The organism is Anaerococcus ihuae (genome assembly GCF_928368155.1).
GTDB classification, from domain to species: domain Bacteria; phylum Bacillota; class Clostridia; order Tissierellales; family Peptoniphilaceae; genus Anaerococcus; species Anaerococcus ihuae.
Map to the genome: position 1 here is coordinate 1 of NZ_CAKMRU010000003.1, position 115,343 is coordinate 115,343.

113 protein-coding genes and 1 tRNA gene (1 of these 114 running past the window's edge) are annotated in these 115,343 nt (G+C 29.2%); 29 read left to right on the plus strand and 85 right to left on the minus strand.

The window, feature by feature from the left end; genetic code table 11:
• Positions 1-148: 148 nt before the first annotated feature.
• Positions 149-2,212 (minus strand): glutamine synthetase III domain-containing protein, encoded by a 2,064-nt coding sequence (locus L6653_RS07265; RefSeq protein WP_236786300.1) that lies wholly within the window; start codon positions 2,210-2,212, stop codon positions 149-151.
• Between the two features lie 163 nt (positions 2,213-2,375).
• Here L6653_RS07265 and L6653_RS07270 point away from each other — a divergent pair, with 163 nt between their 5' ends.
• Together L6653_RS07270 and L6653_RS07275 are read left to right on the plus strand one after the other, a co-directional pair.
• Entirely contained in the window at positions 2,376-3,425 is a 1,050-nt protein-coding gene (locus L6653_RS07270; protein WP_236786302.1) for a C40 family peptidase, read from the plus strand.
• Between the two features lie 108 nt (positions 3,426-3,533).
• Positions 3,534-4,805, plus strand: coding sequence for a Glu/Leu/Phe/Val family dehydrogenase (locus L6653_RS07275; protein WP_236786304.1), 1,272 nt, complete (start codon positions 3,534-3,536; stop codon positions 4,803-4,805).
• Between the two features lie 724 nt (positions 4,806-5,529).
• Here L6653_RS07275 and L6653_RS07280 read toward each other — a convergent pair.
• Complete coding sequence (locus L6653_RS07280) at positions 5,530-6,510, minus strand: DUF1002 domain-containing protein (protein WP_236786306.1); 981 nt, start codon at positions 6,508-6,510, stop codon at positions 5,530-5,532.
• Between the two features lie 9 nt (positions 6,511-6,519).
• Positions 6,520-7,308 carry an Mrp/NBP35 family ATP-binding protein gene (locus L6653_RS07285; protein ID WP_236786308.1) on the minus strand — a complete coding sequence of 263 codons (789 nt, stop codon included), beginning with the start codon at positions 7,306-7,308 and terminating at the stop codon, positions 6,520-6,522.
• 548 nt (positions 7,309-7,856) lie between these two features.
• Between L6653_RS07285 and L6653_RS07290 the strand changes: the two genes are divergently transcribed.
• A complete protein-coding gene (locus L6653_RS07290; protein ID WP_236786310.1) occupies positions 7,857-9,419 on the plus strand; it encodes an ABC transporter substrate-binding protein/permease in 1,563 nt (520 codons plus the stop codon).
• Positions 9,412-10,146, plus strand: a complete 735-nt coding sequence (locus L6653_RS07295; RefSeq protein ID WP_305854538.1) for an amino acid ABC transporter ATP-binding protein — start codon at positions 9,412-9,414, stop codon at positions 10,144-10,146. Before L6653_RS07290 ends, L6653_RS07295 begins: the two co-directional genes overlap by 8 nt.
• A gap of 273 nt (positions 10,147-10,419) precedes the next feature.
• On the opposite strand, the gene hcp is transcribed toward L6653_RS07295, so the two are convergent.
• Together hcp and L6653_RS07305 are read right to left on the minus strand one after the other, a co-directional pair.
• Positions 10,420-12,036 carry a hydroxylamine reductase gene (hcp, locus tag L6653_RS07300; protein ID WP_236786312.1) on the minus strand — a complete coding sequence of 539 codons (1,617 nt, stop codon included), beginning with the start codon at positions 12,034-12,036 and terminating at the stop codon, positions 10,420-10,422.
• A 93-nt stretch (positions 12,037-12,129) separates the two neighbouring features.
• The gene (locus L6653_RS07305; RefSeq protein ID WP_236786314.1) at positions 12,130-13,608 is read right to left on the minus strand and encodes a hypothetical protein; all 1,479 of its coding nucleotides are present in this window, start codon (positions 13,606-13,608) and stop codon (positions 12,130-12,132) included.
• Between the two features lie 259 nt (positions 13,609-13,867).
• Between L6653_RS07305 and L6653_RS07310 the strand changes: the two genes are divergently transcribed.
• Genes L6653_RS07310 through L6653_RS07320 form a run of 3 tightly spaced genes read left to right on the plus strand, consistent with a single transcriptional unit; the run spans position 13,868 to position 17,629 of the window.
• Positions 13,868-14,698: a PRD domain-containing protein gene (locus L6653_RS07310; RefSeq protein WP_236786316.1), complete on the plus strand. Its 831-nt coding sequence runs from the start codon at positions 13,868-13,870 to the stop codon at positions 14,696-14,698.
• 24 nt (positions 14,699-14,722) lie between these two features.
• Positions 14,723-16,282, plus strand: coding sequence for a PTS transporter subunit EIIC (locus L6653_RS07315; RefSeq protein WP_236786318.1), 1,560 nt, complete (start codon positions 14,723-14,725; stop codon positions 16,280-16,282).
• A gap of 12 nt (positions 16,283-16,294) precedes the next feature.
• The gene (locus tag L6653_RS07320) at positions 16,295-17,629 is read left to right on the plus strand and encodes a 6-phospho-alpha-glucosidase (RefSeq protein ID WP_236786320.1); all 1,335 of its coding nucleotides are present in this window, start codon (positions 16,295-16,297) and stop codon (positions 17,627-17,629) included.
• Between the two features lie 163 nt (positions 17,630-17,792).
• On the opposite strand, the gene L6653_RS07325 is transcribed toward L6653_RS07320, so the two are convergent.
• From L6653_RS07325 to L6653_RS07345, 5 genes are all read right to left on the minus strand, one after another.
• Entirely contained in the window at positions 17,793-18,392 is a 600-nt protein-coding gene (locus tag L6653_RS07325) for a hypothetical protein (protein ID WP_236786322.1), read from the minus strand.
• Between the two features lie 81 nt (positions 18,393-18,473).
• On the minus strand, positions 18,474-19,748 hold the full coding sequence (locus L6653_RS07330; protein ID WP_236786324.1) for a PTS sugar transporter subunit IIC: 1,275 nt from the start codon (positions 19,746-19,748) through the stop codon (positions 18,474-18,476).
• Between the two features lie 55 nt (positions 19,749-19,803).
• On the minus strand, positions 19,804-20,073 hold the full coding sequence (locus tag L6653_RS07335; RefSeq protein WP_236786326.1) for a PTS sugar transporter subunit IIB: 270 nt from the start codon (positions 20,071-20,073) through the stop codon (positions 19,804-19,806).
• 22 nt (positions 20,074-20,095) lie between these two features.
• Positions 20,096-20,440 (minus strand): PTS lactose/cellobiose transporter subunit IIA, encoded by a 345-nt coding sequence (locus tag L6653_RS07340; RefSeq protein ID WP_236786328.1) that lies wholly within the window; start codon positions 20,438-20,440, stop codon positions 20,096-20,098.
• 1 nt (position 20,441) lies between these two features.
• The gene (locus tag L6653_RS07345) at positions 20,442-22,325 is read right to left on the minus strand and encodes a BglG family transcription antiterminator (protein ID WP_236786330.1); all 1,884 of its coding nucleotides are present in this window, start codon (positions 22,323-22,325) and stop codon (positions 20,442-20,444) included.
• A 139-nt stretch (positions 22,326-22,464) separates the two neighbouring features.
• Here L6653_RS07345 and L6653_RS07350 point away from each other — a divergent pair, with 139 nt between their 5' ends.
• Positions 22,465-23,277 carry a Cof-type HAD-IIB family hydrolase gene (locus L6653_RS07350; protein ID WP_236786332.1) on the plus strand — a complete coding sequence of 271 codons (813 nt, stop codon included), beginning with the start codon at positions 22,465-22,467 and terminating at the stop codon, positions 23,275-23,277.
• Between the two features lie 64 nt (positions 23,278-23,341).
• Positions 23,342-24,454, plus strand: coding sequence for an alanine dehydrogenase (gene ald / locus L6653_RS07355; RefSeq protein ID WP_236786334.1), 1,113 nt, complete (start codon positions 23,342-23,344; stop codon positions 24,452-24,454).
• 56 nt (positions 24,455-24,510) lie between these two features.
• Here ald and L6653_RS07360 read toward each other — a convergent pair whose 3' ends face one another.
• From L6653_RS07360 to L6653_RS07390, 7 genes are all read right to left on the minus strand, one after another.
• On the minus strand, positions 24,511-24,720 hold the full coding sequence (locus tag L6653_RS07360) for an SdpI family protein (RefSeq protein ID WP_236786336.1): 210 nt from the start codon (positions 24,718-24,720) through the stop codon (positions 24,511-24,513).
• A gap of 308 nt (positions 24,721-25,028) precedes the next feature.
• Positions 25,029-25,550: a class II aldolase/adducin family protein gene (locus tag L6653_RS07365; protein ID WP_236786338.1), complete on the minus strand. Its 522-nt coding sequence runs from the start codon at positions 25,548-25,550 to the stop codon at positions 25,029-25,031.
• A gap of 2 nt (positions 25,551-25,552) precedes the next feature.
• Positions 25,553-26,815, minus strand: a complete 1,263-nt coding sequence (otnK, locus tag L6653_RS07370) for a 3-oxo-tetronate kinase (protein ID WP_236786339.1) — start codon at positions 26,813-26,815, stop codon at positions 25,553-25,555.
• A 12-nt stretch (positions 26,816-26,827) separates the two neighbouring features.
• The gene (locus L6653_RS07375) at positions 26,828-28,087 is read right to left on the minus strand and encodes a TRAP transporter large permease (protein ID WP_236786341.1); all 1,260 of its coding nucleotides are present in this window, start codon (positions 28,085-28,087) and stop codon (positions 26,828-26,830) included.
• Complete coding sequence (locus tag L6653_RS07380) at positions 28,080-28,553, minus strand: TRAP transporter small permease (protein WP_236786342.1); 474 nt, start codon at positions 28,551-28,553, stop codon at positions 28,080-28,082. The genes L6653_RS07375 and L6653_RS07380 overlap by 8 nt, the downstream gene beginning before the upstream one ends.
• 1 nt (position 28,554) lies before the next feature.
• A complete protein-coding gene (locus L6653_RS07385) occupies positions 28,555-29,544 on the minus strand; it encodes a TRAP transporter substrate-binding protein (RefSeq protein WP_236786344.1) in 990 nt (329 codons plus the stop codon).
• An 11-nt stretch (positions 29,545-29,555) separates the two neighbouring features.
• A complete protein-coding gene (locus L6653_RS07390; protein WP_236786346.1) occupies positions 29,556-30,596 on the minus strand; it encodes a zinc-dependent alcohol dehydrogenase in 1,041 nt (346 codons plus the stop codon).
• A 168-nt stretch (positions 30,597-30,764) separates the two neighbouring features.
• On the opposite strand from L6653_RS07390, the gene L6653_RS07395 reads away from it, so the two are divergent.
• Positions 30,765-31,499 carry a GntR family transcriptional regulator gene (locus L6653_RS07395; RefSeq protein WP_236786348.1) on the plus strand — a complete coding sequence of 245 codons (735 nt, stop codon included), beginning with the start codon at positions 30,765-30,767 and terminating at the stop codon, positions 31,497-31,499.
• 423 nt (positions 31,500-31,922) lie between these two features.
• Here the strand turns inward: L6653_RS07395 and L6653_RS07400 are convergent, their stop codons facing one another.
• The 8 genes from L6653_RS07400 to fsa form a co-directional block, all read right to left on the minus strand.
• Positions 31,923-32,657: a GntR family transcriptional regulator gene (locus L6653_RS07400; protein WP_236786350.1), complete on the minus strand. Its 735-nt coding sequence runs from the start codon at positions 32,655-32,657 to the stop codon at positions 31,923-31,925.
• Positions 32,641-33,423, minus strand: coding sequence for a nucleoside phosphorylase (locus L6653_RS07405; protein WP_236786352.1), 783 nt, complete (start codon positions 33,421-33,423; stop codon positions 32,641-32,643). Before L6653_RS07405 ends, L6653_RS07400 begins: the two co-directional genes overlap by 17 nt.
• On the minus strand, positions 33,414-34,196 hold the full coding sequence (locus tag L6653_RS07410) for a nucleoside phosphorylase (RefSeq protein ID WP_236786353.1): 783 nt from the start codon (positions 34,194-34,196) through the stop codon (positions 33,414-33,416). Before L6653_RS07410 ends, L6653_RS07405 begins: the two co-directional genes overlap by 10 nt.
• 1 nt (position 34,197) lies before the next feature.
• Entirely contained in the window at positions 34,198-35,106 is a 909-nt protein-coding gene (locus tag L6653_RS07415; protein ID WP_236786355.1) for an ABC transporter permease, read from the minus strand.
• Positions 35,103-36,158: an ABC transporter permease gene (locus L6653_RS07420; RefSeq protein WP_236786358.1), complete on the minus strand. Its 1,056-nt coding sequence runs from the start codon at positions 36,156-36,158 to the stop codon at positions 35,103-35,105. Before L6653_RS07420 ends, L6653_RS07415 begins: the two co-directional genes overlap by 4 nt.
• The gene (locus L6653_RS07425; protein WP_236786360.1) at positions 36,145-37,644 is read right to left on the minus strand and encodes an ABC transporter ATP-binding protein; all 1,500 of its coding nucleotides are present in this window, start codon (positions 37,642-37,644) and stop codon (positions 36,145-36,147) included. Before L6653_RS07425 ends, L6653_RS07420 begins: the two co-directional genes overlap by 14 nt.
• An 18-nt stretch (positions 37,645-37,662) precedes the next feature.
• Positions 37,663-38,730, minus strand: coding sequence for a BMP family lipoprotein (locus tag L6653_RS07430; protein ID WP_236786361.1), 1,068 nt, complete (start codon positions 38,728-38,730; stop codon positions 37,663-37,665).
• A 361-nt stretch (positions 38,731-39,091) separates the two neighbouring features.
• Positions 39,092-39,739: a fructose-6-phosphate aldolase gene (gene fsa / locus L6653_RS07435; RefSeq protein WP_236786364.1), complete on the minus strand. Its 648-nt coding sequence runs from the start codon at positions 39,737-39,739 to the stop codon at positions 39,092-39,094.
• A gap of 118 nt (positions 39,740-39,857) precedes the next feature.
• On the opposite strand from fsa, the gene L6653_RS07440 reads away from it, so the two are divergent.
• Together L6653_RS07440 and L6653_RS07445 are read left to right on the plus strand one after the other, a co-directional pair.
• A complete protein-coding gene (locus L6653_RS07440) occupies positions 39,858-40,346 on the plus strand; it encodes a dihydrofolate reductase (protein ID WP_236786366.1) in 489 nt (162 codons plus the stop codon).
• On the plus strand, positions 40,343-40,582 hold the full coding sequence (locus L6653_RS07445; RefSeq protein ID WP_236786367.1) for a hypothetical protein: 240 nt from the start codon (positions 40,343-40,345) through the stop codon (positions 40,580-40,582). The genes L6653_RS07440 and L6653_RS07445 overlap by 4 nt, the downstream gene beginning before the upstream one ends.
• Before the next feature lie 68 nt (positions 40,583-40,650).
• On the opposite strand, the gene L6653_RS07450 is transcribed toward L6653_RS07445, so the two are convergent.
• The 10 genes from L6653_RS07450 to cls form a co-directional block, all read right to left on the minus strand.
• Entirely contained in the window at positions 40,651-41,871 is a 1,221-nt protein-coding gene (locus tag L6653_RS07450) for a diphosphate--fructose-6-phosphate 1-phosphotransferase (RefSeq protein ID WP_236786369.1), read from the minus strand.
• 82 nt (positions 41,872-41,953) lie between these two features.
• On the minus strand, positions 41,954-42,550 hold the full coding sequence (locus L6653_RS07455) for a phosphohydrolase (protein WP_236786371.1): 597 nt from the start codon (positions 42,548-42,550) through the stop codon (positions 41,954-41,956).
• Positions 42,543-43,241 carry an acyl-[acyl-carrier-protein] thioesterase gene (locus L6653_RS07460; RefSeq protein WP_236786372.1) on the minus strand — a complete coding sequence of 233 codons (699 nt, stop codon included), beginning with the start codon at positions 43,239-43,241 and terminating at the stop codon, positions 42,543-42,545. The genes L6653_RS07455 and L6653_RS07460 overlap by 8 nt, the downstream gene beginning before the upstream one ends.
• A 1-nt stretch (position 43,242) precedes the next feature.
• Positions 43,243-44,877 carry an ABC1 kinase family protein gene (locus tag L6653_RS07465; protein ID WP_236786374.1) on the minus strand — a complete coding sequence of 545 codons (1,635 nt, stop codon included), beginning with the start codon at positions 44,875-44,877 and terminating at the stop codon, positions 43,243-43,245.
• 3 nt (positions 44,878-44,880) lie between these two features.
• Positions 44,881-45,321, minus strand: a complete 441-nt coding sequence (locus L6653_RS07470) for a deoxycytidylate deaminase (protein WP_236786376.1) — start codon at positions 45,319-45,321, stop codon at positions 44,881-44,883.
• A 118-nt stretch (positions 45,322-45,439) separates the two neighbouring features.
• A complete protein-coding gene (locus tag L6653_RS07475; RefSeq protein WP_236786378.1) occupies positions 45,440-46,693 on the minus strand; it encodes a hypothetical protein in 1,254 nt (417 codons plus the stop codon).
• The gene (locus L6653_RS07480; protein ID WP_236786380.1) at positions 46,693-47,556 is read right to left on the minus strand and encodes an ATP-binding cassette domain-containing protein; all 864 of its coding nucleotides are present in this window, start codon (positions 47,554-47,556) and stop codon (positions 46,693-46,695) included. Before L6653_RS07480 ends, L6653_RS07475 begins: the two co-directional genes overlap by 1 nt.
• Positions 47,528-47,920 carry a GntR family transcriptional regulator gene (locus tag L6653_RS07485; protein WP_236786382.1) on the minus strand — a complete coding sequence of 131 codons (393 nt, stop codon included), beginning with the start codon at positions 47,918-47,920 and terminating at the stop codon, positions 47,528-47,530. Before L6653_RS07485 ends, L6653_RS07480 begins: the two co-directional genes overlap by 29 nt.
• A gap of 671 nt (positions 47,921-48,591) precedes the next feature.
• Positions 48,592-49,989 carry a DUF5633 domain-containing protein gene (locus tag L6653_RS07490; protein WP_236786384.1) on the minus strand — a complete coding sequence of 466 codons (1,398 nt, stop codon included), beginning with the start codon at positions 49,987-49,989 and terminating at the stop codon, positions 48,592-48,594.
• 205 nt (positions 49,990-50,194) lie between these two features.
• Positions 50,195-51,796, minus strand: a complete 1,602-nt coding sequence (cls, locus tag L6653_RS07495; RefSeq protein ID WP_236786386.1) for a cardiolipin synthase — start codon at positions 51,794-51,796, stop codon at positions 50,195-50,197.
• A gap of 155 nt (positions 51,797-51,951) precedes the next feature.
• Here cls and L6653_RS07500 point away from each other — a divergent pair, with 155 nt between their 5' ends.
• The 3 genes from L6653_RS07500 to L6653_RS07510 all read left to right on the plus strand — a co-directional run bounded on the left by L6653_RS07500 (position 51,952) and on the right by L6653_RS07510 (position 54,458).
• Complete coding sequence (locus L6653_RS07500; RefSeq protein ID WP_236786388.1) at positions 51,952-52,740, plus strand: bifunctional hydroxymethylpyrimidine kinase/phosphomethylpyrimidine kinase; 789 nt, start codon at positions 51,952-51,954, stop codon at positions 52,738-52,740.
• Between the two features lie 16 nt (positions 52,741-52,756).
• Positions 52,757-54,097, plus strand: a complete 1,341-nt coding sequence (locus tag L6653_RS07505; protein WP_236786390.1) for an MATE family efflux transporter — start codon at positions 52,757-52,759, stop codon at positions 54,095-54,097.
• A 139-nt stretch (positions 54,098-54,236) separates the two neighbouring features.
• On the plus strand, positions 54,237-54,458 hold the full coding sequence (locus L6653_RS07510; protein WP_058989833.1) for a hypothetical protein: 222 nt from the start codon (positions 54,237-54,239) through the stop codon (positions 54,456-54,458).
• A gap of 152 nt (positions 54,459-54,610) precedes the next feature.
• Here the strand turns inward: L6653_RS07510 and L6653_RS07515 are convergent, their stop codons facing one another.
• The 4 genes from L6653_RS07515 to L6653_RS07530 form a co-directional block, all read right to left on the minus strand.
• On the minus strand, positions 54,611-54,850 hold the full coding sequence (locus tag L6653_RS07515; RefSeq protein ID WP_058989832.1) for a Veg family protein: 240 nt from the start codon (positions 54,848-54,850) through the stop codon (positions 54,611-54,613).
• Between the two features lie 92 nt (positions 54,851-54,942).
• Positions 54,943-56,328, minus strand: coding sequence for an aminopeptidase (locus L6653_RS07520; protein ID WP_236786392.1), 1,386 nt, complete (start codon positions 56,326-56,328; stop codon positions 54,943-54,945).
• Positions 56,329-56,336: 8 nt separating this feature from the next.
• Positions 56,337-58,181: a molecular chaperone HtpG gene (gene htpG / locus L6653_RS07525; protein ID WP_236786394.1), complete on the minus strand. Its 1,845-nt coding sequence runs from the start codon at positions 58,179-58,181 to the stop codon at positions 56,337-56,339.
• Positions 58,182-58,242: 61 nt separating this feature from the next.
• On the minus strand, positions 58,243-58,575 hold the full coding sequence (locus L6653_RS07530) for a hypothetical protein (protein ID WP_236786396.1): 333 nt from the start codon (positions 58,573-58,575) through the stop codon (positions 58,243-58,245).
• A 98-nt stretch (positions 58,576-58,673) separates the two neighbouring features.
• Here L6653_RS07530 and L6653_RS07535 point away from each other — a divergent pair, with 98 nt between their 5' ends.
• Positions 58,674-58,889, plus strand: coding sequence for a DUF1858 domain-containing protein (locus L6653_RS07535; RefSeq protein ID WP_004838081.1), 216 nt, complete (start codon positions 58,674-58,676; stop codon positions 58,887-58,889).
• Between the two features lie 51 nt (positions 58,890-58,940).
• Here L6653_RS07535 and L6653_RS07540 read toward each other — a convergent pair whose 3' ends face one another.
• From L6653_RS07540 to L6653_RS07565, 6 genes are all read right to left on the minus strand, one after another.
• Positions 58,941-60,350, minus strand: coding sequence for an alanine/glycine:cation symporter family protein (locus tag L6653_RS07540; protein ID WP_236786398.1), 1,410 nt, complete (start codon positions 60,348-60,350; stop codon positions 58,941-58,943).
• A 253-nt stretch (positions 60,351-60,603) separates the two neighbouring features.
• Positions 60,604-61,605, minus strand: coding sequence for a prephenate dehydratase (locus tag L6653_RS07545; protein WP_236786400.1), 1,002 nt, complete (start codon positions 61,603-61,605; stop codon positions 60,604-60,606).
• Positions 61,598-62,674, minus strand: coding sequence for a chorismate synthase (gene aroC / locus L6653_RS07550; protein WP_236786402.1), 1,077 nt, complete (start codon positions 62,672-62,674; stop codon positions 61,598-61,600). The genes L6653_RS07545 and aroC overlap by 8 nt, the downstream gene beginning before the upstream one ends.
• Position 62,675: 1 nt before the next feature.
• On the minus strand, positions 62,676-63,686 hold the full coding sequence (gene aroF / locus L6653_RS07555; protein ID WP_236786404.1) for a 3-deoxy-7-phosphoheptulonate synthase: 1,011 nt from the start codon (positions 63,684-63,686) through the stop codon (positions 62,676-62,678).
• Positions 63,687-63,923: 237 nt separating this feature from the next.
• A complete protein-coding gene (locus L6653_RS07560) occupies positions 63,924-65,579 on the minus strand; it encodes a putative manganese-dependent inorganic diphosphatase (RefSeq protein ID WP_236786406.1) in 1,656 nt (551 codons plus the stop codon).
• Positions 65,580-65,586: 7 nt separating this feature from the next.
• Positions 65,587-66,840 carry a hemolysin family protein gene (locus L6653_RS07565; RefSeq protein ID WP_236786409.1) on the minus strand — a complete coding sequence of 418 codons (1,254 nt, stop codon included), beginning with the start codon at positions 66,838-66,840 and terminating at the stop codon, positions 65,587-65,589.
• Positions 66,841-66,940: 100 nt separating this feature from the next.
• On the opposite strand from L6653_RS07565, the gene L6653_RS07570 reads away from it, so the two are divergent.
• Together L6653_RS07570 and L6653_RS07575 are read left to right on the plus strand one after the other, a co-directional pair.
• Positions 66,941-68,266, plus strand: a complete 1,326-nt coding sequence (locus tag L6653_RS07570) for an NCS2 family permease (protein WP_236786411.1) — start codon at positions 66,941-66,943, stop codon at positions 68,264-68,266.
• 338 nt (positions 68,267-68,604) lie between these two features.
• On the plus strand, positions 68,605-69,774 hold the full coding sequence (locus L6653_RS07575; protein ID WP_236785121.1) for an IS110 family RNA-guided transposase: 1,170 nt from the start codon (positions 68,605-68,607) through the stop codon (positions 69,772-69,774).
• Between the two features lie 341 nt (positions 69,775-70,115).
• Here L6653_RS07575 and L6653_RS07580 read toward each other — a convergent pair whose 3' ends face one another.
• Positions 70,116-70,415, minus strand: a complete 300-nt coding sequence (locus L6653_RS07580; RefSeq protein ID WP_236786413.1) for an MTH1187 family thiamine-binding protein — start codon at positions 70,413-70,415, stop codon at positions 70,116-70,118.
• A 9-nt stretch (positions 70,416-70,424) separates the two neighbouring features.
• The gene (locus L6653_RS07585) at positions 70,425-71,711 is read right to left on the minus strand and encodes a M18 family aminopeptidase (protein ID WP_236786415.1); all 1,287 of its coding nucleotides are present in this window, start codon (positions 71,709-71,711) and stop codon (positions 70,425-70,427) included.
• Between the two features lie 103 nt (positions 71,712-71,814).
• Between L6653_RS07585 and L6653_RS07590 the strand changes: the two genes are divergently transcribed.
• The gene (locus L6653_RS07590) at positions 71,815-72,387 is read left to right on the plus strand and encodes a xanthine phosphoribosyltransferase (protein ID WP_236786417.1); all 573 of its coding nucleotides are present in this window, start codon (positions 71,815-71,817) and stop codon (positions 72,385-72,387) included.
• An 84-nt stretch (positions 72,388-72,471) separates the two neighbouring features.
• Here L6653_RS07590 and yihA read toward each other — a convergent pair whose 3' ends face one another.
• The 12 genes from yihA to L6653_RS07650 all read right to left on the minus strand — a co-directional run bounded on the left by yihA (position 72,472) and on the right by L6653_RS07650 (position 87,525).
• The gene (gene yihA, locus L6653_RS07595) at positions 72,472-73,059 is read right to left on the minus strand and encodes a ribosome biogenesis GTP-binding protein YihA/YsxC (RefSeq protein WP_236786419.1); all 588 of its coding nucleotides are present in this window, start codon (positions 73,057-73,059) and stop codon (positions 72,472-72,474) included.
• On the minus strand, positions 73,056-75,386 hold the full coding sequence (gene lon / locus L6653_RS07600) for an endopeptidase La (protein WP_236786421.1): 2,331 nt from the start codon (positions 75,384-75,386) through the stop codon (positions 73,056-73,058). The genes yihA and lon overlap by 4 nt, the downstream gene beginning before the upstream one ends.
• 44 nt (positions 75,387-75,430) lie before the next feature.
• Complete coding sequence (clpX, locus tag L6653_RS07605; protein WP_236786423.1) at positions 75,431-76,639, minus strand: ATP-dependent Clp protease ATP-binding subunit ClpX; 1,209 nt, start codon at positions 76,637-76,639, stop codon at positions 75,431-75,433.
• A 2-nt stretch (positions 76,640-76,641) separates the two neighbouring features.
• On the minus strand, positions 76,642-77,229 hold the full coding sequence (gene clpP / locus L6653_RS07610; protein ID WP_236786425.1) for an ATP-dependent Clp endopeptidase proteolytic subunit ClpP: 588 nt from the start codon (positions 77,227-77,229) through the stop codon (positions 76,642-76,644).
• 32 nt (positions 77,230-77,261) lie between these two features.
• Positions 77,262-78,590, minus strand: a complete 1,329-nt coding sequence (tig, locus tag L6653_RS07615; RefSeq protein ID WP_236786427.1) for a trigger factor — start codon at positions 78,588-78,590, stop codon at positions 77,262-77,264.
• Between the two features lie 49 nt (positions 78,591-78,639).
• Complete coding sequence (locus L6653_RS07620; RefSeq protein WP_236786429.1) at positions 78,640-79,968, minus strand: CCA tRNA nucleotidyltransferase; 1,329 nt, start codon at positions 79,966-79,968, stop codon at positions 78,640-78,642.
• Entirely contained in the window at positions 79,968-80,900 is a 933-nt protein-coding gene (locus tag L6653_RS07625; protein WP_236786430.1) for a CdaR family protein, read from the minus strand. Before L6653_RS07625 ends, L6653_RS07620 begins: the two co-directional genes overlap by 1 nt.
• Complete coding sequence (gene cdaA, locus L6653_RS07630; RefSeq protein WP_236786433.1) at positions 80,890-81,708, minus strand: diadenylate cyclase CdaA; 819 nt, start codon at positions 81,706-81,708, stop codon at positions 80,890-80,892. The genes L6653_RS07625 and cdaA overlap by 11 nt, the downstream gene beginning before the upstream one ends.
• 736 nt (positions 81,709-82,444) lie before the next feature.
• Positions 82,445-83,239 carry a ZIP family metal transporter gene (locus L6653_RS07635; protein ID WP_236786434.1) on the minus strand — a complete coding sequence of 265 codons (795 nt, stop codon included), beginning with the start codon at positions 83,237-83,239 and terminating at the stop codon, positions 82,445-82,447.
• A 25-nt stretch (positions 83,240-83,264) separates the two neighbouring features.
• Positions 83,265-85,628, minus strand: coding sequence for a glycogen/starch/alpha-glucan phosphorylase (locus tag L6653_RS07640; RefSeq protein ID WP_236786436.1), 2,364 nt, complete (start codon positions 85,626-85,628; stop codon positions 83,265-83,267).
• A gap of 85 nt (positions 85,629-85,713) precedes the next feature.
• A complete protein-coding gene (locus L6653_RS07645; RefSeq protein WP_236786438.1) occupies positions 85,714-86,328 on the minus strand; it encodes a hypothetical protein in 615 nt (204 codons plus the stop codon).
• Positions 86,329-87,525: an AI-2E family transporter gene (locus L6653_RS07650; RefSeq protein WP_236786440.1), complete on the minus strand. Its 1,197-nt coding sequence runs from the start codon at positions 87,523-87,525 to the stop codon at positions 86,329-86,331.
• A 99-nt stretch (positions 87,526-87,624) separates the two neighbouring features.
• Between L6653_RS07650 and L6653_RS07655 the strand changes: the two genes are divergently transcribed.
• Entirely contained in the window at positions 87,625-88,248 is a 624-nt protein-coding gene (locus tag L6653_RS07655) for a thiamine diphosphokinase (RefSeq protein ID WP_236786443.1), read from the plus strand.
• Positions 88,249-88,264: 16 nt separating this feature from the next.
• On the opposite strand, the gene L6653_RS07660 is transcribed toward L6653_RS07655, so the two are convergent.
• From L6653_RS07660 to L6653_RS07700, 9 genes are all read right to left on the minus strand, one after another.
• Entirely contained in the window at positions 88,265-88,618 is a 354-nt protein-coding gene (locus tag L6653_RS07660) for a Spx/MgsR family RNA polymerase-binding regulatory protein (protein WP_236786445.1), read from the minus strand.
• A gap of 59 nt (positions 88,619-88,677) precedes the next feature.
• Complete coding sequence (locus L6653_RS07665) at positions 88,678-89,121, minus strand: Asp23/Gls24 family envelope stress response protein (RefSeq protein ID WP_236786447.1); 444 nt, start codon at positions 89,119-89,121, stop codon at positions 88,678-88,680.
• An 18-nt stretch (positions 89,122-89,139) separates the two neighbouring features.
• Positions 89,140-89,460, minus strand: a complete 321-nt coding sequence (locus L6653_RS07670) for a hypothetical protein (protein WP_236786450.1) — start codon at positions 89,458-89,460, stop codon at positions 89,140-89,142.
• 8 nt (positions 89,461-89,468) lie between these two features.
• Positions 89,469-90,008 (minus strand): alkaline shock response membrane anchor protein AmaP, encoded by a 540-nt coding sequence (amaP, locus tag L6653_RS07675; RefSeq protein ID WP_236786451.1) that lies wholly within the window; start codon positions 90,006-90,008, stop codon positions 89,469-89,471.
• Between the two features lie 52 nt (positions 90,009-90,060).
• A complete protein-coding gene (gene abc-f, locus L6653_RS07680; protein WP_236786453.1) occupies positions 90,061-91,983 on the minus strand; it encodes a ribosomal protection-like ABC-F family protein in 1,923 nt (640 codons plus the stop codon).
• A gap of 6 nt (positions 91,984-91,989) precedes the next feature.
• Entirely contained in the window at positions 91,990-92,628 is a 639-nt protein-coding gene (locus L6653_RS07685; RefSeq protein ID WP_236786455.1) for a redox-sensing transcriptional repressor Rex, read from the minus strand.
• An 11-nt stretch (positions 92,629-92,639) separates the two neighbouring features.
• Positions 92,640-93,077 carry a hypothetical protein gene (locus tag L6653_RS07690; RefSeq protein WP_236786456.1) on the minus strand — a complete coding sequence of 146 codons (438 nt, stop codon included), beginning with the start codon at positions 93,075-93,077 and terminating at the stop codon, positions 92,640-92,642.
• A gap of 9 nt (positions 93,078-93,086) precedes the next feature.
• Positions 93,087-94,913, minus strand: coding sequence for a translational GTPase TypA (gene typA / locus L6653_RS07695; protein ID WP_236786458.1), 1,827 nt, complete (start codon positions 94,911-94,913; stop codon positions 93,087-93,089).
• Between the two features lie 118 nt (positions 94,914-95,031).
• On the minus strand, positions 95,032-95,430 hold the full coding sequence (locus L6653_RS07700) for an ATP-binding protein (protein ID WP_236786460.1): 399 nt from the start codon (positions 95,428-95,430) through the stop codon (positions 95,032-95,034).
• A 156-nt stretch (positions 95,431-95,586) separates the two neighbouring features.
• Between L6653_RS07700 and rd the strand changes: the two genes are divergently transcribed.
• Positions 95,587-95,745 carry a rubredoxin gene (gene rd / locus L6653_RS07705; RefSeq protein WP_049690477.1) on the plus strand — a complete coding sequence of 53 codons (159 nt, stop codon included), beginning with the start codon at positions 95,587-95,589 and terminating at the stop codon, positions 95,743-95,745.
• 60 nt (positions 95,746-95,805) lie between these two features.
• A complete protein-coding gene (locus tag L6653_RS07710) occupies positions 95,806-96,402 on the plus strand; it encodes a VTT domain-containing protein (RefSeq protein WP_236786462.1) in 597 nt (198 codons plus the stop codon).
• 55 nt (positions 96,403-96,457) lie between these two features.
• Here the strand turns inward: L6653_RS07710 and L6653_RS07715 are convergent, their stop codons facing one another.
• From L6653_RS07715 to L6653_RS07770, 12 genes are all read right to left on the minus strand, one after another.
• Positions 96,458-97,288: a glycosyltransferase family 8 protein gene (locus tag L6653_RS07715; RefSeq protein ID WP_236786465.1), complete on the minus strand. Its 831-nt coding sequence runs from the start codon at positions 97,286-97,288 to the stop codon at positions 96,458-96,460.
• A 12-nt stretch (positions 97,289-97,300) separates the two neighbouring features.
• Complete coding sequence (locus tag L6653_RS07720; protein WP_236786466.1) at positions 97,301-98,275, minus strand: YitT family protein; 975 nt, start codon at positions 98,273-98,275, stop codon at positions 97,301-97,303.
• 54 nt (positions 98,276-98,329) lie between these two features.
• Positions 98,330-99,511, minus strand: a complete 1,182-nt coding sequence (locus L6653_RS07725; protein ID WP_236786468.1) for a coenzyme F420-0:L-glutamate ligase — start codon at positions 99,509-99,511, stop codon at positions 98,330-98,332.
• Positions 99,512-99,577: 66 nt separating this feature from the next.
• Positions 99,578-99,952, minus strand: coding sequence for a hypothetical protein (locus L6653_RS07730; RefSeq protein ID WP_236786470.1), 375 nt, complete (start codon positions 99,950-99,952; stop codon positions 99,578-99,580).
• A gap of 2 nt (positions 99,953-99,954) precedes the next feature.
• Complete coding sequence (locus L6653_RS07735) at positions 99,955-100,692, minus strand: NAD-dependent protein deacylase (RefSeq protein ID WP_236786472.1); 738 nt, start codon at positions 100,690-100,692, stop codon at positions 99,955-99,957.
• Between the two features lie 25 nt (positions 100,693-100,717).
• Complete coding sequence (locus tag L6653_RS07740; protein ID WP_236786474.1) at positions 100,718-100,882, minus strand: hypothetical protein; 165 nt, start codon at positions 100,880-100,882, stop codon at positions 100,718-100,720.
• 7 nt (positions 100,883-100,889) lie between these two features.
• Positions 100,890-101,624: an ABC transporter permease gene (locus L6653_RS07745; protein WP_236786476.1), complete on the minus strand. Its 735-nt coding sequence runs from the start codon at positions 101,622-101,624 to the stop codon at positions 100,890-100,892.
• Positions 101,625-101,633: 9 nt separating this feature from the next.
• The gene (locus L6653_RS07750) at positions 101,634-102,422 is read right to left on the minus strand and encodes an ABC transporter permease (protein WP_236786478.1); all 789 of its coding nucleotides are present in this window, start codon (positions 102,420-102,422) and stop codon (positions 101,634-101,636) included.
• Positions 102,419-103,117, minus strand: coding sequence for an ABC transporter ATP-binding protein (locus L6653_RS07755; protein WP_236786480.1), 699 nt, complete (start codon positions 103,115-103,117; stop codon positions 102,419-102,421). The genes L6653_RS07750 and L6653_RS07755 overlap by 4 nt, the downstream gene beginning before the upstream one ends.
• Positions 103,110-103,460 (minus strand): hypothetical protein, encoded by a 351-nt coding sequence (locus L6653_RS07760; RefSeq protein WP_236786482.1) that lies wholly within the window; start codon positions 103,458-103,460, stop codon positions 103,110-103,112. The genes L6653_RS07755 and L6653_RS07760 overlap by 8 nt, the downstream gene beginning before the upstream one ends.
• 10 nt (positions 103,461-103,470) lie before the next feature.
• On the minus strand, positions 103,471-103,743 hold the full coding sequence (locus tag L6653_RS07765; protein WP_236786484.1) for a barstar family protein: 273 nt from the start codon (positions 103,741-103,743) through the stop codon (positions 103,471-103,473).
• The gene (locus tag L6653_RS07770; protein ID WP_236786486.1) at positions 103,744-104,193 is read right to left on the minus strand and encodes a ribonuclease domain-containing protein; all 450 of its coding nucleotides are present in this window, start codon (positions 104,191-104,193) and stop codon (positions 103,744-103,746) included.
• A 43-nt stretch (positions 104,194-104,236) separates the two neighbouring features.
• Between L6653_RS07770 and L6653_RS07775 the strand changes: the two genes are divergently transcribed.
• The 6 genes from L6653_RS07775 (at position 104,237) to L6653_RS07800 (ending at position 108,622) form a co-directional block, all read left to right on the plus strand.
• A complete protein-coding gene (locus tag L6653_RS07775; protein ID WP_236786487.1) occupies positions 104,237-104,704 on the plus strand; it encodes a 2-thiouracil desulfurase family protein in 468 nt (155 codons plus the stop codon).
• Positions 104,705-104,771: 67 nt separating this feature from the next.
• Positions 104,772-104,848 (plus strand) — tRNA-Pro (locus L6653_RS07780).
• 554 nt (positions 104,849-105,402) lie between these two features.
• Positions 105,403-106,089 carry a Crp/Fnr family transcriptional regulator gene (locus L6653_RS07785; RefSeq protein ID WP_236786490.1) on the plus strand — a complete coding sequence of 229 codons (687 nt, stop codon included), beginning with the start codon at positions 105,403-105,405 and terminating at the stop codon, positions 106,087-106,089.
• Between the two features lie 74 nt (positions 106,090-106,163).
• Entirely contained in the window at positions 106,164-106,865 is a 702-nt protein-coding gene (locus tag L6653_RS07790) for a DUF542 domain-containing protein (protein WP_236786491.1), read from the plus strand.
• Positions 106,865-108,076: an oxygen-binding di-iron domain-containing protein gene (locus tag L6653_RS07795; protein ID WP_256444851.1), complete on the plus strand. Its 1,212-nt coding sequence runs from the start codon at positions 106,865-106,867 to the stop codon at positions 108,074-108,076. Before L6653_RS07790 ends, L6653_RS07795 begins: the two co-directional genes overlap by 1 nt.
• Positions 108,077-108,448: 372 nt before the next feature.
• A complete protein-coding gene (locus tag L6653_RS07800; protein ID WP_236786497.1) occupies positions 108,449-108,622 on the plus strand; it encodes a helix-turn-helix domain-containing protein in 174 nt (57 codons plus the stop codon).
• A gap of 569 nt (positions 108,623-109,191) precedes the next feature.
• Here the strand turns inward: L6653_RS07800 and L6653_RS07805 are convergent.
• The 5 genes from L6653_RS07805 to L6653_RS07825 form a co-directional block, all read right to left on the minus strand.
• Positions 109,192-110,127: an ABC transporter permease gene (locus L6653_RS07805; RefSeq protein WP_058989783.1), complete on the minus strand. Its 936-nt coding sequence runs from the start codon at positions 110,125-110,127 to the stop codon at positions 109,192-109,194.
• Positions 110,120-111,232, minus strand: a complete 1,113-nt coding sequence (locus tag L6653_RS07810; protein ID WP_058989782.1) for an ABC transporter permease — start codon at positions 111,230-111,232, stop codon at positions 110,120-110,122. Before L6653_RS07810 ends, L6653_RS07805 begins: the two co-directional genes overlap by 8 nt.
• Positions 111,225-112,748 (minus strand): ABC transporter ATP-binding protein, encoded by a 1,524-nt coding sequence (locus tag L6653_RS07815; protein WP_236786500.1) that lies wholly within the window; start codon positions 112,746-112,748, stop codon positions 111,225-111,227. The genes L6653_RS07810 and L6653_RS07815 overlap by 8 nt, the downstream gene beginning before the upstream one ends.
• Before the next feature lie 123 nt (positions 112,749-112,871).
• Positions 112,872-113,936, minus strand: coding sequence for a BMP family lipoprotein (locus L6653_RS07820; protein ID WP_236786503.1), 1,065 nt, complete (start codon positions 113,934-113,936; stop codon positions 112,872-112,874).
• Between the two features lie 99 nt (positions 113,937-114,035).
• Positions 114,036-115,067, minus strand: a complete 1,032-nt coding sequence (locus L6653_RS07825) for a M42 family metallopeptidase (RefSeq protein WP_236786506.1) — start codon at positions 115,065-115,067, stop codon at positions 114,036-114,038.
• A 219-nt stretch (positions 115,068-115,286) separates the two neighbouring features.
• Between L6653_RS07825 and L6653_RS07830 the strand changes: the two genes are divergently transcribed.
• A protein-coding gene (locus L6653_RS07830) for an MIP/aquaporin family protein (RefSeq protein WP_236786508.1) crosses the window boundary here: on the plus strand, positions 115,287-115,343 show its beginning. Its footprint extends 660 nt past the window's final position; 57 of the gene's 717 nt are visible here — the first part of the coding sequence; the start codon lies at positions 115,287-115,289; the stop codon falls past the right edge of the window.

Below are 115,343 nucleotides of genomic sequence, written 5' to 3' on the forward strand. Positions count from 1 at the left end.
TGGGGGTTCTTAGGGGGAAGGAAAAAGGGGACAATCGGAAGTCCCCTGTTCCTTCCGCCCTAAGTCTACGAAGTTTTAAATTTATAAAATAATTTGATTTTAAATCAAAAAAAGAAGCTTTTTCAAGCTTCTAAATTTTTTTAAAAATTTATAAAGATTTCAACATATCAACATACCTAGGCATTGAATAATTTTCTCTAGAAATTTCTTTTTCAAGACTATCTGCCACTTCTCTTATTTCTTCTGTAATTTTTCTTGTTTTTTCTTGGATGTAGATTGTTTTTTCTTCTATTTCTTTTATATCTTCAAAGTCTATTAAAATTTCTTTAATTTTATCCCCGTACTCCATGAGTGTTTTTACATTTTCGTTTATTCTTTTTGCCTTTTCTTCTAATTTTTCATTTTCTAAAAAGGCTAGGTAAGATTTTATTTCTTTTATTTCTTTCATAGCTGATGGGAGGATTTCTTGATAGATTAAATTTGATAAAATTTCAAGCTCTTGCTGGCAAAATTTTATTATTTCTTCAAATTCTACATTTATTATTGAATCTATTTCTTTTTGATTAAATATTTCTTCTTCCTTGTAAATATCATAAGATGAGGTTTTTTTGGCGAAAAGTAAAGCATCTAAAAATGTTTTGTGATTTTGAAGGCCTCTTTTTTCTGCTTCTTTTATCCATTCTTTTGAATATCCGTCTCCTTGGAATAAAATTTTCCCATTTTCCTTATAAGTTTCTTTTACTATTTTATAAACTTCAGCCTTTAGGTCTTCATCAGATTTTCCTTCAAGTCTTTGTCCAAATTCCTTCAAAACTTTTGCCATGGCAAGATTTATTAGTGTATTTAAATCGGCAGCTGATTTTGATGAACCAAGCATTCTAAATTCAAATTTATTTCCTGTAAAAGCAATTGGAGAAGTCCTATTTCTGTCTGATGAATCCGTTTGAATTTCACCAAGATGAGGAATTTTAACCTTGTTATTTATATCTTTGATCTTTTCATCATTTGAAATTGATTTTAAAATATTTTCTAAATCTTCTCCTATAAAAACTGAAATAATTGATGGAGGTGCCTCATTTCCTCCAAGCCTATAATCGTTTGAAACTGAAGATGATGAAAGTCTAATTTGATTTTGATAAAGGTTACATACTTTAATCATTGCAGACAAAAACAACAAAAATAAATGATTGTTTTTTGGATCATTTCCTGGTGAGAAGCAATTTTTACCATAATTTGTTGCAAGAGAATAATTATTGTGCTTTCCGCTTCCTGCCATATTTTTGAAGGGTTTTTCTTTTAAAAGACAAGCTAAATTGTGTTTAATGGCAGTTTTTTCCAAAATATGCATCAAGAATTGGTTGTTATCAACTGAAATATTAGCATTTTCAAACATAATTGCAATTTCAAATTGATTTGGACCAACTTCATTGTGCTCAGCTTCCATATAAATTCCCAAATCGTATAATTGTTCATTCACATCTACAAAAAAATCATTAACTCTTTGAGGAATGGCACCAAGATAGTGGGAAATTATTTCTTTTTCAACCATGGTGTCACGTCCAACAAGACTCATACCACAATATTCAAGATCAATTCTTTTATCGTAAAATTCTTTATCAATTAAATAAAATTCTTGTTCAAGACCTACCTTCGCCTTTACCCTATAAGTTTTTTGTTTCTTTAAAAACATATTACAAATTGGACTTGCAGCCTTGGAAAGTCTGTTCATAGATTCAATTAGGGGCAATTTTTTGTCAAGTTTTTCGCCATAAAAAGAAACAAAAACTGAAGGAATATACAAAACCTTATCTTCAATAAAAGAATTTGCAGTCAAATCCCAATATGTATAACCACGAGCTTCAAAAGTAGACCTCATTCCTCCAGAAGGAAATGATGAAGCATCTGGCTCTCCCTTTATAAGTTCTTTCCCAGAAAATCTATTAATTGGATTGTGTTTGTCATCTCTATTTAAAAATGCTGTTTTTTTGTTGGCGGTTTTTCCATTTAATGGTTGAAACCAATGAGTATAAGAAGTTGCTCCTTTTGAAAGTGCCCAAATTTTCATTGCATGAGCAATTGAATCTGCAGTTTCTCTGTCAAGAATATCATTATTTCTTGCAGCTTCCTTCCATTTCAAATAAACAGGATAAGGAACATTTTCTTTCATTGTTTTTTTATCAAAAGCTAAATTTCCAAATTTTTTTAAAGTCATATTTTCGCCTTTCTTGGTCTTAAAAATTGTTCAATTAATTATATCACAATTTTTTTGTTTGATTTTAAAAATTATTTACATAGAAAATTTAATTAATTGACAGTAAATCAATATAATGATAAATTAATAGTAGTTGAATTATAAATAATTTGAGGATGGGAAAATGAGAAAAAACAGGAAAATATTTTTATTAATTTCATCAATAATCTTTGTGCAATTGTTTACACTAAATAAAGCTAATGCCAAAGCCTTATTGATAAATTATGATTTAACCGAAGGTGTTAATGTTACCGATAAAGTTAGTGGCGAAGAAGGAATGAAATTTGTAGGTGGAATTGATTATCCTGATATCTATCATATAAAAGGTGAAAAAGGCAATTGTTTTGAAATTGAATTTAAAGGAAAAACAGCCTACACAGAAAAAGCTTGGTATCATGTTTTAGATGATATGAAAGCAATTAAAGATGGAAAAATCTACGAAAAAGCCGATGAAAAGTCCAAAGAAATTTCAAATTTCAAAGAAAAAGAAAAAATAGACTTGGTAGATTTTGATTCAAATACAAATTTTGTAAAAGTAAAAAAAGGCGACAAAACTGGCTTTGCAAAAATTGATTCTTTTGATATTTCAAAAAAAGATCAAAAAGATTTGGATAAATTAAAAGATAAATACAAAAAAATCTACGATTCTGTAAAAAGATATATGGATTATTTGGATAGAAATAATTTGAGCTTGTATCCAGTCGCAGAAAAAGATAAAGCAGAAGAAAATGATATTGTTAGAGAATTTGTAGAAAATGAACCTGAAGAAGATTTAGAAGAAGTTGAATATGTTTATTATACAGTTTCTGGAGATGATATTGGGTCACAAGCTTACAATTTTGCAACAAATTTCATAGGAAATCCATACGTTTGGGGTGGAACAAGCCTTACAAATGGAGTTGATTGTTCAGGATTTACCCAACAAGTTTATGGAAAATTTGGAATAGGTCTTCCTCACTTTGCTCAAAGTCAAGCAGATTATGGAAAAACTATAAGACTTGGAGAAGAAAAAGCTGGAGATTTGGTATTTTTTGGAACAAGTCTTTCAAACATTACCCATGTAGCAATTGCAGACGGCCAAGGTGGAATAGTTCATGCTGCAAATCCAAGAGATGGAATAATAACATCTGGAATTGGAAATCCAATAATAATTAAAAGATTAATTGAAGATTAATACGCCCTTTGTGGCGTATTTTTTATTGTATGATAAAAAAAATGATGCTATAATAATTTAAAAGATTAAATTTTATAGAAATAAATTAGTAAATATAAGGAGTTAAAAATGACAGATACATTAAATCCATTAGAATCTGCACAATTACAAATAAAAAAAGCTTGTGAAAAATTAAATTTAAATCCAGCAGTTTATGAAATTTTAAAAGAGCCTCAAAGAGTCATTGAAATTTCTATTCCAGTAAAAATGGATGATGGATCTTTGAAAGTTTTTAAAGGATATAGGTCAGCCCACAATCATGCTCTCGGTCCTTCAAAAGGTGGAGTAAGATTTCACCAAAATGTGAATTTAGAAGAAGTTAAAGCTCTTTCAACTTGGATGAGTTTAAAAGCAGGACTTTTGGCTCTTCCCTACGGCGGAGGAAAAGGCGGAATAGCTGTTGATCCAAAAAAACTATCAGATAGGGAAATAGAATCTTTATCTCGTGGCTATATAAGAGGCCTATACAAATATCTAGGAGAAAGAATTGATATTCCAGCTCCTGACGTAAATACAAATGGACAAATCATGTCTTATTTTGTCGATGAATTTATAAAATTAAATGGCGAAAATGAAGATTTGGGAACTTTTACAGGAAAGCCATTGATTCTTGGAGGAAGTCTGGGACGAAATGAGGCTACTGGTTATGGAGTTGTAATTACAACAAAATATGCAGCAAAAAAACTTGGAATAGATTTAAAAAATGCAGAAATTGGTCTTCAAGGTTTTGGAAATGTTGGAAGTTTTACCTTAAAATATTTACAAGAAGAAGGAGCAAAAGTTAGGTATCTTTCAATTAGAGATGAAAGCGAAGAATGCGGACGCTCTGCCCTATATTCAGAAGAAGGATTTGATTACGAATCTTTGCAAAAATACAGAGATGAACACAAAAGCCTAGTTGGATATCCAAAGGCAAAGAAAATTTCTGACCAAGAATTTTGGACAAATAAATTTGATATTTTAATTCCAGCAGCTCTTGAAAATATAATTACAGAAAAAATCGCCAAAAATTTAAATGTAAAATTAATAGCAGAAGGAGCAAACGGCCCAACAACTCCAGAAGCCGATGAAATCTTAAAGGAAAAAAATGTAGAGATAATTCCAGATATATTGGCAAATTCAGGTGGAGTTTTGGTTTCATATTATGAATGGGTTCAAAACCAATATGGAAATTATTGGACAAAAGAAGAAGTCCAAGAAAAACAAGAAAAAGATATGACCAAAGCAATTGAAGGAATTTTTGAAATTAAAGACCAATATAAAACTGACATAAGAGAAGCTGCATATATGTTTGCAATAAAAAGAATAGCAGAAGCAATGAAGCTTCGTGGTTGGTATTAAAAATATATTTTTAAATTAAAATTTAAGTTTTTTTAATTTATAATTTAACTTAACATAAATATAAAAATAAACCCATCTCGAGTGTTATTGAGAGATCTCTCCACACTAAAACCAATTTGCTTTGCAAATTTCCCCTTAATTTCGTACTAGTTTTAGGGATAAATATGCCAAATCAAGGCATATTTATCAGGTCGAGACGGTATTTTTTTTTAGTTTTTAAATTGCTAAAATTTTTGTTTTTTGAATTGATTTATTTTTCATCCTTAACTTCAGAGTGAAAATTTATAAATAATATAACCCATCTCGAGCGAATGTGATGAGTCGAGAGATCTCTTTGCTTTTATTTATTTTAAAGATTTACTTTTTCTTTGAGATCTATCCACGCAGTCGCACTGCTCCTTTGGTCGAGATGGGTTGATGTTAGAGTTTTTTAATTACTAAAGTTTTTATTTTTTGATATTCCTACAACATTATTGGCTTTATATTATATTTCATTTTAAATTTGAATTTTATATCTTTAAATTTCTAAATTTATTTTTTAATCTCAAACTTAAAAATTCATCTTAAACTTTAGCTTAAATATAAATAAAAAAATTAACCCATCTCGAGCTAGTGGAATGAGTCGAGATATCTCTTTGCTTTATTTAATCTTAAAAATTTACTTATTATTTGAGATCTATCAACTACTTACAGTATGTCGAGATGGGTTTTTACTGGTTTTTATTTAATTATTTGAACTATCGTTACTTGAATTTGTAAAAGATGAAAATAGGTCTTTGAAAAATTGTACTATTTTATCCCAAAGTCCTGATTCTTTTATATCATTTCCTACCTTGTCTATGTCTTCTTTGTTATCTTGGTAGAATTTTTTTCCTTTTTCTGTAGCTATTCCTGCAAATTTTTTGAGGTTTTCTTCTACATTTTTGCTGTCAATTGCTGGACTTTCTTGGTATTTTTCAAAATAATTTACTAGAATTTGTATATTATTATTTGATAAAATATCTCCCATATTTACATTTTTCAAAGCATCTTGAATGAAAATTTGGATTTGTCCACTATCCGCAGTTTGGCCGTTTTTGTCTTTGTAGTCTTTTAAATTTTGTTTTACTTCTGCAACTGCTTGGTCTAATTTGTCCTTGTCGAATGATCCGTTATTTTCATTTTCATCACTTATTTTTTTCAATGTTCCAAGTTCTTCTTGGGCAGTTTGAGTGCTTTCTGTGTCTACTTTTTCTCCAGACATTTCCAAAGCTTTATATACTCCTACAAGAGCAGATTCTCCTGTAACTTGGGTTGGACTTGCTACTTTTATTTCTGCATCAGAAATTCCTGATGTTATTGCTGCGTTTGTGTATTGGCTTTGTGTAATTGATGTAATATTTTCTGGTGTCAAAATTTCAACCTTAATTCCGCTTCCCTTTGGAAGTTTTTTTACAGAAACTGATGAAATCATATTATAATCTTCCGCCCTGTAACCTAAATATTTTTCACAATCTAAACCATTTACACTTTCCATGTTTATATCATCTGAAAGGCCCAATTTATTTTTTACATTTTCTATTTGATTTTGATTTAATCCTGCGCCATACATATAGGACTCTTTGCTCGAATCAAAATCTCCTATTGCCTTTGAAACTGATGGAATAATCAAAACTAAGGCAAAAATTAAAATTTTTGATAATTTATTTTTAAATATCTTTTTCATAAAATCTCCTTATAATTTTTCAATTTTTTCTACTAATTTATTAAGGTCATTTTCTTCTACTTCTTCAATTTTTCCTTGGTCAATTAGACTAGTAATTTCTGGATTAATTGCAAGTTTTGCTACTGTATCAATTTTAAATTTCTCAGCAATTTCGTCTGTTTTTCCTTCTCCAAATATTTTATAAATATTTCCAGTATCATCAGCCTTAAAATATGACATATTTTCAACAATTCCAATAATTTCCTTGCCCATCATTTTTGCCATATTTAAGGATTTTTCTACAACCATTCCTACCAAATCTTGAGGAGTTGTCACTGCAATTACACCATCGATATTTAGAGATTGGAAAACTGTTAGAGGAATATCGCTTGTTCCTGGTGGCATATCTATTAAAAGATAATCTATTTCTCCCCAATCAACATCTGTGTAAAATTGTTTTAAAACATTATTTACAATTGATGATCTCCAAACAACTGGAGCTGATTTATCTTCTAAAACCAAATTTATTGACATAATCTTTATTCCGCCCATACTTTCTGGAGCAAGCAAGGTTCCATCTTCAAGGCTTCTTACACTTTCTTTTATACCAAAAGCTTGTGGGATTGATGGACCGGTTATATCTGCGTCCAAAATTGCAACTTTATTTCCATTTTTAGAAAGTTTTGCTGCAAGCATACTTGTTACAGAAGATTTTCCAACTCCTCCCTTTCCTGACATTACTGCTATAGTTTTTTTAATTTTGGATCCTTCCCTAGTTTTTATTTTAAATTTATCAAAATTCATTTTATTTTCTGTCATTTTTAACTCCTTTGTATTTCTTGCAAATATATTATATGGTATTTTCTATAATTTTCTATTTATATTTTTCTAATAATTTTCCTTTTCAATTTTACAAGAAAATTTTGTCTAAAAAAAGTTTAAAATATTTCAAAAATTATAATTTTTCATTTAAAAATATAAATATTTATTTGACAAATGTAAATTGAGGATGTATTATTAGTCTAAGATTAAATATAAAAACTTTGAAAAGAAGAGTAGCTAATAAATTATAAGCACAGAGAATCTTTGTTTGGTGAAAAAAGATCTTATAATCTTGGTAAATAAAGACTTAGAGTTGTATCGAGGATATTTTGATTCGATATCGTGATTTGCACGTTATAGCAAAGGGGTATAATTTTGTACTTTCTAATTGGATCCTTTGAAAGTATATTTTGTACTTAATAAGGATATTTTTGTGAAAAAATATTAAATTTGGGTGGTAACACGGTCTTCGTCCCTTGAGGGATGAGGACCGTTTTTTATATTTAATTCTTAAATTATTTATTAAAAAAATTTTGGAGGAGAAAATGAAAAGAATAATTAAGTTCTTGATGGCTTTTGTTTTTGCTTTTATTTTTACAATGGAAGTTTCACACGCTGATGAGGACACATTTAAAGTTGGTATGGAAGTAAATTATGCTCCTTTTAACTTTGCACAAGTTAATGATGCTAATGGAGCTGTCGAAGTTAAAAATTCTAAGGGAGAATTTGCAAATGGATACGATGTTCAAATAGCTAAAAGAATTGCTGATCAATTGGGCAAAAAATTAGAAATTTATAAAATTGAATGGGACGGCCTTCCACCTGCCCTTACAAGTGGAAAAATCGATGCGATTATTGCTGGTATGAGTCCAACTGCTGAAAGAAAAAAAGAAATTGACTTTACCGATTCTTATTATGTTTCTGATTTGGTAATAGTTTTGAAAAAAGATTCTTCTTTTGTCAATGCAAAATCTTTAAATGATTTTAAGGGAGCAAAAGTTACTGGTCAATTAAATACTTTCCATTACACAGTACTAGATCAAATTGATGGTCTTGATAAACAAGCAGCTATGGAATCTTTTCCATCAATGATTTCCGCAACAAAATCTGGAAATATTGACGGCTATGTTTCAGAAAAACCGGGAGCTATGTCAGCAGTTTCTGCAAATAATGACCTAACTTATGTAGAATTTGCAAAAGGTAAGGGATTTGAAACTTCATCAGAAGATACATCAATTGCTGTAGGTCTTAGAAAAAATTCTCAAATGAAAGATCAAATAAATGAAATTTTATCTCAAATGAATACCAAAGACCAAGATAAGATAATGAATGAAATGGTAAAGTTAGCTGAAAATGATGGAAGTGAAGTTTCATTTTTTGGTCAAATGAAGGCAATTTGGAATGAATATTCTTCCCTTTTTATAAACGGAATTTTTTCAACCCTATTCATTTCAATAATTTCAACTTTAATTGGATTTGTAATAGGTCTTGTAGTTGCAGTTATTAGAAAAATTAAGGTTGATAAAAACAAAAATATTTTTGCCTACATTTTACATAAAATAATTAATTTTATTTTAGTTTGTTATATAGAAATATTTAGGGGAACTCCAATGATGGTTCAAGCAATCCTAATATTTTATGGGGCAAAACAATTCTTATCAATAGATATGTCAACCATGCTTGCTGCCTTTATAATTGTTTCAATTAATACAGGAGCATATTTATCAGAAGTTGTAAGAGGTGGAATAAATTCAGTTGACGAGGGACAATTCGAAGCTTGTAAGGCTTTAGGAATGACCCATTCTCAAACCATGTTTAATGTTGTAATTCCACAAACAATCAAATCAATTTTGCCAGCAATTGCAAATGAATTTGTAGTAAACATAAAAGATACATCAGTATTAAACGTAATCAGTGTAACAGAATTATTCTTTGTATCAAAATCAATAGCAGGTTCAACCTACCAAATATTCCAAACATATTTGATAACCGCTATAATTTATTTCATACTAACATTCTTAACAACAAGAATAATCTTATTAGTTGAAAGAAAATTTAATAACAAAGAATTTACACTCGAATCAGTAACAGGAGGAATCCATGCCTAGTATTATAAAAGTAAATAATTTAGAGAAAAAATTTGGACAAAATTTAGTTTTAAAAGATATAAATATGGAAGTTCAAAAAGGAGAAGTGGTAACAATAATCGGATCATCAGGATCAGGAAAATCTACCCTTTTAAGATGTTTAAATTTATTAGAAGAACCTACAAGTGGAGAAATTTTATATAAAGATGAAAATATTTTAGATAAAAAGTTTGACCTTAGAGCCTACAGAACAAAAGTCGGCATGGTTTTTCAAAATTTCAATTTATTTGAAAATAAAACTGTCCTAGACAACTGCACCCTAAGCCAAGAAAAAGTTTTAAAAATTTCAAAAAACAAAGCCCAAGAAAAGGCTAAAAAATTCCTTCAACTTGTCGGCATGGACCAATATATAAACGCAAAACCATCACAAATTTCCGGTGGACAAAAGCAAAGAGTTGCCATTGCAAGAGCCCTTTGCATGGATCCAGAAGTATTACTTTTCGATGAGCCAACAAGTGCCCTTGATCCAGAAATGGTTGGAGAAGTTTTGGAAGTTATGACAAAACTTGCAAAAGAAGGAATTACAATGATAGTTGTAACCCACGAAATGGATTTTGCAAGAGAAGTTTCGACAAGAGTTTTATTTATGAATGAAGGAATAATTCTAGAAGAAGGATCTCCAGAAGAAATTTTTACAAATCCAAAAAACCAAAGAACCAAAGATTTCTTGAAAAGATACATGGGATAAAATATGTTTTTTCAAAATAAATTTATTTATTGTGAAATATAAGGTATAAATAAGAATTTTTAATAAAAATTTGTACAAACTACCATTATTTTGAAAGGAATTTTAATGAAAAATCAAAAAATAATTTAAAATTAAAAGCTTGTATTGCAGAAATTATAATTTAATCTGCAATACAACCTTTTTCTATCTCGATTTATCTAAAGTCAATAAAACGAAAAAAATCCCCAAAATCTTCAATTTCAGGGATTGTATAAATTTATTTTCTCTTTATTTTTATGCTGTCATTGTTTCTAAATCTTTTTCTACACTTGTAATTGGTGAAATATTGAAATTTTCAACCAAGAAATTTACTACAGTTTCTGATAAGAAAGCTGGAAGTGTTGGTCCAAGATGGATATTTTTTACTCCTAGACTTAATAGGGCAAGTAAAACTATTACAGCTTTTTGTTCATACCAAGCTATATTAAATTCTAATGGTAAATCATTTACTGATTCAAGACCAAAGGCATCTTGTAATAATAAAGCAGTTTTTACCAAAGAATATGAATCGTTACATTGACCAGCATCCAAAACTCTTGGAATTCCATTTATATCTCCAAGATTTAATTTGTTGTACCTATATTTTGCACAACCTGCTGTCAAAATTACATAATCTTTTGGTAATTTTTCTGCAAATTCTGTGTAATAAGATCTGTCCTTGTGCCTTCCGTCACATCCTGCCATTACAACAAATTTTTTAATATTTCCAGCCTTGATTTCTTTTACCACATCTCCTGCAAGAGCTTCAACTTGGTTGTGGGCAAAGCCTCCAACAATTTTTGTGTTTTCTAAATTTTCTGGAGCCTTGCATGATTTTGCAAGTTCAATTATTTCTGAAAAATCTTTGTGACCATTTTCATCAGCTTCTATGTGTTTTGCACCAGGATAACCTGCATTTCCTGTTGTAAATAATCTATCAAGATAGTCATTATCTTTTTTAAGTGGAACTATACAATTTGTTGTCATCAAAATTGGTCCATTGAATTTTTGGAATTCTTTATTTTGGCTCCACCAAGAATTTCCATAATTTCCATGGAAGTGGTCATATTTTTTGAATTTTGGATAATAATTTGCTGGAAGCATTTCTGAGTGGGTATAAATATCTATTCCCAAACCTTTTGTTTGTTCAAGAAGCATTTCCATGTCATTAAGATCGTGTCCAGAAATTAAAATTCCTGGATTATCTCCAGCAGAAAAATCAACTTCAGTGATTTCTGGATTTCCAAATTTTTCTGTGTTTGCCTTATCCAATGTTTCCATTGCCATAAGTCCATGTTTTCCAGTTTCCATGGTTAAATCAATTAAATCATTAATATCCTTATCATCTTTTAAAGTTTTTTCCAAAGTTTTGGCAATAAATTTATCAACTTCTTCATTTCTATAACCCAAAACATTTGCGTGGTGGTTGTAAGCTGCCATTCCTTTTAGACCATAAGTTATTAATTCAACCAAAGATCTTTCATCTTCATTTACTATATTTAAAACGCCAACTTCGATAGCCTTTCTTTTTAGCTCTTCTCTGTTATCTGTTGTATATTTTGCCGCATCAGATAAATTTTCAAGTTTATTTTCCTTGATTAATTCATCTTTTGCCTTTATAGTTTCTTCAACCTTGTCTAAAATATCTTCTTCATCAAAATTTGCATTTGTAATTGTTACAAACATATTATTTGAAATTAAATCATAATATTTTGAATCGACATTTTCAATTTTATTTAAAACTTCAGCAAGTCCTTTTGTAACATAGATTAGTAAATCTTGGCTGTTTGCAGTATTTTCATCTTTTCCACAAACTCCAACTTTTGTACAGCCCTTGTTGCCAGCTGTTTCTTGACATTGAAAACAAAACATAATAAAATCCTTTCTTTTGTGCTTTTTTATCTTACAATACAATAATACTAGAATTTTTTTTAATAATCGGTAACCTATGTTACAAGATAAAAATTATTTTTTATCTTCAAGTTTTTTAAGATGAGCCTTGGCGGCCTTTATATATTCTTCCATAACTTTTATTCTTGCATATTTTTTTGAGTTTCCCTCAACAATTATCCAAGGAGCATAGCTGGCATTGGTTCTTTCAAGCATTTCATTCATTGCCTCAATATAATCATCCCATTTGTCCCTGTTTCTCCAGTCCTCATCTGTGATTTTATATTGTTTATCAGGATCTCTTTGCCTGTCTTTAAATCTTTTTAATTGTTCATCCTTATCAATAGTTACAAAAAATTTCAAAACCAAAGAACCATGGTCATAAATTTGCTTTTCCATATCAAGGATTTCTTCATAGGCTCTGTCCCATTCATTGGTTTTGGCAAAGCCTTCAACTCTTTCAACCATAACTCTTCCATACCAAGATCTTGAAAAAATTCCTACATAACCGTCTTTAGGAAGTTTTGTAAAAAATCTCCACAAATAATTTCTAGATAATTCTTCTTTTGATGGAGCAGAAATTCCATGAACCCTGTAAAGCCTTGGATCAACTTCTTTGATTAATCTTTCAATAGCTCCATCTTTTCCAGCAGCATCAACTCCCTCAAAAACCAAAACTTGACTAATACCCTTTTGATAATACTTATACATTATCTTTGCAACTTCTTCTTGGAGTTTATCCTTTTTTTCCTTATACTCATCATCAGAAATAGATTTAGAAAGATCGATATTTTGTAAAATATTAGAAGTAGAAATATAATCTCTTTCTACATTTTCATTTTCTTCCCTTTGCCTAATAATTCTTTCCATTCCTTGGCTTATCCTATCAAGAGCAAGACCCAAAACTTCTTTACTAGCAGCTTTTTTATTATTAGCATCTACAATATCCCATCTTGCATAAGAAAAATCACTAGCATCTAAAGTTTTTTTGAAATGCTTTTCATAATCCTTGTAATTTTTTTGTTGGTCTAAATCCAAACCATCAATATAAAAATCTTCTTTAAAAGAATTTTCCAATTTCTCAATCCTTTTTGCCTGTTCCTTTTTATCAACATTTAAGAAAAATTTCAAAATAATTGTTTGGTCATCAAATAAAGCCTTCTCTATAGATTTAATAGAATCAATTCTTTTTTGAATTTGTTTATCAGATAAATTTTTCTTTTCAAAAATTTTATAATAAAAAGACCTATCAAAAATTTTAATTTTTCCCTTTTCAGGAACATTTATCCAAAATTTCCTTATAAAAGGATACAAATCATCAAAAGATTCATCCTTATCAAAAACTTCAACATCAAAATTTTTAGCAGAAAATTCACGGCATAAGTCCTTAATAACAAAACCACGCCCAGAAGATTCCCATCCATCAACAATAATTAAAATAGGAATATCCAAATCATTACAAATCCTAGCAACCCTCCCAAGCCTTTCAGCAAGCTCAGAACGCTTAAAATTTTGAAATTTCATTTTTCTATCAACACTAATTAAATTCCCCATAAAATCACCTCTTTTGTATTTATTACCCCAAAAATAATCTTAATTTGTAAAAATTAAAATTTTACAATTCATTAAATTTTTTCGATAATTTTTTTCATAAATTATAAAAAAGTCTTGACAAAATTTAAAATGCCTTATATAATTTAATCAATGAAACGTTTTCAATGGATAGTTACTATTGAATTAGGCTAAACCAAACGAGGCTATCATCAGATAGCTTTGTTTGGTTTTTTTTATTAAAATTTGAGATGGTACCAATATGAAAATATATAAGATTATTAACAACAACATAATTAGCGCTAAAGACGAAAATGGACTAGAAGTAATCCTTATGGGAAAAGGATTGGGATTTAATACAAAGAAAGGAGAGTTAGTAGATAAAGAAAAAGTAGAAAAAACTTATCATTTGGATAATAAAACGCATTTAGAAAGGCTTATTAATCTATTATCTTCAATTCCAATTGAGCACATTGACTTGTGTCTTGACATTGTTTCACATATTCAAGATAAATTTGATTATAAGTTAAACGAAAATATTTACATAAGTCTTACTGATCATATTTCTTTTGCAATAAAAAGAAGAGAAAAGGGTTATAATTTTACCAACCCTCTCTTGCATGAGGTAAGAAATATTTACAAACAAGAATTTGATTTAGGCTTGTATGCTGTAAATTATCTAAACAAAAATTTAAATATTAATTTTGATGAGCACGAAGCAAGTTCAATCGCTCTACATATTGTAGATGCTGAATATGATAGAAATCCTTCAGAAATTGTATCTCAAATCGAAGATATAAAAGAAATAATTAAAATTATATATGAAGGTCAAATGTCAGAAAATTTATATGGAAAAGATTACATCTTATATGACTATATAAATAAATTTATTACAAGAATCAAAGAAGGAAAGCAAAAAAATATAAATGATAAAAAGCTATATTATTTTATAAGAAGTAATTATAAAAAAGATTTTATGACTACGCTTTCAATTGTAAGTTTTGTAGAAAATAAATATAAAATTATAGTCACAGATGAAGAAAAAACTATGCTAACTTTACTAATTAACAGAAAAAGAAATACTAATCAATAAAAATTAATTGTCAAGGAGGGAAAAATGACTTTTAAAGACAAAATTAAAATGGGCGTGCAGGATTTTGCCCATGCTATGCTACAACCTGTGTTTTTCCTAGTAATTCCAGGTTTATTAATTGCACTTTGTTCAATTTTACAACTTAATTTTATGCCAGAAGCAATAAGAAATGCAGGAAACTTTATTTTTACAACTTTTTTGTTAGGAAACATTTCACAATTATCCGTTATTTTTTGTGTAGGACTTAGTGCAGGGCTTGCAAAAAAGAACAAGGGACAGGCTGCTGTAGTTGGACTTTTAAGTTTTCTAATTTTTATTACAGCAAATAATCTATGGCTAAAAGGACACGACATGCTTGCAACAGCAGATCCAGAATTTGGACTTTCAGGGACTGGTCAAGCTTTGGTTTTAGGTGTTCAAAGTTTAGATATGGGAGTATTTTCAGGAATACTTTTAGGATGTATAACAGGATATATCTTCAACAAATACTCAGAAATAGAATTTCCAGTTTCATTAAGTATTTATGGTGGACCAAGATTTGCATATTTAATTGTTGCTGCAGTTGATATTGTTCTTGCAATAGTTCTTTCATATGTATGGCCTGTTGTAAATAACGGAATTAATTCAATTACAGATATAATGTCAAACACAGGAGTATTTGGTTTATATATCTACGGATTTTTAAATAGATTTTTAATCCCTACCGGTCTTCACCACTTGGTTTACATGCCATTTATGTACACAAGTATTGGTGGAACTGCAAAAATCGCTGGGGAAGTTATTCAAGGTGCTGATCCAATTTGGTTTGCTCAAATGGGAATCGCACACAACTTAACAAGTATAAATGAAGCTGCAAGATATATGAACTGGGGTTTTTCAAAAATATTTGGCTGTATAGGAATTGCCCTCGCCTTTGTTAAAACTGCAAAACCAGAAAACAAAGCAAGAACAAAAGCATTTATTATCCCTACATTATTGACAGCAGTTTTATCAGGAATTACAGAACCATTTGAATTTGCTTTCTTATTTATTTCACCATTATTATGGTTAATCCACTCCCTACTTGATGGATTATTCCAAATATTAATTTACTTATCAGGTGCGAGAGTTTGCTTTACAGGTGGTGTCATAGATTTAGTTACAAAAAATATAGTTATGCCAATAGGTCTTACAAAATTATGGATAGTTCCAATAATTGGTTTTATAGGAACAGCTACTTGGTATTTCTTATTCGTTTATTTCATTAAAAAATTAGATTTGAAAACACCAGGAAGAGAAGATACTCCTGAATTAAAATCAGATGATACAAACGCAGATTACGGCGCTATCGCCCAAGATGACAATGATCCAATGTATATAGTTGAGGGCTTAGGAGGTGAGGATAATATAGATTCATTAGATTCTTGCTTTACAAGATTAAGAATCAATGTAAAAGACCCTAACTTAATTGATAAAGATATAATAAATAAATACCCTAACAGTGGAATTGTTCACAAAGAAGGGCAACAACACATACAAGTAGTTATTGGAATGAATGTTGCAAAAGTTAAAGATCAAATTTTAAGTAGAATTCACATAGACTAAAAGGAGAAAAAAATGAAAAAATATAATGTAGTAATAGTTGGTGGCGGAAGTAGATATACACCAGGAATTTTGAGAATGTTAGTTTCACAAAAAGAAAGATTTCCAATAGGAAGATTAGTTCTTTATGATATAGAAAAAGATAGACAAGAAAAGATTGGTCAATACGGAGATATTTTATTTAAAGAATACTATCCAGAACTTGATGAATTTATCTATACAACAGACAAAGAGGAAGCCTACAAAGATTTAGATTTTGCCTTTGTACAAATTAGGGCTGGAAGATTAAAAATGAGAGAACAAGACGAAAAAATCGCACTAAGACATAATTGTATAGGTCAAGAAACTTGTGGACCAGGTGGATTTGCTTATGGAATGAGATCAGTTCCAGCTATGATTGAAATAATAAAAGATATTAGAAAATATTCAAAAGATGCTTGGATTTTAAATTATTCAAACCCTGCAGCAATAGTCGCAGAAGCAACAAAAAGAGTATTCGAGGGTGATGAAAAAATAATAAATATTTGTGACATGCCAGTAGGAATCATGGCAAGTTATGCAAAAATTTTAGGTCTTGATTATCATGATCTAGAACCAAGATATTTCGGTCTAAACCATTTTGGATGGTTTACAAATGTTTTAAACAAAGAAACCGGAGAAGACTACCTACCAAAACTTAGAGAAATTCTTAAAACACCACATGATTTAGTAGAAGAAGGAAGCGACCAATCATGGAAAGATACCTTCACTTTCATGAGCAAAATGATAAAAGATTCTGATGAATATTTACCAAACACTTACCTACAATATTACCTCTACCCTCAACATATTTTGAAAAATGAAAATCCAGAATATACAAGAGCAAATGAAGTAATGGATGGAAACGAAAAACAAGTTCACGAAATGTGCGATAAGGTAATTGCACTTGGTAAAATAAAAGGGACAGAATTTGAACCAGATCCAAACAGCATGGACGGCCACGCAGGATATATAGTAGATTTAGCCTATGCAATTTCACATAATACTGGCGAAATATTCTTGTGCATGCACGAAAATAAGGGAACAATAGAAAACTTAAGCCCTGGAATGATGATAGAGTCTCCAGTAAGAGTTGGAATAAATGGAGTTGAACCACTAACAGTTGGACCAGTAAAAACTTTCTACAAGGGACTTCTTGAAAATCAATATGCTTACGAAAAACTAACAGTTGATGCAAACCTCGAAGGATCATATCAAAAAGCAGTTCAAGCTTTGACATTAAACAGAGTTGTAGATGATTTTGATAAGGCAAAAGAATTACTTGATGATTATATAAAAGTAAACAAAGATTATTGGCCAGAATTAAATTAAGAATAGAATTTAAAAAAGCGTGGATAGTTTATTCACGCTTTTTTTAATCTTTTTAAATTTTATTAATACTTATATTTATTAGTTTCATAAATATATACTGTTATATATGATCTATAAAATTTACTATAAAGTTCTTCATTTAATGTTATTTTAAATTTTTTATTTAGTACTGTGTATTATTAAATGGGAATAAATTATCAGCATACTTTTCTTTATCGTATATTTTTAAAATTTCTCCATATCTTTCTCTGTAATTATTATCTACTTTCAATTGTGGTATAACTTTTGTTGCTTCTTCAAAGAAATGTAAAGATCCTCTTCCCATTTCTTGTCCTTTCTTAGTGTGCTTATCTAAGGCAACATCCATAATCTCTGGTAATTTTCCCATTGTAGCTTCTTTAATTATAATATTTTTTAAATAGTCACTTGAACGATCTTTTTCACTGCTACAAAGAACTCTTATGGCATGAATAAAGTAAATAGGCTGATCCCCATCATCATAAGGAAAATTTTTTCTCATTTCATTAAGGGAATTAACTATTACAGATGCATTCAAATTTCCAAAACCAATATCTTCAACAGAAATAGTTAAAAGTCTTCTCCATAATTTGTCCAAGAATATTGGACCTGATATATACAATTCATATGCATGCTGACATGCTTCTTCCACCATATTTCTTCTAATAGATTTTTGCACTGAGGATATTATTTCATCTGAATTAAATCCATTTTTTGTTTTTGTTTCTGACCAAATACTATACATTACTTCTCCTTTTTATTAATTATATAAATTCTTATTATATTTTTAAATTTTTAATATCTATGTTATTACATCGTTAAATTATTATGAATTTTTTTCTTGATTTTCTATTTTAAATTGATTTTTATCCATAGCTTTAAAAAACGGATAATAAATCAAAGCCATAACAACTAAATTTACAGCAACTAAGATTACTGACTTTATATCTAGAGTCATTATGAATGCACCTACTCCTGGAGGAAGAAATCCTGGTGGCTCAGCAACTGGTTTACCTACCAATCCTGTAGACATACTAAAATAAGTTATAAACGTTATTATTAATGGTCCAAACACGAATGGTATAAACATAAATGGATTTAACAATATAGGGGTTCCAAAAATTAATGGCTCGTTTATTCCAAATAAAGATGGTATTAAACTTACTTTACCAACTGATTTGTATGTTTCTGATTTTGCTTTTAACATCATCAAATTTAATCCCAATGTTAGACCCGATCCAGTTACTGATAATATAGCGAAGTAAAAACCAAAAGTAAAAATATGATTAACTTCTTGACCAGCTGCATAAGCTGCTACATTAGCTGCTCCGTATTGAATTGCAAAAGGTGCCCAAACAGATGATGTAATAGATGGTCCATGAAGACCAAAAAACCAAAAAAGCTGTGTTATAAAAATTATTATCAACATAGCAGGAAGTGAATCCATACTTGTAACAGCTGGTGCTAGCATTTTCTTTAAGGCTTCAGGAACAATACTTCCAGTTAAATAAAAAGTTACTCTGCTTATTATAACAGCAACAACTGCAGTTATAAAAATTGGTATTAAAGAAGAAAAACTATCTCCTACCATTTGCGGTACACTATCTGGTAACTTAATATATAAATTTTTATTTACGCAAAATCTATATAACTCTACAGTGATAATTGAGGAAATAATAGCTGTGAATAATCCTTCTGAACCTAAATAAGCAATATCAAGCTTGCCATCTTTAATAACACTAGTTAATATCAAGTGAGTTATTATAGAAGAAATTGCAACTTGATTTGACTTTAGTTTATAACTTTTAGCCAAACTATTAGCAATGAAATACGTTGCATACAGTGATAGCAATCCCATGGTAAAATCAACTCCATAAGTTAATATTGCAATATTTTTCGAAATAAAATCGTAAAATACACCATCACCTAACAGATTCATTATAGCCATAGGTAACAAAAAAATTGATCCTACAATTATAATTGGAGTTATTGCTATCATTCCATTTTTTATCGCCTGAATATGTTTTTGATTTTCAATTTTCTCAGCTACTGGCATTATTTTTTTAGACACTACATCTGTCACGGAATACTTATTTGACATAATACATCTCCTACTTTAAATATTTGTATAAATTTAATTAATTTTTCACTCATAATTACATGTTTGACGATAATATTAAATCCGCCATTTTTTTAACTCCATTTAATGTTGGTGAATATGCATCAACAGTTACTTGAGCTATCTTTTTTTCTGTTTCTACCGCTTTTGTCTTATATTCTTCATATAGCATTCTCACTTGTGGGCTTACTAAAATCATATCGTAGTCTTTATTTTCAAATACTTCTTCTGAGTTTGCTGTTGTTGTAGCATCTACTTTTATGTCTGTCCCATTTGAAGCAAAATATTCTGATACTTTTTTTGCCATTAAAGAACTACTCATACCTGCGTTACATAGCAATATTACTTTTTTCATTTTTTCCCTCCATTTTTTTATATAGCTTTATAAATCTCTTTGCATTTTCCATTGCCAAAGTTGCCATCGTCAAATGGTCTTGAGCGTGAATAAACATAATATTTATCTCATTTTTTTCGCCATTTGATTCACTCGTTAACATATCTGTTTGGATTTGATGACACTTTAAAAACTCCTCATTTGCTTTTCCAAGTAGCTCTTCTGCTTCATCAAAATCATAATTTTCTGCCCTATCAATCGCTTCACTTGATAAAGATCTTGATTCTCCAGCGTGTACTATAATTTGAAAAGCTATTTCATACATTTGTTGGTTATCCATACTAATCTCCTTTGATAAAAATATTCATAAATTCTGTAGTATTTTTTACTTTAATCGCCTTAGTAATAGCCTTATTATTTACTAGAAAATCCCCCAATTTTTCGTAATATAATGACATATCTCCTGGTTCTTTACCAACAAATAGCGAATATATAAGCTGTACTTCTTCACCATCCCAAATAAAAGGTTTTTTTGCTATTAGTATTACTGAAAAACTCTCTGTATCCACTTGCTGAAGAATATGTGGCAAGGCCACATATTTTACTAATGCAGTTGAACCTAAGGCTTCTCTTTGTATAATTTGAGAAATTATTTCACCCTTACTAAGTTCTGTTAGCTTGTGTGCTTTGTTAGAAATTATTTCAAAGGCTTCATCCATATCTTTAATATTTACATCCCTTATGAATACAGAATTATTAAATATTTTAACTATTTCTTCTGTCCCACCTCTTTTTAATTCCTTCTGAATATTAACAATATCCTTTTGTTTAAAAAGTATATCTACATTGACAATTGGCGTTTTTGTTTTTTTATCTAAATTTATTGATGAGACTATAAAGTCATAAGAATCTAAATCATATTTATTTATTTTAGATACATCCGTTAAATCCAGTTTGTTTATCTGCTTAAAAAACCTTGACTCTAACTGACTTTTCATGATTTGAGCACTTGAGTTTCCAGAACCACATACAACTAATATGTCTTTTTTTTGATAAGGATTGTATTTCATAGCTGTCATAATATGTAAGGCTATATAGCCTATTTCATCTTCTGATAGCCTTGTATTATAATGATTGCTTATAACATTTGATGCTATAGTTGCTATAAAAAAAGCAACTTGATTTTCTTTTATATCACTGAGAACAGGATTTTTCATGTCAAATCCATATTTTATCCTATTTATTAATGGACCTAAGTGCATAGCTAGAGAAAAATAAAAATCTATATTTTCCCTGAAATCATATTTTGATACTTTATAAATTTCATCTATTATTTCTTGTGATATTTCCAGTATTTCATTTGATAATTTTTCTTGATTTGATATTGTGTTTTTAGCTATTAAGTGCATGGCTATATAGGTTAATTCTTGATTTGGAATTTTTATCTTTAATTTTTCTTGTAGTTTATGCACTATATCATTTGCAATTTTAAATTCTTCTGATGATATGATTTTTTCTTCAAAATCCTTAGAAGATATGATATATTTTTTCTGTTTTATTCTTAAAATTGATATATAGATATGTATAACAAGATTTTTGAAACTAACATAAGGCATATGGTAGTCTTCCCCAAAGTCTATGTCTTCTATAACTTTTTGAATTTCTATAAATAGATCTCTATTTTTATCATCTTCAAATAAAATAGGATCCTCGCCAATTTCATTTTTTATTGCTAGTCTAATATTCCTCTCATTACCTTCTATTTTCATGCCGTAGTATGGCCTTGATATCAAATTAATTCCATAGCCTTCAAGTAATTGCCTTATATATGGTATATCTTTATTAATTTGCGACTCACTTACATGAAATACTTCTGCCAATTCATACTGCTTGATATATGAGTTTGAAAATAAAAACAATCTTAGAATGTTTTCATGTCGTAGATTTTTATCTCCATCTTCTTGCTGATAATAAGCGTATTTATACCAGTCATTTTTCAAAAATAATTTAAACTTTTCTTCATCTTTTATTATAAAAATAAAACCAACACCTGGCTTTGACTCTATTATCGCCCCCTTATCTTTAATTACTGAGTTCAAGTGATTTATCTCTTTTCTTATAGTTTTTGAAGATAATTCCATTTCCTCGCCTATTTCTTTAGAGGTGTGATAATCATAGTCTAAAGTTAAGTAGTCGAATATTTGCTTAATTCTTGTTTCAATCATTTAACCACCTCGTAAATATATTATAATTATTAGAGAAAAAAACCTCCACACAATCATTTTCTTTATAGTTATGGAAGTTTCTTTTTGAATAAAAAATTTTATCTAATATAATTATAAAAGAATAGAAAAAGGAGTTAGTATGAAAAAAATTATTGCAGTTGATATAGATGGAACTTTATTAAATTCTAAAAGGGAAATTACTGAAAAAACAAAAAATGCTTTGATCAAGGCTCAAGAACTTGGCCATATTGTTGTAATTGCGTCAGGCCGTGATCCGCTTGGGGTTTTTCCTTTTGCTGATATTTTGGAATTTGAAAAGTATGGTGGTCTTCTTTCTAATTTTAATGGGGGAAGAATTACAAATTATAAAACTAAAGAAGTCATTATTAACCATCCTATGGATATTAATCTTGCAAAAGAGATTTTGCAATTTGCTGAAAAAAATCTTAAAATGCACTACATCCTCTACACTGACGATTGTGTTGTTACAAGTTCAGAGGAAACTTATACTTTAAAAGAAATTTGCGACAAGGCCTTTACCCATTATGAAGTTATTGATGATTTGGCTTATAGTTTGGATTTTTCCCCAAATAAAATTTTATTTTCTCAAGATCCAGAATTAATTGATGAGGATGCAAAAAAATTAAAGGATATATTTTTTGAAAAAACAGCCCAAGTTAAGTCCACCCCATATTTCTATGAAGTTATGCCTAAGGGAATCGATAAGGGTGAAAGTCTAAAAGAAATCGCCAAATATTTTGATATGGATATGAAAGATGTTATTGCTTTTGGTGATGAAGAAAACGACCTAACCATGATTGAAATGGCAGGTGTTGGTGTAGTTATGGAAAATGGAAGTGATTTTATGAAAGAAAAATCTGATTTTATTACTAAATCAAATGATGAGGACGGAATAGCTTATTATTTAGAAAATTTTGTTTTTGATAAATAATAATATTTTTATATAATTTTGGGTATATTTTATTAGAGATGTTTATAAAATATAAGGAGGAAATATGATAATAGGAGTTCCAAAAGAGATTAAAGACCAAGAATCCAGGGTTGCAACCGTTCCGGGTGCTGTTGCTGAACTCGTAAAAGCAGGTCATGAGGTTATTATTGAAAATAATGCTGGATTAAATTCTGGTATTACAAATAAAGATTATGAAGATGTTGGTGCAAAAATTGTAGATTCTGCAAAAGAAATTTGGGAAAATGCAGATATAATTTACAAAGTTAAAGAACCATTAAAAGAAGAATATAAATATTTAAGAGAAGGAATGATTTTATATACCTACCTTCACCTTGCAGGCAATGAAGAATTGGCAAAAGAATTGGTGGATAAAAAAGTTACAGCAATAGGATATGAAACTGTAAAACTTGACAATAAATTACCTCTTCTAACCCCAATGAGTGAGATTGCAGGAAGAATGGCAGTTCAAGAAGGGGCAAGATATTTGACAAAACCTGAAGGGGGCAGAGGAATTTTACTTCAAGGAGTTCCAGGAGTAAGACCTGCTCACGTTGTAATTGTTGGTGCAGGAACTGTAGGAACTGGAGCTACAAAAATTGCCGTTGGTATGGGAGCAAGAGTTACAGTTTTAGATGTAAATATTGACGCTTTAAGTCATTTGCAAGATATACTTCCAGATAAAATTGAAACAGTTTATTCAAACCCAATCAATATTGAAGAATCTGTAAGAGATGCTGACCTAGTTATTTCTACAGTTTTAATTCCAGGTAGACGTGCTCCACAACTTATCAAAGAAGATATGGTAAAACAAATGAAAGAAGGATCAGTAATAGTCGACGTTGCAATTGACCAAGGTGGTTCAACAGATATTACAAAAGGACATGCAACAAGCCACTCAGATCCAATTTTTGTAAAACACGGAGTAATCCACTACGCAGTTGCAAATATCCCAGGAGCTGTAGCAATCACATCAACCTACGCCCTATCAAATGCAACAACAAGATATATCAAAACAATAGCAAATCTCGGAATCAAAAACGCTTGCGAAAAATCACCAGAATTAATTTCAGGAATAAACACTTACGATGGATACGTAACAAACAAGGGAGTTGCCGAAGATACAGGCTTGGAATATAAAGAATTAAATATTAAATAATAAAATAATGGAGCTGTTGTAAATCTATGATTAATAATCATTTACAAACAGCTCCATTATTTTTTTCTATACAATTTTATTTCAGTAATCACACTAATCAAAATCAAAAATAAAATTTGAATGCCAGTTAAAATCAAGACAATTTTATCATTTAATTCATACTTATAAATAACAAAAAGAGTCATAGCCATACTGATTATCCCAAAAATTAAAGATAGCTTTCCAGCATAATTATTTGCAAATTTCCAATTTTCTTCACTTTCCATAGAAAGTCTAGTTCTAAACCCCGACCATCGATTTATTTTTTTATTCGCCTTATATTTTAAGAAAAAATACATAAAAAGAAGGCTATCGGCATTATCAGACTTATAATTAATAAATACATATGACCTCCACATTTCTTATAATTTTTATACCCAAAATATTACATTAATTAAAAATAAAAATTTAAAATACTTATTTTTTGAAAAAAGACAGAATATTTTCCTTATATTCTACCTCTTTAAATCATTTTCTTATAAATTTATTTTAAACTTAGTAAAAAGCATTTTTGCTGATTCTTCAATTTCTTCAATCATGTAAAAGCTTCTTCAATACTTTCTCCTACTACAATCACTCCGTGGTTTTCCATAACATATGCCCTTATATTTTTATCAATACTTGTTTTTAGTTCATCAAAAAGTTCTTGACTACCTGGATCTTTATATTTTACCCAACCCAAATCTCCAACTTTAATTTTTAAATATGGGGTCTTACACTTTAAGTCAATGGTTTTACCTTCAGATTCTAGAACACAAGACCAATATGTTATAAAAGTACTGTGAGTGTGAATTACGCACTTATATTTCTCGTCAATATCGTATAATAATTTATGCATTGGGTATTCTTTACTTGGTTTATTGTCAGAAATAACCTTATCATTTTTTAAAACAGAAAAACTATCTTCATCCATATTTCCAAAACATGAGCCTGTTTTTGACACATATATTAAATCTTCATCTTTAAAACTAATATTTGCTGTCGAACCTGATACTTTATTTCTATCAAACAAGGCCTTTGAAACCCAAATTAAATCTTTTAAATCTTTTTCTTTCATTTTTAACCTACTATCATCTCATAAGTTTTATTGAAAAAATCTTCCTTACCAAAGTTACCTGACTTCAAAACCAGTCTTACTTTATCATCATTCACTGGCATTAAAATCGGAACTCCAGCTGCAACACTCTCACCTATATAATAAGTTTTAAAACCTAAAGTAGATGTTGCAACTCCACTAGTTTCACCTCCGGCTATAATAAAGTTCTTAAAATCTTGTTCAAGTGCTTCTTTTGTTAATGATTCATATACTTTTTCTAAGTTTTCAGTTATTTTTTCTTGACCATATTTTTTTTGTAATTTATCCAAAGTAACAGCATCATCACTACTATAAAACATTACTTTGTCATCAACTTCTTTTAATAGTTTTTCTATATATGCACTTGGTTCTTTCATCAAACTATCGATATCTATTTTAACCTTGTTAAATTTAAAATTATTAATTTGCTTTAGGGTCATTTTTGAGCAAGAACCTACTATATAAATTATTTTTCCTTTATTTTTGCTTTCTAAATCAAATTTATCTATGTCTTTTTCTCTTTTAATTTTTTTAGAAATCGCAGTATTCAATCCACTTCCACCAGTTAGTAATTTTAAATCACCAAAAGCATCTATGATAAGGTCATCGTCACCTTCTTCAAAATAATCTGGAACAAGATAAAACTTCTCTTTTCGATCTTTTTTCGATTCAAATATCTTAATTATTTCTTCTTTTCCTTTATTTAAAAGATCTCTAGAAATATTTATTGTTTTATACTTTCCTTGATCTTTCATAAGTTCACTAATTCTACTATCCCACATTGGATTTAATGGATGGTCTTTCATATGACTTTTATGAAGTTCCAGACCATCTACATACAACTTCCCATCTTTTATTTCTCTTCCATTTACTGGTAAAGCTGGTTCTAGAATTGTATATTTTTGATCCATTTTTTCTAATAAAAAGTCTGTAATAGGCCCTATATTTCCTTTTGGTGTAGAATCAAATGTAGAACAATATTTATAAAATATTTTTTCAGTATTTTTTTTACATAGATACTCATATGCCTTATTTACTTTTTCTAAGGCTAAATCTTTTTTCTCACTTCTAATTTTTAACGCTATTACAAGTACCGCATCTTTGTTTAGAATATTATTTAAATTATCATCATTTTCATCAGGTACTCCATTACTTAAAACTGTCCTGATTTTATTTTCCGCAAAAAATGAGGCCGCATCACTAGCACCAGAAAAGTCATCTGCTATCACACCTAATAATATACTCATCTAATCCTCCTTTTAACTTAATGTTAGTATAGGGAATAAGGCTACAAAAATTGCAATACCAACCATAATAAACCAAAATGGCATTAATGATTTTGAAATCTTTTCTATTGATATTTTTGATATATTACTTACAACATATAAAGCTGTTCCAACAGGGGGAGTTAGTAAGCCAACTGTTAGTAAAATTACCATAAAAACACCAAATTGCACTGGATTTATTCCAATTGAACTAGCTATTGGATATAAAATTGGTGATAACATCATTATTGCAGGGCTGCTATCAATAAACATTCCTACAATTAATAGTAAAATTGACATCAATAGTATTAATAATAATTTGTTATCTGTTAAAGATATAATATACATTGAAACTCTTTGAGGAATTTCATTTGATGCCAAAAACCAAGTCAAAGCACTTGTTGCACATATAATTAAAGTAATTACTGCGGTAGATAAAGCTGCATCAAGACATATAGATTTTAAATCTTTTAATTTTATATCTTTATATACAAAAATACTAATTATTAGTGCATACATTGATACAATTGCTCCACCTTCTGTAGGAGTAAATATTCCTCCTCTGATCCCTACAATTATAATTATAGGCATAAATAGTGCAAAAATCGAATCTTTAAATTTTTTAATTTTTTCTTCCTTGCTAATATTATTTTCTTTAGGGTAATTGTTTTTTGTTGCAACAAAGTGACAATATAGTAAAAAACATAAGCCTATTAAAACACCAGGTATTAATCCTCCCATAAACAAATCACCAATTGATGTTTGAGTGCTGACTCCGTATACAATTAGGGCAATACTTGGAGGAATTATCAAACCAATACTTCCTGATGATGCAATTACTGCTGCAGAAAATCCTTGATCATAATTTCTATCTTTCATTTCTGGAAATAGTATTGAACCTAAAGCCGCAGTATCTGCTACTCCTGATCCTGAGATACCTCCCATAACTATTCCAGTTACAGTTACTACCTTTGCCAAAGCTCCTCTTGATTTATAAAAAATTACCAAAGCAAAATCTATCAACCTTTTGGTAATAGTTCCCTTACTCATTATTGATCCTGCAAACATAAATAATGGTATAGCCATTAAAGAAAATGAGTCAATTGCTGTAAAAAATCTTTGAGAAATTAAAGCTAAAGGTTCTTGTTGAATAATTAAGCCTGATAAAGTAGATAAAATTATTGCAAATCCAACTGGCAATCCTAAAAATAAGAATAATAGGAATATTAAAATCAGCAAAATATTATTAATCATTATCTACCATCCCTTCTTTTGTAAATATCTTCTCAATAGAGAATATACTGATTAGTACACCTGAAACTGGAATTACTAAATAGACTAAAAACATAGGAACTCCCAATGTGGCAGAGCTTTGATGAACTCCTAGATTCATTAAAACAATTCCTCCATATGTTATTATTACTCCAATAATACAAGTTAAACTATAATTTAACCTAGAAACTATTTGTTTTCTATCTTCACTCATTCTATCTGTTAAAATACTTAATGCTATATGACTTTTTGTCCTAACTGCATCAGCTATTGCTAAAAATGAAATCCAAACAAATAAATATCTTGACAACTCTTCTGACCAAACAAGAGGACTATTAAATATATATCTTGATATAACTTGAAGAAAAATAATTAAAGTCATTGCAAATATAGCCGCAGATAAGAAAATATTTATTAACTTTTGGATTAAGTCTAAAGTTTTTTTCATACTAATTTCCTTTGCTTTCTAAAATCTTTTGATATAATTCTTTATCAATTGAATTTGCATATTTCTCTGCTATTGGCATAGCTTTACTTCTAAATGATTCCCTATCAGGTTCAGTAACTTTCATACCATCTTCTTGCATTTGTTTTAACATTTCATCTGTAACTTTTTTAACTTCTTCATTTTGATATTCTGTGGCTACTTTAGAAGCATCTTTTATTATTTTTCTCTCATCCTTATTTAAAGATTTCCAAGTTGATTCACTAAATGAAAATGTTACATATTCATATTTGTGTGCTGTTAATGATATATTGGATTGAACTTCTTGCATCCTTCCACTAAACATAAATGGAATAGGATTTTCTTCAGCTTCAATTACGTTTTGACTCAAAGCAGTATAAACTTCACCCCAAGCCATTGTTGTTGGAGATGCTCCTAAGCCTTCCCAAACAACTTTCATTGCTTCAATTTCTGGAATTCTAATTTTTAATCCTTTTATATCATCAACGTTCTTTATTTCTTTGTTTGAACTAATATGTCTAGGACCCCTATCCCAAAAATCTAAAACTCTTATTCCTGATTTTTCTCTTAATCTATCACACATTATTTGACCAACTTCACCATTTACTACATTTTTATAATGAGTTTCATCGTCAAAAATATAAGGTATTTCTAATAAATTGAAAGAATGTTCAAAGTTACTTAGTACTCCTGCTATTAATCCTATATCAATAGATCCTATTTGCATTCCCTCAACTATATCCCTATCTCCACCCAAGGTTGAGTTTGGATAAATTTTAACTTCTATTTTACCATCAGAATTTTTTTCAACTTCTTCTTTAAATTTCAAACTAGCTTTATGCCATAAATCAGATTCAGATTGAATATGGCATAGCTTTAATACTTTAACATCCTTTTCCTTATTTCCACATGAAACAAAGAAAAGTGATAAAAATATTATTACTAAACTATAAAGAGCATGTTTCTTTTTCATAATTAACCCCTTTATTTAAGGTTCATATCGATCAAAATTTTTACAGTATCTTCTGTTCTATCTCTTAATAATTCTAGTGCATCTTGACTTTCATCTATAGGATATTTTTTAGTTACAAAAGATTCCCAGCCTATGTCATTATTAATTAGTTCAATTGCCTCTTCAAAATCTTTACTAGTATAGGTCATAGCTCCTATTAATTTTAATTCTTTAAATACTAAATCATAACTATAATATGGTATATCATCAGTTATCATTGCAACTAAAACTATTTGTCCTCTTTTCTTTGCAATCTTACCAGCTTCAGTTAAAATTTTTGGGTATCCTGTACTTAGCAAAATATTTTCGCAACCTTCATTATTGGTAATGCTTAAAACTTTTTCTACCATATTTTCTTTTGATGGATTAATAATATAATCAGCACCATTTTCTTTAGCTTCTTTTAAAGTAAATTCATCTAAATCAACACAGATTATATTTTTATAAAGATTTTGGCTTTTAGCTACTTTTAATGCCAACAAACCAATGCTGCCCATACCAATTATGGTTAGCGTATCCCCATGACTTTCAAACCTATTTAATGCGTGAATTGAAACTGCTGCAGGCTCTGCCAAGACTGCACTTTCATAACTTGCATCGTCTTTAACCTTATGAACATATTTTTCAGGAGCATTAAAATACTCTACAAATGTACCTGTCCAATCACCTGTTCCTGGTGCAGATTTATTTAAACATAAATTAACAAGACCTTTTTCACAGTATTCACAATGGCCACATCCCTTATGAGGTTCAACAGTAACCTTGTCACCTAATTTAAATTTATTTACATTTTTACCAATCTCTACAACATCACCAACAACTTCATGACCCAAAACTACAGGAGGTTTTCTAAACGGATGCTTACCTTTGAATAAGTGTAAATCTGATCCACAAACTCCAGCATATTTTACTTTTATTAAAACCTCATCATCTTTTATTTCAGGAATATCATTTTCTTTTATTTCAATTTTTCCTGTATCAACTAACACTGCTGCTTTCATTTTTTTTGACATATTTTCCTCCTTATATTATTATTTAACTATATTCTAAATAAAAAAATCGTTTTCATCAAAAAATAATCTTTATATCTTCTGTAACTTATTTTTTGCATATTAAAATAATCTAGATTTGCTTAAATAACCTTATTTGCTTATAAATAAAAACAATAATTAGGAGGAAATATGAAAGAAAAATTTGATAAATATATAAATAAAAATCCTTTTACTAACTACTCTGATCTGACTTATAAAATATTATCAGAACAAATTATAAAACTAAAAATAAAACCTGGAACAATTTTAAATGAATCTAATATATCTAATAATTTTAATATTTCAAGAACTCCTGTTAACGCAGCAATAAAAAAATTAATAAAGTCTGGTTTGGCTACAAAAGATGATAATGAAAAATTTACAAAAGTTTCCGAATTAAATATGTATCATTTAAACCAATACTATAACTCTAGAATGGCAATAGAACCATATTGTGCTATGATAGCAGCAAAAAATTTTGATGATAAACAAATTGAAAAACTCGAAATTTTAACTTCAAATATAAAAAAATCTTGTGATATTGATAATTTAAGCTCAGACTTGATAAATAAATATATTGAAAATGAAATAGAATTTCACAAGTTCATTGTTATAGGAAATGAAAATAAGTACCTAAATCAAATGTTTAAAGTTACATTCGATATTGGACTAAGATATAGGTACTATATGCTAAACTTCATAGCAAAAAACCAAAAAAATATAAATATTAAAGAATTTTTACAAGATAGCATAAAATTTCATGAATCAATCTTTTTCTCAATTAAACACCACCTATCAACAGTTGCTTATGATCAAATGAAAGAAGATATAAACAGAATGATACCACTTATTCTTGATTCTAATTTTTATATTTTTGCTAAATAGAAATCTTATTACGATTTACAATAACTTTTAAAATTATGTAACACTATAACCAGTTTCTATTAAAATCGCTGTTATTCTTATGCATTAATAATTAAGATTCTATTTTTAAGTTTATTGGTATGATTTTATATCAAAATTATCCCATTAGATACTAGTTTCTTACTATTATATTTGAGTCTATAGAATCTATATCTTTTTCTTAAATTCTACTATATTTTTGATATTGAAAAATTCTAATAAAAATACTAATTTACATATAAAATACTAAATTTAGTTTAAAACTATTTAAAACATATTTGCAAAAAAAATGAATGCCACCTAGAATATAGGTAAGCATTCACTTTTAAATATTTATTTAATGTTGAAATCAGTCTTATTAATTTAAATCATAAACCATTATTGGTTTTTATACTTTTATTATTTTTAACTTCTAATTAATTTAAAATTAAAGTATTCTGGTATAAAGTAGCTTCTTCTATATAAAGACACTTTATTATTTTCTTTTTTCATAATTTCACTAAAATATAAGACATATTTACCAACGTTTATATTCATCTTGTTTGCTGTAGATTCTCTAGATTTAAATCCTTGAAACTCTAGTTCACTATTAATGATTTTATCAATTAATATTTTATCAATAAATTTTTTTAAATCATATTCAGATTTTAAGTTTAAATCATATTCCTTAGCATCATCAAAATTTATAAAATACATTAATAAGGCAGCAACCTTATCTTCAATATAATACTTAACATTTATTAGCATAATTATAAAGTTGCTATCTTCTTCGAAAATTTCTTTCATTTTTTCGCTAGCAGGCTGAAATTCAACTTTAAAATCTATTTTACTATATTCAACTTTATTAAAATCAAAAATTGGCTCATTTATAGATTCTAAACCTTTATTTTCCAATTTTTTGGGATCTAATATTATATTTCCATATCCTTGTTGTTTGTATATAAGACCATCTTCTTGCAAAAGCGCTATTGCTTGCCTCACAGTCCCTCTACTAACATTAAATAATTTTGATAAATCATTTTCCCCAGGTATTGTATCTCCTGCTTGTAAGTTATTGTTTTTGATTAGTTCACGAATTTTATCGTAAGTTTCTACATATTTTAAAGATTTACTATTACTTTTCTCACTCAGTTTTTGCATTTCTATCTTCAAGTATAATTTTTCTTAAAGATTCAATTCCAACCCTAATTGCTCTTTCAATATAATTAGAAGGATATCCTTTTGAAGAAATATCGCTTGAAACCTTACCTACATAATCTGTTGCTGAAACTAGAACAGACGCTGCCCTAGCATTTAAAGAGCTCGCAACTAAGAATAGTGTTGCTTCTTCCATAGCTGTACAAATGGCTCCACCTTTTACATAAGAATTCCATCTATTGATTAGTTCATAACCTATTGGTTTTGTTTCAGGCTCTATTTGGGTATAAAAAGAATCTTTTGTTATTGTTACTCCTACATTAGTAGTATACCCCAAATCCAAAGATGTTTCTTCAAGTTTTTTTGTAAAATTATAATCTGGAACAGCTGGAAATTCCATAGGTAAATAATGTAATCCTGTTCCTTCCATCCTTACTGCGCCATTTATTACAATCACATCACCTTTTGATACCTTTGAACTGGTTGATGCTCCTGTACCTATTCTTAAAAATGTATCAACTCCACATTTATATAGTTCTTCTATACATATAGCTGTAGATGGTCCTCCCATTCCTGTAGATGTTACAACTATCTTTTCTCCTTCCAAATATCCTACATAAGTTATATGTTCTCTATTTTGTTGTATTTTTTTTGGATTATCAAGAAATTTAGCAATTATTTCACACCTTGCTGGATCTCCAGGAACAATCGCGTACTTGCCTACATCTTCTGAATTTAATTTTATGTGTAAAGTTTTTTCTATTTGCATTTAATTTCTCCTTTTTTATCTATTTCTATTATTTTCTTCATTGCCTCAACTCCTACTAAACAAGCTCTCATTTCGCATTCAAAAGGATATCCATTTATGCTAGTATCTTCAGATGTTTCATCATTATAATTTGTTGCTGATACTAATACTGTTGCCATTCTTAGATTATATGCATTAGCTATCAAAAAAAGTGTTGCTGATTCCATAGAAGTTGCTAGTGCTCCTGCTTTTTCATAGGAAACCCATCTGTTATAAATATCATATCCAACTGGCTTACTAAGAGGACTTACTTCGGTAAAATAAGAATCTTTAATTATGCTAATTCCAACTTTTGTGTCATATCCTAAACTTAATGAAGTTTCTTCTAAAATTTTTATCAATTCAAAATTTGCAATAGCAGGAAATTCAAGTGGCAAATAATGGCAACCTGTATTTTCCATCCTAACTACTGCATTTGGTATTACTATTGTTCCTCTTTTTACTTTACTACTTGTTGAAGCAGAAGTTCCTACTCTAATAAATGTATCAACTCCACACCTATATAACTCCTCCATACAAATAGCAGCAGATGGACCTCCCATTCCTGTTGAACATACTACAACTTTCTCTCCATTTATATATCCCTCATAAGTAGTATGTTCTCTATTAGATTGAATCTTTTTTGGATTTTCCAAAAGTTTAGCTATTTTTTCGCACCTATCTGGATTCCCAGGTATTATTGCATATTTTCCAACATCGTCTTTATTTAATTTTATGTGTAAAGTTCTATCCATATTAATCTATCTTTCCTAATGCTTTTGGAGCTTGTTTTCTATTTGCTAAGAAAATCAAAGCAAATATTGTAATCAAATAAGGTACCATTTGAACAAATTGATCTGGTATACTAAGGCCTACTAGCTTAAATCTTATAGCTTGAGCTATTGCAAATATAAAACTTGAAAGTACAGATCCTATCGGTGCCCAACCTCCAAATATATTTGCAGCTACTCCCAAAAATCCTCTACCAGCTGTCATATTATTTACAAAAACATTATTTTGAACAATTGATAAATATCCCCCACCTAAACCGGCTAGAAGTCCTGATATTATCATCGTTACATATCTGTATTTTTTAACATTTATTCCTACAGTATTAGCAGCAGTAGGTTCATCACTTATCGCCTTTAGGTGTAGACCCGTTTTTGTATACTTAAGTACATACCAAATTAAAAATGATAAAAGTATAGTCAAGAAAAATACTGGCGATTGCTTATTAAAAATAAAACCTAGTATAGGAATATTTTTTAATAAAGGTATAGATATAAGGTTTAGCTGTTTTACCTTCTCGCTAATACCTTCTTGTCCCCAAATTATATAAGTTCCAACAGCACTAAATCCTTGAGCAAATAAGTTCATACCAACTCCACATACCGTTTGATTTGCTTTAAATTTTATACATAGTATAGAAAATAAATAAGCCAAAATCATACCGAATAACATTGAACATATAATCCCTAAAACTGGATTGTTAAAATAATAAGATCCTACAACTCCGCCAAATGCACCTATAAGCATTAATCCTTCTGTTCCTAAACTTATTACTCCACACAATTCAGATAGAGTACTTGACAATGATACCAATATAAGAGGTACTGCTAATCTTAATATCATTAAAAAAGTTTCAGCCGAGAAAAAGTAATTCATTTATTTTTCCTCCTTTTTGTAAATATAAAATCAAATATTCCTGGTGTAGCTATGAAAAATATAACTAATGCTTGTATAACTACAACCATATTTGCTGATAATCCTGCTCTAATATTCATCAATCTAGCACCAGAATCTAAAATACCAAACAACAATCCCGATAAAATTATTACAATAGGATTATTTCCTGCCAATACTGAAACTGCAAGACCGGTAAAACCAACGTTACCAGAAAAACCATCATATAATTTTCCATAAGTACCTAAAAGCTCTGTAGCACCTATTAATCCACCTACTGCTCCGGAAATCATCATAGTCTTTATAACAGTTTTATTTACTAAAATTCCACCTGCTTCAGCAGCTGAAATATTATCTCCAACAGCTTTAACTTCATATCCAAATACAGTTTTATTAATAATAAAATAAACAAGCATAATAGATATCAAAGCTATAAATATACTAGTTGAGAATTGAGTTGATTTCATTAAGCTTGTAAACCTGAATTTATCAAGAACTATTGATGTCTCAGGAAGTCTTTTTGGGGATACAAAGGGATAATTAATAAGATAAGATACTAATTCTATTGCAATATAATTTAACAATATTGCAATAATTACTTCATTTACTCTCAATTTAACTTTTAAAATTCCTATTAGAGATGCCCATAACATTCCACCCAAAACACTAGCTATAATTGCCAAAACAATTACAAAAAATCCTGGTGAACTTTTAGGCATAAAATAAGTAACCATAAAAGCACATATTCCTCCTATATGCAATTGTCCTTCAACTCCAATATTTAGCATTCCACCTTTAAATGCTATTGCACATGCCAAGCCTGCAATTATAAGTGGTACAGATTTGTTAAGAGTATTTGCAATAGCGATAGGAGAACCCAGAGCGCCTTTAAGCAATGAATCAAATGCCAATACTGGAGATTTTCCGACAGCAAGTATAAGTATGGAAGAAATAATTATTGATAAAGCTATTGATAACAAGGAAATAATTATTGATTTTTTCGCTTTGTAAATTAAATTACTAAACTTTTTCATAATCTCTCCTTCCTGCCATTAATAGACCAAGCCTTTCTTTTGTAAAATTCTCACGTTTATCTACATCCATTATTTCACCTTTATAGAGAACAGCTATCTTATCCGAAATTTTCAATATCTCATCTAGATCTGCTGAAATCAATAAAATTGCTTTACCATTATTCCTCATCTGAATAAACTGTTCATGAATAAATTGAATTGCTCCTATATCTAGACCACGTGATGGCTGTGCAGCTAATAAAAATTCACTATTATTTTTCATTTCTCTAGCAACAACTAACTTTTGTTGATTACCTCCAGATAAGCCTCCTACATTTTGTTCCATATTTGAAAATTTTACATTATATTTTTCTAAAGATGCACTTGTAAAATTCTTTATACTATCATATTTTAATAGGCGATTATTAATTAATTTCTTATTATTTTGATTTCCTAAAAGCATATTTTCATACAAATTCATGTCTGGTAAAATTGCTCGTTTAAATCTATCCGATGGTATATAGCCTATACCAAGATCCTTTAGTTCTATAGTTTTCATTGATGATATCTCTTTATTATCATAGAAAATTTCTCCTTCTATAGTATCTCTAAGGCCCATTATCATCTCTTCAAGCTCTATTTGACCATTACCATCAACTCCAGCCACTCCAAGTATTTCGCCACTATGAATTTCTAAGAAAATATTTTCTATAGAATTCTCTAATAATTTTAAATTATTAATTTTAAATATAAGTTTATTTTTGGAAACATCTTTTAATTGACTTGTTTCCGCAATTTCATGACCAACCATTTTTTCTGCTAGTATTTTTGCATCAACATCTTTTATACTTAATTTTTCTACTAATTTACCATTTCTTAATATAGTAGCAGTGTCTGCAATTTCCATTGTTTCATTTAACTTATGAGTTATAAAAATAATGGTCATTCCATTTTTCTGTAATCCTATTAGAACTTTCATAAGCTGATTAGCTTCCTGAGGAGTAAGTACTGCAGTAGGTTCATCAAGAACCAAAATATCAGCACCTCTATATAAAGCTTTGATTATTTCGGTTCTTTGTTTTAAGCCTACTGAAAGATTTGAAACTTTCTCATCAAGATTTATTTCTAATCCATATTTATTAATAATTTCTTCCACTTTCTTTTTATTTTGACTGTAATCAATTTTGTATTTCCCTATTTCTTGACCCAAAATTATATTTTGTAAAACAGTCATATTTTCTACCAGCATAAAATGTTGGTGGACCATACCTAATCCATTATGAAAAGCATCTCGTGCATTCCTAATATCTACTTTATTTCCATATAGTTTTATTTCGCCAGCATCGCTATTATATATTCCAAATAGAACATTCATCAAAGTTGTTTTACCTGCTCCATTTTCTCCTAAGAGACAATGAATTTCACCTTTTTCCACAGAAAAATCAACACTATCTAGCGCAATCTTTCCGTTGAAACTTTTGCTAATGCCTTTCATTTCAACTGCCATGCTCATAATTACATCCTATCATTTTAAAGATTTTTCAAACTCTTTCAATTCGTCCATATTTGCAGGAACTTCTATATCTCCCTTTATTATTTTTTCTTTGCTTTCTTTAATTGATTTAATAACATCTTCTGGTAGATTTACTTCTGATCCATCTGTAACTAAATCTACACCATTTTCTTTCAATCCAAGTTTAATTATTTCTCCCTTGAACTTATTTTCTACAACAGATTTTATTGCATTATAAGCTTCAACATCTACATTTTTAATCATTGAACCTACAATTACCTTAGGTTCAACTGAGTTTTGATTTATATTTACTCCAAAAGCATAAGTTGAATTTTCTTTAGCCGCTTGGAATAATCCATTTCCACTCATACCAGATGCATGGAATACTACATCCATTCCTTGTTGATTCATAGATTTTGCAATTTCTTTTGCTGTAGTTACATCTGTAAATCCACCTACAAAATCAGCTGTTACTTCTATTTCTTTATCTATATTCTTAGCACCTGCTGCATATCCAGAATAAAATGTTCTTATATTTGGAGCATCAACCCCACCTATAAAACCTAACTTTTTATCTTGTGAAAGATCGAAATCTTCATAATGTGATTTCATACCAGCTGCAGCCACACCAACCAAATATGATGCTTCCTCATCTTTAGTCATATAACTTACAACATTATCTTCTTTTACAGAACTATCTATCAAAGCAAACTTTTGATTTGGAAATTCTTTAGCTACTTTTTCCATAGCCTGAATAGCTTCATAAGTTAATCCAATAACTAAATCATAGTCACCTGTTGCTGCCATATCTCTCAAAGATAATTCTACATCTCCAACTGCTTTTATTTGTACTTTATCATACTCGATACCAAAATCTTTTTTTGCTTTTTCAACTCCTTTTAATGTCAAATCATTAAAAGCTCCATCTCCAAATCCACTACTTGATGATACCAATCCAACCTTTATTGGTTTAGTATTATTTTTTGATTCATTTGATCCAGTATCATTTTTCCCTCCACATCCTGATGTTAATCCAACGATTAATAGTAACATAAAAACTTTAGACAAAATCCTTTTCATTTCTCAAACCTCCTTGAAAACGATTTAATGTTGTATATACAAGTTATTTATTGTACGTTTATTTAATGGTATCATCTATACTATTGATTGTCAATTTTATTTTAAAATTAATGCATAAATAAAATGTAATCTATTAAAAACATCGATTTTTTTTATACTTAATATTAAAACTTAGGAAAATGTTTATATTATTTCACTTGTATTAATAAGTAATATTCACCTAATATGAAATATAAGTATTTAAATTAATTAATAAAATTCTATACTAAAAAAGGAATATCCATCTTCTTTTAATAGACATTCCTTTTTTTATTATAGAGTTTAGTTTCATGCATATTTTTTCTTAATCTACTTACAGTTTTTATCTTTTTATAAAATCTTCCCAATCTTTTTTGAAATTTTCTATTCCTTGGCTTGTTAGTGGATGGGTCCACAATTTTTCAAATAATTTTCCTGGGATTGTTGCTATATGACTTCCTGCCAAGGCTGCATCTTCTAGGTGTTTATTGGTTCTGATTGATGCAGCAATTATTTGTGTATCAAGTCCATAATTATCTAAAACTTGTTTTAAATTATAAATTAATTCTCCCCCGTCTTCTCCCATATCATCTATTCTTCCTACAAATGGAGAAATATATGTTGCTCCAGCTTTTGCTGCCATTAGCCCTTGACTTACTGAAAAAATTAGGGTGCAATTTGTTTTTATTCCTTTTTTTGAAAGGGTATTGATGGCTTTTAATCCGTCTTCTGTCATAGGAATTTTTACTACAATATTTTCTGCCCATTTTGAAATTTCTGTAGCTTCTTTTACCATTTCTTCATAATCATAGCTTGTAACTTCAGCAGAAATTGGTCCGTCAACAATTGATGAAATTTCTGTCACGACTTCTTTAAAATCTCTTCCTTCTTTTTTTATAAGTGATGGATTTGTTGTAACACCATCACAAAGTCCCAAATCATTTATTCTTTTTATTTGATCAACGTTTGCAGTATCTAGAAAAAATTTCATTTATTACTCCTTTTATTTTATTCTTTTTTATCTTATACCCAATTATTTTTCTCAAAAATTTTATTTTTTTCTTAAACATGATAAACTAAAATTAGTTAGTAAATTTCAAGGAGTTTTTATGATAGTAATTTTAGCGGTTGATAGGGAATTTGGAATTGGTAAAAACAACAAACTTCTTTTCCACATAAAAAAAGATTTGGCTCATTTTAAAAAATTAACTTTAAATAATATTGTTATTATGGGAAGAAAAACTTATGAATCAATGAATGGAGATCTTCCTAATAGGGAAAATTTAGTTTTAACTAGAAATGAAGATTTAAAACTTGATGATGCCTTGGTTTTTAATAAGGTGGAAAATCTTTTGAAATATTTGGATGAAAACAAAAATGATAGGGAAGTTTTTGTGATTGGTGGAAATCAAATTGTTGATTTACTTTTACCTTTCTGTGACCAAGCCATTTTAACAAAAATTGATAGCAAAAAAGATGCTGATACTTTTCTTCATAATTTTGATGAAGATGAGGATTTTGAAATTGTCGATGAATCTGAAGATTTTTTTGAAAATGATACAAAATTTAAATATGTAAATTATAGGAGGAAAAAATGATTGAAATTTTTGTAAGCTCACTTTGTCCAGATTGCACAGAAATTATTAAAAATTATAGGGAAAATCCTGAGGATTTTGAAAATGTTGACTTAATTGATATTACAAAGTCAATGGCAAATCTAAAGAGATTTTTCTCATACAGAGATTACAAAGTTGAATTTAAAGAAAAAATTGAAACTGGTCAAGTTGGTATACCTGTTAAAATTATTGATGGGAAAGAAATTGTTTTTATGTAAAAAAAATTAAATATATTTTTATACTGGAAAAGCGGAGAATCAAATTATTTTCTCCGCTTTTTAGTTTATCATTTTGTAAAATCTTCTAATTTTATATAATCAAAAATTCCCTCTGTAAATTCTTGACTTATTTCCCCCTTTATTAATGGTAAGGTGTATTCAGTGATTTTTTCTTTTAAAATTTCTCTTGATTCTAGCCAGTCTGCTGGAATTTTTTTCTCTTTGTTTGCTATATTTGATGGATTTGTTGTTGAATATTTAACTTTATATTCTTCTCCATCATCTCTTTTTAAAATTGGAACTATATTTGTTTGATTTTTTCCTTCTTTTATAGCAAGATATCCCAATTCATAAGCTTCGTCTGAATCAGTTTTTGAAATCAAAAAACTTGTTCTTTGGATAATATTTAATTCTACCGAACGAGTTTTTACTTCTAACTTATCGTGAATATAGTCTGAAATTTTTTGACCAATTCCTGCAATTATAGGATGATTGAAACCCTTGTCAAAAGATTTTTGATTTTCATTTTCAAGCTTTCCTTCCTTATCCATAAAACCTTCTGAAACAGCAATCACCAAATTGTTATCTTCCTTAAATTTTTCTTTTATTTCTTTTTCTATATCATCCAAAGATTTAGAATCTTCTGGAAGATAAACTAAATTTACAATATCTTTTTTTCTTTTGTAATTTGCAAGATAAGAAGTTGAAGTCAACCATCCCGCATTTCTTCCCATAATTTCAACAAAGGTGATTGATTTTATTGGATAAATATCGCAATCTAGCCTAACTTGTCTTAGTGCAGAATTTACAAATTTTGCAGCAGAAGCAAATCCTGGAGAATGGTCCATCTCACACAAATCATTATCAATCGTTTTTGGACAACCAACCACATTTACCCAATCAATATTGTTTTTTTCTATGTATGAATTGAGTTTCATAACTGTATCCATTGAATCATTTCCACCAATATAGACAAAAGTTGAAATTTCATATTTTTTCAAATTTTCAAAGATTTTTTTATATTGGTCATTTTCTAAGTCATCGCTTAATTTAAAACGACAAGATCCAAGAATTGAAGATGGTCTTTTTTTAAGTCTTTCTTTTGCTTTCTCATCTTCAAATAAATCTTTGTCAACACACTTTATATTTTCATGTAAAAGTCCCTCAATTCCATTTAAAGAAACATATACATTTTCAAAACCAAAATCAATCCCAGCTTGGATAGCTCCAGCCAAAGATGAGTTAATAACTGCAGTAGGTCCACCTGACTGCCCAATAAGACAATTCATAAATCCTCCTAAATTTTTAATACCTATATATATTACCATTTTCTTAGATTTTTGAAAATTTTTGTTAATAAATTAATATTTTTTACAAAAATTTATTTACGTAATATCCTATAGGCTTTTTCAATTTGTTTTCAAAATATTTTTCGTATTCTTTTAATTTTTTTAATCTTTCTTCTTCAAAAGGAATTTTTTTGTATTTTTCTTTTAAAATTTCTTGCTTTTTTTCTATTCCTAGATAAGTATCAGTGATGGAATTATCTAGAACTTGGATTAGTTTATCATAATCATTATAAGAGTAAGACAAAAGTAAGTTTTTTATAGTATTTATATCTTTTTCTTCTAAATTAATTTCTCCAAGATATGAATTTATATCTTTAATAATAAAAGAGTGGCTTATGGCAATTCTTGCTGGGAAAAAATATGTTTCATTTCTTAAAATATGAAAAGATCTAAAATTATTTTCTAGTCCTACTTTTTTTTCTTTTTTTCCTATATCAAAAAGCGATCCACATGCAAAGGCTATGTCTTCATCTAGCCCTATTTCTTTTCCTATAATTTTTGCACTTTTTCCAATAGTTTTTGACCTTGTAACCCATGGACCCAAATTTTCATTATCTTCTATCAAATAATAATTTATTTTGTCTTTATTTGGGATATTTCCGTATTTTTCTTTATACATTTCTAAGTCCTAGCTTACCATAAGTGTAAATTTCTTCATTACCATCTACAAATTTATATATAATTTCATTTTCTTTTTCTGATTTTTGCCCAAAAACATATTTTTTGTTTCTTATTTCATTTTTGTAGACTATATTTATAAATTCTATATCTTGGTCTTTTACATTTGAAATTTCTGCCAACAAATCCATATAGGAAGCATTATTTACGTGATAATTTGAGTCTAGGTCTGTATTTCTTATTTGTATTTTTTCTAAATTTCCAAAATCCCCCTCATATTTATGGGATTTTTCCTTATAAATAGGGTCTTCTTTTTCATAAGCTTTTGCAATTTCTATTGGAATTTTTATTGGACGCATTTTTTTAAGGCCAAATAATAAAAATACACAATAGGCTTCGACTATAATTTCTCCATCTTTTTCGATAAAAAAATTTCTGTAGGCATAAAATTTATTCATATTTATTGCAAAAGTTGTGATTTTTATTTTATCTTTTGCTCTAATTGGTTTTTTAATTTTTATATCCCAAGAATATACTACCCACCTTTTATCTTCCATTATTTTTTTATCTTCTACCTCTTCTGCTTGGTCAAAAGATACTTCAAACATCAAGGACAAAAGATATTTATTTTTCAAATATCCCTCACTATTTGTAAGAAACCTTTCTACTTCAAATTCTTTGCTTTTTCTCATTTTATTCCTTTCTGTATAAATTTTTAATTATGGCAAATATCATGGTAAATCCTAGACCTAGGCTTGCAATTAAAATAGCTTTTAAAATATTTTTATCAAAATCTAAAAGGGCAAGACTTAAAAGTGAAAATCCTATAATAATTGAAAGTCCAAGAAAAACTAGGGCCTGACTTTTTTGATTTTCAATTTTTTCGTAGGATTTTCTTTCTTCTTCGCTTTTTTGATCGATAATCCTAAAATCTCCCCTGGCAAGTTGCCTTAAAATATTTAAACTTGTTTGTGGAAATTCTTTTACCAATGAATATGTGTCATAAATTTTTGGTCTTATCCTATCAAAAACCAAATCTGGACTAAAAATTTTAAATACCATTGATTTTGCAATTGGTAGGGCAAGTTCTAAGAAGGATTCCTTGTAAACTAATTTTTCGATTAGTCCTTCCAAAATAAGGACAGTTTTTCCAAAATTTGTAAGCTCTGATGGAATTTTTATGGAATAATCTACCAAAAGTGTATAAAAATCCCTAATCAAATCCGCAAGTTTCATTTGATTTAGGCTCATGACCATGTATTTATCTAAAAGTTTTTGAATTCTTTTTTCAAAATCTCCGATTTTTTTAGAATCAAATTCTAAAAGTCCCATGCCAATTATAGCGTCAGTTATAAGTTTTACTTCATTAAAACTTGCTCCCAAAAATATTTTCATTATTTGATAACGGTAATTTTCTGATAGATTTCCAACGATTCCAAAATCTAAAAGATAAATGTTTAAATTTTCGTCTACAAAAATATTCCCTGGATGGGGATCGGCGTGAAAATACCCATAGGTAAACATTTGATTTACATAGGCTCCTATGATTTTTTCTGCCAAATCTTTTCTAATATCTGACCTTTTTTCATAGACTGACCTGATGGATTTTCCTTCTATATATTCCATGGTCAAAACTTTTTTGCTTGAATATGAATCGTAGACATCTGGACAAAGTAGGTCTTTTTTTTGAACATTTAGTTTTCTATATTTTTTAATATTGTTTTTTTCAACTTCAAAGTCAATTTCTCTGTTTAAAGAAAGGGCAAATTCCTCAACAATTTCACCAAGATTAAAAGATTTTATTCCCTCAAGTTTTGTTTCAAGTTTCTTATAAAGATCTTTCATTATTTTCAGATCTTCTTTGACATTTTTGTCCAAATCTTTTCTTTGAACTTTTACAACAACTTTTCTCTCATATGATCCAACCTTGATTTTTGCCAAATGAGTTTGGGCTATTGAGCCTGATGCTAGAGGTTTTTTTTCAAATTCGTCAAAAACGTCATAAATATCCTTGGAAAATTCCCCATAAAAAACTTCCTTGATGTTTTCAAAATCTTCTTCTTTTACATCATCTTGAAGTTTTTCAAGCTCCATTATTATATTTTCTGAAAAAATATCCCTTCTTGTAGATAATAATTGCCCAAATTTTACAAAAACCGGACCCAAATCTTCAAATAAATTCCTTAATTTTTGACCAAATTTACTTTCAAGCTCAAGTATTTCTTTGGAATTTTCTCCCCTGTTTTTTAAAAGTCTTCTTATATCAAAAATTAAGTCTGGACTTAGAAATTTTTTTATTATTTCAAATTTTCTTTGTTTATATCCCATTTTTTAATCTCTATTTTCTATTTTTTCAAATTTAATCTTATTTTTCTTCAAAAGTTCAATCGCATAAGGATCGATCCTGTAATCATTCGAATAATAAATTTCCTTAATTCCTGCTTGAATCAAAGATTTTGTGCAATTTAGGCAAGGAAAATGAGTGACATAACAAATTGAATTTTTGACAGAAATTCCTTCCTTGGCACAATATAACAAAGCATTCATTTCTGCATGGATTGTCGCAATACAATGACCATCTCTCATAGTATGACCAACTTCATCACAATGAGGATTTCCCTTTATAGATCCGTTGTAGCCTGTTGAAATTATTCTATTTTCATTATTTACAAGAACACAACCAACATAAGCCCTGTCGCAAGTTCCCCTAAGAGCAACCATGTGGGCAAGTTTTATAAAATATTCATTCCAAGTTAGCCTATCTTTTGCCATAAATTTACTCCTTAAAATTTTTCTTTCTTCTATTTTACCAAATTTAAAGATTTAATCACAGAAAAAGGCTGAAGATTACTCCAGCCTTTTTACTACTATGTTTTAGATAGTAGGTTTATTAAACTTTTAATTTTAATTTGAACAAGATATTAAATATTTTTGTAAATACAAAAATCAAAATACCAAAAACTACAAAATTCATAATAGAAAATCCTTCAAAAATTGATGATTGGAAAATCGTTGTTCCAGTACTTGCAAAAAGTATGATTACCAAAATTTTCGCAAGATTTTCGATTGGTTTTAATAAAACCATCTTTCCAGAATTTTCTGTTTTTGTTTTTTCTATTAAAGAAAAAGATATAGAAAAAACTATTAAAGAAAATAATATTAATCCTATAACTGCAAATTTAGTAGTATCAAAATTTGTAAGTGGTCTTAGTATAACTCTTAAAATTGTATTTATAGGATTTCCATTATCGGTAATTTTTTCATTAATTAGATATGCAAAAGTTCTATTGTAATCTGAATATCCTAAAGTTATTTGTGATATATTTCCAGTTATTCCATCCAAAATATCCAAAAATCCAAAGGTCATTACAGTTAAACCAAAATGTCCCAAAATATTTCCAGCCATAAATCCTGCTGACAAAATCGCAAGATAGATTGCTGAAAGCATTCCAAAACCTTTGATGGTTTCTGGAATTTGCCTTGTTCCAGTTTTTAAAATTTCAAAATTTGAAGTTTTTAAAATCATATAATTTAAAGCTGAGGATAGAATCACAAATCCCAAAATAATCATAAAACCAAAACAAATTTTCATAAGAAAATCTTTTTTCTTTGTCCATGGATATGTTCTTGCAAATTCATAATAAGATGTAGCATGTTCCATTGAAGAGAATAAAACTCCCAAAACTATAGCTACAACTATGCCCATAACCGAAATATAAGAAAAATAGAAATTATTAGATTTTCCCTTGGCTTCTTGAGATAAATATTTGTATTGGTCCAAAGTTGAAATATATTCCCCATATTTTAAATGGAATTCTTCATATTTATCAATTTCATCAGGACTTGCCTTTTCATAATCAAATCCAATATTTTCTTCATATTTATATTTTTTTGCCATTTTTTCAAATATAATATCATTGTCTTGGAAAAACTTTTTGTCAATTTTCACATCTTTATCGTATTTTATTCCAGTTTTTGCCATTTTATTTAGGGTATTTGTTGTTTGAATTAAAGATCTATAACTTTCATCCAAGGATTTTGTTTGAAAAAGTCCAGAAAACAGAAGACTTACTGCAAGAACAAGAATTATCCAAAATCCATTTCTTCTGCTAAGAATCTTAATTTCTTTTTTAAAGTCTCTCATTATTTGCTCCTTCCTTTTTCCCAATAGAAATTATCCTCAATTTTTGATTCCAAAACATCAAATTGTACAATAGATTCATTTCTTTTTATATCATCAAGAATATTTTCTCTATTATCAATCAAAATTGTATAAACTCTTCCCAAATGAAATCTTAAAACAGATTTTTCAAGAATTTTTGGATCTAATTCATCCTTTACAACCACTTGCAACTTCACAAATTTTTCCTTATTTTGATACAGATTTGTAAGTTTTCCTTCCTTAGAAAGATAAAGAGTTTCATCAGCAACTTTTGCCAATTCCTCAAGCTCGTGGCTTGATGCAAGAACAGTTCTTCCTTCTTCTTTTAAATCCAAAATATAAGATAAAATAATCTCCTTATTCAAAACATCCATCCCATCAAGAATTTCATCTAAAAGAAGAATTTTTGCATTTGTAGAAATTGTTGCCAAAAGTCCAATTAAATTTTTATAACCCTTAGAAAAATTTCTCAAATTTCTTTTCAAATCAATATTATTTTTTTCAAGTTCTTTTATAGCAAATTTTTTGTTAAAATTCGGATAAATGACTTCATAATATTCAAGCATTTTTTCAACCGATATATAATCAAAATAATCAAACCTATCAGGCAAATAAACAATATTTTCCAATATGTGCCTATCCTCCACACAAGATTTTCCAAAAACATTAACCTTGCCTAAATCTTTTTGAAAAATATCAGCCATGACTTTTAATAGAGTAGTTTTGCCAGAACCATTTCTTCCAACCAAAGCATATATTTTTCCTTCCTCCAAAGAAAAATTTACATCTTCCAAAACCTTATTTTTCCCAAAAGATTTATAAAGGCTCATTACTTCCACAGCCATTAGAATCCTCCTTACTTTTTTCATAAATTTCTTTTATTTTTTCAAAATCAATTCCATAAAAAATACATTTCAAAAAAATATCATAGAGTTTTTTCTCAAGCCTCTCCTTTTTTACATCAATTTTTTCATCATCCAAACTTACAAAAGTTCCAAGACCTTTTTTAGTAAGCAAAATCCCATCTTCCTTTAATTTATTGTAGGCTTTTTGGACGGTTGATTGATTTATTAATAAAGTTTTTGATAAATCTCTTACAGAAGGCATCATATCTCCATCAAGCAAAACCCCTTGAGCAATCATTAATTTCGTTTGCTCAACAATTTGTTCGTTCAAAGGAATTTGAGATGAACTATTCAAATCAAACATAAAAACTCCTTTCTTTTTTCTGTGTGGTGTTCGGTGTATCTCCATACACTTCTTAATTTAATTATATATAGATTTTTTTCTTTGTCAAATATTTTAATTTTTTTTTAAATTTTTTAGAAATTTATAAAAATTAGCAAAAGAAAAAGACCTAGTTTCCTAGATCTTTCAAACTATCGACAAAATAAAAAAATGTCAACTTAGTACTAAAATGTAAGTAGAAAAAAACTTTCTACCTACACTTAGAACAGATAAATTGCCATTAATTTAGGTTTTTTATCCCAATTTATCTTAAGTAGTGAGCGGAAAATCTCGTGAGATTTCTCCATGCGTTCGTTTCACTCACACTAAAACTCGTTTGCTTTGCAAACTTATTCGTGATTTCTCACTTTGTTTTAGGGATTATTGTGCCAAATTAAGGCGCAATAATCTAGTCGAGGTGGTAAGTAGATTAATTTATATTTTAAATTAAAGTATTAGCTAAATTTATATTTTATCTACGCTCTTAATCTAGCATACATCTATATTTCAATTAATTTACATAATTAAAAAGTTTATACTTACATAAAATTATTTTACTATAATAAAAATTTAAAATAAAAATACCAGAATAAGGAAATGCTTACTCTGATATTTTTTAAATTTTATGATTCTATTTAGATTTAAAATATTTTTTATTTTTTATGTTTAGTAACAAAAAATCCAATTAAAGCTAGAGCTAATACCCCAATTACAGCACCAACTCCTTTGACTCCTGTATTAACGTTCAAAAGATTTTTTGGTTTTTGTATTTTATCTTCTGCTTTTCCTACAATTCTTGTCGGAGTATTTTTTGTTCCACTATTATTTTTATTGCTTGATTTATCTTTATCTTCTTCTTTACTTAAAACATATTTAAAAGTTCCATCTTTTTGTTCAATTAATTGATATGATTTCCAACTAGGATCTTTTTCCATTTCTTTTTTTGCAGCATCAATTGCTTCTTGTCTGGTTTTATAACTTTCATCTGAAGTTTTTTCATTATTATTATTAGAATTATCAATAGGTGTAACTACAGGATTACTTATAGTTCCACCATTATTTTCTGTAGAAGGATTTTTTTTGTCTTTATCTATATTAGAAGGTTTTTGATTGTCTTTATTATCTGTATTTGATGAAGGATTGCTAGATTCATTTACTTGTCCAGTTTTTGGTAAAGGTTTAGTTTTATTTTCTGTGTTTTTTGAATCTTTTTTATCGTCATTTGATGAAGTTTCAGTTGAAGGCGAATTAGTATTTTTTCCCTTAGAATCATCTTTTTTTGAATCTTTTTCATCTTCTTTATCAGTCGGGAATTTTAAGTAAACATCTTTTGATTTTGAATCAACCATTTTTCCATCTTCTGGCATTTCATCTTCTATGCTTGCCAATAATTCAGAATTAGGCTTATCAGTTCTTCTAAATTCAATCTTAAATTTTTTGCCTGTTTCATATTCAAAATCATCAAAATGATAAGATCCATTTTTATCTTTATTATATTCATCTATAAATTTATTATCTACGAATAGATAATTTTTGCCATTAGGTAACATTCTATCTTCTTTTTTTTGCTTATCTTTGAAAATCAAAGTCATTTTTCTTGTTTTTATAGGAGTATTTGGTATTATCTCAACATCCATTTCATGGCCATATTCAGCATCTGCAATAATATTAATTTCTCCGTTGGCATATGCTTTTCCATCTTTACCTTCTAAAATTTGAATTTTATGTTTTTCTCCTGGAATTAAATCAAGTCTAATCACACTTTTCTCAGTATCATAATTTTCGTTTAATTGGCTTGCAGCTAGATCATCAATTTTATAATAAGATCCTTTTTTTAACCAGTCCTTTACCCTTCTGTTTTTTACATACAAATTAATTTTACAATACACAGAATCTTTCTTTTGATTATCATTTTTTTCTACACTTGTTTCTTCTATACTTACATCTGATTTCATATCATTTTCATCACTTGCCATTGCAGGATTTATAATGCTAAGTGATAGGGCAAGTACTAATGAAGATGTAACAAAAGTTTTACTTTTAAATTTCATAAACTCCTCCTTTTTAAGACATTTATCTTATCCTAATAATATCAGGAATTTTTACAAAAGTCCATAATATATTGAAAATATACTTTTAAATTTAAATAAATTACAAACAAAGATTTTATTTATTAATCTTTCTATAATTTTAGTGATTTTTTAATAAATATTTATCAATAATTTTCAAATTAAAAAGACCTAGTTTCCTAGATCTTTACATTAAAGGAGCAAATGGTTTTACTATGAAGGCAATTATTTTTTTATATATTGGATAGGATTTTACATCTCTCATTTTTATTTCTTTTCCAATATCAAAAGTTATTTCAAAATCTTTTAAAATATCTTTTATTACAGGATGTTTGTGGATATAAACCCCACATTCAAAATTTAAATAAAGTGCCCTATAATCAACATTTACAGATCCGACAACTGCCTTTTTATCATCAGATACCCACGTTTTTGCGTGAATAAATCCTGGCAAATATTCGTAAATTTTCACTCCAGATTCTATTAATTTTTTGTAATGAGATTTTGCAAGCATGTAGGGAATTTTTTTATCTGGAATTGCCGGAAGAATTATTCTTACATCAACTCCCCTTTTTGCTGCAAAAGTAAGCGATTTTACCATCTCATTATCTATAATTAAATAAGGAGTCATAATATAGGCATAATCTTTTGCAGTATCTAAAATATGCATATATATATTTTTGAAAAATCTTTCTTTTCTTATCGGATTATCTCCAACTCCGATTATATATCCGTCAGATTTTTGTGGGTGGATCTTTAAATATCTTTTTAAATCTTCTTTTTCTTCACTATCCCACAATTGCAAAAACATAATTGTAAATGATTGGACTGCTGGCCCTTTTATTCTTATAAATGTATCTTTCCAATGACCAAACCTTTCCTTTACATTTATATACTCATCCGCTAGATTGACACCACCGGTATAAACTTCCTTTCCATCAACAATCAAAATTTTTCTATGATCCCTGTTGTTGTGATAGGTTGAAATAATCGGATAAATCGGTGAGAAAACTTTGCATTTTATTCCAAGATTTTCCATTTCTTCCGGGAAATTTTTAGGAAGATTCAAAATGGCATTTGTTCCATCATACATTAATCTTACTTCAACACCCTCACTTGCTTTTTTGGTAAGCTCTTCAAGTAGTGTTCCCCAAAAATATCCTTGATGAATAATAAAAAATTCAACAAAGATAAAATCTTTAGCACTTCTTATTGATTCAATCAAATCATTAACACAATCATCTCCAACCCTATAATATTTTGCATCATTATCTTTGCTTACAGGATATGAACCGTAATCATTTAAATATTTTACTAAATTATAAAATTCCTTATCCTTATTTTTAAGCTCATTTACCAAATTTTCGTCAATTGTATGCAAATAATTTGTTTCATCTTCGCTATCCATAATTGAACTTTCTTCGATTTTTTTACCAATATCAATTCTTGATAGGAGAAAAAACATAATCCCAAAGGTCGGAATAGCTGCAATCAAGAAAAACCAAGAAAGCTTTTCATAAGGATTGACATCCATTGACAAAATTACCAAAAGAGAAATTATAGCAATAATAGCAGATGACCCAAAAATAATAGAGGGATCAAGGGATAAGTGCTTTAAGATTTGTAAAAAAATAAAAATTTGAGCAAGCACCAAAAGAAAATACAAGCCTGCTCTACCAAAGATTACTTTCAATACGGATGATCTTGTTTTTTCAACAAATCTGTTCTCATTTAATATTTTTTTGATTTTTTCATTATATTTTTTCATGTTATTATTTTTAGTTTTCATAGTTTAATTATATCTAATTTCTCACCATTTTAACAGAGTAAAATTTATTTAATATGAAATATTATTTTTCTAGACAAAATCTCCATATTTGCTTATTTTAGCTAATATATTTATAATAGTTCTATAAGAATAGTTAAAAAACAATAGGTGATTATATGAAATCTTTTAAAAAAAATAAAAAAATATTACTGATTAATGACTTTTTATCAAGTGGAAATATTGGGGGAAGTCTTTGTAGAGATGTTTTGAATTTTTATTCTTTTGACATTGATTTTATACCTACAGCCTTAATTTCTAATAAATTTTCTCAAAAACCTATAGAAATTTTTGATTCAACTAAATTTTTAAAAAATAGCCTAGATGTTTACAAAAAACAAGATCGAATTTATGACGCAGTTTTTGTAGGATTTGTCCTAAATTTTGACCAAGCCAAAATAATTTGTGATTTTGTAAAAGAAAATAATCTTTTTATGGTGCTTGATCCAATTATGGGAGATAATGGAAAAATTTATAAGGGTCTTGATAAAAATATTGTAGAAATTTATAAGTACATGGCAAAATTTTCTGATATTATTATTCCAAACCTTACAGAGGCAAGATTTTTGACAGATAATAAGTTTGATACAGCCCATGAAATTGTAGATTATTATGAAAATCTTGGTAAAAAAATGATTATCACAAGTATTAAAGAAAATGACAGGTATTTTATTTTATCAAAGGATAAATCATACATAGAAGAAGAGTATAAATATTTGGATAAAAGTTTTGGTGGTAGTGGGGACTTGTTTGACTCTATTTTTTTGGTAAACTTTTTGAAAAATCAAGATTTTAGACTTGCAATTAAAAGTACAAGGGATATGATAGCTAGTATTCTCAATATGCAAATAATCCTTGATGATAACGCAAATGAAATTAATATTAACGAAATTTTTAAAAAATTATAGAAAGTAAGGTGGTTTTTTGATAAAAAATAAATATCGGAAAAGGGCCCTACAAATAGCTTGGCCATCTGTCTTGGAATCATTTTTTATTTCCTTGGCAGGACTCATTGATACCTTCATGGTTTCATCAATCGGTGCATCAGCAGTTGCTGCAATTGGACTTACAACCCAGCCAAAATTTATCGCCCTTTCAATTTTTATTGCAATTGCAGTTTCAGTTTCTGCCCTAGTTGCAAGAAGAAAAGGTGAAGATGATAAAAAAACGGCAAATCAAACTATGGTTACAGCCATGATTGTAGCAGTGTCTTTGTGTATAATAGTTTCTGCAATTTTTGTAATTTTTACTCCACAAATAATGAGACTTTCAGGCTCAAGTCCAGATACTCATGATTTGGGAGTTTCATATTTTAAAATTATTATGGCAGGAATGATTTTTAATGTAATTTCAATGACTATTAATGCTGGTCAAAGAGGAAGTGGAAATACACAAATTGCCTTTACAACTAATTTAATTTCTACTATAGTAAATATCTTATTTAACTATTTACTAATCGGTGGTAATCTTGGTTTTCCAAAATTGGGAGTAACAGGAGCAGCTATAGCCACAGTTTTGGGAGCTTTTGTTGCTGCTATAATGAGTTTTTCTTCATTATTTAGAAGATCATCCTACATGTCCTTTAGGCTAATAAAAAAACATAAACTACATTTTTCAAGTCATATTTTCAAGGAAATTTTGGGACTTGGTTCAAATATTTTTATTGAAAATATAGCAGCAAGGATAGGATTTTTGGTTACAGCAATTACAGCAGCAAAACTTGGTACAGACCAATTTGCAGCCCACAATGTTGGTATGAATTTGCTTTCACTTTCATTTTCTTTTGGAGATGGTATGCAAGTTGCAGCAGTAGCCCTTACAGGAAATGCCCTTGGTGCAAGAAAAAAAGAAGAGGCAATAAAATATGGGAAAACTTGCCAAGAAATTGGCCTTTCAATATCAATAATAATATCACTAATTTTGGTATTATTTAGAAAAAATATTTTTAGAATGTTCTTTGATGATGAACATATTATTGCTATGGGATCAATAATAACTTTTTATTTGATTTTTATAGTAATTTTCCAAATATCTCAAATTATATTCGGCGGAGCCTTGAGAGCTGCAGGAGATGTAAAATATACACTTGCTGTAAGTTTAATTTCAATTACTTTTATAAGATCAGCTGCCACCCTATTTTTTGTAAATGTCCTACATTTAGGAATCCAAGGAATTTGGCTTGGTATTATGGCTGACCAAATATCTAGATTTATTGGTTTGTGGACAAGATTTAGAAAAGGTGATTGGGTTAATATAGAAATTTAATTAAATATATCTTTAATTATATATTATGAATGAAAAATATTTTTCACATAAATATTTGAATTTTTCTTCAAATCTGGTATATTATACTTACTATCGGTAATGATAGTAAGTATATTTTTTTAAACAGGGGGATTAAACAATGAAAATTAAAAAAGTATTACCAGTATTAGCACTATCACTTGCATTAGTAGGATGTGGAAATAAAGCTGAAACAACATCAAACGCTTCAAGCGAACCAGCTTCAACAACTACAACAGAAAAATCTGATTCAAACGCTAGTACAATGGATTCAAACGAAGCAAGCACACCATCATCAAATGATGCTAGTACACCTGCTTCAGACGCTGGATCAAATAACTAATTTGTAATTTGAAAATAAAAAGAGAGCAAGAAATCTTGCTCTCTTTTTGTTTAAATTTTTTGAAAATATAAAAATAATCAAATTTTAAAAATATAAAAAATCAAAAAAATCATCCTCAAAATATTGGGATGATTTTTTGAATTAATCTATAATTAATTTTTTATTTGCAGTCTAACTGTAGATGTTAAAACATCTGAATAGCTATATGATACAGTTCTTTCTGTATCAAAATCATTATTTACCTTTATTGTAAATACACTTGGGAAAGCGTCTAAAATTACACCGCTTTTGGTAACAATTCTTTTTCTGCCCTTATCAGCTTTTAAAGTAACTTCTTTTCCTACGTTTCTTTTAACTTCTGACCTTATTTCATTAACTGATTTAAATTCCATATATCCACCTTCCATGCATTTGTATTTATTATACTACAGGATTGTGGATAAGTCAAATTAGCATAATATTATACGCTAGATTAAATTTCTTGTCAAATATTTTTATAAAAAGCTCTGTAAGCTGTAAATGTTGAGTAAAAATCAGCTTTTGAAATTAATTCTATTGGTGCATGCATAGAAATTACCGGTGTTCCACAGTCAACTACATCCATTCCATATTCTGCAAGAATATAGGCAATTGTTCCTCCACCACCTTGGTCAACTTTTCCAAGCTCTCCTGTTTGGAAAATTACGCCGTCCTTATCAAAGGCAAGTCTAACTTTAGATAAATATTCTGCATCTGCATCGTTTGATCCGCCTTTTCCACCGGAACCTGTATATTTTGTAAGGGCAACTCCGTGGGAAATTTGAGCTGAGTTTTGACTTTCTGTTGCATCTTTAAAGTTTGGATCTTCTGCCAAGGTTACGTCAGCTGATAAAACTTTAGAATTTCTCAAAGCTCTTTTAAATTTAATTAAATTAAATTCTTCTTTTAAATTCATAATTTCTAAAAGTGAATTTTCAAAAAATTGTGAAGTCATTCCTGTTGCTCCAACTGAACCAATTTCTTCCTTGTCGACAAAAAGTCCCACCAAAGTTTTCTTTGTTTCTTTTATATCAAGTAGAGCCCTCAAAGCTGCGTATGAGCAAACCCTATCGTCATGGCCGTGGGAGGCTATCATTGATCTATCAAAACCAACTTCTCTTGCTTTTCCTGCTGGAACTACTTCAAGTTCTGCTGTTATAAAATCTTTTTCTTCGATTCCGTATTTTTCATTTAAAATTTTCAAAATATTTTTCTTCACTGGATTTTCTTTTTCATCCAAAAGTGGTCTATTTCCTACAATTATTGATAGTTGTTCACCTGTTACAACTTCCTCAGCAGGCTTGGTCAATAATTTTTTGGAAAGGTGGATTAAAAGTTCTGATATAAAAAATACTGGCTCATCTTCCTTATCCCCAATTGAAATATCTACTTTTTCTCCATTTTTTGTAAAAACTACTCCGTGAAGGGCAAGGGGCATATTTGTCCAATTATATTTTTTTACTCCTCCATAATAATGAGTTTTTAAATAAGCAAGGCCGTTTTCTTCTGTAAGGGGAACTGGTTTTAAATCAAGTCTTGGTGAATCGATATGACCTCCTACTATAGCAAGTCCATCTGATAAATCTTCACTTCCTATGTGAAACATTGCTACGGCTTTATTTTTATTTACTGCGTAAATTTTATCACCAGGATTTATTTTTCCAGCCTTGATTTTTTCTTCAAGGTCAACATAACCTGCTTTTTTTGCCAAATTTACAATTTCTTTTGCAGCAAGTCTTTCAGTTTTTCCCTTGTCCAAAAAATCCATATAATCTTTTGAAAGATTTTCTAATTCTTTTTCTTGGTCTTGTGATAAATTTTCCCAGACATTTTTTCTCTTGTACTCTGTCATTTTTTCTCCTAAATTAATTTCCATATATTTTTTGCATATTCAAGTGGATTTTCTATTTCTAGTCCCTCTATGAGTTTTGCTTGGTCAAATAAAATATTTACTATCATTTTAAATTCATCAGAATTTTCTTTCAAATCTTTTTCTAATAATTCATAGGCCTTGGAATTTTTATTTATTTCCAAAACTTTTTGAGCTTTTAAATCTGGGGCATTTACTTGAGATTTTAAAGTTTTTTCCATCTCGATTGAAACATCTCCCCTTTGTTTTATCATTGAAATTACATCTTCTGATAAACCATCTGAAATTTTTACATCAACTACTTCTTCTGGTAAAATTTCCTTTATTTTTTCAATCAAGTCTTTGTTTTCTTCGTTTTCATCTTCATCTTCATCAACTTGATTTATTGATTTAAAAGGAATTTCCTTGTAAGAATTTAGCATTTTTATCAAAAATTCATCTAATTTCTCATCAAGTAAGAGCACATCTCTGTCTTTGTCTACTGATTTTAAGGCTGGAGAATTTTTGATTTTTTCTAAATTTTCACCAACTGTATATAGGATATTTTCATCTGTTGATTTCATATCTTCCTTGTATTCATTTAATGAAATCATCTTATCTTTCCTATAGGAATTAAACAATAATAAATCTTCTAGCCTATCTTTTTTTGCTCCAAAAGATTCATAAATAGAAACTTTCAAATTATTCCCAAATTCCTTGAAAAATATTTGGTATTTTTCCCTATCGTTTTTCATCAAATCCATTAAGTGAGATTTTATTTTGTTGTTTATTTGTTTTGCAATAAATCTTAGTTCTCTTGTTTCTTGGAGTGTTTCTCTTGAAATATTTAAGGAAATATCATCACTTTCAACAACTCCCTTGGCAAAAGAAAATTCATCTTCAAGTAAGTCTTCGTGTCTGTCCTTTATTTTTACTCCTGATGAATAAAGTTGTAGGCCTTTTTGGTAATCTTTTGAATAAAAATCAAAAGGAGCTTTTCTTGGAATATAAATTATTGCCTTAAACTCAACAGTTCCTTCTATATTTAAATGAATCCATGATAAAGGATCGTCAAATCCAAAGCCTTGGTCTTTGTAGAAATTTATATAATCCTCATCGGTCAAATCTTTTTTAGATTTTTTCCAAATTGGAATTTCAGAATTTAAAACTTCTACTTCCTTGTAATCTTCATATTTTGGATCTTCGTCTGTTGAATCTTCTGTTTTTCTTGACTTTGTTACTTCCATTTTTATTGGATATCTGATGTAATTTGAATATTTTCTTACAAGTTCTTTGATTTTATATTGGTCAAGATAAATATCATAGTTTTCATCTTCTGTATTTTCTTTTAAAAATAAGGTAATATCTGTTCCATTTTCTTTTTTGTCGGATTTTTCGATTTCATAGCTTTCGGCGTTTTCACTTTCCCATTTATAAGCTTGGTCATCTTTTTTGGTATTTACAATAATTTTTTTGCTTACCATAAAGGCTGAGTAAAATCCAACCCCAAATTGTCCTATTAGATTATTTAAATCTTCACTTTCAATTTCTTTTTTGAAAATTTCTGTACCAGATTTTGCAATTGTTCCAAGATTTTCTTCCAAATCTTTTTCATCCATTCCAATTCCTGTATCTCTTATTGTTAAAGATCTTTCGTCCTTGTTTGGAATTATTTCAATATAATAATCTTTTTTGTCTACGTTTTTATCTGATTTTAAATCTTCATAATATAATTTATCAATGGCATCTGAGCCGTTTGATATTAATTCTCTAAGAAAAATATCCTTATTTGTATAGATTGAATTTATCATCAAATCCATAACTTTTTTGGCTTCTGCCTTAAATTCTTTTTTCATAAATCCTCCTTAGCACTTTAAGTCTTTGACTGCTAATACTATACTTAATCTTTGGTTTTTTTCAATTTTCATCATCTTTCACAAGGGCAAAAATTTGAGCTTGGATTTTAATTTGTTCTTTTTTTATTTTTTCTATTTCTCTCTTTTGAATTCTTGAAATAAATATTATTTGAATCAAATTTGAAAGGATAAAAACAAGAACAAAAATCAAAATTTTTGTATCGTTTTGAATCTTCATTATAGATCCAATAAATAAAAATACAAAAGATATTAAAATAGATCTTGTGAAAAATTTTAAAAAAGAATTTTTATTTTTGATTTTTTCCAAATTTTTATCAAGATTTTCTAAATTTTTTCTTAGATTTATAATTTTTTCATAATTTTTTTCATTCATTTTATCACCAAAATAATTGTACCCCAATTCCTAGTATTTTACTTTGATTTTTATCCTACTTATAGTAAAATAATTTTTAGACATAGAGGAGGGTTTTTATGGCTTTAGAAGATAGAAAAAAAGAAAAAGTAGAAATAACACATGATATGTTAATCGGTGATATAATTCAAGCAAAACCAGAATCAATCAATACTTTCCTTTCAATCGGAATGGGATGTATTGCTTGTCCTTCATCTTTATATGAAACTTTAGATGAAGCTTGTATGGTTCACGGAATTGATCCTGATTTCTTGCTTGAAAAATTAAATAAATAAAAAAAAGACTTTTGCATATTTTTTTGCAAAAGTCTTTTTTTCATCTCAAAATTATTTCTCAAAATATTTTTCCCATTTATTGTCATAGGTCCAAGAATAATTTCCTCTTTTTTCTGTATCTTTGTACTTATCAAAATCATCCAAAATTTTCTTAAAAGTTTTACTCATTATAATAAGTGCAAGAATATTTGGGATAACCATTAAAGCATTTGCTGTGTCTGCAAATGACCAAGCAAATTTCAAGCCACCAATTGATCCTACATAGCAAAAAATTATATAAATATATTTGAAAATATTTGCAAGCTTACTTGATCCTGTCAAATATTTTACACATCTTTGTCCGTAATAGCACCAAGAAACCGCAGTTGTAAAGGCAAATAAAATAAGGGCAAGAGAAACTACATATTTTCCAATAAAAAGTGATTTTGAAAAAGACGCTGCCGTTAAAGCTGCTCCCTCAAGTCCTTTATTTTCATACATTCCACTTGTAATAATTACAAGAGCAGTCATGGTACAAATTATCATTGAAGAAATAAAAACTTCAATAGCTCCCCACATTCCCTGTCTAATAGGATGGTCAGTGTGACTTGTTGCATGAGCCATGGGTGCAGTTCCAAGCCCTGCTTCATTTGAAAAAATTCCCCTAGCAAGTCCCCACCTTATTGAAATTAAAATTCCAGAACCTGCTGCTCCACTTGTAAAAGATTTTGGTTTAAAAGCACAAATAATAATTTCTTTAAAGGCTGGAATCAAATTTTCAATTTGAAAAATAAGAATTAAAATGCAGCCGATTATATAAAAAACTGACATTATTGGAACAATTTTTGATGCAAAAGCACCAATTCTTTTTATTCCACCAACAATAACTAAAAGCATGAAAATTACAATCAAAATTCCACCTATATGAAGATTTAAACCAGTCATAGCGTTTAAAGATTCAGAAATAGAATTTGATTGGACCAAGGCTCCTGTTCCAATTATTGCTATAAAGGCAAAAAATGAAAATATTTTTGCCAAATTTTTTGAACCTGTACCTTTTTCAATATAATACATGGGTCCACCAATATATTTTCCATCATCATCCGAAACCCTACTTGCAACAGCCATACTAACCTCAACCATTTTTGTTGTCATGCAAATAAAACTTGCAATCCACATCCAAAAAATTGCACCAGGCCCACCAAAGCCAATAGCTGTTGCAACTCCTACAATATTTCCAGCCCCAATAGTTCCAGCAAGTGCAGTCGAAACTGCCTCAAAAGGAGAAATAGAATTTTCATCTGATTTTGAATCCTTAACAAGTCTTCCAAAAGTATTTTTGAAAATATAAGAAAAATTCTTAAAAACCCAAAAATCAGACCTATAAATTAAAACAATCCCTCCAAAAAGCAAAACGACAATCATGGGATATCCCCACAAAAAGTCGCTCAGCTTAGAATTTAATTTTATAATTTCATCCATAGGACAAACCTTCTTTCTAATTAATATAAGTTTATTCTTATTATTATAAACTAATTTTTGAAAAATAAAATAATAATTTATAATTTTTTATTAGAAAAAATATACAAATAACTAAGAATTAGTCTTATGCCTAAATATGTAAAAATTTTAAAAGAAACTTAATTTAATAATTTTCAAACAAAAACCATTCACTCCAAATAAAAGCAAATGGTTCCTTTAATGTTTTTTAACTAAAATCGGCTTATTAATTTTTTTAAAACATCCTATTAAAGTCAATGTAGGCTCCCATAAAAACAAAATCTCTTGCATTTTCCTTTAAAAAATCCAAAAGAATTTTAATTCTTTTCTCATTAACAGAGCCTTGAAAATCAAAATAAAAAACAAATTCAAAATCAGACCCCGGTATTGGAGATGATTCAAGTTTGGTCATATTTACACCCAAAATTTTAAATTTTTCAACGATATTTATAAGAGAGCCCGGTTTATCAAGAGCTTTTAATCTTAAAGAAATTTTATCAGAATTTTTATAAATTTTTAAGTCCTTGGATACAATAATAAATCTCGTATAATTATTTGATTCATTTTGGATATTTTCATCAAGAATTTTAAGATTATAAATTTCTCCTGCAAATTTTGATCCAATCGCCCCAAGACTCTTGTCCTTTTTTTCTTTAATAAATTTTGCAGAAAGAGCAGTGTTATAATAATCTTTCGTAATAAAACCATGCCTTTCAATATATTTTCCGCACTGACCCAAGGCTTGAGGGTGAGAGTAAACTTCTTTTATATCGGATAAATTTGAATCCTTATTTCCAAGAAGATAATGGTTAATATCAAGCTTATAATTTCCAAGAATATAAAAATTTCTTTCAAGCATTAAATTATAAACTTCCTTTACAGAACCAAAGGAAGAATTTTCCAAAGGTAAAATCCCAAAATCACATTCATTTTTATCAATTGCATCTAAAATTTGGTCAAATCTTTTAAAATATTTCATTTCTCCTTTTGGAAAAATAATATTTCCAACTTGGTCCGCGTAAGATCCCCTACTTCCTCCAAGAGCAATTTTCCCTCCTTTTGGAAAATCTTTATTTATAATTCTATTTTGCAAAATTTTAGAAAATTCACCATCATCAAGTCCCATCAAATAAGATTTGTATTTTTCCTTTAATATTTTATCAATTTTTTCCAGATCTTCTATCCTATAATTTTCTTTTTCTAAATCTTTAATAATTTTTTTAATATTTTCATTCATTTAAAAAGTCCAATACTGTTAAAGCGAGGATTGATTCTCCAATTGGAGTCGTTCTTAGGCAAAAACAAGGATCGTGGCGGCCCTTTATTTGTAAAATTTTTTCTTTTTTCTCTTTTATAGAAAATGATTTTTGAGAAATAGAAATTGATGGGGTAGGTTTAAAAATTAAATCAAAAACTACAGGCATACCATTTGTAATTCCTCCAACAACTCCACCAGCATTATTAGTAATAGTCCTTATATTTCCATCTTTAATTTCAAATTGGTCGTTGTGGGCTGATCCTCTCATCTTAAATGAAGAAAGTCCCTCCCCAAAAGAAATTGCCCTAAGTCCTGGAATTCCAAAAGAAAGATGGGAAATATTAGCCTCAAAAGAATCAAAAATCGGTTCTCCCAACCCCTCTGGAATATTTTCTCCAAAAACTTGGCAAATTCCCCCAAGAGAATCTCCTTCACCTTCTGCTTCATCCAATAGCTTTCTTATTTCTTCTTCAATTTTTTCATCCAAAACAGGAATTTCTTTTCGAGAAATTTTTTCTAAATCAACCATGGGAGGATTTGCCAAATCAATTTTTATATCTTCTATCCCACCAATATTTTTAATTCTTGATGAAATTTTTATATTTTTTTCTTCTAGAATTTGTTTTGCAATGCCTCCAGCAAGGCAAAACGGTGCGGTTAATCTTCCAGAAAATGGTCCTCCCCCATTCATATCGATTTCGCTACCGTATTTTATAAAACTAGTGTAGTCTGCATGAGATGGCCTTGGAATATCATTTAAATTTTTGTAATCTTTGGATTTGAAATCTTCATTTTTTATTAGGGCACATATTGTTTTTGAAATTATTTTATTTTCCTTTACTCCAGAAATAAAAATTACCTTGTCGGCTTCTTTTCTTTTTGTTGTAAATTTTGACTTACCTGGAGCCCTTCTTTGCATAAAGCTATCAAGTTTTTGCCTATCAATTTCAAAACCAATTTTTACATTATCCATCACCACCCCCATATATTCTTGGTGGCTTGATCCAAATATAGTAACTTTTAAATTTTTTCCAAAGCTTTGGCTCATTTTAGATTTCCTTTCTTAAATCGTGGATTTTTTTGCTTGCCTTTAAAATTTTATCAAAATCATCTGGGACTACACATTGGGCACCGTCTGAAAAAGCCTTGGCAGGATTTTCGTGAACCTCAATCATTAGTCCATCAGCCCCAACAGCTGCCGCAGAAAGAGACAAATCTTTTACATATCTTGAAATTCCAGCTGCATGAGATGGGTCAATTATTACAGGAAGGTGAGTTTTTTCATGCAAAAATGGAATAGCAGTGACATCCAAAGTATTTCTTGTTGCAGTTTCAAAAGTCCTAATTCCCCTTTCACAAAGAATTACCCTTGTATTTCCCCTGCTCATTATATATTCAGCTGCCATCAATAATTCTTCATAAGTTGCAGCCAAGCCTCTTTTTAATAAAATAGGCTTATCAGTTTCACCAAGAGCCTTCAACAAATCAAAATTTTGCATATTTCTTGCCCCAACTTGTAAAATATCTACATTATCAAAATATTTTAATTGGTTTATTTCCATAATTTCTGAAACAAGGGCAAGACCAGTTTCCTCTTTTGCTTTTACAAGATAATCAATGGCTTTTTTTCCATAACCTTGGAAAGAATATGGGCTAGTTCTTGGTTTAAAAGCTCCTCCCCTTAAAATTGTTGCTCCAGATTTTTTTATTTTTTGAGCTATTGATACAATTTGCTCTTCACTTTCAACTGAGCATGGTCCTGCCATAAAAACAAAAGACCCACCTCCGATTTTTGTTCCATTTTCAAGAGTAATTATTGTATCTTCTGGGTGAAATTTTCTGTTTGCCTTTTTGTATGGTTCTTGGATTCTTATTACATCATCAACAATTTTTTTTGATTTCATATCATCTTTTGAAACCTTGGATGTATCTCCCAAAAGTCCCAAAATCGTAGTGTTTGTACCAACTGCCTTACTAACTTTAAGACCCATATCTTCAATTTCTTTTATCAAAGCACTTAACTCAGCTTCATTAATATTATTTTTTAATTTAATAATCATATTTCCTCCGATAAGTTTTCATCTTCTAAATTAAAAAAGCTTCCTGGCTATTACCAAGAAGCTAAAATTCAAAAAACTTAAATCTTTTAAAAATTTTGCACATGATAAATAGCCTTACTTTTGTCAAAAGTAAAGTTAAAAAAGTAAAAGCTATTTTGTGTAAAATTTAAGTTTTTCATTATTTTCTCCTGTTTTAAATTTTTTTATATTATAGCACAGATAAATTTTTCAGTAAAGTTAATTATTGTGTGAATTCATAATAGCTTCAGTTAGTTTTGGTATAACTTGTTTTTTTCTTGATAAAACTCCTGGAGCTGAAATTGTTCCATTTTTTACCTTATTTCCAAAAACATTTTCTATATCACTTAGATAATTTCCTACAACCAAAAGCTCAGATTTTTTGTTAAAAATATCTGTAAGAACAAGGACAAAGGTATTTTCTCCCTTGGCATGAATTCTTTCTTCCATTAAATTTGTTAGCTTATCTTTTATTGGATCAAGCTCTTCTGGATTCATTGTCATAACTTGTCCAACCCTAATTTTATCATCGCCAATTGTAAAGGCCTTTACATCTCCATCAATCAAATCCTCTGGTGATTTGTTTTTCAAACTTGTTCCTGCCTTAAACATCTTCATGGCAAATTCCTCTGGATTTATATCTGCAATTTTTGTAAGTCTATTTAAAACTCTCTTGTCAGTTTCTGTTGTTGTTGGAGACCTAAATAAAAGTGTATCAGAAATTATAGCTGCTGAAAGGATTCCTGCTATTTCTTTTGTTGGTCTAATTCCAGATTCAAAAAACATTTTCGCTACAATTGTTGCAGTTGATCCTACAGGCTCTGCCCTAAAAAATAGGGGTTGGTTTGTAACAACATTTGCAACTCTGTGGTGGTCAATTATTTCAATAATTTCTGCATAGTCAATATCATCAACTGATTGGTTTCTTTCATTATGGTCAACTAAAATCAATTTTTTCTTTTCATCAGAAATTAAATGGTATCTTGAAATTGCCCCAAGAACCCTTCCTCTTGCATCAACAATTGGATAAGATCTAAATCTAGTTTTTCCCATTACTTCACGAACTGTATCAACCGTATCTTCTGGTGAAAAATAAACCAAATTTTCAGTGCTCATTACATTTGCAATCGGAACTGCCATTGGCAAAAGTCTTGCCGTCATAAAGGTATCATATTCTGTCGAAATAATTGTAATATTATTTTTTTCGGCTTCTTCTATCAAATCTTTTTTCATTTCTGACCCATTGGTCAAAATTATTAGGGAAATATTTTTATTTATAAGATATTCTTGAGCTTCAAGCCTATTTCCAGTTATAACCAAATCTCCATCCCCAACCAAGGAATTTTGAGGTGAATCTTTTTCATTCATGGCATAAACCATCATTTTCCCTGTAAAAGCTCTAGGATTTTTTGGATTTACAACGATTTTGGCTGATAGAATATCTGCAATATTTTCAAGTGGAGTATGAGTTCTTCCAATAATCCTATCATCCCAAACCTCCATATAAGAATGGGTCAAATTTGAAAGAGAGGCTACTCCTATTAATTTTTCATTTTCATCAACTACAAAAAGAGAATTCAATTTATTTTCTTGAATTATTGACCAGGCATTTCTAATTGGAAGAGATTCATCGACATTATAAGAATTGTCATAGTCAATATCTTTTATTTGAAGTTTCATTGAGTCCTTGTGAAGGGGAGCCTTTACTCCAAAATAATCAAGGACAAATTGGGTTTCTTGGCTAACATGACCAAGCCTTATTGGAATAGCCTCTGTATCGCCGAGCCTATTTTTTAAATTTGCATAGGCAAGGGCTGAGCAAATAGAATCAGTATCTGGATTTTTGTGACCTGTAATATAAACTGTTTGTTTCATAATACCTCTAACTTTCGCTATCAAATTTAACTCTAAGTAAATTTATTTTGTAACGTTCAACCTTCTCACAAATTAAAGTAACATCATCAATCTTTACAACATCTCCAGTTATTGGCAGACGGTTAAGATAATCTATAACCAAACCTCCAACCGAATCATTTTTAACTTCTTTTAAATTTCTATCAAAATAATCATTAAAATCATTTATATGCATACTTGCATCAACTATAAATTCATTTTCACAAACTTTGTAGACTTTCTCATCATCAGGATCATATTCATCATATATATCTCCAACAAGCTCCTCAATTATATCTTCAATTGAAACAAGTCCTTCCGTTCCTCCGTACTCGTCAACAACAATGGCGAGTGAAACGTTCATTTTTTTCATTGATTTAAAAAGATCAATTATATTCATATTTTCGTAGGCATAATAAGTTTGCCTAAGCATATCTTTTAAGATTGGATCACGTCCTTCAGCAACAAAAGTTACTATATCTTTCATGTGCAAAACTCCAACAATATTGTCTATGCTCTCCCCATAAACTGGAATTCTTGAATGTTTGCACTCAATTAAAAATTTATCCAATTCTTCTTTTGTAGAATCTATTGATATTGCTTCCATATTTGTTCTTGGAGTCATAATATCAGATGCAAAAGATCCACCAAAATCAAAAACATTATTTATGATTTCACTTTCTTCATTATTTATTACACCTTGCTCTTCACCAACATCAACTATAGTTTTTAAATCTTCTTCAGTTACCTTATCAGAATTTTCCACTCCATCAGACATTTTTTTAGTAAGATATTTAGTAAAAATTCCAAGTAAGATTACAGTAGGCTTTAAAATTATAGAAATAATAAAAATAGCCTTTGAAAATTTAAGGCCCATTTTTTCGCTGTTAATTTGAGCTGCAAGTTTTGGAGTTATCTCACCAAAAATTAATACAGTAATCGTTACAACAATTGTAGAAATCGCCGCTCCTGCTCCTCCAAAAATATCAGTAAAAAAAAGTGTTGCTATAGTTGTTGTAAGGATATTTACTATATTATTTCCAACAAGAATTGTTGTAATTGTATTTTGGCTATCATCAACGAGTTTTCTAAGTAATGTTGCATTTTTTACTCCCTTTTCTTCAAGTTGCCTTAATTTAAATTTATTTATAGAAGTAATGGCTGTTTCAGAAGATGAAAAAAATGCTGAAAATAAAATTCCAAAAATCATTACAATTAACTCAATAATATTTTTAGTCGTCAAAGCTTCCTCCTTGCATATATTATATGAGAAATTTATAAAAAAATAAAGTGATTAAGTAAAGTAAATATGGTATAATATGCACGGAAAAAAAGGAGGAATTATGGAAAAAAATTCGAACGAATCACTTGCCGAAAAAATTTTCAGATTAAAAGAGAAAAAAACAAATGTTAAAACTGAAATTATGGCAGGAATAACAACATTTATGACCATGTCTTATATTTTGGCAGTAAATCCACAAATTTTGGGAGATGCTGGAATGGACAAGGGAGCAGTTTTTACTGCAACAATAATTTCATCAATTATTGCAATTTTAATTATGGCTTTTTATGCAAATCTTCCATTTGCACTTGCTCCAGGAATGGGACTAAACGCATTTTTCACCTACACAGTTGTAATGACTATGGGAAAAAGTTGGGAATTTGCACTAGCAGCTGTTTTTATTGAAGGAATTATTTTTATTTTATTAACATTTTTCAATGTTCGTGAAGCAATTTTTAATGCTATTCCAAGAAGTTTAAAAACTGCAGTTTCTGTAGGAATTGGATTATTTATTGCTCTAATAGGTTTACTAAATTCCACAGTAATTGTAAAAAATGATATAGGTCTTGGCCTTGGAAATTTAGTTAGCAAAGAAAGTTTTATATTTTTTATTGGACTTTTAATTATGGCAGTTTTAACTGCAAGAAAAACAAAGGGAGCTTTGTTAATAGGAATTGTAATTTCTACAATTATTGCTCTTTTTACTGGAGTAAGCAAGATTCCAGAAGGAGGACTTATACAACTTCCTCCATCACTTAGCCCAATATTTTTTAAATTGGATTTATCATCAGCATTTTCATTTGAAATGTTTTCTGTTGTTTTTGCATTTTTATTTGTAGACTTATTTGATACAGTAGGAACTTTGACAGGAGTTGCAACAAAGGCAAAAATGTTAGATGAAAATGGAGAATTACCAAATGCAAGTCGTGCACTTTTGGCTGATAGTATAGGAACTACTATAGGATCAATTTTAGGAACATCAACTGTAACAACTTTTGTAGAAAGTGCAACAGGAGTTGCAGAAGGTGGAAGAACAGGACTTACAGCTCTTTCAACAGGATTTTGTTTCTTCCTATCAATATTTTTCTATCCATTAATAACAATAATTCCAGCCCAAGCAACAGCAGCTGCTCTTGTAATGGTAGGATTATTTATGATAGATTCAATAGTTGAAATAAATTTTGGAGACTTCACAGAATCATTCCCAGCCTTTATGACAATAATTATGATGCCATTTGCCTATTCAATAGCAGAAGGAATCGCCTTTGGAATGATTTCATATGCAATCGTAAAATTATTAACAGGAAAAGGAAAAGAAGTTTCCCCACTTGTTTATGTACTTGCCCTAGTATTTTTACTAAGATATATGCTTCCATTATTTTCATAAATAAGCAAACAAAAATTCCCCATTATTTGGGGAATTCAGTCTGTTGACAAACTAAAAATTTTTCCATTTCGAGCGAACGCAGTGAGTCGAGAAATCTCGTGAGATCTCTTGTATCATATAGTTGTAGTCATTCTATGGAAATTTACAATAGAATATTATACACTAAACATAGTGTTGTGGAATGTTTGATATCTCTATAGCTTTGACTATTTCATGGAGACTACAACCACATAGCTATGTTTTTTTGTTTATTAGTTAGATAGCGCTTGACGCTTTATTGTACAAGGTTACATGACATTTCTTATGTGGATGCACAACTATTTTTTTCGGAGGTTTTTATGATTTTTTTGGGAATTGATGTTTCTAAGTTTAAACATAACTGTTTTCTTTCTGATGGGGATAATTTTGATATGGGGGAACATTTTGAAATTAAGAATTCTAGAGAGGGTTTTGATTTTTTAATTGATAAACTTTCTTCTTATGATAGGGATAATATTAGAATAGGATTAGAATATACTGGTAATTATCATCTCAACTTATCTAGATTTCTTCTTGATTTGAATTTTAATATTCACTTTTTTAACCCTTTTCAAACTTGTCTTTTTAGAAGAGCTGATAGTTTTAGAAATACTAAAACTGATAAGGTTGATGCTTTCTTCATTGCTAAGCTTTTAAAAACTACCTGTGATTCTAATCCTACTCTTTTTGAATTTTATCATAATTATGATCTTAAGTCACTATGTAGGTATAAGTCTATTTTGAAAAGGGATAGGTCTAGATTAAAAAACTCTATTGTTTCTTTTTTGGATATTGTTTTTCCTGAACTTTGTAATGTTTGTAATGATGTTTTTTCTAAGTATGTTCTTGCTATCCTTTATGAGTTTTCTTCTGCTTATGAAATTTCTAAGGCTAATATTACTAGGCTTTCTAATTTAATTAAGAATGCATCTAGAGGTGCTTATTCTAAGGATAAGGCTTTGATTATTAGGGATGCTGCTAGAAATTCTATTGGGTATTTTTCTTATTCTGTTTCTTTTCAATTGAAACAGTCTATTGATTATTTGTATTTTTTGGATAGGAAAATTGATGAGATTAATGTAATGATTAAGCCTTTACTTGATGATATTAATAGTCCTATTATGAGTATTCCTGGTATTGGTATTGAACTTGGTCCTACTATTATTTCTGAAATTGGGGATATTAACAGATTTGATTCTTCTTCTAAGTTGTTGGCTTATGTTGGTTTGGATCCTTCTATAAGTCAATCTGGGACTTTTCATTCTTCTTTTAGTACTATGAGTAAAAGAGGTAGTTCTTATTTGCGTGATAGTTTGTTTAAGGCTGCTTTTATTATTAGTCAAATTGAACCTGTTTTTAAAGAATATTATTTAAAAAAGAAGGCTGAGGGAAAACATCATTATGTGGCTCTTACTCATGTAGCAAGAAAATTGGTTAGGGTAATATTCTATTTATTGAAAGAAAATGAAGTATATGTGAGTAAAGTTTAAAAATAATATTAGAATATTTTAAACCATCAAGCTTGATGGTTTGTTTACTATGCTCATTTTTATGTTATTTTATATTTAAATCTCATATTTAATAGAAAAATAGGTTCATATTTAATGAATATTCATAAAATATAAACCTATTTTTATTAGTTTGATTTTTTTATTTTTTTCTTGACATCCGATAGTTAGTCTCCATGCGTTCGTTTCACTCACTTAGTCGAGATGGGTTAGTATTAATTTAATTCTAAATTACTAATAATTCTTAATAATTAGACTTTGTCTACGCTCTGAATTCCCCATTATTTGGGGAATTTTTAAATTATCATAAAATTATTTTTATTTTACATCTTATCTTCTACTGATTTTATTTTTTGATCAAGGCTTGCTGATTTATCTCTTCTATCATCAATTTTTATTACTGAATAAACTCTATCAGCTCCGTTTTTAAAAACTGATTCTTGGCAGGCTCTGATTGCTTCAAAAGCCCTATCAATATCTCCATGGATAACTGTTCCCATTGGATTTAATCTTACTTCCAAATCTTCGTATTTTTTCAAAACTTTTTCGCAACCTGCTACATATTTTGAAACAGAAGTTTCTTTTGTTCCTATTGGTACTACTGTTAATTCTAAAACTGCCATAATATCCTCCTAATATTTTTTATTGTAAAAATCTTCAAATATTTTTATAGCTTCTATGTGATCATCTACTCCGCCAAGCTCTCTTATTGAGTGCATGGCAAGAATTGGTGTGCCGACATCAATTGATTTTATTCCAGATTTGGAAGAAACTATCGGTCCAATTGTTGATCCACCGACCTTATCAGATCTGTTATGAAAAGTTTGAACTTTTGCTCCAACATTTTTTGCATGTTTTAAAAATCTCGCCCTAGTTTCTACATTTGTTGTATAGACACCATTAGAAGCTACCTTTATTCCTATACCCATATTTATTCTTGTATTATTAGTAGAATCAAATAAATTACTATAATTTGGATGAATTGAATGAGAAAGGTCTGCTGAAATTAAATATGAATTTGAAAGAGCAATAAAATAATCTTCCCTGTCATAGCCTAAATTCATCACAATTCTTTCCATAATTTGGTCCAAAAATGGTGAGCTTGCTCCAGTTCTTGTGCCTGATCCAATTTCTTCATTGTCATTTAATACACACATATTAAATTTTTCATTTTTACTATTTATTAAAGCTGTAAGTGATTGGTGGACACTTGCAAGATTATCAAGTCTTCCAATATGGATAAATTCGTCATCACTTCCCATAATAGATCCTTTTTGCCTATCAAAAAGTGCCAAATCAAAATCTATTATTTTCTTTTCATAAACTCCAATTTCTTTTGCCAATAATTTTTGCAAAAATCCTTCTTTTTTAAAATCATCTTCGATTGTTTTTATAATCGGAGAAAGTTCATCTTGCATATTATATTTATATCCAGAATTTAAATCCCTATTAATATGAATTGCACAATTTGCAATTGTCAAAAGGTCTTTATCAATTTTTACAAGTTTTGATTTAATTTCTCCATTTTCTTCATAAACAACTTTTCCCGCAAGGGACAAGTCCCTGTCAAACCAAGAAGATACAATCATTCCCCCATAGCCTTCAACATTAAATTTCAAAAACCCATTTGAATTCATTTCTGGATTTGATTTTATTTTAAAAGTTGGAGAATCTGTATGAGATCCAATTATATCAAACCCCTTTCTTGGATCATCCCCAACACTAAAGGCAATAAGGGCCGTATCATCACGGCTTACAAAATATTTTCCGCCTTTTTCAAGTTTCCACTTTTCATTTTCTTCTAATTTTTTAAAATTATTTTTTTCTAAAAGTTCAATAGAATTTTTAACTGCAAAATAGTTTACAGGACTTTTGTCAATAAATTCTATTAAATCATTGATTATTTGTTTCCTATTCATATAATATATAGTACCCTTAAGAGTCTTTATTAAAAGTGAATTTTGACTTTTGATTAAACTTTGCATTATAATAGTAAAAAGGGTACGGAGGTAAGTATTTATAATGAAGAAATTAGAGGAAGTAATATTAAGCCATGGAACAGTTCTTGGCAAAGATATTTTAAAGGTTGATTCATTTCTAAACCATCAAATAAAACCAAAATTGATAAAGGAAATGGGTGAAGAATTTGCCGAACATTTTAAAGATAAAAATGTTAATAAAATTTTGACAGTAGAATCATCAGGAATTGCCCCAGCAGTTATAACAGGTCTAGTCCTTGATTGTGATGTTGTTTTTGCAAGAAAACAAAAATCTCTTACAACTGATGACAATACATATTCATCAACTTGCTATTCTTACACAAAAGAAGAGATGAAAAGACTAATCGTTAGCAAGGATTTCTTGCACGAAGATGATAATGTTTTGTTAATAGATGACTTTTTGGCAAACGGTCAAGCTGCAAAAGCTATGGTTGCAATTTGTAAGCAAGCAGGAGCAAATGTAGCTGGTGTTGGAATAGTTATAGAAAAATCCTACCAAGACGGAAGAAAACTTCTAGATGATATGGGACTTGATGTTTATTCTCTAGCAAGAATTTCCCACATGGACGGAAAAGAAATAGAATTTATAGATTAATCTAAGATGGCTTTTGCCATCTTTTTTCTTTTAAATTTTTTAAAATAAAAAATCCCACTTGCGTGAGATTTTCAAATTTTAAATTTATGAATTTATTATTACTTCTACTTGTTCAAGCAAAACATTTTTATTGTGAGAAGTTATTGATGAATAAGCAAATATCAAACCATCATCATCAATATTTAAAGTTTTCATTATTTCTTTTATGTGTTTTTTTAGATGTGTTTTAGGTATTTTGTCGTATTTTGTTGCTATAACAAATCCTGTAAATCCAGAATCTATTATCCAATCATACATTTCTTTATCTTGTTTGGTTGGTGCATGTCTTATATCTACCAAAAGAAAAACTTCTTTTAAATTTTCTCTTTCATAAAGATATTTATGGATTAAATTATTCCATTTTTCTTTTTCTTTTTTTGAAACTTTTGCATAGCCATAGCCTGGAAGGTCGACTAGTCTAAATTTATCATTTATTTTATAAAAATTTATGGTCTTAGTTTTACCTGGCTTTGATGATGTTTTGGCAAGATTTTTTTTATCCAAAAATGAATTTATAAAAGAAGATTTTCCTACATTACTTCTTCCTGCAAAGGCAATTTCTTCAAAATTATCATTTGGAAATTGGGAGGCAAATCCTGCAACTTGGTCCAAATTTACTGATTTTATTTTCATATTAAAGCTTCCTTTAAAACTTCTCCAACTTGAGATACTTTTATAAAGTTTATTTTTTCCCTAACTTCCTTATCAATATCTTCAATATCTTTTTCATTTTCTTTTGGAATAATTACATTTTTTATGTCGTAAGCATAAGCTGCAAGAGCTTTTTCTTTTAATCCTCCAATTGGCAAAACTTCTCCAGTTATTGTAACTTCACCGGTCATTGCAAGATCACTCCTTACTTTTTTTCCTGTAAGAGCTGAGGCGATTGCAGTTGTCATTGTAATTCCTGCTGATGGGCCGTCTTTTGGAGTTGCTCCTTCTGGAACGTGGACGTGGATATCTTTATTTTTATAGAAATCTTTATCTATTCCCAAATCTTTTGAATTTTTTCTCAAATAAGAAATTGCAGCTTGGGCTGATTCTTTCATAACATCTCCCAGACTTCCTGTAAATAAATTTACACCTTTGCCGTCCATGGCATTTACTTCAATTGTTAAAATTGTTCCACCAACTTGGGTCCAAGCAAGTCCATTTGCAATTCCAACCTTATCTTCTTTAAGTCTTTGGTCTTCAAAAAATCTTTCTTTACCAAGATATTTCTCATAATTTCTCATAGAAACATTAACTTTTTCTTTTCCTTCAAGAATTTCTTTTACAGAGCGTCTACAAATTTTGGCAATATTTCTCTCAAGAGACCTTACTCCTGCTTCTCTTGTGTAGGATTTTATGATTTTTTCTATAACCTTATCGGAAATATTCAAGTCATCTTTACAAAGTCCATTGTTTTCCATTTCTTTTTTTATCAAATATCTTTTGGCTATTTCTTCCTTTTCTCTTTGGGTGTAGCCAGAAATTTCTATAATTTCAAGCCTATCGAAAAGAGCTGGAGGAATATTTGAAATGTCGTTTGCTGTTGTTATAAAAAATACTTCTGATAAATCAAAGCCAATATCAAGATAACGGTCAATAAATTTATCGTTTTGTTCAGGATCTAAAACCTCAAGTAAAGCTGATGATGGATCTCCCCTAAAATCTGAACCCAATTTATCAATTTCATCTAGCAAAAATACTGGATTTTTTACTTTTATTCTTGATATATTTGATAAAACTCTTCCAGCCATAGCCCCAACATAGGTTCTTCTGTGACCTCTTATTTCTGATTCATCAGTTACCCCACCAAGTCTCATTGAAATAAATTTACGATTTAAGGCACGAGCAATTGATTTTGCAATAGATGTTTTTCCAACTCCAGGAGGGCCAGCAAGACAAATTACAGCGGCTTGGTTGTCTCCTTTTTTCTTTCTTACAGCAATTGATTCAAGAATTCTTTCTTTAACTTCCATAAGTCCATAATGGTCTTCGTCCAAAACTTTTTTGGCATGAATTATATCCAAATTATCCTTTGATTTTTTGGACCAAGGAAGGGATAAAACAAAATCAAGATAGGAAGTTATAACCCCATAATCAGGGCTCATTTCAGGAATCATTTCAAGCCTATCGACACTTTTAAGTAGAGTTTCCTTATCTTCCTTATTGATTTTTAATTTTTTGATTTTTTTCCTAAAGGCATCCGCCTCATTTAAATCCTTTCCTGTAAGATCATTTAATTCATTTTTTACAGCGTCAAGTTTTTCCCTAAGATAATATTCTTTTTGTCCCTTGTTAATATTTTCTTGAACCTTGGCATCAATTTTTTTGGATAAATCTTTTAACTCAATTTCTTTTTGGATAAGCTTGTGAAGATTTATTAATTTTTCTTCAATATCTAGCTCTTTTAATATAGAATAATTTTCCTTTGGACTTAAAGGAAGATAATAAGTTATAAGATTTGCAAGTTTATCAATATTTTCAATTTCTACCAAAGAAAAGGCAATTTCTGGTGGTATAGAATTATCAATTGAAACATAAGATCTAAAATCTTCAACCAACATTTTTTTCAAGGCTTCTATATTTTCATTACTTTCAAAATTTTCTTCATCAAAAATATATTCTTTAATATTCGCCTTAAAAAATCCATCTTCAATTTTTACATCCAAAACTTCACCGACTGATTTTGCTTCAATCAAAACCCTAAGCTCGCCGTTTTGCAAATTAAAAGTTTGTTTTATACTTGCAACCGTTCCAAAATCATAAATATCTTCTTTTTTTGGATTATCTTCAAGTATATCTTTTTGATTTACCAAAAAAATTTCAGATTCATTTAATAAAGCATCTTCTACAGCTTTTTTTGAAACTGCTCTTTGGCAATCAAAATGGACAACTGTATCAGGAAAAGCCCACAAGCCCCTTACTGGGACCATTGGATATTCTTTTGTATCTATTTTATAGATAAAGCTCATTTTATCTCCTTGTGTTATAAAAAGGGAGCACTAAGTCTCCCCTTTTATTTGTATATTAATTTTTTCTTATCTTTTATAGCACCTTTTGATACAATAACTTCTTTTATATGATCTTTTGAAGGAATGTCAAACATTACGTCCAATAACAAATCTTCCAAAATTGTCCTAAGCCCTCTAGCACCTGTTTCTTGCTTGTAGGCTTTTTCGGCAATTTCTTTAACTGCTTCATCTTCAAAAGTTAATTTTACTCCATCAAGTTCGAATAATTTTTGATATTGCTTTAATAGAGAATTTTTTGGCTCTTGTAAAATTCTTACAAGACTTTCTACATTCAAATCTTCAAGCGAAACAACTATTGGAACTCTTCCAATGAATTCTGGAATTAATCCATATTTCAAAAGATCTTCTGTAGTAACATCTGCCAAAGAAACTTCTTTATTTTCACTATCTTCTGAACCAAAACCAATTGATTTTTTGTTGGTTCTTTGTTTTATTATATCTTTAATTCCATCAAAGGCTCCACCAACAATAAATAATATATTTGTTGTATCAACTTGGATATATTCTTGGCTTGGATGTTTTCTTCCGCCTTGAGGAGGAACATTTGCAACAGTTCCTTCAATTAATTTTAAAAGCGCTTGTTGAACTCCTTCTCCACTAACATCACGAGTTATTGAAGGATTTTCACTTTTTCTAGTAATTTTATCTATTTCATCTATATAGATTATTCCTGTTTGGGCAAGTTCAATATCATAATCAGCAGCTTGAACTAATTTTAAAATAATATTTTCAACATCTTCTCCAACATAACCTGCCTCGGTCAAACTTGTAGCATCTGCAATTGCAAATGGAACATTTAATTTTTTGGCAAGGGTTTGAGCAAGAAGAGTTTTTCCAGAACCTGTTGGTCCTAGCATCAAAATATTAGATTTTTGTAGCTCAACTTCGCTATCATTATCATAATTTGAATTTATTCTTTTGTAGTGGTTATAAACTGAAACCGATAGGGTTTTTTTCGCCATATCTTGTTGGATAACATATTGGTCCAAATATTCTTTAATCTCACTTGGTGTGGCAAGATCAATATCCATATGACTGTGCTCAACCAATTCTTCTCTTTCGATAATTGAAGCACAAAGCTCAATGCATTCATTACAAATGAAAGCATCTGGCCCTGCAATTAACCTATCAACTTCGTCAGCACTTTTCCCACAAAAGGAACATCTATTTTCTTCAAATTCCATTTTACCCATACTTATTCTATTACCTTGTCTATTAAGCCATATTCTTTTGCTTCATAAGCGTCCATGGCAAAATCTCTATCCGTATCTTTTTGAATTTTTTCAATACTTTGACCAGTGTTATTTGACAAAATTTTATTTAATCTTTTTTTGATTTTTAAAATTTGTTCAGCTTGGATTTGAATATCGCTTGCTTGACCTTGGGCACCACCGGATGGTTGGTGGATTAGAATATTTGAATTTGGAAGAGAAAATCTCTTTCCCTTTGCTCCAGATGAAAGTAAAACTGCTCCCATAGATGCAGCTTGTCCTATACAAATTGTAGATACATCTGGTTTTATATAATTCATTGTGTCATAGATTGCAAGACCTGCTGTAACTACTCCACCCGGTGAATTTATATAAAATTGAATATCCTTGTTTGGATCTTGGCTTTCCAAAAATAAGAGTTGAGCAATAATTATATCACTTACCCCATCTTCAACAGGACCTGTTAGAAAAATAATCCTGTCTTTTAATAATCTTGAGTAAATGTCATAAGCACGCTCGCCCCTATTTGTTTGCTCTATTACTGTAGGAACTAAAAAGTTTTTTGCGTTCATAAAATCTCCTTATCTTTTGGAGCTTATGATTACTAATCTTCTTTTTCGTCTTCTTTGTCTTCTTCCTTAGCAGGAACTAATTTTACATTTTTTTCTAGAATTTCTACAGCTTTTCTTCTCTTGATATTTTCTATAACTGTATCTCTAGAAACATTCTTTTCGAAGATTTCTTTGAATTTTTCGTAATCATCTACTCCATATTGCTTAGCAGCATCTTTTATTTCATTTTCTATTTCTTCATCACTTACTTCAATATTTTCTTTTAAAGCAACTTCATCCATTACAAGATTTGCTTTTACTTTGTCTTCAGCAACAGCTCTATATTGATCTCTAATGGCAGCCATATCCATTTTTGTCATTTCAATATATTGTTGTAAAGAAATTCCCATTTGACGTAATCTTTGGTCAAGATTTTGCATTTCAAGATCAATTTCTTGGTTTACTAGTGGATCTGGAGCATTTACTTCAGATTTTTCTACTAGGGCTTTGATTGCTTCGTTTTGAATTTGATTTTTTACAAATTTTTCTTTATCTTCTTTAAGATTTTTCTTCGTATCTTCTTTTAATTCTTCTAAGGTTTCAAATTCAGAAATATCTTTTGCAAATTCATCGTCAATTTCTGGAAGTTCTTTTCTTGAAATTGAATTGATTTCTACTTCAAATCTCGCATCTTTTCCTTGGAATTCTTTTGCTTGATAATCTTCAGGGAAAGTTACATTTACATCAAATTTATCTCCAACTTTGTGTCCTTCAACTTGTTTTTCAAAATCGCCTACAAATGATTTTGATCCAAGAACTAAATCGTGATTTTCAGCTTTTCCGCCTTCAAATCTTTCTCCATCAAGAAAACCATCAAAATCGATATTTACTGTATCTCCATCTTGAGCTTCTCCGTCTTCTATTGGAATAATTCTTGCATTTTCTTCTTGTTGATGTTTAAGTTCGTGTTCTACATCTTCATCTGTAACTTCTGTTGGAATTTCTGTAACTTCAAGTTCAGAATAATCTCCAAGAGTTGGATGTGGTTTTGTTTCAACTTCTACCTTAAATACAACGTCTTTTCCTTTTTCTATATCGTCAAAATCAACTGATGGTTGATCAATTACTTCAAGATTTAATTCATCAATAGCCTTGTTATAAGGTTCTGGGAAAACTTCTTGGATTGCTTCGTCATAAAATACTTCAGCTCCATACATTTTTTCAATTATTCTTTTTGGAACTTTTCCTTTTCTAAATCCGTCTACCCTATATCTAGACTTGTTTTTTTTGTAAACATTATCTACTGCTTTTTGAAACTCTTCAGCAGCTACTGTTATGTCAAATTTTGCTATATTATTTTCATGTGATTTTAATTCTGTCATCGTTTTGCCTCCTAAAACACTATATACTCATTAGTTTAATATACTACTTCTAATAATTTCTATCAAGATTATTGTATTTATTTTTAATATATTTGCTAATTTCATTCTTTTTATTTGCTAATTTTTCATCCATAACCAAATTATAGACTTCATTTAAGATTATTCCTAGCTCTTTGCCCTCTTTAAATCCCAAATTTATCAAATCATGTCCAGAAAAATCTATCTGATCTTTTTTTCTTGGCGTATCTGAATTTAAAATTTCTTCTAAAATTATTTTTGCATTTGAAATATTTTCTGTATTATCGTGAACTGTTGATAAAACATCTGCCCTTTGAAGATCAAATAAATCATAGATATTTTCATCTCCAACTTTTCTTAAAAGCTTTCTTACAGATTTTTTTGTGTAGGTGTTGGTATTATCCATGTGCCTTTGGACTAAAATCGAGGTATTTTCTATAAATTTTTTTGGATATTTTAATTCTTTTAATCTTTTTTCAATAATTTCTTTAGAAATATCTTGGTGACCAAAAAATCTTCCCTCCCCCTTTTCATCAAGAAAAAAACTTTGAACTTTTCCTGTATCGTGAAACAGAGCTGCCATTCTAGTTTTTAAATTTTTTGGGCTTAAATCCAAAACCTTCATGCTATGGTCAAATAAATCTAAATTGTGGTGGGATGAATGTTGGTTAAATCCTTTCATTTTCTTTACTTCTGGAAAAATATATGCCAAAAGATTTAATTCATCCAAAAGCCTGATCCCTCTTGAAGGCTTATCTGAAAGTAAAATCTTATCAATTTCATCTCTAATTCTTTCTTTTGAAATTTCTTCAATATGACTTGCCTTATTTTTTATGGCATTTTTCAAGTTTTTTTCTATAGAAAAATCAAGAACAGTGGCAAACCTTACTGCCCTTAGGGCCCTTAGATAGTCTTCTTCTATTCTTTCGTAAGGATTGCCAACTGCTCTTATTATTTTTTGAGACAAATCATTTTTTCCAGAAAACAAGTCTATAATTTGACCCTTTCTTTCTGCCATAGCATTTATGGTGAAATCTCTTCTTTTTAAATCTTCTTCAATTGTATTTGAAAATGAAATTTCTCCCGGATGTCTTTTATCTTTATAAGATGATTCTGCCCTAAAAGTTGTGATTTCATATTCTTTGGACTTATAAATTACCTTAATAGTTCCAAATTTTTTTCCAATATCAATTAGTTTTAAATCAGAAAAAATCCTCATAATATCACTAGGTCTTGCCCTTGTCGCTAGGTCAATATCATGGATTTTTCTTTCTAAAAGTTTATCTCTTACAGCCCCTCCAACAAGGTAGGTTTCAAATCCCTCATCTTCTAGCCTTTTTACTAAATCTTCGTAGGACATTAACTTTTCTTCCCTAATTTTATATAAATATCTACAAAAGAATCAGCATCATTTAGCTCTACAGCTTCAGGGATATCTAGTTCTACGCTTTGCTCAAACTCATCGTTTTTTAAGCTGGATAAGTCAATTTTTTTGGTTTTTATAGTATCAATTTTATCTAAAATATTTTTCTCACCCTTAATAATTAACTTATCTGGTGAAATTTTACTTTCTTCTACTTGCATGTTTTTTGGAAGATTTCCATAGTCAATTTCTAATTTTACTTCCTTACTTTGCAAAACATCAAAGGCAATTGACACATCATTTTTGGAAAGATCTACATTTTCTACAGTTTTTCCATTTTTATCAACTGGTCGTACCCCAATATCATGAATTTTTCCATCAAGGTATTCCTCATTATTAATATTTATAAGAAGTTTATCAACCTTATCAATATTGTTTCTAAGACCTGAAACTGTTATTTTTCTTGGATCTTGTTCACTTACATTTATTATCTTTGATTCTTTTAATCTATCAGAAATCTTTATTTCTATTGGCAAGTCTTTTTTTACAATTTTTTCTACTTTAAAATTAAGGTTTGAAGGAGTAGTTTTTTCAATTTTTATTCCAGCAGGTCCATCAACTTTTACATTTAAAGTTTTTATTCCCTCAGTTGGAACTCCCAAATCAACACTTGCTATTAAATCATCAGCAGTTAAAGATGCAAGATCCGATCTTGATCCTTCAACTCTTACATTTACGCTTGAAACTTGATCTCTTCCAACCAAGGCATACCCATCTTTTTGCAAATCCTCTTGATTTTTTATGGTCAATGGAACATTTCTAATAGTTTTTGAAAGGGAAGGATTTGTTGAAGTCATTACAAAAGCCCACATGATAACTGCAACAAGAATTGATAAAGCAACTAATTTTCTATCATTTTTATTGTTCATCTTCACCCCTCCTTTTAAGATTCAATTTATTTTCATTTTCTTTAAGTTCTTTTATAAGCCTATCCTTTAAAGATTCTTCATCAAAATACCTGTTAATGGTTCCATTACTTACAATTGAAATTGTTCCAGTTTCTTCACTTACAACAACCACAAGACAATCACTTTTTTCACTAATTCCAATAGCAGCCCTGTGACGAGTTCCAAGCTCTTTTGAAATAGTATTATTTGTAGTCAATGGCAAATAACAAGCCGCTGCCTCAATCAAATCATCACGAATTATTACCGCTCCATCATGAAGAGGCGTATTTGGAATAAAGATATTTATCAAAAGCTCACTGGAAATTTCAGATCTTAAAAGAGTTCCGCTTTCAATAATATCATTAAGACCAACTTCTCTTTCAATAACGACCAAGGCACCGATTTTTTGCCTTGACAAAGAACTCATAGCTGAAACAATTTCATCAATTGACCTATCATTTTTATTGTAAGAATCATTTACAAAAAAGCTTCTACCCCTACCAATTCTCTCCAAGGCAGACCTTAATTCTGGTTGAAAAACTACAATTATAAATACCAAAGATACAGTAAAAAATTGATTCATAAGCCATGAAACAGTATTTAATTTAAAAATATCTGCAATGGATGCAAAAAATAAAACAAAAATAAATCCTTTCATAACCTGTTCAGCCCTAGTATTTTTTAATAGCTTTAACAATTTATAAGCAATAAAAGAAATTAGTGCTATATCAATTATATCTGTAATCCTAATTAAAGATAAATAGGCAATAAAATTATCTAAATATGACATGTCTACCTCCTAAGTCTATTTATATTATATACTTTATTGTGAAAATTTGTAGAAAGAAAGGCTTAAATGAAATAAAATTTAATTTTTTTGAAATTTTATATTTAAAATTTGGTGGAAATATTCGCAAAAAAAATACCAAGTTTTTGGCTTGGTAACAGACTGTTGACAAAGTATACAAATCCTCATGCTAAGAATATCATACGGAAAAAATTGATTTGATTTCAAATTTTAAAATTCGTCAAAAAACGCACTCTAAAATTTAAAGCAATGATATTTTATTAAATAAATTAACTTCAATTAAATTTTATTTCTTCGTTTTATTCCGAGGGATAAATATTAAAATCGTGCCACAGGCACAATTTTAAACTATTTATCTGTCATCGCGTTAGCGAGTTTGCGTTTTTAGAATTTTGAAATTTAGAAATCAACAATTTTTGAAGTCAGATATTCGTGCTTGAGGGTTTGTCTACGCTCTGACCAAGCTTTTAGCTTGGTGTTTTTGTTAGTTTTAATTTTTGTTTTCAACTATTATTTATTTTTGTAATTTAAATTTTATTCTTCGTTTTTTCTCCGCGGCATGCTTGTAAAAAATGTGCCACAGGCACTATTTCTAAGCCAAGCACGCTATTTGACCGCGTTTGACTTAATTTGGTTTTTTATTATTTTAAAACTAATTTTTAATTCTTCGTACTTACTCCGCGGCATGCTTGTAAAAAATGTGCCACTGGCACATTTTTTAGCCAAGCATGACATCTAGGATCATCATTACTGAAAAGCCTACTGAAAACCAAATTACTCCTAGGTTTGAGTGGTCTTCTCCTTCTCCTGTTGCTTCTGGTATTAATTCTTCTACTACTACGTAAAACATTGCTCCGGCTGCAAAGCTTAATAAATATGGTAAAATTGGAATCATTATTTGGGATAAGATTATTGTCAAAACTGCTGCCACTGGTTCTACTGCTCCTGATAAAACTCCCATAACAAATGATTTATTTTTTCCAATTCCTTGCTCTTTTAAGGGCATGGAAATTATTGCTCCTTCTGGGAAATTTTGAATTGCAATTCCTAAAGAAAGTGCCATAGCTCCTGCCATTGTTAAATCTGTATTTCCTGATAAAACTCCTGCAAAGGTAACTCCCACTGCCATTCCTTCTGGTATATTGTGAATTACAACGGCAAGAACCATCATGGTTGTTTTTCTTAATGAATCATTTTTTGGTCCTTCTGCAACATCACTGTCAACGTGTTGATGGGGAACTACATTATCTAAAAATAATAAAAATATTATTCCTACTGCAAATCCAACCACAGCTGGGATCCAAGAAACTTTCCCCATTTTTTCTTCTACCATTTCCATGGCAGGAATTAAAAGTGACCAAATACTTGCTGCAACCATTACTCCTGCAGCAAATCCTGATAGGGATTTTTGTAATTTTTTTGATAATTCATTTTTCATTAAATACACCATAGCCGCTCCTAGGCTTGTACCTACAAAGGGTATGAGTATTCCTATTATTATATCTTTGTTCATTATTATTATTTCTTTCTATTTTAAATTATAATTTCCAAATATCTTTTGCATATTCAAGAATTGTTCTGTCTGATGAGAAAAATCCTGCGTTTGCTATATTTTTAAGACTCTTTCTTGCCCATGTAAGTCTATCGGAATATTCTTTATTTATTTTTTCATGGGTATTTTTGTAATCTTCAAAATCTTTTAAAAGAAAATATGTGTCGGCTCTTTCTCCACCTTGTGGATTTATAAGAGAGTTGTAAATATCTAAAAACATATAGGAATCATTGTCTTTTAATTCTCCTGAAACCAGGGTATCTACTGCATCTTTTATATCCTCATTTGTGTGGTAGAATTCTTTTGGATTGTAAGAATCATAAATTTCATTTAATTCTTCAACCTTTGCTCCGAATAAATAATTATTTTCTACTCCTGCATTTTCAAAAATTTCTATGTTTGCCCCATCATATGTTCCAAGTGTCAAGGCTCCGTTTAGCATAAATTTCATATTTCCTGTTCCTGAGGCTTCTTTTCCTGCTGTTGAAATTTGCTCTGAAATATCCGCTGCTGGGAAGATTTTTTCTCCATAGCTTACCCTGTAATTATTTACAAATACTACTTTAATTTTGTCATTTACTTCTTCATCATTGTTTATTACTCTTGCAATTTCGTTTGCAAGTTTTATCATAGCTTTTGCCCTAAAATATCCTGGTGCAGCTTTTCCTCCAAGTATAAATGTTGTTGGATAAAAGTCCATGTCAGGATTGTTTTTTAATTTATGGTAAAGGCTAATTATGTGAAGAAGATTTAAATGTTGTCTTTTGTATTCGTGAATTCTTTTTACTTGAATATCAAAAATTGAATTTGGATCTATATTTATTCCTTCGTTTTCTAAAATATATTTTGCCAAATCTTTTTTATTTTCAAATTTTATTTGATTTAATTCTTCTAGAGTTTTTTCATCATCAAGGTATTTTTCTAGTCCCTTTAATTTTGTAAGATCATATTTCCAATCATCATTTCCAAGTTTTTCTGTGATGAAATTTGAAAGTCTGATGTTTGAGTAAACCAACCATCTTCTTGGTGTGATTCCATTTGTTTTATTGTTGAATTTTTCTGGCATTATCTTATACCATTCTTTAAAGGTATCATCTTTTAGTATTTGTGAATGTAGTTTTGCAACTCCATTTACTGACTTACTCATAAGAATTGCAAGGTTTGCCATTCTTATTTGGTCAAATCTTATAATTCTGTATGGGTCGATTGCCTCTTCTGAAAGACCTTCTTCTTTAAATTCTTTTACCAAATTTTCATTTAATTTTTTTATTATTTCAAAACATCTTGGACAAACTTCAAGCATTATATCTTTTGGCCAAGTTTCTAATGCTTCTTGCAAAACTGTGTGATTAGTAAAGGCGAATGTTTTTTTGGTTATTTCTACAGCCCTTTCAAATTCAATGGAATTTTCATCCACTAAAACTCTTATTAGCTCTGGAATTGCAATTATTGGATGGGTATCGTTTAATTGAATCACATGATATTTTGGGAAATCTTCAAATTGAAGGTCGTGTTCAAAATATAGCTTATATTTTGAAACCATATCTTGAATTGAAGCTGAACAGAAGAAATATTGTTGTTTTAATCTTAAAACTCTTCCTTCTCTTTGCATATCATTTGGATATAAAACTCTGGTTATATCTTCCGCCCTATTTTTTTCTTCGACAGCCTTATCATATTGAAAATTATTAAAATATGAAAAATCAAATTCTTCAAATGGCTCTGCTTGCCAAAGTCTTAGGGTATTTACTTGCTCATTTTCAAAACCAAGCATTGGCATATCGTAAGGAACTGCCTTTACTGTTTGATCCCTAAATTTTACAATTTTTGAATCAGATTCAACTCTTATTGACCAACCATCGCCATCTTTTATCCAGTGATCACCCTCTTCTACTTGAAAGCCATTTTCTATTTTTTGTTTGAAAAGTCCTTCTCTGTATCTTACTCCATAACCATACATATCAAGCTTTTGGGTTGCTGCTGAATCCATAAAACAAGCAGCAAGTCTACCAAGACCACCATTTCCAAGAGCAGCATCATCTTCAAAATTTTCTATTGATTCAAAATCAATATCTATTTCACTTAAAATTTCCTTAACCTCATCATAAATTCCAAGATTTATTAGGTTATTTCCTAATGATCTTCCCACCAAAAATTCTGCAGATAAATAATAAGCCTTTCTAGATCTTCTTGTCCTATTTTTACAATTTCTCCATTCTTGATTTATAAGCTCCATTATTGTATCGCAAAGAGCAAAATACCTGTCCTTATCAGAAGTTTCATTGAAACTTTTAAGGGTTATTCTTTGCAGGTTTTCAATGTAGTTTTCCATAAATTTGTTTTTATTCATAATTTTTCTCCTTTTTTACTAAAAATCTTTTTCTTTTCTAATTTTATTTCAATATCTTATTTATTGTCTTTTAATAATTAAATTATTATATATCATCTTTTTCAAAATAAATCAAGCCTGTGTAAGTTCTTTTCTGCCTCAAAAATTTTTTTAATGAAATTTTATATAATTTCCCCCAAGATGAAATTGTAAGTTTATAATCCTCATTATATTTTTCGATTTCTGTAATTGTCACTCCATGATGTTTCATAAGATCAACTGAGTTACTCATCCAATTAAAAAATATTACAGGCAAATCTTGCCTTATTGCACCTAAAATAAATTCAGCAACTTCATCCATGGATTTTCTTCTTAGGGGAAAATCTTCCAAAATATGAGATTTTAATTTCAAATGATAGTTAGATCTAATTTTATTTAATTTAAAATCTAAAACTCTTGCTGTTGGAACACCATATATTTTTGGCCTTAAAATTTTAAAAAACCAATATTGGTAATCATTAAATTGATCTAGGCTAAATTCTTCAAACGATCTAAAAAGATATAAATAAGTGTTGGTGAAGGCTGTAACTACACAGGACCTATCCCTATAAAACTTACTGACTCCAACTTCTTTTAAATCATTTTGATATCCCCCATAATAAGTTTTTTTGTTTTTTATTACAGGAACAAATTCGCCCATTCTAGATCTTTTTAATTTCATCTATTTTTCACCCTTCTTATAGTGAATTTTTTCTGCTAATTCTTTTATTTCTTCATCAGAAATTTCTTTTTTTGCCAAGGTCTTATCCATTTTTTCATTCATTAATGTATATAAGATTGAAGCTATTGGGATTGAAACAAGCATTCCTGCAATTCCAAACAAACTTCCTCCAATGGCAATTGATACAATCACCCAAATTGATGGAAGTCCGATTGTTTTTCCTGCAAGAGCAGGATAGATAATTGAGCCTTGAACTTGTTGGGCAATCAATAAAAATATCAAAAACACCAAAGATTGGAAAGGTGATTCTATAAAAATTAAAATCATCATAATAATCGTTGCAATCAATGGTCCAACGTATGGAATAAAGTCTGCTATTGCAACTAAAATTGCTGCCATAGCCGCAAATGGAATTTTTAAAATTAACATTCCAATAAAAACCAAAAGTCCAAGAATCAAACTTGATAGGGCCTTTGAATTAATATATGAAGCAAATGTTGAATAAGAAAGGCTTGCAACCTTATTTATTTCATCAGCATTTTCCTTTCTAAACAAGGAATAAATAATTCTATTTGAAAGAATCTTTAAGTCCTTTTTATTTATCAAAACAAATACAGAAAATATAGTAGCTGCAACAATTGTAACAAGGGTTGATGATACTGAATTTATAATTGAAGTAGTTTTATTAAAAATATTTCCAGCCTCACCAAGGAAATAATCTTTAATCTGCTCCAAACTTTTGTTCCAATTAACAGAATATATATAATCTTGAACGTCATCTGCAAATCTTTTTGTTATTTTATTTTTATTTAAAAGTCTTACCAAATCATTTAAAAATTCCGGAAACCTATCAACAAGAGTTGTAACAGCATTTGATATTCTTGGAATTAAAACATTTAAAAATATGCTTATAGCAAGGATAAATAAAATCCAAGAAGATATAAGCGAAAATACTGGAACTAACTTTTTTGTCTTTTCTGTTTTAAAAATCTTAGAATACACTTTTCTTTCAAAGAAATTCATGGGCAAATTTATAATAAATGCCAACATAAACCCAATCAAAAAAGGTTGAATTACAGCTATAAATACGGTCAAGCCATCTTTTACACTTTCAATATACCAAAAGGCAAAAAATACTAAAATAGATATAAGAATAACCTTTAATAATTGTGAATTCTTTTCATCTAATTTTTTCATTAAATTTTAATACTCCTTATTTTTCATTTACCTATATTCTACCATAGAAATTTTTCATCTTCCATTTATATAAATGATATAATAAGCATGAGGTGGATTATGAAAACATGCTATATATTTGCTGGCGGAGAATTTGATGGATTTTTTGACCAAATAAAAAAAGAAGATTATATAATTGGAGCTGACAAGGGCTATACATACATAAAAAAAATCGGATTAAAGGCAGATGAAATAATCGGAGATTTTGACTCATCAAAAGAGCCAGATTTTTTAAATAAAACTAAGCTAAAACCAGAAAAAGACGAAACAGACCTTTATGCTGCAATAAATATTGCCATGAAAAAAGGATACAAAAAAATTATAATCTATGGTGGACTTGGCGGAAGAATCTCCCACACAATTGCAAACATAAAAATAATGGAAGAATTCAAAAAAAAGGGAATCGATATAGAATTAAAAAACAAAAATCAAAGATTATTTGTAATAGATAAAAATTTTGTAGAAAAAAAACAAATAAAAAATACCTATATTTCTATTTTTGCCCTATCGGAAAAAATAGAAAATTTAAATTTAATAAATTTGAAATACGAATTAAAAAATTTTACCTTAAAAAATCATATGCACCTTGGCGTTTCAAACGAACCTATTGGAAAAGAATTTAAAATTGAATTTGATAAAGGTATAGTTCTTGTAATTTATGAAAACAAAAACACATATAAATAAGGCAGGATTTCCCGCCTTATTTTTCAAAATATTTTTCTATATTTAACCTACCAACTACAACATCATCACCATAAACTAGTATTGGCCTTTTTAATAGCATGCCATCTGATGCTAGTAAGTCTAATTTTTCATCTTCACTCATATCTTTTAACTTGTCTTTTAAATTCAATTTTCTATAAATTTGTCCAGATGTATTAAAAAATTTTTTTATCTCCAAACCACTTTTTTCATACAAGTCTTTTATTTTGTCTTTTTCTGGTTTTTCTTCTTTTACATCTTGAAATTTATAATCAACTTTCTTCTCTTCTAAAAATTTTTCAGTTTTTTTGCAAGTTGAGCATGATTTATATCCAATTAATAAAGCTTCCATAATTTCTCCTAAATTTTTCTAAAAAAAGAGATTGGCAAAGCCAACCCCTTTAGTTTTTCTTATTTTCTATCGTCATTGTCAGATTTTTTTGCTTTGTATTCGTCTCTTGTCATAACATCAACTACATCAACATTTACTGTTACAACATCAAGACCTGTCATTTGTTTTACATTTTCTTTTACAACTTTTTTAATATTTTCAAAAATTTGTGGAGCAGATTTTCCATATTCTAAAATAATTTGCATATTAACTTTTGCTTCTTTTTGTCCAACTTCAACATCTACTCCAGATGTATCTTGTTCATTTGATGATTGGAAAACTGATGAAACTGAATCAAAAAAACTTGCTTTCATATCCAAAATTCCATCAACTCTGTTTACTGCAATTCTTGAAATTTTTGCTACAACCTTATCAGCAATTGTTAGCTTTGAAACTTCTTGTTCAATTTCTTGGTCTTGTTCGATTCCTTTTTCGTAATCTTTGTCAAATGTTTTTTCTGTCATAATTTTCCCCTATCTTTTTTATTGAAATTTTTTTAATAAGTTAATTACAAATCCCATTACTTTAGGATCTCTGTCAAACCATCCACCTAAACAATAGCAAAAACCTAAAACTATCCAAATTCCTAAAGTTCTAAAGAATCCATAATCAAATAAAGATCCAATAGTCACAATTCCCAAAATTAGGGCAATTATTTTGTGCTTATTTTTTTCTTTAAATTTTTTACACTCTATTTCCTTTTTTTCCCTTATGTCTAGTTTTCTCATTTCTACGTCATAGGCGGATACTTGTTTTTCTTGAGTTTTATTTTCAAGATCTAAATTTTCTTTATTTTTTTCCATAATTGTACCTACCTAATGTCTCTTTCTTGAGATTTTTCTGCCTTGTTTAGCTGAACATGAGCATTTGCATTTTCAATGCCTGTAAGCATCCTTAATCCCATTTCAACTTCCGCTTGGATTTTTCTTCCCAAGTCTTCAAAGTCTCTTTCTCCAAAAATATCGCATTTTATATTTGCTTCAACGGTTTCGCCTTTAATAATTTTAACTTTTGAATCTGTAAGTTCAGCTCCAGCAAATTTTTTTACTGCAGAATTTACAGCTGCATCCAAAGAATTTCTAGTAATAAAAATATCTCCATTATTATCTTCTACTAGATACTCACGCTTATCATTTTGATTTGCGATAATATCTATTAAAAGAATAATTGCAAAAATTAAAATAGCTATGGCAACGCCTAGAAGCACGTATCTATAGTTTTGAATTTCTAAATATGATAATAAATCATGCCTAATTCCATCGTCAACAAGAGCGACAGTTCCTAAAATCGCGGCAATTATTATTAAAACTATGGTCATAAGTGACCACAAAAATTTTTTAAATCCTCCCATATTGCCTCCTCACTATTTCTTTACCCTTGCTTTATTATTTGAAACAATTTTTTTAATTTTCTTCCAATTCCAAAGATAATTCTAACCACTTATCCTGATATCTTTGTTTTTTATCTTCAAGATTTTTTATGTTAGCAAAAGTTTCAATAACTTTTTCTTGGTCATCATAAAAACCTTCTTTGAGGCTTTCTTCTGTGAGTTGGTGAATTTTTACATCTATAGAATTTGCTTCTTTTTCCAATTTTTCTAATTTTTCTTTTATTTTTTTTATTTCAAGCCTTTTTAATTTTTTCTTTTTTTCTTCTTTTTTAATTTGGGTTTGAGTCATTTCTGGTTTTTTTTCATCTTCCATCAACTCTTCTTTTAATTTTTCTACATAGTAATCGTAATTACCCAAATATTCTTTCATATACTCCTTGTGCATATCAAGAATTTTTACTGCTATTTTATTTAGAAAATACCTATCGTGGCTTATTACAAGAACTGTTCCTTCATAAGCAATAAGAGCATCTTCCAAGGCTTCTTTTGAATCTATATCAAGATGGTTTGTAGGCTCATCCATCAAAATAAAATTGCAATCTGAAAGCATAAGTTTCAGTAAAGAAATTCTTGCTCTTTGACCTCCAGACAATTCATTTATAGGCTTATCAACCTCATCTTGATAAAACATAATTTTTGCAAGATATGACCTAATCTCATAATTTGTAAGGTCAGGATAAGCTTCTCTTATTTCTTCAAACAAGGTGTTTTCTGTATTAAGAGATTTTTGTTCTTGGTCAAAATACCCAACTTTTACGCTAGAGCCTAATTTTATTTCTCCATCATCTTTTCTTTCTTGGTTTAAAATAATTTTAAATAAAGTAGTTTTTCCTACTCCATTTTCTCCAATTATCGCAACCCTATCATTTCTATAAATATTAAAAGAAATATCTTCAAAAATTTCCTTATCATAGGATTTTTTTAGTTTATCTACACTTAATACATCAACTCCCGAAACAATTCTTGGAGTAAATCTTATATTTATTGATTCATTAAGACTTTCAGGTTTTTCAACCCTTTCCATCTTATCCAAAAGTTTTTGTCTTGATCTTGATTGAGAAATTCCTCTTTTCCTTTTTGAACCACCAAGATTTTTCAGCCTATCAATGATTTCTTCTTGCCTTTTAATTTCCTTTTGTTGGGTCTTGTAAAGGTGGTTTTGGACTTTTAAATCTTTTTTCCTTTGTTTCATAAAAGATGTATAATCGCCATCATAAATTTTTAATCCACCATTTTCTAAAAGAAATATTTTTGAAACCGTGGCATCCAAAAAATACCTATCGTGGCTTATAACTATAACCGATCCATTAAAATTTTTTACAAAATTTTCCAAAAAATTAATGGCCTTTATATCCAAGTGGTTAGTAGGCTCATCTAACAAAATAAGGTCAGGTTTTTCCAATAAAAGACAGGCAAGTTCAACCCTTGCCTTTTGTCCTCCTGATAAAAGCGAAATTTCTTTTGAAAAATCTTCTTCCCTAAAGCCCATTCCAATCAAAACCCCTCTAATTTCTGATTTATAGGAATAGCCGTTTTGTTTTTCAAATTCTTCGCTTTTTTTCGCATATTCTGTCATTATTTCTTCAAGCTTATCTGGATTTTTTTCCTCACTCATTTTCATTTCAAGATCTCTTAAATCTTTTTCAAGACTTATTAGGTCTTTAAAAACTTCCAAACAATAATCATATATACTTTTGTCTGACATAAGTCCTAATTGTTGTTTCAAATATCCAAGACTTACGTCGTTTGGTATATGTATATTTCCAAAATCTTTTGAGATTTCTCCTGTTAATATATTAAATAGTGTAGACTTTCCAGAACCATTATTTCCTATTAGACCAATCTTATCTCCCTTGTTTATAGTAAAGGATAAATTTGAAAATACGTCTTGGGTCGGATAGGATTTTGTTAAATTTGATACTGAAGCTACAATCATAATTTTTTAGAACATGAAATCTTCTGGTGAGTTGATAAAATATGTTAAGGTAAATAATGATTCATCTAGGTGAACATTTTCTATTACCACATTATTTTTTGTTTTTAAATCAACTGGTGCAAAATTCCAAATTCCTTTTATTCCTCCTTCACAAAGAATATCACAAACTTCTTGGGCACCTTCTTTTGGTGTTGTAATAATTCCTATATCTATTTTGTTTTTTTCCAAATATTCTTTTAATTCATCTATTGACAAAACTTCTAATTCATCTGTTGAAACTTCTTCATTTTTTTTGTCAAATACTGCTTTTACATTATAATCTAAGATTTTAAATCCTCTATATTGGAAAAGAGCGTGACCAATATTTCCATATCCGATTATTACCATAGAATATTCTTTGTTCACTCCAATAATTTTTGCAAGCTCTTGCATCAATTCTTTTACATTATATCCATAGCCTTGTTGACCAAAACAACCATAGTGATTTAAATCTTGTCTAATTTGGCTTGCAGTTAGACCTGTAATTTGTGAAAGTTCTTTAGATGAAACTCTTACAATACCTTTTTCATTAATAGCTTCTAGGTACCTATAATATTTTGGTAACCTTTTTATAACTGATAAAGAAACATTTGATCCTTTTTTCATAACAACCTCCATTAGTCATTTTTCATTTCTTTAGACTTTAATCTATTTAAAAGTATTACATTTAATAAATGAGCTATATAAACGATTATTAGTCCACTATAAAATATTTCTTGCCAATAACTTGATATTCTTTCATCTACTGCTATAAATTTTGGAATTAGTGGTGTATAAGTGCTTGCCACAAGTAGGGCATGGTAACTTAATACAGCAAATCCAATTATGCTAAGTATTGCTACAAAAATTGAATATCCTCTTGTTTGTTTTTCCATTAATATATAAAGAGGATATATCAACATAATAACCCACGAAATGATAAAGGAAATATTCCAAATATCATTTACTATTTGTGGGTTAATTTTTGTAAGGATTAGCATTAAATTAGTTATAAAAACCACTAATATTGATAAAAGCAGAGAGGTTGAAAGAAATCTTTCAAATCTCTTTTTCATTTTTCCACCTTATTTGTTGTTTTTTTTAGATTTATATCTTAAATTATTATCTAAGATTCTTTTTCTAATTCTTAAATTATGTGGAGTGATTTCTATTAACTCATCTTCTTCCACAAATTCCATCATTTCTTCTACGCTCATAATTTTTGCAGGAGAAAGTACAAGAGCTTCGTCAGCTGCTGATGCCCTGACGTTGGTTTGTTTTTTCTTTTTACAAACATTTACGTCAATATCTATTCCCTTGGCATTTGATCCTATAACTTCACCTTCATAAACTTCATCTTGAGGTTTTACAAAAAGTTGTCCTCTTGATTGGGCTGCGTGAAGTCCATAAGTTGTGGCAACTCCTGTTTCAAAAGAAATAAGTGAACCTGCTTGTCTTTTTGCTATATCTCCCTTATATCTCTCGTATGAATCAAATTCTGTATTTAAAACTCCTGTTCCTTTTGTATCTGTCAAAAATTCTTGCCTGTAACCTATAAGTCCTCTTGCAGGAATTTTAAATACCATTCTTGTATAACCTGATGAATTTGGAGCCATATCTATTAATTCTCCCTTACGAAGACCCAATTTTTCAATTATTGCTCCTGTATATTCTTGATCAACATCAATTGTTGCAAGTTCAATTGGTTCTAATTTTTTACCATTTTCATCTTTTTTGAACATAACTTCAGGTTTTGAAACTTGGAATTCGTAGCCTTCTCTTCTTAAATTTTCTATCAAAACTGAAAGATGAAGCTCTCCTCTTCCTGAAACCTTGAAAGATTCTGTTGAGTCAGTTGGTTCAACCCTTAATGAAACATCTGTTTCTTTTTCTTTAAATAACCTATCTCTAATATGTCTACTTGTTACATAATCTCCATCACGTCCTGCAAAGGGTGAATTATTTACTGAAAAGGTCATTGAAAGTGTTGGCTCAGAAATTTTTGTAAATTCTATTGGCTCCATATCATTTTCAGTACAAATTGTATCTCCAATATTTATATCTTCCATTCCTGATAGGGCTACAATTGAACCAAAATCCGCTTTTTCTACTTCACTTCTTTGAAGACCTTCAAATTCATAAATTGTAACAATTTTTGATTTTACTTTTCTATCCTTGTCATTATAATTTACAATTATGCAAGAATCATTTTTATTTATTTGTCCACTTTCAACTTTTCCAATTGCTATTCTTCCAAGATAATTGTCATAATCTGTTGTTGAAACCAAAACTTTAAATGGAGCATTTTCTTTAGCTTCAAAGGCTGGAGTGTAATCAATTATTGTATCCAAAAGATCTGTCATATCTTTTTTTTCTTCACCAAATTCTAGACTTGCCCAGCCTTCTTTTGCTGATGCAAAAACAAATGGTGAATCAAGATATGATTCGTCAGCTTCAAGAGAAATAAATAAATCTAAAACTTCATCCATTACTTCTTCAACTCTTTGGTCAGGTCTGTCTACTTTATTTATACAAATAATTGCAGGTAAATTTAAATCAATTGCCTTTCTCAAAACAAATTTTGTTTGAGGCATTGGACCTTCACGACTATCTACAACCAAAACTACAGCTTCAGCCATATTTAAAACTCTCTCAACCTCTCCACCAAAATCGGCGTGGCCTGGAGTGTCAATTATATTTATTTTTGTTCCTTTGTAATTAATTGCGGTATTTTTTGAAAGAATTGTAATTCCTCTTTCCTTTTCAATAGAATTTGAATCCATAACTCTTTCGTCAACTTGTTGGTTTTCTCTAAAAATTCCGCTAGTTTTTAAAAGTCCATCAACCAAGGTTGTTTTACCATGGTCAACATGGGCAATTATAGCTACATTTCTTATATCTTCACGTTTCATCAAATCACTTCTTTCTTAACTAAATTAAACTATTTATTCATCAATTTATTATATCATATGTGATAAGATTATCAATAAATAACAAAAAAAATACTTGATAAAACAAACTTACCAAGTATTATATATATAATTTTCTCTTGGAATCTCTTTTTAAAAAAGCGATTATGATATTATCTTTAATAATTAGCTCATCTGCTAAACTATAAACAAGTTTAATTCCCCTACCATGATCATGAAGTCCGTCATTTTCAAAAAGATAATCAATGCCATCTCCCTCATCTTTTACTTTTATAAGGCAAAATTCATCATCCATCATAAAAGTTGTGTCAATAATTTTATCATAATCACACCTATTTCCATGTTCGTAGGAATTTATTATAAGTTCATCCAAAATTAATCTTATTTTAAAAATTAAATTTTCGTCTATATTTTTATTTTTTAAATTTAAAACAAGCCCGTCCCTAAATTTTTTTATCATTTTTAGGTCAGTCGGCATTGTGTTTCTAATAAGCTCCATCTTATCCCTCTTCTCTTGATACTAAATATATACCCAAATAAGAATTAAGTATCTAGCAATTTTAAAAAATTTGTCAAATTTTGTACAATTTCTTAAATTATTGATTTTTTTTATTTTGTAGTATAATGTAAATATAACAAATGAAAGGAGAATATTATGAAATACGTATGTACAGCTTGTGGATATATCTATGATCCTGCAAAAGGAGATCCAGATAACGGAATCGACGCAGGAACAGAATTCAACGATCTTCCAGAAGATTGGGTTTGCCCAGTTTGTGGAGTAGGTAAAGATATGTTCGAAGAACAAGAATAAGATTTTTTAAAAGGGAGGCCTTGGCCTCTCTTTTTTCTAAGTCCGTATTAAAAACTAATTATGAAATATTTTTTAAGAAAATATAGTAAAGAAATTAAAATATTAATAAGCCTTGGACTTTCGATTTTATTTTTAAGTTTTCTTTATAAATTGTATAAACTTGGAATTCTAACAGATTCCGACAAATTATATGATTATATCGGAGCTTTTACATACCTTGCTCCTTTAATTTTTATAATTTTGAAGGTAATGATCGGATTTGTTCCATTTATTCCAACAACTATTTTTATAATAATTGGTTTTGCCTTATTTGGACAAAAGTTCGGTTTGTTTTTAAATTATATTACTGGCCTTATGACAGCGGTAATAAATTATACTTTAACAAGAATTTATGGAAAAAGATTTTTAAATATTTTTATTCCAAAAAAGAATCTCAAAAAATTTGAAAGTGCAAAAAGACAAAGTAGTAAAAAATTTAAAAAAATTTTATTTATAACAAGTGCAACTCCATTTGCTCCTGATAATGCCTTATCTATGGTTGCAGGTTTTAGAAAAATCAAATTTAAAGAATACATAAAAATAATGGTAGTTGCAAAATTTATAGAAATATTAATAATAGCCTACTTGATGTACCATTTAAAATTATTTTTAACTTAAAAAAGGACTGTTGCATAATGAATAAATCATTCATAGTTTTGCAACAGCCCCTTTTTTATATATTCATTGCTTTTTCCCAAAAATATAGATAAAGCGATGTGAACACACCGAGATTATTTTCATCTAACCAAGGTTTTCTTTTTCCACAAAAATGCAAAAAGCAAGTGTTGGAAATTATATAGGATAAATTATACTTTTTATCTTTTAATTTATAAGCCAAATATCTTCTTGCATCATAATTATATTTTATCTCGTCAATTTTTATTATTTTATTTCTAAAAACAACATTCAAAAGGTCTTGATCTGGCATTACTAGCCCCAAAGATTTGGTGTTTTTTACATAATTTAAAACTTCTTTTTCATAAATTTTACTATTTCTTGCTAGCTTTAAGTTTATCATCAAAATTCCAGAATTAAAATAATTGTCTATATCTTTTAATCCACTTGAAATAGATAATCTGGCTACATTTGCAGATTGAACCGTTGGAATAGTATGGGTTGCTGCTGCAAAATAATTCTCTTTTAAATCCATATTATAAAGCTTTTCGCAAGAATTCAAAACTAAGATATCAGGATCTAAATATAAAATTTTATCTAAATTTTCTGGCAAATATTTATATGCAAGAAGCCTATAATACATCTCTTCTGTATAATAGAAAGTTGTTTTTGCATTTGAAAAAAGATTTTTAACTTTTATCGGATTTAATTTTGCCTTATCCAAGCTTGCTTTTTTTACAAATTTTTCAAGTTCTTTTATTTTTTCATCTCTTATATCCTTATAAATCAAATAAACTTCAAAATTTGTATCATTACTTTTGAATAATGAATATAGCATAGTTTTTAAAGGATTTATATAATTTTCATCACAAGAAACTAATATATTCATAGTTTTCCCTTTCTATTGAAGATCTGTAGTATAAAATCCCTTGCCTATTATTGATGAAGTGTCTAGAACTGTTATAAAGCAACGGGGATCTATTTCTTTTATATATTTTCTAAATAAAACCGCCTCGTAATCATTTGTTACACATAAAAATACTGATTGGTCTTTTTTGTAATATAGGCCTGTTCCTTCTAATACAGTTGCCGACCTATTTAATTTGTCCCTAATAAATACACTTATTTCTTCTTGCTTTGATGTTATTATTAAAAATAGTTTGGCAGTATTGAATGATTTTATAAATTCATTTACTACAAGTCCTTTCATCAAAAGTCCAAGACATGATAGGAGTCCTATTTCTACTCCAAAAATTTTTATTGATAATAGGGTCAAAATGGAATCTCCTATCAAAAGTGATTTACCTATATTTAAATTTGTGTATTTATTTATAATCATGGCAATTATATCTGTGCCCCCGCTTGAGGCTGCTAAATTAAATAAAATTGATGAGCCTAGGGCTGGTATTAAAACTGCACAAAATAATTCCAACAGTTTATTATCTGTAAAGGGAGTTGTATGGGGAATTATTTTACTAAGAAAAAGAGCTGTCAAGGAATTTAGTATGGATACATAGCCTGTTTTCATTACAAATTTTTTTCCTAAAATAAAATATGCCACAACCAACAAAGTCACGTTTAAAATTAAAGTTATAAGAGCAGGGGAAAGAGGAAGGCTATTTGAAAGCAGTATGGATGCCCCCTCTACTCCACCTATTACAAAATGGTTGGGATATTTAAAAAAATGTGTGCCGTTTGCCATAAGTATTGCAGCAAAACTCATTAGGAAAAATTTTTTTCTATTACTTAAGGGCTCGTGGGCAAATTTATCTTTTTGCTTATCTTTTCTTAAAATTTTTATTGCAGCATTTCTTTCAAGTATATGTCTAATTTTTTCTTTTTCCGAAAGCTCATTAGGATCTATTTTTTCTTTCATTTTAAATTTTTTTAATCCTCCAAGTTTATAAAAAAAAAGCCTAGCGGCTTTTTTTTAATCATTTGAATAATTATCAAAATACCCTTGAATAAGAACAACAGGAGTTCCCTTATCTCCAGAACCTGATGTTAAATCGCAAAGTGATCCTAAAAGATCTGTGATTTGTCTAGGTGTTGTTCCTAGTGTTTCATCACTTCCTTTTAAGTCTTCTGCTTTTTGAGAAATTCTTTCTCTCATTTTTGCGGTTCTTTCATCAATTGATAAATCTTTTAATTCATTATCAGCTATATATTTTATTTTGATTTCGTTTGGTGTTCCAGAAAGTCCTTTTGTAAAGGCTGGGGAAACAACTGGATCTGCAAGTTCCCAAATTTTTCCTACTGGATCTTTGAAGGCACCGTCACCGTAGATCATAACTTCAACTTCTTTATTATATTTTTCAATAAGTTTTTTTTGAAGTTCATCTACAAATTTTTGTCCATCTCTTGGGAATAATTTTACTACATCGTCTGTAGAAAGATTTGATCCAAGTAAACCGTAATCTTCGTTATAGCCTGATCCATCAACTGATTGTGTCATTATTTCATCAAGTCCATAAACTTCTTTTGCTCCAGATTTTTCTAGAAGTTTTTTTGTTAAATCTCTAGTATGAATTTGGCAAACTAAAACACTTTTTGTAAATTTTAGTACATCTTTTGGATTATTAAAGAAATGAACCTCACTGTTTTTTGCCATTTCTTTGTAAAGTGAAATATAGTCAACTCCAGTAAATTGATGTTTGTAATCTCCTGCAAGTTTTCTAAATTCTTCTTCTGATAAAATATCTGAATAAGGATTTACATCACTTTCAAATAAATCCATTCTGTCCATAATGTAGTTTCCTACTTCATCTTGTGGATAAGATAAGCAAATGTGAAGTTTTTTTCCACTCAAAGCAAAAGCTTTTAGCATTATTGAAAATCTATTTCTACTTAAAATTGGAAATAGTATTGCTATTTCATCTTCTTTAAATTTGTTGTTGATGTCTTTAGCAATTTGTTCACAACTTGCATAATTTCCTTGAGCTCTTGCTACAAGGGATTCTGTAATGCAAACTACATCCTTATCGTTTATTTCGATATTTTTTGATTCGACAGCCTTATTTACGCTATCAAATACAATATCTACTAAGTTATCTCCTGTCTCAATAATAGGTGTCCTAACACCCATTGATACTGTTCCTATTAATCTATCCATACATGCTCCTTCCTCACGTATTATACATTAATTTTTTTAAAAAATAAAGTTAAAATTTTATTTTTTTTACGATTTTATTTTTTGTTTTTTCTTGCATTTTGGGCATTTGACAATTATTTTTCCTTTGCCTTTAGGAATACGTAATTCTTGTCCACATGATTTACATTTAATATACTTATATTTTTTATCTCCAAATATTTTCCTTTTAATTTTTCCATATTCTTTTTGAATTGGATTTAAAAATTTTAATTTAAAAATATAATTTTCACTATTTCTTTTTATTTCGTTTGTTGATATAGTCCTAAAAATCGCATAAAAAACTATAGCTAAGGGAAGAGCTTGCAAAAATTCAATTTTTGCAAAATAATTTATTAGCATAAGTCCTATTGCGAACCAAACTAGGCCTATAGAAAACTCATCAATTCCATGTCGTTTTTTCAAAATTAAACACCTTCTACTAATTCTTTCATTATTTTTGATATATCTCCTTTTAAAAGATAATCTGCTTTATTATCTTTTGGGGTAGGATCTCTATTTATAACTACAAGTTTATTTCCCCTATAAAAATCTATTAATCCTGCTGCAGGATAAACAACCAAACTTGTTCCTCCAACTATTAAAACATCTGCCTCGCTGATTAATTTTACCGCATAGCTTATGTTGTCATTATTTAAACTTTCTCCATACAAAACAATATCTGGTCTAACAACTGATCCACACTCATCGCATTTTACTAAATCTTTAAATTTTTTTACATAAGATAAATCGAAATTTTTCCCACAAGATGTGCAATAATAATCTCTTAAATTTCCGTGAAGCTCAATTACATTTTTACTTCCTGCTTCTTGGTGAAGGGAATCTATATTTTGAGTAATAATTCCCTTTAGCTTTCCTTCTTTTTCAAGTTTTGTTAAAGCAAGGTGGCAGTCATTTGGTTTTATTCCTTCAATCATCAAATTTTCTTTTGCGTATTCCATAAATTCGTCTGGATGATTTACGAAAAATTCATGGCTTAGCATATATTCTGGTGAGTATGATGAATTATTTTCTCTATTATAAAGTCCTGTCGCAGACCTAAAATCTGGAACTCCGGATGCGGTTGATACTCCTGCTCCTCCAAAAAATACAATATTATTTGACTCTTTTATTATTTTTTTGACTTCATTAATTTTATCATCCATAATATCTCCTTACTATGACTATACCCTACTTCTGCTTTTTAAATTTATTATCAATGCTTGCCCCAAAAAATGCTCCGATTACAGCACAAGCAACCGATACCATTTCTTTATTTGGAAAATTGTAGGCATTGTTTAAAATTATTGATATAATTACTCCTCCAATTATCCCTAAATACATATTTTTGTTCATAACTTCCTCACGATAAGTCTAAATCTTTTTTTAGTATTTTTGCATTTATCCAAAATAATCCTAGAAATATCAAAATATAATAAATAAATCCTGTAAGATTTATATAGGCTTCTCCCTGATATTTTACATATGAATAAACAAAAGCCATATAATTATAATTTTTTAAAACAATTTTATTACTTAAAAGCAAAAAATTTTTATTTATAAAAAAGCCTATAGCAAAAATCAATCCTGTAATTATAAAAATCACGAAGGCTGATGTTTTTCTTCTAAATATAAACCTATCCAATTGCATATAAAAAAATATTAGCATAGAAAAAATATTTACTAAGTTCGTTGTAAAAACTAATGACAAAAGAGTCTTTGTATTTAGGTATTTTCCTACTATATAAAATAAAAAAACTGACAAAAACACCAAAAGCCAATAGAAAATATTTATCACTACAAGCTTTGCCCCTATAAATTCTTTTGCACTTATGGGAAGTGAGAATGTAAGTATTGACCTATTTGTATAAAGGTCCTTGTAAAATGTATTTATAATAAAATAGGAGATGGTTAGGATAAATACTACAAGTACAATAATTTCAATTGAATTTAAAGCTGAATTTATTTCAAGAGATCTTGAAAATGCTCCTATAGTTTTTATTGATAAAAGTGATATTAGAAGAATTACAAAACTTGCAATTGTTGAGATAAAAAATTTCATATTTGATTTTACATCATATTTTAAATATTTTCTCATATCCTTCTCCTAAAAATCTATCTTTTCTTCTATCAAAAATACATTGTAGAAAAATGTAACTGCTATTATTAAAACAGAAAAAACCAACATCCAAATATTAATCCCCAAAATTTTTCCATCGACTCCATTATAAAGCATGGATATATCAAGGCCGTTTATGTTGATTATTCTTTGTATTGAAAAATCTTTAAATTTTAAAATAATGGGACTTATTGTATAAATATTTCTTAAAAGCCAAACAATTATTGTAAATAAAACAATGGATAAAACCACCGAAACAAAGGAATAATACCTTCTAAAAATTTGTACTTTTGAAAGTGTAATTCCAAAAACCAAAAGTAGGTAGGCTATGGAATAATAAATTTCACAAACAAAAACATAAAGCATTAGAACTTTTAAGGAAATATTATTTAAGCTTTCATTAATTCCCAAAAATTTTGTAGTCAAAATTAGAGAGCCAACAAAAATTACTAGGCTTAAAAATCCAAAAATCAAACTTGCCAAAAATTTTGCAAAAATTATCTTACTTGCCGAAATATTTATGGTAAAGGTAATGTAGGATGACTTATCAAAAATATCTCTTTTATATCTTACGGTAAAAAATATCAAAGATATTGATAAAATTATTATGGCAAGGGCTACTAGTAGAATAAAAAATGAAGTAGTCTTATTTTCCATATCAAAGCTATTAAATTTGTAAAATATGCCAAGTAAGGCTTGAGAAATTATGGCGAAAATTGCCATAATTAAGAAAAATCCTCTTGATCTTTTTAATTCATATTTCAAAAACTTAATCATATTACAAAAATTTCCTTATACAAATCTACCATTTGCTTTTTATATTTATCCCTTAAATCTTCAGCATCTTCTTCCAAAAGAATTTGTCCTCTTTGGATAAAGGCAGCTCTGTCAAAAAGATTTTCCAAATCTCCAATTTGATGGGTTGTGATAATAATTGTCCTACCTATATCTACAGTTTTTATTATTGCAGATAAAATCATATCCTTGGCAATTGGATCAACTCCCTCAATAGGTTCATCCAAAATATATAATTTTGTATCACGAGAAAGAGTCAAAGCCAAAAGAAGTCTTTCCTTCATTCCCTTTGACAATTTATCAGAATAGCCCTCTTTTGGAATTTTCATAAATTCAAAAAGTTCCTTGCAAACTCTCATATTAAAATCATCATAAAAATCCCTATAAAGATTTACCGTATCTTCAATCGTCAAATTATCATAAAGATGGTAGGCATCAGGAAGGTAGGAAATAATTTTTTTAGTTTCAACGCCAACTTCTTTCCCATCTATTAAAATTTCCCCATCATTTGGCTTAATAAGACCCATAATACATTTTAAAAGAGTAGTTTTTCCCGAGCCATTTGGGCCCATAAGTCCCAAAATTTTTCCTCTTTCAAGTTTTAAATTTATACCATCAAGCACGTTTTTTTTGCCGTAAGTTTTTTTCAAATTTTTAATTTCTAATATATTATCCATTTGCACTCATCCTCAAAGCCACAAAATCATAAACCCCCTCGTTGGAAATTCCAATTGAATTCATATTTTTCAAAAATTCATTCAAATATCCATTTGCAAATTCAACAATTAGGGCATTTTTCTTATTTTCATCAATTTTCATATAATAATAATCACTTTTTGCCTCAATCAAATCCTCATCCAAAAGTCTTTGGTAGGTTTTATCGACATAAGAAGGATTTACCCTAAATTTATTAATAAGAAATTCCTTCTCATAAAATTTATCCCCATTTTTTAGAAAATTATTAATAATATTTTTGGCAACAAAGTTTCTAATTTCATTATTTACTGACCTATCTTCCATATTTGCTCCTTTAATCTACTATATTAAGCTTAGATAAAAAATCAATTTCCAAAAGAAAATCAAGACTTACCTTCATAAAACATGACAAAAATTTCTCCCCATATTGACCCAAATTATTGTAAATTTCTTGGTAATTTTCAATAATTATTTTCTCATCAACCATAGAAAGAGCATCAAAAAGACCGTCAAGATTATTAACCTCATACTCAAAATCAATTTTTTCATTCAAATAAGAAAAGGCCTCATCCCTTGACTTAAATTTATTTCCATCCAAAAAAATCATCTATTTCTCCTCAGTAAAACTTTCGTAGTGGTCAGATGTATAAAAAATATTAAAATCTTCATCATAAATTAATCTTTCACTACCACGTCTTCCGCCAAAATAATTTACATCACACTCCTTGTAATTAGCCTTTGGAAGTTTATTTTCAAAATTTCCAAAATAATCACCACCAATTACTCCCTTGTCGGTAACTTCCCACAAATTTCCCTTTTTAGGAATCCATCCAAGTTTTCTCGCCTCTTTTTTCGTCAAAAAATTTGGAGGAAGTTTTTTATATGCCTTAATATAATCAACTACATCATCTTTTTTATAATAAGCCTTGTCTTCAAGAAGACTTGTGCATTCAACTGCTTCATTAGAATTAATATTTTCATGCCTTACACATCCGCTAAAAGCAAAAATAAGAAAAAAGCTTAAAATAAATTTATAAAAAATCTTTTTAATTTTCATTTAATTTCTCCTTTGCTATAATTATATCAGAAAGGATAAAAATATGAATGTATTAATATCAAGATGTCTTTTGGGAATAAATTGTCGCTACGACGGAAAAAATAACGAAATTAAAAATTTAAAAGAAAAATTTCCCCAAGTAAATTTCATAGATGTCTGCCCAGAAGTAGATTCTGGAATGAAAACACCAAGAAAACCATGTGAGATAAAAAATTCTAGAGTAATAAATGTTGATGGGAAAGATTTTACAAAAAATTTCAAAAAAGGCGGACAAATCGCCCTAGAAATTTGTAAGAAAAATAATATAAAAATCGCCCTCTTAAAAGCAAAATCCCCATCTTGTGGAAAAGATTTGATTTATGATGGAAATTTTAATAAAAATTTAATAAAAGGCGACGGAATAACTTGCCAAATCTTAAAGAAAAATGGTATAATTATTTTCAGTGAGAAAGAAATCGAAGATTTTTATGCTTACTTATCAGCTAAATTAAGCGAATCTTACAAAAATTAAAAAACTTTTAAAAAAGATTTGACAAATAATTTTAAAGCTGGTATATTATATATTGTCGTTAGGACATCGGGGTGTGGCGCAGCTTGGTAGCGCGCGTGGTTTGGGACCATGAGGCCGAAGGTTCGAATCCTTTCACCCCGACCATTTTTTTGCAAGCTAAAGCTTGCTTTTTTAGTTGTAATACGTAAATTTTCCCTTTTAAAAACGCACCGAGCGGTGCTTTTTTTATGCCTATTTTTAAAAATAAATTCTTTAGTAATAAAAAAAGAAAAACAACTCATAGCAAATTTTATAAATAGATCTCTACACTCCCTCATACTAAAACATGTTTGTTTCATAAACTCTCCAGTGCTACAACACGTTGAGACTGTAGTATTGATATCAAGAAAATAGGATAATAGCATATAAAAGCATTAAAATGAATAGCTTTTAGGATTTAAAAAAATCTTAAAAGCTATTTTTTATTAGAAAAAAACTTGTGGGAAAATCAAATCATGAAAGTCATAGTTTTTGTATCTTTTGTTAAAGTATTTTAATATTTGGGTAGAACTATAAAAATAAGGAAATAGTCATTATGATTATTATAAATTTTTTTATTATTAATTAGAAAATAGTAAATTGCTAGTAAATATAGGTAAATAGAATTTTAGACACAACAAAAAAATTTGCTATATAAAAAATTAAATTAGGAGAAACTAATGCAAACTTGTAATTATTGTAAGGAAACAGGGAAGTGTCTATCTAAAATCAAACTTTTTAATAAGCTTGGTGTAGATGAATCAAAAAATATTTATTTATCAGCGGTTCATAAGGATTTAAAAAGAGGTCAAAGTTTATTTTTTTATGGAGATCTAGTAGATAAAATTATTGTAATTAGGTATGGGGAAATTAAATCCTCAACCTATGATGATAAGGGGAGGGAAAGTATCAGTAAAATTTATGTGGAAGGTGACATTATAGGTGAGAATTCAATTTTCTTAGATAATTTCTATACATCTAATGGAGTTGCAATAGAAAATACAGGGATTTGTCAAATTGATAAGACGATTCTTAGGAAAATTTTAATCAAAGACCATGATTTTTCTTTAAACTTGATAAAATCACTAAGCAAAAAACTGCATGAAACCGAAAAACTTTTAGAAATTTTATCTATAAAAGATTCATATACTAGACTAGGTGCATTTTTGCTGTATAGAGCGAGGATGACAAATGATAGCTATATAAGTCTAAATCAAGAGAATATTGCTTCGTCAATAAATATGACTAGGGAAACCGTTTCTAGGAAATTATCTCAAATGGAAAAAGAGGGATATATCGAAAACATTGCTTATAAAAAGATAAGAATTAAAAATCTAGATGCCTTAATTAAATTAACAAATATGTAAAAGTGTGATATATAACACAGAAAATTATTAAATCTTCCTTTACAATATAATTAGCTTGAAAAAAGGAGGGTAAAATGATAGGTATTCATACGAAGATAGAAGACCTGGTTAAGGCGGATACCAATATGATTGTTTTTTTTAATAAGGAGAAGACTGACTTTTGTTGCAATGGCCATATGACTGTTGAAGAAGTTGCAAAAGAAAAAAATATAGATCCTATTATCCTTGTTAGAAAAATTCAAGATAGAATAGATACTGGTAATTCTAAAGCAAAAGAAATTATAGACTTATATGATTTTAAAGAACTTAGAATAGGAGAGATGATAGATTCTATATTAATTGATCACCATAAAAAAGAAAGGGATTTATTATTTGAAATAGATCCTTTATTAAATAAAATCCTATCTGTTCATTTCGCACGTCATGGCGAGGAATTGATGAAGCTACATTCTCTTTTTGCAGATCTTAAGAAGGAATTAGAAGAACACTTTGTTAAAGAAGAAGAAATAACTTTTCCACTAATGTTAGAAAATGAATCACTTAGCCGAGAAGTAATCAAAAAAGTTGAAGAATTAGAAACTGACCATGAAGAGGCGGAAGATATTATCAAGGAAATAATAGAACTAACCGATTGGTTTAAAGTACCAAAAGATGCCTGTAGATCATATATCCATACTTTTGATTTGCTAGAAGAATTAGTAAAAGACGTTTTTGTGCATATATTTAAAGAAAACTCTATAATGTTTGAAAAATTTAGAAATAAGGAGAGAAAGTAATGAAAAAACAAATAAAAAACAACGTATATTGGGTCGGCAAAATCGATTGGGAGCTACAGGAATTCCATGGGAGTGAATTTTCTGTTCATCATGGCTCTAGCCAAAATGCATACCTAATACAAGAAGAAAAAACTGTATTGATTGATACAGTATGGACACCTCATAAAGAAGAATTTGTTAAAAATCTTAAAACAGAAATTGACCTAAAGGAAATTGATTACATTGTAATTAATCACGGAGAACCAGACCATTCTGGATCACTTGTAGAAATCATGGAAGAAATTCCAAACACACCGGTTTATTGTACAGCCAATGGAAAGAAATCTCTAATTGGCCAGTATCACCATCCAGAATGGGATTATAGGGTAGTTAAGACTGGTGATTCTGTGGATATAGGCAATGGCAAGCAACTAGTTTTTGTAGAAATGACCATGCTTCATTGGCCTGACTCAATGGCAACATATATGACGAGCGATAATATCTTGTTTTCAAACGATGCCTTTGGCCAACACTATGCCCTAAGTGAACTTTTCAATGACAAGGCAGATCCAACCATCCTTTGGAATGAAGCTATGAAATACTATGCGAATATATTGACACCTTTCTCAAGTTTTGCAAAAAAGAAAATAGAGGAAATTGTTGCAATGAACCTTCCTATAGATATTATAGCAACAAGCCATGGAAGCATCTGGAGAGAAAATGCCCTAGAGATAGTACAGAAATATGCTGAGTGGGCTGATAACTATAAGGAAGATCAAGTAACAGTTATCTATGATTCAATGTGGGGAGCAACTAAAAAAATAGCCCACAAAATTGCAGATGATATTAGAGAAATTTCACCTACTACGAGAACCAAAGTATTATCGGTAGCTGAAATGGATAGAAATGATATTATGACAGAAGTATTTAAGTCAAGAGCAATAGCTGTTGGTTCGCCAACAGTTGGTAGATCTGCGATTACTACTATATCTGGGTGGATACATTTTCTTCAAGAACTTAAATTCAAAGATAAGGTGGCCGGTGTCTTTGGATCATACGGCTGGTCTGGTGAAGGAAATAAAGTATTGAGAGAAGAGCTTGAAAAAGCAGGATTCCAAATTATTGATGAGGAAATAAAGGCTTCATGGATGCCAGATGATGAATTTTTGAAGGAAACTGAAAAATTCTCTAAATCTTTACTTGAAGCATCGGTTATTGAAAAAAAAGAATAACAAAACAAGTAATATTTTAAGATTTAGTTAAGACTTTATTAATTTTTATTAGTATGTTTTTAGCTTATCTTATTGAAGATGATGTATTTTAGCTAGGCCGTTATTTATTTGCAGTAGTGACTTACAAATTCTAATATTATTTACTTTTTATAAAAATGGGAACAAAAGAAGCTGTTGGGGGTATCAATAAACATACCAACCTCAACAGTTTTTTTAAATAGACAGTTCATCATAATAAATGCAACATAAAATAAACTCATAGCTAATCAGCTGTGTTAATATGTAAGTGACCAAACAAAGCACATTAAAACGAGCGATAACCACCTTACCATAGAAGAGAGAGCTTGTATCTATCAATTTTTAAATTTAGGAATGAGTATAAGGAAAATTGCACAAGCAATTAAAAGGTCATCTCGTACAATATCTCGAGAAATTAAAAGAAATTCATCTAAAATAAAAAATAGTAGTGGAGATTATACTAAGTATTTCCCAATAAAGGAAAACGACAAATATATTGATAGTCTAAAGATGTTATTGATTATTTAACTATAAAGATTAACGAACATTGGTCCCCTGAACAAATATCAAATAGAAGTACGAAAGTTATTCATCAAATACCATCTACATCAACTATATTAGGAATGTTTGTAGATCATATAGTATAAGTAATGCGACTAAAACAAGAAAATAATAATATAAACAGCTCTTTTGGGGCTGTTTTTTCTTTGCTCCAGAATGATATAATGTATTATAAGATGCTTATTTATTAACCTATTCCCACATACGAGGCTTTTTAAAAAAATTAAATTTTATCCATACTGACCATTTAGGGGTAAATATACCAAATCAAGGCACATTTACCCGGTCGAGATGGGTTACAGTTCCTTTTATTTTATTGCTAAAGTTTATATAGGGAATCTTTTCTGGTTATACAATTTTTTTAAATTAAATTTAAAAATCATTCTACTCTTTCATTAGTAATTAACGGAAAAGAAAAATAACCCATCTCGACCTTGTGGAGAGATCTCATTTATTGACTCTATCTTAATTTTCATCTATGAGTTCTCTTTTAATTTATGCGATCGATATGGGTTTTAATTTTTTATTTTTTCTTCTTATATATCTTCTGTCAAATATGGCTTTCCACTAGCCTTTGGTGCTCTTGATTTTTTGTTAAATAAAATCAAGAAAATTAAAATTGAAATGTATGGAATCATTGAAATAAATTCCATTGGAAGGCTTATGGTTGTTCCTGTAAGATAGGTTGCTATAGCTTGGGTTAGTCCAAAAAATAAAGATCCTATCAAAACTCCTTGTGGTCTCCAATTTCCAAATATTACACAAACAAGGGCAATGTATCCTTGTCCTGCAATTAAAGTTGGAGAAAATACACTTACTACTGCAAGTGACATGCTTGCTCCTCCAAGTCCTCCCATAAATCCTGAAAACATAACTGCAAGATATCTAATTTTTTTCACAGAAATATCCAATGTTTCAGCTGCTTTTGGGTGTTCACCAACTGCAATAAGCCTTAGGCCCCATTTTGTTTTATATAAAAATATATAAATCAAAATTACAGAAATTAAAGCTATATAAACTGTTGCATATTGGGAGAAAATATTTTTTAATCCCTGATTTTTAATTAAGCCGTCAAATAATCTTGGGATTTTATTTTCCAAAGGAATTGATGGGGTTTGAGTTGCACCATCAAAAAATAATCTTGCCAAAAAAAGTGCCAAACCTGGTGCTAATGTATTTATTGCAATACCAGAAATAGTTTGATCTCCTGCAAAAGTTACTGAAACCAAAGCGTGAATCAAGCCAAAAAACATTCCTGCAAGGCCTCCTGCAAAAAATCCTAGCCAAGGATTTCCAAAATAATATCCCACAGTCGCAGCAACCAAGGCACCAATTGTCATCATTCCTTCAAGTCCAATGTTTACAACTCCAGATTTTTCACTCATCATTCCACCTAGGCCTGTCAATAATACCGGTGTAGCATTTGAAAGTGTATTTCCAATTATTAATCCTAAAACTGTCAAATTAAGCATTATTTCCCGCCTTTCTATTTTTCCTTTTGTTTGCTTTCGCTTTTATAATTCTAAATATCAAAGGAATAGCTGTAAATAAAATTATTGTACCAATTATTATAGAAATTAATTCGCTTGGAACTCCCATAGTTCTTTGTAAATTACTTCCTGCATATTTCAAAGATCCTAAGAATAAACCTGAGAAAATACAACCGATTGGATTATTTGATGCCAAAAGTGATACGGCAAGTCCGTCAAATCCAAAATTTTCCATAGCTGATAAAAGTGGAAGTGAATAAGTATATCCCATAACTTGTGTTACTCCTGCAAGGGCACACAAGGATCCAGATATTGCCATAGACTGGATTATTTTTTTGTTTGCATCGATTCCACCGTACTCACTTGCTTCTCTATTTAATCCTACGGCTTTTAATTTGTAGCCAAGAGTGGTTTTTTCAAGAATAAACCAAATGATAATTACGCTTAAAATAGCAAAAATTATTCCCAAATGAATTGGAGCCCTAAAAAATTTCCCAAAAAATCCATCAAATTTTTGGCTCGCATTTGTAACAAGGGTTACTTTTGCTGAATCATTTATGTCAAATGTTCCCATTGAATTTGGTTTTTGATAGCGATAAACTATAAAATTTTGAAAATAAAAGGCAACCCAGTTTAGCATTATGGTTGAAATTACTTCGTGAATGCCAAATTTTGCTTTTATAAATCCTGCAAGTCCTCCATACAAAAATCCTGCCAAAAGTGCAACGATTATTGTAACAATAACATGGATTATTGGAGGAAGTTTTAGCAAGTATCCTAACAAAAATCCTACAGTTGAACCTATTATAAATTGTCCCTCAGCTCCCATATTAAATAGACCTGTTTGAAAGGCAAAACAAACTCCAAGACCTGTAAGAATAATTGGAGTTGAATTTACAAGAGCCCAACCTATATTTCTTGGGGACTTAAAAATTCCTTCAATCAATTTTCCATAAGCTTCAATTGGGTTGTAACCTGTAAGGGATAAGACTAAAGCTCCAACCAAAAGACCCAAGATTATTGATACAAGAGTAAATAATAATTTTGAATTTGAAAAAGATTTTTTTGATTTTGTTTTATTATTCATGATCTCCTCCTGCCATTAATCTTCCTACTTCGTATTCATCAGTTTCTTTTGGATCAAGCTCTCCTACAATTTGTCCATCATATATTACGCAAATTCTATCAGATAAGTCCATGACTTCATCTAATTGGAAACTTATTAATAAAACTGCCTTACCTTGATTTCTAAGTTCAACCAAATATTGGTGGATAAATTCAATCGCCCCAACATCAAGTCCTCTTGTTGGTTGGGCAGCAATCAAAAGATCAGGATCGTTTGTAATCTCCCTTGCAATAATTACTTTTTGTTGGTTTCCACCTGAAAGGCTTCCAGCTTTTTCATTTATATCATTTGGTCTAATATCAAATTTTTCAATCAAATTATTGGCATTTTCTTCTATTTTATTGAAATCTAAAATTCCATTTTTTGAAAAATCCTTGTCCAAATTTTCTAAAATCAAATTATCCTTGATTGAATATTCCAAAACAAGGCCTCTTTTTTGCCTATCTTCTGGAATTTGGTTCATACCAAGATCAATCATATTTCTAGGATTTTTATTTGTTATATCTTCGCCCTTTAAACTGACTTTTCCTTTTTCGGCTTTTCTCATTCCAGAAATTGCATCAATTAGTTCAGTTTGACCGTTTCCATCAACTCCTGCAATTCCTAAAATTTCGCCTTTTCTAATAGAAAGGTTTAGCCCTTTTACCTTATCAACTTTTCTATTATCCTTAACCCAAAGATTTTCGATTTTAAAAATTTCATCTCCAAGATCAATTTTTTCTTTTTTAACATTAAAGCTTACATCACGACCGACCATTTTTTCTGCAAGATCGGCTTCGCTTACATCTTTAACCTTAACCTTGTCTATATATTCACCCCTTCTTATTATGGTGCAAGTATCTGCCATAGCCTTAATTTCTTTTAATTTGTGGGTGATAATTATAATTGATTTCCCAAGCTCAGTTAATTTTTCAACTATTTCAATAAATTCATTAATTTCTTGGGGTGTCAAAACCGCTGTTGGCTCATCGAAAATTAAAATATCTGCTCCATGATATAAGGCCTTTAAAATTTCTACTCTTTGTTGTTGACCAACTGAAATGTCTGAAACTTTACTATCAGGATCTATCAAAAGTCCATATTCTTGGCTTAATTTAAGAACTTCTTTTTTTGCCTTATCTCTATCAATGAAAGAATTTTTTCCTTCATAGCCTAAAATTATATTTTCTGTTACTGTAAAAGGTTCTATCAACATAAAATGTTGGTGAACCATTCCTATGCCCATTTTTATTGCTTTTTTTGGTGAATTATTAATAATTTCTTCACCTTTAATGTAAATATCTCCCTCATTTTGTGGAAACATCCCATACAAAATATTCATAAGGGTAGTTTTTCCTGCTCCATTTTCTCCGAGCAAGGCATGAACCTCACATTTGTGAAGATCAAAATCTACTCCCTTTAGAACTTTTTTATCTCCAAAACTTTTATGAATATTTTTTAATGAAACAATAGGGCTTTCATTTAAATACTTATCCATATTACCTCACTACTAATTTAGATTTACCTAAACATTTATTTGTAAAAAAGAGCTGTTGCAGAATGAATATCCTATTCATAGTTTTGCAACAGCTCCTTTTACAAAATCCTAATACATTTTCACTTATTTATCATAACCCATTGATTTGAATTCTTTTTCGTTTTGTGGAACTTTGATTTTTCCATCAACTATTTGATTTCTTAAATCTTCTACTTTATCTTTTACTTTTTGGTCAACTAAGTCGTTATCGCCGTAAGCTATATCCAAAGCATCTCCATCTTTAAGTGAAAAGGCTCTTGTTTCTCCACCTTTGAATTTTCCGTCACTGTAATCATCAATTGTTAATTGAACAGCTTTTCCAACTCCTTTAACTGTTGAAACTAAAATATTATCTGGAGCTTCATCTTTTTGGTCACGGTCAACGCCGATTACATATTTATCATTTTCTTTTGCTGCTTCAAATACACCAATTCCTGTACCACCAGCTGCGTGGAAGATTACATCTGCACCCTTTTGATACATTTGGTTTGCTATATTTTTTCCTTTTGCTTGGTCTGCATAGGAGTTTGCATATTGAACTTGAACTTCTATGTCTTCGCCTTTTTCTTTTGCTGCTTCTTTAACTCCTGCTCTGTAACCATATTCAAATCTATCGATTACTGCTGATTCCATTCCACCAACAAATCCTACATTGTTTGATTTTGTTGTCATACCAGCAATATATCCAACTAAAAATGAATTTTCGTGGTCTGCGAATGTAATTCCTAGAAGATTTTTGATTTTATCAGGATTTGCATTATCAATTATTGCATAATTTTGATCAGGATTATCTTTTGCAGCCTTGCTTGTTGCATCGTAAAGTGCATATCCTACTGTAAAAATAATATCTGATTCACTATCAAGAGCTGATTCAAGGTTTGGTTGGTAATCAGAATCTTTGTGTGATTCGATATAATCAAATTTAACTTTTCCATCTTTTTCGTATTCTTTTAAGCCTTCATAAGATGATTGGTTAAAAGATTTATCATTTATTCCACCTTGGTCAGTTACCATGGTTGCTGAGACTTTTGCTTCTTTTCCGTTTGAAGCTGTTGAAGCGTTATCAGAATCTTTTTTTGATCCACAAGCTGTAATGCTTAGTGAAAGTGCTAGAGTTAAGGCTCCAGCCATAATTTTTTTAATTTTCATTTCTCCCCCTTAAAATTAAAAAATAGTTTTTCTTTACAAATCTATTTTATATGAATTTTATAATAATGTCTAGCTATTTGGATTTTTCAAAGCTTATTTTTAAAGTGAAATATAAGTTTTTAATAAAAGGAAAAGTTCCATCAAAGCATTTTCATGACATCTTTCGTAACCATGAGATGCAGAAATTCCACACCCAACCAAAGCATGCCTATAATCATAAGCTGAACTCATGGCAGCTGATGCATCAGATCCATAAAATGGATAAATATCAATAGCAAAATCTATGCCAATTTTTTTGGCTGTATTTATCAAATCATTTGTCAAATCAAAATTGTAAGGACCTGATGAATCCTTGGCACAAATTGAAACCTTCCTATCATTTGTTTTTAAATCATCGTAAACTACACCCATATCAACTGCAATCATATCTTTTATTCCAGATGGATGGCCCGAACTTGCCCCGTGTCCAACTTCTTCGTATGTTGTAAACATCATGTAGATATTTCTATCAAATTTCAAATTTTCTTCTTTAATTTCTTTGGCAAGGGCAAGCAAAACTCCGCTTGAGGCCTTATCATCAAGATGGCGTGATTTTATAAAACCATTTGAATACCTAAATCTTGGATCAAGAGCAATAAAATCTCCAGGATTTATCCCGAGTTTTTCAACATCTTCATCACTTTCTACAATTTCATCAAGGACAACTTCCATATCATCAAAATTTCTTTTTGAAATTTTTGGCTCTTCCGATCCATGAACTGAAGGTTCATTTAGTCTAAAAACTCCTTCAAATTCCTTTCCATCTCTTGTAAAAATTTTTACATTTTCAAATTCTGCATAATTTAGTGGAAATCCACCAAGACTTGTAACTTGTAGTCCACCTTCTTCTTTTATGCTTCTTACCATTAAACCCAAGGTATCTATATGAGCTGATAGCAAAATTCCATCGTCTTTATTTTTTTCATCAAAAAAAATCGGAACGATTACATTTCCCTTGTTATTTTGGTAAGGTTCATATCCCAAATTTTTAAATTCATCCATCAAATATTTTTCACATTTTTTTGTAAATCCTGTTGGTGATGGCCTTGTGCATAAATTTTCTATATAAGAAATAATTGTTTTCTTGTCCATTTTTTCTCCTTTAATTTTTATATTTTTATTATAGGTTAAAATTTTTTCTTTGTAAATTTTAAAAAATTTAAAATATTTATTTGTAATCTAAAAATTATTATGCTATAATATGAGTGTAAACATTTTCACAACTAAATATAAAAGAGACCTTGCAGCAAAATTTTTTCCTAATATTTTTTGTTGCTTTTTTTATATTTAGTAATAAAATAGGAGGTTATTATGAGAGACATAATACTAGGTGAATTTTTTGGAACAATGTTACTTATTTTATTAGGA

Coding starts and splice junctions, on each gene's coding strand:
- L6653_RS07265 (WP_236786300.1), bottom strand. CDS start 2,212: ATGACTTTAAAAAAATTTGGAAATTTAGCTTTTGATAAAAAAACAATG.
- L6653_RS07270 (WP_236786302.1), top strand. CDS start 2,376: ATGAGAAAAAACAGGAAAATATTTTTATTAATTTCATCAATAATCTTT.
- L6653_RS07275 (WP_236786304.1), top strand. CDS start 3,534: ATGACAGATACATTAAATCCATTAGAATCTGCACAATTACAAATAAAA.
- L6653_RS07280 (WP_236786306.1), bottom strand. CDS start 6,510: ATGAAAAAGATATTTAAAAATAAATTATCAAAAATTTTAATTTTTGCC.
- L6653_RS07285 (WP_236786308.1), bottom strand. CDS start 7,308: ATGACAGAAAATAAAATGAATTTTGATAAATTTAAAATAAAAACTAGG.
- L6653_RS07290 (WP_236786310.1), top strand. CDS start 7,857: ATGAAAAGAATAATTAAGTTCTTGATGGCTTTTGTTTTTGCTTTTATT.
- L6653_RS07295 (WP_305854538.1), top strand. CDS start 9,412: ATGCCTAGTATTATAAAAGTAAATAATTTAGAGAAAAAATTTGGACAA.
- hcp (WP_236786312.1), bottom strand. CDS start 12,036: ATGTTTTGTTTTCAATGTCAAGAAACAGCTGGCAACAAGGGCTGTACA.
- L6653_RS07305 (WP_236786314.1), bottom strand. CDS start 13,608: ATGGGGAATTTAATTAGTGTTGATAGAAAAATGAAATTTCAAAATTTT.
- L6653_RS07310 (WP_236786316.1), top strand. CDS start 13,868: ATGAAAATATATAAGATTATTAACAACAACATAATTAGCGCTAAAGAC.
- L6653_RS07315 (WP_236786318.1), top strand. CDS start 14,723: ATGACTTTTAAAGACAAAATTAAAATGGGCGTGCAGGATTTTGCCCAT.
- L6653_RS07320 (WP_236786320.1), top strand. CDS start 16,295: ATGAAAAAATATAATGTAGTAATAGTTGGTGGCGGAAGTAGATATACA.
- L6653_RS07325 (WP_236786322.1), bottom strand. CDS start 18,392: ATGTATAGTATTTGGTCAGAAACAAAAACAAAAAATGGATTTAATTCA.
- L6653_RS07330 (WP_236786324.1), bottom strand. CDS start 19,748: ATGTCAAATAAGTATTCCGTGACAGATGTAGTGTCTAAAAAAATAATG.
- L6653_RS07335 (WP_236786326.1), bottom strand. CDS start 20,073: ATGGCAAAAAAAGTATCAGAATATTTTGCTTCAAATGGGACAGACATA.
- L6653_RS07340 (WP_236786328.1), bottom strand. CDS start 20,440: ATGGATAACCAACAAATGTATGAAATAGCTTTTCAAATTATAGTACAC.
- L6653_RS07345 (WP_236786330.1), bottom strand. CDS start 22,325: ATGATTGAAACAAGAATTAAGCAAATATTCGACTACTTAACTTTAGAC.
- L6653_RS07350 (WP_236786332.1), top strand. CDS start 22,465: ATGAAAAAAATTATTGCAGTTGATATAGATGGAACTTTATTAAATTCT.
- ald (WP_236786334.1), top strand. CDS start 23,342: ATGATAATAGGAGTTCCAAAAGAGATTAAAGACCAAGAATCCAGGGTT.
- L6653_RS07360 (WP_236786336.1), bottom strand. CDS start 24,720: ATGGAAAGTGAAGAAAATTGGAAATTTGCAAATAATTATGCTGGAAAG.
- L6653_RS07365 (WP_236786338.1), bottom strand. CDS start 25,550: ATGAAAGAAAAAGATTTAAAAGATTTAATTTGGGTTTCAAAGGCCTTG.
- otnK (WP_236786339.1), bottom strand. CDS start 26,815: ATGAGTATATTATTAGGTGTGATAGCAGATGACTTTTCTGGTGCTAGT.
- L6653_RS07375 (WP_236786341.1), bottom strand. CDS start 28,087: ATGATTAATAATATTTTGCTGATTTTAATATTCCTATTATTCTTATTT.
- L6653_RS07380 (WP_236786342.1), bottom strand. CDS start 28,553: ATGAAAAAAACTTTAGACTTAATCCAAAAGTTAATAAATATTTTCTTA.
- L6653_RS07385 (WP_236786344.1), bottom strand. CDS start 29,544: ATGAAAAAGAAACATGCTCTTTATAGTTTAGTAATAATATTTTTATCA.
- L6653_RS07390 (WP_236786346.1), bottom strand. CDS start 30,596: ATGTCAAAAAAAATGAAAGCAGCAGTGTTAGTTGATACAGGAAAAATT.
- L6653_RS07395 (WP_236786348.1), top strand. CDS start 30,765: ATGAAAGAAAAATTTGATAAATATATAAATAAAAATCCTTTTACTAAC.
- L6653_RS07400 (WP_236786350.1), bottom strand. CDS start 32,657: ATGCAAAAACTGAGTGAGAAAAGTAATAGTAAATCTTTAAAATATGTA.
- L6653_RS07405 (WP_236786352.1), bottom strand. CDS start 33,423: ATGCAAATAGAAAAAACTTTACACATAAAATTAAATTCAGAAGATGTA.
- L6653_RS07410 (WP_236786353.1), bottom strand. CDS start 34,196: ATGGATAGAACTTTACACATAAAATTAAATAAAGACGATGTTGGAAAA.
- L6653_RS07415 (WP_236786355.1), bottom strand. CDS start 35,106: ATGAATTACTTTTTCTCGGCTGAAACTTTTTTAATGATATTAAGATTA.
- L6653_RS07420 (WP_236786358.1), bottom strand. CDS start 36,158: ATGAAAAAGTTTAGTAATTTAATTTACAAAGCGAAAAAATCAATAATT.
- L6653_RS07425 (WP_236786360.1), bottom strand. CDS start 37,644: ATGGCAGTTGAAATGAAAGGCATTAGCAAAAGTTTCAACGGAAAGATT.
- L6653_RS07430 (WP_236786361.1), bottom strand. CDS start 38,730: ATGAAAAGGATTTTGTCTAAAGTTTTTATGTTACTATTAATCGTTGGA.
- fsa (WP_236786364.1), bottom strand. CDS start 39,739: ATGAAATTTTTTCTAGATACTGCAAACGTTGATCAAATAAAAAGAATA.
- L6653_RS07440 (WP_236786366.1), top strand. CDS start 39,858: ATGATAGTAATTTTAGCGGTTGATAGGGAATTTGGAATTGGTAAAAAC.
- L6653_RS07445 (WP_236786367.1), top strand. CDS start 40,343: ATGATTGAAATTTTTGTAAGCTCACTTTGTCCAGATTGCACAGAAATT.
- L6653_RS07450 (WP_236786369.1), bottom strand. CDS start 41,871: ATGAATTGTCTTATTGGGCAGTCAGGTGGACCTACTGCAGTTATTAAC.
- L6653_RS07455 (WP_236786371.1), bottom strand. CDS start 42,550: ATGTATAAAGAAAAATACGGAAATATCCCAAATAAAGACAAAATAAAT.
- L6653_RS07460 (WP_236786372.1), bottom strand. CDS start 43,241: ATGAGAAAAAGCAAAGAATTTGAAGTAGAAAGGTTTCTTACAAATAGT.
- L6653_RS07465 (WP_236786374.1), bottom strand. CDS start 44,877: ATGGGATATAAACAAAGAAAATTTGAAATAATAAAAAAATTTCTAAGT.
- L6653_RS07470 (WP_236786376.1), bottom strand. CDS start 45,321: ATGGCAAAAGATAGGCTAACTTGGAATGAATATTTTATAAAACTTGCC.
- L6653_RS07475 (WP_236786378.1), bottom strand. CDS start 46,693: ATGAGAGACTTTAAAAAAGAAATTAAGATTCTTAGCAGAAGAAATGGA.
- L6653_RS07480 (WP_236786380.1), bottom strand. CDS start 47,556: ATGGCTGTGGAAGTAATGAGCCTTTATAAATCTTTTGGGAAAAATAAG.
- L6653_RS07485 (WP_236786382.1), bottom strand. CDS start 47,920: ATGTTTGATTTGAATAGTTCATCTCAAATTCCTTTGAACGAACAAATT.
- L6653_RS07490 (WP_236786384.1), bottom strand. CDS start 49,989: ATGAAATTTAAAAGTAAAACTTTTGTTACATCTTCATTAGTACTTGCC.
- cls (WP_236786386.1), bottom strand. CDS start 51,796: ATGAAAACTAAAAATAATAACATGAAAAAATATAATGAAAAAATCAAA.
- L6653_RS07500 (WP_236786388.1), top strand. CDS start 51,952: ATGAAATCTTTTAAAAAAAATAAAAAAATATTACTGATTAATGACTTT.
- L6653_RS07510 (WP_058989833.1), top strand. CDS start 54,237: ATGAAAATTAAAAAAGTATTACCAGTATTAGCACTATCACTTGCATTA.
- L6653_RS07515 (WP_058989832.1), bottom strand. CDS start 54,850: ATGGAATTTAAATCAGTTAATGAAATAAGGTCAGAAGTTAAAAGAAAC.
- L6653_RS07520 (WP_236786392.1), bottom strand. CDS start 56,328: ATGACAGAGTACAAGAGAAAAAATGTCTGGGAAAATTTATCACAAGAC.
- htpG (WP_236786394.1), bottom strand. CDS start 58,181: ATGAAAAAAGAATTTAAGGCAGAAGCCAAAAAAGTTATGGATTTGATG.
- L6653_RS07530 (WP_236786396.1), bottom strand. CDS start 58,575: ATGAATGAAAAAAATTATGAAAAAATTATAAATCTAAGAAAAAATTTA.
- L6653_RS07535 (WP_004838081.1), top strand. CDS start 58,674: ATGGCTTTAGAAGATAGAAAAAAAGAAAAAGTAGAAATAACACATGAT.
- L6653_RS07540 (WP_236786398.1), bottom strand. CDS start 60,350: ATGGATGAAATTATAAAATTAAATTCTAAGCTGAGCGACTTTTTGTGG.
- L6653_RS07545 (WP_236786400.1), bottom strand. CDS start 61,605: ATGAATGAAAATATTAAAAAAATTATTAAAGATTTAGAAAAAGAAAAT.
- aroC (WP_236786402.1), bottom strand. CDS start 62,674: ATGAGCCAAAGCTTTGGAAAAAATTTAAAAGTTACTATATTTGGATCA.
- aroF (WP_236786404.1), bottom strand. CDS start 63,686: ATGATTATTAAATTAAAAAATAATATTAATGAAGCTGAGTTAAGTGCT.
- L6653_RS07560 (WP_236786406.1), bottom strand. CDS start 65,579: ATGAAACAAACAGTTTATATTACAGGTCACAAAAATCCAGATACTGAT.
- L6653_RS07570 (WP_236786411.1), top strand. CDS start 66,941: ATGGAAAAAAATTCGAACGAATCACTTGCCGAAAAAATTTTCAGATTA.
- L6653_RS07575 (WP_236785121.1), top strand. CDS start 68,605: ATGATTTTTTTGGGAATTGATGTTTCTAAGTTTAAACATAACTGTTTT.
- L6653_RS07580 (WP_236786413.1), bottom strand. CDS start 70,415: ATGGCAGTTTTAGAATTAACAGTAGTACCAATAGGAACAAAAGAAACT.
- L6653_RS07585 (WP_236786415.1), bottom strand. CDS start 71,711: ATGAATAGGAAACAAATAATCAATGATTTAATAGAATTTATTGACAAA.
- L6653_RS07590 (WP_236786417.1), top strand. CDS start 71,815: ATGAAGAAATTAGAGGAAGTAATATTAAGCCATGGAACAGTTCTTGGC.
- yihA (WP_236786419.1), bottom strand. CDS start 73,059: ATGAAAATAAAATCAGTAAATTTGGACCAAGTTGCAGGATTTGCCTCC.
- lon (WP_236786421.1), bottom strand. CDS start 75,386: ATGAGCTTTATCTATAAAATAGATACAAAAGAATATCCAATGGTCCCA.
- clpX (WP_236786423.1), bottom strand. CDS start 76,639: ATGGGTAAAATGGAATTTGAAGAAAATAGATGTTCCTTTTGTGGGAAA.
- clpP (WP_236786425.1), bottom strand. CDS start 77,229: ATGAACGCAAAAAACTTTTTAGTTCCTACAGTAATAGAGCAAACAAAT.
- tig (WP_236786427.1), bottom strand. CDS start 78,590: ATGACAGAATTAAAATCACATGAAAATAATATAGCAAAATTTGACATA.
- L6653_RS07620 (WP_236786429.1), bottom strand. CDS start 79,968: ATGTCCTACGAAGATTTAGTAAAAAGGCTAGAAGATGAGGGATTTGAA.
- L6653_RS07625 (WP_236786430.1), bottom strand. CDS start 80,900: ATGAACAATAAAAATGATAGAAAATTAGTTGCTTTATCAATTCTTGTT.
- cdaA (WP_236786433.1), bottom strand. CDS start 81,708: ATGTCATATTTAGATAATTTTATTGCCTATTTATCTTTAATTAGGATT.
- L6653_RS07635 (WP_236786434.1), bottom strand. CDS start 83,239: ATGAACAAAGATATAATAATAGGAATACTCATACCCTTTGTAGGTACA.
- L6653_RS07640 (WP_236786436.1), bottom strand. CDS start 85,628: ATGAATAAAAACAAATTTATGGAAAACTACATTGAAAACCTGCAAAGA.
- L6653_RS07645 (WP_236786438.1), bottom strand. CDS start 86,328: ATGAAATTAAAAAGATCTAGAATGGGCGAATTTGTTCCTGTAATAAAA.
- L6653_RS07650 (WP_236786440.1), bottom strand. CDS start 87,525: ATGAAAAAATTAGATGAAAAGAATTCACAATTATTAAAGGTTATTCTT.
- L6653_RS07655 (WP_236786443.1), top strand. CDS start 87,625: ATGAAAACATGCTATATATTTGCTGGCGGAGAATTTGATGGATTTTTT.
- L6653_RS07660 (WP_236786445.1), bottom strand. CDS start 88,618: ATGGAAGCTTTATTAATTGGATATAAATCATGCTCAACTTGCAAAAAA.
- L6653_RS07665 (WP_236786447.1), bottom strand. CDS start 89,121: ATGACAGAAAAAACATTTGACAAAGATTACGAAAAAGGAATCGAACAA.
- L6653_RS07670 (WP_236786450.1), bottom strand. CDS start 89,460: ATGGAAAAAAATAAAGAAAATTTAGATCTTGAAAATAAAACTCAAGAA.
- amaP (WP_236786451.1), bottom strand. CDS start 90,008: ATGGGAGGATTTAAAAAATTTTTGTGGTCACTTATGACCATAGTTTTA.
- abc-f (WP_236786453.1), bottom strand. CDS start 91,983: ATGATTGTAGCTTCAGTATCAAATTTAACAAAATCCTATCCGACCCAA.
- L6653_RS07685 (WP_236786455.1), bottom strand. CDS start 92,628: ATGAAAAAAGGATCAAATGTTTCTTTATCAGTTATAAAAAGGTTACCA.
- L6653_RS07690 (WP_236786456.1), bottom strand. CDS start 93,077: ATGAAAAAGAGATTTGAAAGATTTCTTTCAACCTCTCTGCTTTTATCA.
- typA (WP_236786458.1), bottom strand. CDS start 94,913: ATGAAACGTGAAGATATAAGAAATGTAGCTATAATTGCCCATGTTGAC.
- L6653_RS07700 (WP_236786460.1), bottom strand. CDS start 95,430: ATGGAGCTTATTAGAAACACAATGCCGACTGACCTAAAAATGATAAAA.
- rd (WP_049690477.1), top strand. CDS start 95,587: ATGAAATACGTATGTACAGCTTGTGGATATATCTATGATCCTGCAAAA.
- L6653_RS07710 (WP_236786462.1), top strand. CDS start 95,806: ATGAAATATTTTTTAAGAAAATATAGTAAAGAAATTAAAATATTAATA.
- L6653_RS07715 (WP_236786465.1), bottom strand. CDS start 97,288: ATGAATATATTAGTTTCTTGTGATGAAAATTATATAAATCCTTTAAAA.
- L6653_RS07720 (WP_236786466.1), bottom strand. CDS start 98,275: ATGAAAGAAAAAATAGATCCTAATGAGCTTTCGGAAAAAGAAAAAATT.
- L6653_RS07725 (WP_236786468.1), bottom strand. CDS start 99,511: ATGGATAGATTAATAGGAACAGTATCAATGGGTGTTAGGACACCTATT.
- L6653_RS07735 (WP_236786472.1), bottom strand. CDS start 100,692: ATGGATGATAAAATTAATGAAGTCAAAAAAATAATAAAAGAGTCAAAT.
- L6653_RS07740 (WP_236786474.1), bottom strand. CDS start 100,882: ATGAACAAAAATATGTATTTAGGGATAATTGGAGGAGTAATTATATCA.
- L6653_RS07745 (WP_236786476.1), bottom strand. CDS start 101,624: ATGAGAAAATATTTAAAATATGATGTAAAATCAAATATGAAATTTTTT.
- L6653_RS07750 (WP_236786478.1), bottom strand. CDS start 102,422: ATGATTAAGTTTTTGAAATATGAATTAAAAAGATCAAGAGGATTTTTC.
- L6653_RS07755 (WP_236786480.1), bottom strand. CDS start 103,117: ATGGATAATATATTAGAAATTAAAAATTTGAAAAAAACTTACGGCAAA.
- L6653_RS07760 (WP_236786482.1), bottom strand. CDS start 103,460: ATGGAAGATAGGTCAGTAAATAATGAAATTAGAAACTTTGTTGCCAAA.
- L6653_RS07765 (WP_236786484.1), bottom strand. CDS start 103,743: ATGATTTTTTTGGATGGAAATAAATTTAAGTCAAGGGATGAGGCCTTT.
- L6653_RS07770 (WP_236786486.1), bottom strand. CDS start 104,193: ATGAAAATTAAAAAGATTTTTTATAAATTTATTTTAAGCTTTTTTCTT.
- L6653_RS07775 (WP_236786487.1), top strand. CDS start 104,237: ATGAATGTATTAATATCAAGATGTCTTTTGGGAATAAATTGTCGCTAC.
- L6653_RS07785 (WP_236786490.1), top strand. CDS start 105,403: ATGCAAACTTGTAATTATTGTAAGGAAACAGGGAAGTGTCTATCTAAA.
- L6653_RS07790 (WP_236786491.1), top strand. CDS start 106,164: ATGATAGGTATTCATACGAAGATAGAAGACCTGGTTAAGGCGGATACC.
- L6653_RS07795 (WP_256444851.1), top strand. CDS start 106,865: ATGAAAAAACAAATAAAAAACAACGTATATTGGGTCGGCAAAATCGAT.
- L6653_RS07800 (WP_236786497.1), top strand. CDS start 108,449: ATGAGTATAAGGAAAATTGCACAAGCAATTAAAAGGTCATCTCGTACA.
- L6653_RS07805 (WP_058989783.1), bottom strand. CDS start 110,127: ATGCTTAATTTGACAGTTTTAGGATTAATAATTGGAAATACACTTTCA.
- L6653_RS07810 (WP_058989782.1), bottom strand. CDS start 111,232: ATGAATAATAAAACAAAATCAAAAAAATCTTTTTCAAATTCAAAATTA.
- L6653_RS07815 (WP_236786500.1), bottom strand. CDS start 112,748: ATGGATAAGTATTTAAATGAAAGCCCTATTGTTTCATTAAAAAATATT.
- L6653_RS07820 (WP_236786503.1), bottom strand. CDS start 113,936: ATGAAAATTAAAAAAATTATGGCTGGAGCCTTAACTCTAGCACTTTCA.
- L6653_RS07825 (WP_236786506.1), bottom strand. CDS start 115,067: ATGGACAAGAAAACAATTATTTCTTATATAGAAAATTTATGCACAAGG.